The sequence below is a fragment of the uncultured Roseobacter sp. genome, assembly GCF_947488185.1.
GTDB lineage: Bacteria > Pseudomonadota > Alphaproteobacteria > Rhodobacterales > Rhodobacteraceae > Roseobacter.
In genome coordinates this window covers 223,630-334,849 of the sequence record NZ_CANKYM010000005.1, presented here as the reverse complement: position 1 = coordinate 334,849, position 111,220 = coordinate 223,630, and the positions used below count along the sequence as shown (strand labels likewise).

The following is a 111,220-nucleotide window of genomic DNA, read 5'->3' as shown; positions in this document are numbered from 1 at the left end:
CGGATGATGTGCCCGAGCTTTCGGATCAAACCGACCCGGCCACCCAGACGCTCGACAGCCTTGTGATCCGGCGGTTGATGGCCGACCTGAGGCCCGAACATCGCAAGGCGCTGATGCTTTGCTATTTCCAAGGCTACACCTACATCGAGCTCGCAAGTGTAATGAATATCCCCGTTGGCACGGCCAAGAGCTGGGTCCGACGCGGGCTGGCAGCCTTACGCGAGGCAATGGAATGACACAGGATACCGAAAAAGTAATGCGTTCACTGGACAAGCTGGTCAGCAATCTTGACACCATCCCGGCAATTTCGGGCACAATGCCTCAGTTGGGAGAGCGCGGCGATGACTTGTTCGCCGGGCTCGCGCCGCTGGCACAGTCGCTGCCCGAGGCGGATCCGCCCGCGGATCTGCTGGAGGCGATCGAGCAGGAGCTTGACGCGGCGCCGGATCAGCCGACGCGGGTGCAACGCGCCGACGACGGCACTTGGGAGCAGCGCTCCGAGCGGGTCTGGAAGAAGGTGCTGACCCTCGATCCGGAGACTGGGCGCACGATGTACCTGCTGCGCTGTCTGCCGGGCGCGCGGATCAAACCGCATGTACATGACCGTTCCGAGCATCTGTTTATCATCGAAGGTGAGTTCTGGATGAACGGCAAGCTCTATACTGCAGGGGATGCGCAATGCTCCCTGCCGGGCACCGAGCACCACGAGATCACGATGCCAAACGGCTGCCTCGTCCTGGTCTGCGCCTAAGCCAAGAGCATCCAGTGCAACAGGAGGCTAGCCGAGAGCCATGGGCCGAAGGCCAGCCGCCGACATTTTGCCGCCAGGGCATAGACAAGTGCTGAGATCGCGGCCAGCGCAACGAGGCCCGGCAACGCGGCAAGGCCAACCCAGGCGCCCGCCGCCCCGAGCAGCTTGGCATCGCCGAGGCCAAGCCCGTCCTCGCCGGTACGACGAAAATACACTGCACCGATGCCTGCGAAGAGGATGTAGCCCACTGTGGCGCCTGCCATCTGCGAGGCGGGCCATCCATCGCTTCTCCATGCCGCGACCAACAGGCCAGAGAGCGCGAGCACGGCATTCGCCAGGTCCGGAATGCGCAGATGCTTTAGGTCCCAGATACTGATCCAGATCAGGAGGGAGGCAAGCCAGAGGCCTGCCCATATGTGGAGCATTTCGGGAGCAACGGGCACTTGGTTTCCTTGTCGTTTCAAGAGGCTGTTCCAAGTAGTACGAGCGGCTCGGCGGAATTGTTGCAGCAGCTGAAACTTAATCTGAGCCCCCCCCGTTTTAGTGAATACAGCTTGATCAATCCCGCAGCGGAGACCCCGCGACAGGACCAAACTGCTGTCGCGCAGAGCCAAGGCAAAAGATCCGTCTTTTGCCAACGGAGACGCTTTGCGTGCAACAAGAACGTGAGGAAAACAGATGACGACCAAACAACCCCTTGCCATGAGCAGTCTGCTCGCAGCCGCCATCATGGCCGCCGCAGCCCCCCTCGGCGCCTCGTCGCACCGCGAAGCACCGGCCATCACCGAGCATCCGAAAGTGGACGGCACCGACTTCTACGTCTTCCGCAGCTACGAGCCTGGCCGCGAGGACTATGTGACCTTCCTGGCCAACTATCAGCCGTTGCAGGTCAACTACGGTGGCCCGAGCTACTACACGCTGGATGCGGATGCGCTTTACGAGATCCACATCGACAACGACGGGGATGCCATCGAAGACCTGACCTTTCAGTTCGAGTTCGACAACCAGCTTGCCAATAACGGTGCGGGCATCGGGCTCGACATCGACGGTGAGCAGGTAGCCATTCCGCTGAAAATCGCAGGCATGATCCTGCCGAACGACCAGTCGCTGCTGAACGAATCCGAAAGCTATGGCATCACGCTGGTCGAAGGTGACAGGCGCGGTGGTACGCGCAGCGTTGTAACCCGCGCGGGCTCGGCCAATCCGAGCTTCGTGAAGCCGCTGGATCATATTGGGGTCAAGACCCTGCCGGACTATGACGGTTACGCGGACCAGTTCATTTATGACATTGATGTCCCCGGATGCGAAACACCGGGCCGGGTCTTTGTTGGGCAGCGATCCGATGCTTTTGCGCTGAACCTCGGCGAGGTCTTTGACCTTATCAACCTCGTGCCTATCGAAGGTGATAGCGCGCCCGGCGCAGGCGATGGTGGCGGTCAGAACGGTGGTATTACGCAGAGCCGTGACAACGACGACGTTTTCGGCAAGGTCAACGTGTCCACAATCGCGCTGGAAATGCCGATTTCCTGCCTGACCACCGGAGACGAAACCGTTATCGGCGGCTGGACCACCTCTAGTCTCGCGCAGGCCGAGCTTGAAGATGCGACGCCGGGCTACGAAGCAACCTCGCGGATTGGCGGTGCTTGGGTGCAGCAGTCGCGTATCTCGACCCCACTGGTGAATGAAATTGTGATCGGCATTCCTGACAAGGACCGTTTCAATGGCTCCGAGCCTATCGATGACGTTGGCCTGGCGACCTATGTGACAAACCCGTCCTTCCCGGCGCTGGTCGACCTGCTGTTCCGTACGCCGCTTGGTGCGCCGGGGAACATCGCGCCGTCGAACTTCCCCCGTCAGGACCTCGTCACGACCTACCTGACCGGTTTTCCGGGTCTGAACCAACCTGCGAATGTGCAGCAGGGGGAAATGTTGCGTCTCAATACAGCGATCGCGCCAACCCCGCGGGCGGATCAGCGCACTTTGGGTGTTGTAGCCGAAGACCTTGCGGGCTTCCCCAACGGACGCCGGCCGGGTGATGACATTATCGACGTGTCGCTGCGGGTTGCAATGGGGGCATTGTGCCATCCCGTGCCACTTGGGGCCGAACTGGGTGTCGAGGGTGCCGTAGACGGTGAAGCAAGCGACCTGATCAACCTGGGACTCTGCGCACCAGAGGACGCTCCGGTTGGCACGGAGGCCTTCACCGACGGGGCACCGATCGCAGCCACCGAGTTGCAGAATCGCTTTCCCTATCTGAATTCGCCGATCCCCGGTTCGCCGAACTGATTGACCCAGGCAAAGGAGCACTACTATGAAAACCTTCTCATTTCGTGTCATCTGTGCCTTGGGTCTGGCGACCGGACTGGTCGCCTGCGATGACAGCGATGGGCCCCTGGACGGGTTGAGCCTTGCGTTGCAGTCGCTGGGCACCGACTTTCAGACAGCTTTCAACCAAGGGCGCAACGACACGCCTATCGACGTTGATGTGGCGCGGCTGACCCAAAAACGCACTGCCGAACCGTTCGAGTTCTGATCCCCTCAAGACTTGCCTCGAACGTAGGACGCCGCCGGAGCCTTTCCGGCGGCGTCTATTGCGTTCGGGGCCATGCTTGCGGCACATCGGTGAGCGTCCCGGTCTCGGGATCGCGCAGGAGTCTGCGGGCATATTGCACCGTCATGCTTCCAACCTGTGCCGTGACCCTGACGTCGTAGACATCGGATCGCCAGCCCGTGAGCACCGGTTGCAGGATCCCCAGACTGGCCAAATCTTCGCGTGTCAGAAACCCTCTGGCCGTGCGCCGCATCACAAGACTTCGGGCGACGATGGCATTGCCAAAGACCGCGTGCAAAACGGGCTCGGGGGCCGTGTTCAGGTTGATGGCCGCAGGCGCGGGCAGCGTTGTCACAAAAGGTGCCAGCCTGTCCAGAAGCAGATCATCGATCCCGAATCGGCGCAGATCCTGCGGCGCGGCAAGCGGCCCTTCACTGCGGAGGACATCGCTGATCCGAGCGCCAATCTCCTCGGGCAGCTGCAGCGCTGCGAGCAGCCTCGCGAAGACCCGCTGCTGTGCAATGGCGGTATTGGTCAGGCTGTTAAGGTCGAACAAACCCTGCGCGTCTCGGAGTGCCACGGCATAGCTGCCGACGTCAAATGTGACCTCTTCCTGCGCGATCTGCCCCCACGGTTCTTGCGGGTGGTCGCTGTCGGGACCCATCGTCAGGTCGCGCCGCAGCGCAGAGCGCAGCGATGCCACGCCGCCCTTGGCCAAGGCGAAGGCCTGGGTTCTGTTCGACGCTTCCCGGGTCTCGGAAATGGCGCGCTCTTCGGCGCTGAGCATCGCCTGGACCAGCGTTGCGGCGATGGCCATGACCAACAGAACATTGATCAGTGCGACGCCGTCTTTTGAAGGACGACGGCTCATGGCTGCTCGGTCAGAGCGGGTGGCACGGGTACCAGTTTTCGCACCGCGACTGTGCTGTCGCCCTCGGGCCGTATGACGAGTTCAATGGCGGCCCGCTGATCTGGTGTGCCGGACGTAGCTGGGGTCACAAACCGCCAAGCGGCTGAAGCAGGCGGCGGAAGGAGTTGTTGCTCAAGCCGGTCAAGCCCCGTGCGGTCGATGCGACGGATCATGCCTCTGGGTGTCTGAGCGTAGCTCACAGAGCCATCACCTGCGGCAAGTGACAGCTGTTCGGCGCTGATCGTCGGCCGGGTCTGAGTGCGGAGAACATCTGTTTCGAAGATCTGCAGGGCGATCTCTATCCGTGCAAGTGCAGCAAGCCGTCCGGTTGTCTGGCGGTCCGTGCGCAGGATCGTATCGAGCACGGCAAAACTGGCGAGGCCGATCAGCGAGAAGACCGAAAGCGCCACCAGCATCTCAATCAGTGTCACACCAGATCGGCCGCAGCGATGGGTCATGCCACTTTCATCACCCGGCCGTCCTTGAGTTGAAGCACAGCGAGCTCGCGTGCGCAGGTGCGGTCCTTACGGAAGGCGCAGGGGCCCAGCAGCCCTTTCATCGGTGCGCCTCCAGTCATCTGGATTTGCCCGCTGCGCGCGCGGGGCAAGCGGTTTGCCAGCAGCACAGCATCCACTGCCAGACCCGAGATGATGCCCATCTCTTCGCCCAAAGCGTTGCGATAGCTGGCGGAGAGGTTTTCAAAAAGAACCGGGTCTGGCCCGACAAAACGCACATCTCCCGCCATCTTCAGGGCCGCGGCGGGAACATCCGCCCATTGCACCGACCCGATCACCTCAATACCGGCTGCACTCGCCTGTTTGGCCAGGCTGCGGCTGCGTCTGTCGGCAGCCGGAAGGTACAGGCTGTCTGGAGCCTGCCCGGCGTTGGAGGAGAGCAGGGCGTCCAAGGCACGGTCGGAACCTTCGGCGGGCAGTGGCGGCAGCGCGGTCAGGCCGCTGGCCTTCGCCGCTTTAACCAGTGCGGCGGTCGACCGCGCGCCGAACGCTCCGGGAGGGGGCCGCAGGGTGATCGTCTTCGCCCCGGATTTCGCGGCGAACCGGGCGGCGGCCCCGGCGGATTGTGCTGGAGTGACGCCGAAGACCCAAGCACCGGCCGCAGCCAGCTGATCATTGTTCGACAGTGTGATGACGTATGGCTCGGGTCCGGATTTAAGGACCGCTGCAGTGTGATTGGAGAAGAGAGGCCCCACGATGATATCGGCCCCGGCGGCCTGGGCTTGTTTGGCCGCGGCCACCGCGCCCTCGGGCGACGGTCCAGTGTCAAAGACTGCCGCCCGTTGCAGCAGCCCGCGCCGGTCCTCGGCGAACCACACCGCCTTGGCCATGGTCTGGCCGAGATCGGCCTGGGGCCCGGAGAGTGGCACCAGCAGGGCCGTTTTTGCAAGCCCTGCCGAGGGCGCGTTTTCGGGGCGGGGTGCCGCACCGCAGGCGGCCACAAAGGGCAAGAGCCCAACCGCGCCGAGACGCGACAGAAGCTTTCGTCTGGAACAGGCTGTGGACATGGCGCGGTCTCCTTCTTGGCCAAGGCTGATGGATCAGCCGACGAGGGTGTTAAGGTTGACAATGGGCAGCAGGATCGCGAGCACGAGCAGCATCACGATGCCGCCCATCACCAGCAGCACCAACGGCTCGACCAGACCCACGAGTGCCTTGATGGTAGCATCAAGCCTGTGGCTGGTGTCCTCGGCATGGCGTGCAAGTGCGTCCGGCAGGGAACCGCCCGCTTCGCCACTGGCGACCATGGTGATCATCACCGGCGAAAAGACGCGGTGCCGCGCCATCGCCTGTGACAGGGCGGTGCCATCCCGCACGGCAGTTGTGACCTGGGAGAGGATTCCGCGGTAGGTCAGATTGCTGACAGTGCGGGCGGCGGCGGCGAGGGCGTCATCAAGCGCCACGCCGCTTTGCGTCAAGGTGGCGAGCGTTCCCGAGAATTGCACCGCCGCAATTTGGCGGACGAGCGGCATCCGCAGAAGCGCCTGGTGCAGCCGCTGGCGCGCCGCGGTTTGGCGCAGCGCCTGCCAGACTGCGCCCGCCATCAACGAGAGCAGGCCCAGCATCCACGGCCACCAGACCAGCAGCCCGTCACTGAGCGCGATGAGCGCGCGGGTGAGCCCCGGTAGCTCCGCCCCCCGGCGTGCGAAGACGCGTACGATGTCCGGCACGACGAACATCAACAGGGCGATCACGACTGCTACGGAGACAAGCGCGAGGATGGCGGGGTAGATCAACGCGAGCTGTACGCTGTTGCGGTTGCGCGATCTCGTCTCCACATGGGCGGCCAGATGGGTCAAGACCGCCGCCAATCGTCCGGCGGTTTCACCCGCCCGAACGGAGGCGATGTAGAAGCCGTCAAAGGCGCGCGGATGTTTGGCGAGGGCTGCTGCGAGGCTGCGCCCGTCCAAGATGGTGGCGCGCATGTCGGCGGTGAGCGACGAGAGCCGTACACCCGATTGCCTGCCGACTGCTGCCAGCGCGTCCTCGATCCGTACGCCGCTGCCCAAAAGTGTCGCCAGCTGGCGCGTCAATACGGCCAGTTCGGAGGGTTTGAGGGATGTCCGCGCCGGGAGGGACAGAGATACTCCGCGCCGTGCCGCTTTCACTTCCAATGGCAGAAGACCCCGCGCGCGCAATGATCGGATCGCGGCCTGCTGTGAGGTGGCAGTGATGTTACCCTCTTGCCGCTGGCCGTCGGCGGTTGTTGCGACAAATCGGAAGCCTGGCATGATCAGCCCTCAGTCCCATGTGTGACGCGCAGCACTTCTTGCGGTGTGGTGAGGCCCGCCCGGACCTTCTCCAGTCCGTCCGCCAAAAGGGTCTGGGACTGCTGCGTGGCGATGGCCTGCAGGTCGGCGTCCTGCACCCCGCCGGTGATGGCGGCTTCCAGCGCAGCGGTGCCTTCGATCACCTCATAGAGGGCCACCCGGCCGCGATAGCCCGTGTCGCCGCAGGCACGACAGCCTGTGCCTTTTTGGAAAACCTCACCCGCCGACGCGCCGAGAGAGGCCGCCGCGACCGTGCCAAGGCGGTGATCCGTTGCGCAGTCCTGACAGATGCACCGCACCAGCCTCTGTGCGATCAGCCCTCTTAACATCGGCGCCAAAAGGAACCGTTGCACGCCGAGATCGACAAGACGCCCCACGCTGCCAATGGCGGTATTGGTGTGCAGAGTGGAGAGGACTAGATGGCCGGTCATTGCGCTTTCCACCGCGATGCGGGCCGTTTCGCCGTCCCGGATTTCGCCGACCATGATCACATCCGGGTCCTGGCGCAAAATTGCCCGCAGCCCGCGCGCGAAGGTGAGGTCCGTTGCGGTGTTGACCTGCATTTGACCAATCCCATCGAGCGCGTATTCGATCGGATCCTCGATCGTCATGATGTTCCGCTTGCGGTTGTTCAGCGCATCAAGCGCCGCGTAGAGCGTGGTGGTCTTGCCGGACCCGGTTGGGCCGGTCACCAGGACGATGCCGTCCGGCCGGGCGAGCATGCGTGTGAAGGCTCTTTGCGCCTCGGATCCCATGCCGAGGCTGCTGACACCGGTGCGTGTCTGCCCACGATCCAAAAGGCGCAGCACCACCCGCTCGCCATATTGCGCGGGCAGGGTCGAGATGCGCACGTCGAGCTCATACTCGCCGACACGCAGCGACACCCGCCCGTCCTGTGGCACCCGCTTTTCGGAGATGTCGAGTTTGGCCATAACCTTGATCCGGCTGGTGAGCAGGGGCGCGATGGCGCGGGAGGGTTCAAGCACCTCGCGCAACACCCCGTCGACGCGGAACCGCACGACGAGCCGTTTCTCCTCCACCTCGATATGCACATCCGACGCGGCCTCGCGGATCGCTTCCAGAAGCAGCGCGTTGATCAGGCGGACAACAGGCGCGTCGTTGGTCTGATCGAGCAGGTCATCGACGGCCGCAGCGTCATCGGCAAGCTCGTTGAGATCCGGATCACCGGCACCGGCTTCGGCGGCGGCATCCTCCGCGCTGTCACGATAAAGACATTCAATGTGGTCGGCCAAGTCATCCGGTGTGACCCGTCTCAGCTGCAGCAGACCAGGTTGATTTCGTTGCGCTTCGACCACGGCAGTTATCGGCGTTTTGGCCGTGACAAGGCAGGTTTCACCATCGTCTAGAATCACCAGTCCGTGGTTGCGCGCATAGCTGTAAGACACACGGGGGATCATCGGCCTGGCTCCAACACGATCCGCGCTGAGACCATGCCCGGCGCCGTGAGGCGCCCCACCTCGAGCGAGGCAACGCGCAGCCCGTCGTCGCCCGTCAGAACTGCCAGCCAGTCAATTACAGAAGGATAGGGGGTTTCATCGAGTGTGACCGAGATCGCCCCCTGCGACGGGTCCAGACGACGGATTGAAATGTTTGCAGCCTCCGCCCGCCGGGTCAGCACGCTGGCCAGGGGTCGGGCCGTGGCGGGCGCTTGTGTCAGCGTGGTGGTGGTTGCAAGTAGTTCTGCGATTGCATCGGCCTTGTGAATTCGTGCCCGGCTATCGGCCCTGTCCTGCGCGAGCGGCAGGATTGCCAGCGCAGTCACAAACCAGGCACCCATCGCAGCACCGCAGAGCAGGAGCAGTCGGCGCTCGCGGTCCGTGAGGCGGCGGATCACGGACCGCTCCTGACCTGTAGAAGAACTTCCGCGCCGGCCTCGGTGGTGTTGGCCGTCCCGCTGGTGACGCGCAGGCCCGCATTTGCAAGCGCGGCTTCGGCGCGTTGCAGCGGGCCGAAATCATTGCCTTGAATGAGCAGGGTCATCACCCCGTCTCGCGCGCCATAGCGCAGCTCGCGAAAGGTGATTTGCGGGGCCTCGGCCTGCAGGGCTTGAGATACATGAGAGAGGAGGGTCATGAACGGGTCCTGTTGTACGGGGGTGGAGGCGCTGGCCACACGGGCTTCGATCAGCTGCAGAGGCTGATCTGCGGTAAGGTCAGGCAGCCGCGCGGTGAGTTCTGCGCTGGCGCGGGCCATGTGATCGTCGGCGATCCGTGACAGCGCCCGCACGTCTGCCGCCAGAAGTGACATGTGGCCACCCGCCGCCACCAGTGCCGCGGCGAGAGCGCACTGCACGAAGCGCCGCGGCATCCGTTTGCGATGCCTGAACGCCCCATGGCGCAGGTCAAGCTGCAGATCTTCGACGTCAAACGGGGGTACCGGGCCCGCTATGTCATAGATCGGAAGGCCTCCTGCGACCGGCCCATTGAGTGATGTGAGTGTGGGTTTGCCCGCCAGTGCCCAGAACGCTGGAAGTTCCGCACTGCGACATAGAAATCCGGTGCCGTCGGAGGCGCGCACGTAGATAGCCCCAGCGTCTTGCCAGAGATACCATGCGGGAGTGTCCGACCGGGGGCGGGGCATGCCAAGCACGTCGGGCACAGCGATGCCTGGCCGGTCGTCCTCTTCCAGCGCGGCGGCGAGGGTGGCATCATCACAGACAGCGACCAAATAGTGGTCGGGCCCAAGCCGTGGCCCGAGAGCCGGGGTTGGGGCGTGAGCGTTGTCGCTCAGCTGTCCCTCCAACGCGTAAGCCAGCGCCTTGACGCGCTGGCGATGGGTTTTCAGGGGCAGCGGCACCGAAAAAAGCGTTACCTTTGCCGTTGGGAGGATGATGGGGTCAGGTAAGCTTGCCGCGCGCGCCGCCTCTATCAGCCGCCGCGCGAGCGGCCTGCAGATCGGCGGCGCAAATGCCGGTTGCGGGCAGGTCACCAGAGCGTGAGCTCCGGATTTTCCACCTTCTTCCGTGGGTTGGGCGCAGCCACCATCGTATTGTGTAAACATTTGTTTTTCCACAATAAAAACTCTTTTCAGCACAATTTTTTATGCCTATGTACTCAGGATTACGAGACTCGGAAGGAAAAGGTTTCATGACTCATTACGCTTTGAAACGCGCGCGTCGACCCCGCGATGCAGGTGTCACTTTGATTGAAATGATGGTGGTTCTGGTGATGATTTCAGTCGTCGCGGCGATCATCGTACCAAATGTCATCGGCCGCCCGGATGAGGCCCGGACCAGTGTCGCAGAGACCGATTTGCGATCTATCGCAAGCGCGCTGGAGCTCTATCGCCTCGACAACCGAAGCTATCCTACCACGGTGCAGGGCCTTGCGGCGCTTGTTGACCAGCCGGTCAGCCCGCCGGTACCCCGCAACTGGGCGCAGGGCGGCTATCTGACCGCACTGCCGCAGGACCCTTGGGGCAATGCCTATGTGTACCGCTCGCCCGGTGCCAGTGGCGCCTTCGACTTGGTATCGCTGGGGTCGGATGGTGTGCCGGGCGGCGATGGTGCGGCAACCGACATCCCGCTGGGTGGTCGACAGGCAGGGCTTCAATCGCAATGACCCGCAGGTCCGGCACGGCCGGTGTCACGCTGGTGGAGATGCTGGTCGTGCTTGTTCTGATTGGCGTGCTGTCGGGGGCGGTGGCACTTGGCCTGTCAAACCGTCCCTCGGGCGATCAGGCGGAGTTGAGCGCCCTTAAACTGACGGCCGATCTCGACCGCGCGGTGCGCTATGCGCTCGATCATCAGCTGGCGTTCGGCCTCAAGGCCGATCCGCAAGGCTATTCGGTTTTACTGTCCTCAGAGGGGGGCTGGCGGCCGCATCCTGATCCCGCTCTGCAAGAGGTGAAACTTTTCCCGTCCAACCTGCGTATCTCGATGCAGGACCACGATGGTGTGGTCTTTCGCGTGTCACGGACCCTTGTCCCAGACGACAACAGGCCGTGGCGCGCAACATTGGGGCATGGGGCGTCCGCGCGTGACGTGATCTTTGACGGGGTCACGGCGCGGATTGCCCCAGCAGGCGGAGGCTAGACAGGATGCACAGGGTTCAGGACGCGGGATTTACTCTCATTGAATCGCTTGTGGCTCTGGGTGTCCTGTCGACCGCAGCCGTTTTTTTGCTGGCGGCCACGCAGTCTCATGTAACGCGCATCGGTATGATCGCGGACCGCAAAACGGCGCTGTGGGTCGCGGAAAACCGTCTTGTGGAATTGGAGCTGGGCGTTCCGGACCTGCCGTCCGACGTCGAGGCGCTCGGCCATCTCTGGCACATCACCACGGAGCGGCAGGCTACCTCCGATCCCGATCTCGCCCGTGTCGATATTAGGGTCAACCCGCAAGGCCCACATGCGGAGGCTGCCAGCGCGCTGCTGACGGGTTTCATCGAGACACGGACAGCGGGCGGATCATGAGGGTCGATTTTTGGACAGTCGGGCAATGGGGCCTGTTGCTCTCGGCTGTTGCCTCGCTCGTGGTCGCTGCACCACCGGTTGCAAGGCACACACTGGGGATCGTCGTTCTTGAGCAACCGGCGCAGAGACAAGCGGCGCCCTTGGCCATGGAGCTTCAGGACACGGACCTGACCGCCGTTTTAGCGCTTGCTCCCTTCGGGCGCGCGGTTGCAAGCGGGCCGGAGATCGCTGGATCTTCGACGGAGGGGCACCCGGACATGGCGCTCAAAGGGGTCTTTTCTGCGCCGGATGGCGGCAACTCCTCAGCGCTGATTGCGATATCGGAGGATCAGGCGTTCTACGGCATGGGAGACTTGATTTCCGCCGACTTGCGCCTGCTAAGCATTGCCGCGGATCACGTGGTTATCGCAGCGCCGGATGGCACCATTACCCTATACTTCGATCAGGCGGCAGAAACCGAGCTCGCGGCATCCGCCGCCAACGTCAAGGAAACCGGCGCGCTTAACGATCAGCTGCGCAGCGCCGTCGTGATCGCCGACAGAAACCAGCGCGCGGGCGCGCCGCAAACGACCGAAGACTACATCAGCTACTGGCGCCGCAAGATCCGCAAGAACCCGCAGGCCGTTCTGGAAACCATCGGCCTGGAGCCCGCTGACGATGGGTACAGAATTGCCCAGACGCACAATCGCGGCGTGCGCCTTGCCGGTCTTCAGGCGGGTGATCTGGTGCGCAGCGTCAATGGGCGTGCCGTTGGGAACCCGGATGAGGATCGTGGTGCTTATGACCAGATCGCCGCCTCCGGTCACGCCCGCCTTGAGGTGCAAAGGGGCAACAAAACTCTCACCTTTTCCTTTCCGCTGCGGTGAGGGTCATGCTGCGTTTCACTTCCGTTTTGCTCTGCGTGCTGCTTATCGCTGCCCCGTTGACCGCGCAGGAGACATCAGAGACCTTCGTGATCAATCTGCGCGATACAGATGTGACGGTGCTCGCTGAACAGGTGGCCGACATAAGCGGGCGCACCCTTGTCGTTCACCCGGACCTGCGCGGTGAGATCACCGTGGTTTCTGCCGAACCACTGGATGCGGAAGGCGCGTGGGAGCTCTTTCAGTCGATCCTGAGGGTCCGCGGCTTTCAAGCGGTGCAGAGCGGCGCGGTCTGGCAGGTGCTGCCACTGGAGGCCGCACGCACGGCGGCGCGGGTCAGCGGCGCCCAGAAACCCGGAAGTCAGGACTTCGTGACCCGCCTTGTGCCGCTCGACCGGGTGCCCGCCGCAGAGGCTGTGCGCGTGCTGCGCCCGCTGGTGGCCGCCTCCGGATCGATCGAAGCGCTGGACGACCCCAATGCGCTGGTGATCACCGACACCTTTGAGAGCACTGCGCGGATCATGCAACTGGCCGCCGATCTCGATCAGGAAGACACGCGCCAGTCCCGCGTTCTGCGGTTCAAGCATACGCAAGCTGCTGTCATCGGCGCGGCAATCGTCGAGGTGTTGGGCCCTGACCCGAATGGCGCGCGCCTGTCCGTCGATCCGGGCTCGAACACGCTGGTTGTGCGCGGCACGGCCAGGGACCTTGAGGAAATCGAAGCGCTGGCACAGTCGATGGACCTGCCGCCGGAGGAAAACCCGCAGGTGGCGCTGAACACCCAGGTGATCCGGCTGAAGTTCGGCGAAGCCACGCAGGTGGCCGAGTTGGTCCGTGCGACCTTGTCGGGGTCGGCCGGGCTCACCAACCCGGTGGCTGACAGCCTCGATTCGACCGGCCTGCAAAGCACGGCTGCGGAGGGGGATGCACCCGAGATTTCCGTGCAGCCTTCGACCGAACTGAATGCGGTGGTGGTGCGGGGGACTGCCGCCCAGGTGCGCGAAGTGGCGGCCCTTGTCGGTCAGCTCGATCAACGCCGTGCTCAGGTGCTGATCGAAGCGGCCATCGTGGAAGTGTCGGGCGATGTTGCCCAACGCCTGAGCGCGCAGTTGGGTTTTGGCGATCTTGCCCCGCCCGGCGGGCTGGCTGCGACCTCCTTCAGCAATGGCGGGGTCTCGCTCGGCTCGGTCCTCTCGGCCATCGGTGTGCCCAATGCCAGTTTGGCGCCTCCGGGCGGGACCTTCAGCATCGGGAACGACAGTTTTGGTCTGCTGTTGCAAGCGCTGAACCAGACCAGCAAGGCCAACCTGTTGTCGACCCCGTCTCTGACGACCTTGGACAACCAGGCCGCCTCCATCGTTGTCGGTCAGAACGTGCCGTTCCGCACCGGATCCTTCGCCACCGACGGCAACACGGTGCAGCCCTTCACCACCATCGAGCGGCGTGACGTTGGCATCACGATGAACGTGCTGCCGCGCGTGAATGCTGGCGACGTGGTGCGCCTGGACATCAGCCAGGAGGTATCGTCGTTGGTAAACGCGAACCTGGAGGGTGCTGCGGACCTGATCACCAACCGCCGTTCCATTGAAACGAGTGTTCTGGCTGATGACGGGGCCACGATTGTCCTTGGCGGCTTGATTACGCGGGACGATCTGGAAAGCCTGCAGAAAGTGCCCGGGGCAGGGGACATTCCGCTGCTCGGCAACCTTTTCAAATCCCGCAGCACGACCAGCAATCGGCGCACGCTTTTCGTGTTCCTGAAGCCCACCATCCTGCGATCTGCACCGGACATCCGAGAAACGTATGATACGCGATTGAAAGCGCTCAGCCGGGCGCGCGCCGCGCAAACCCCGCAGGGCCGTGACCGTCGCGCGCCTGTACGACTTGAAATTGGGGGACTGTATTGATGAGCAACCTGACGACAGCACGGGACGCACCTGCGCCCCATCCTCCAATGGACGGCGAGGTTGAATTGTCCGACCTGATTTGCCGGGTTGCCCTACGGGATCGAGGTGCCTTTGACCGGCTCTATCTGGCCACATCCCGCAAGCTTTTTGGTGTGGCGCTGCGGATGCTGCGCGACCCTACCGAGGCCGAAGACGCCACACAGGACGTCTACGTGCGCATTTGGCAAAAGGCGGCCCGATTCCGGCCAGGTCATGCGCATCCGATGTCATGGCTGATTGCCATCGCCCGTAACCTGTGTATCGATCGGCTGCGGCAACGCAAAGCGCCAGCGGTGCCGATCACCGATGCGACCGATGTGGCCGACCCGGCACCCGGGCCGGAAGCGGCGACAGCGCAATCTCAGCAACGTACCCAACTGGACAACTGCCTGGACAAACTCAGCGCGCGCAAGGCGGAGGCTGTCAGATCGGCCTACATGGAGGGGTATAGTTACCAGGATCTGGCGGACCGGTTTCAGATACCGATCAACACGGTGCGGACATGGTTGCGCCGCAGCCTCCAAGTCTTGCGGGACTGTCTGAAGGAGAGCTCGTTGTGACGGATCGGGAGGATGACGATATCCAGGCCGCTGAATACATTATCGGTCTGATGCCATTGGCGGATCGCAAGGAGTTCGAAACGCGTCTGCAAACCGATACGGCGTTGGCCGCGCATGTTAATGACTGGACAGATCGGCTAGCCCCCTTCAACGCCGATTATGCAGACAGCGCGCCGCCACCGGCAGTAAAGGATGCCATCGATCAGCGGCTGTTCGCGTCGCCCGTGGCGCGCGGGAACTGGTGGTCGGCGCTGCGCATCAGGTGGGCCGTAATCACGGCGGCGCTGGCAGCGGTTGTGCTGGTGCTTGGTCTGCAGACCCTGCAAACGCAGCCGAAGCTTGTGGCCCAGTTGGATCCGGTGGAGATGGGGTACCGCTTTGCTGCGACGTACAATCGCGATACCGGCGTGCTGATGGTCTCGACGCTCGAAGCCGTCGACATCCCTGACCGGGCGCTGGAGCTTTGGGCGATTGGCGAGGCCGGTGTGCCCATGTCGCTCGGGCTGCTTATTGCATCGGAGGATTTTGCGATATCCACCGGCCTGCAATTGCAACCCGGAACGACGCTGGCGGTCAGTCTTGAGCCGCTGGGCGGGTCACCCACCGGGGCGCCCACCGGCCCGGTCCTGTCGGCGGGGGTGCTGAGCGATGTTTAGAAAGCTTCTGCTGGCGCTGGTCGGTCTGGCCCCGGCCAGCGTTATGGCGCATGAGTTCTGGTTGCAGCCCGACGCGTTTGTGCTGGAGACGGGGGCGTCGGTGTCGATCATTGTGCGCATCGGAGAGGACCTGGAGGGGCGGCCCTTTCTGTTCGACCCCCGTGCGTATCGGTCTACACTGTGGTCCGGCCCCGAACGGAAGGTCGAGTTGAGCTCCCTGCCATCACGCGCAGAATTCAACGGCCTGCCCGCCTATGGGACCGGCCTGCACAGCCTGACAGTGTCTTCGTTCGAACAGTCACTCACCTACCGTGATCAGACAGAACTGCAGCGGTTCCTCAAGTCGGTCGGGCAAGAAGAACTGCTGATGTCCGTCGCGGCGCAAAGTCTTCCGCGCACGCAGATCACGGAAAGCTATACGCGATCTTCAAAGGTTCTCGTTCACTTTGGTCAGGTAGAAGGCAGAGATACCCGGGTGAGCACGGGGCGGGAATGGGTCGCCCTGGAGGATGGCTTCGTACTGTTCGACAATGACGGTACCGCAGGAGAACAGCAGGTACAGATTTACTGCAAGACGCAGAGCGACAACCATGCTGTCATCCGACAAGACACAAGGACGCAGAGCGATGGACACATTTTTCCTGATCTGCCGCCGGACGCGATGTGTTTGCTAAACGCCGTTTTCGTCGAACTGGCCGGATCAGGCAGTGACCTGACGAGTGGCTGGGTTTCTCTCCTTCTGCAAACTCCTGAGCCAAGAGCTGCTGTGAAGAAGAGCGAAGGGGATCGGCCGTGAAGGTTTGGGTGAAATCGCCAATCGTATCTGGATACAGCGGTGGATCGACATCCTGACGGAATTGCCGATGAAGCTTTGATAGCTTCTCATCAGATCTGGCATACATCTTGTTGGTAATGCCATTGAGCTTCCTTTTTGCAGCTCGCTTGTTGGTGGTGCCGGTGGAACGCTTCACCTGCTTCATAGAGCCGGTTTGCAACGGTGCGGGCAGGGTACGCACACGTCATACTTGCCGCTCTTTGCAGTCAGTTTAACCAACGCTGGGGCATGATAGTCAGACCGATTTTCGAGGCCTGTATTGCGCAGTTGATGGTCCATCATACAACCGAGGTGAGATCGAAACCTATTCATTTTCAATGAGTTGGTAGGGTTACAAAGAATTTTTATGCTTTGGTGGAAAGACAGTCCGCCTATGAAATATTTAAAACAAATGATACTAATTGCATCTAAAAATCTACACCAGTTTTAGGCCACATAAAATACCACACCAGGTTGCAACAATACTCCATTCGTGCAGATAGCGTTCTCTGTCCAAACCTTTCAAATGAATGTCTACGAAGTCCGCGTTGCCGTCATTGGTGCACATTGCAGTAAATGTCCGATGAGAGCCCAAAGCGAACCCACCGGGATGCTCAAAGAGACCTTTTGTGGAGACATAGTTTTGCCCGATTTGAGTGGTCAGCTCTTTGAACCGAGTCTAAGCAAGATTGGCCAGTGAAAGACCTACCAGAAAGCCCCGAAAACTACCCCGGAAGTGATGCAAGTCCAGACGAGATTCTGAACTTGGCCTCAGCCTACTCCGAAGCTGCTAATGCCTTGTTTGATGCGGCGAAAAAGGGGCGTGCACTTTCGTACGCTCCCGCTCGTCTTTGCGCAATTCACGCCACTGAATTGTTTTTGAATGCGTTTTTGCGTCGCAGCGGGGAAAGTCCGGAGCGCATTCGCGGACGTCTACACAACCTAGCGGATGACGATTTCTGTAATACTTTGCGTCTGAAGAAGAAGACGGCCAAGCACTTGGTCGACATGACTGACCGCCGGGAATACCTGATCTCGCGGTATGCGCCCGAACTGACCTCGCAACACACCGAGCTTACCAGATTGAAGGCTACGCTCAACGAAGTGCAATCAAAGGTGACGCATTACTTCGATAGTTCCTGACGGTTAAGGCATTGAGCTTGATAGCGAACGCCCACTTCGTCCGCATAGTGGTCACTGGCGCAACCGGAGCGCCGTGTTTTCCACGTCGGCAGGCGGTCGATATGCACCTGGCGGCTGATTTCTTCAAAGGTCGGGATTTCGCGATGAGCCTTAAACCGAGGATTCAAGCCAGCCTTGGCCATCCGGCGATATTCAAGCGCGCGTTCTCTCGCTTGATTGAGCGTGACGATATCCGCGCGCGCCAAACTGAAATCCGTCCGCAGCGGTGCGCCCTTGCGGTTTTTCTGACCTTTCACGGTAACGCGAACAATCCAGCGCCGCGCGCCAGACCGGTCAACGACCAGATACAACCCCCCGCCATCGCCGTGGCGACCGGGTTCAAGGTTCTCTACCAGTTTCTTTGTAAGCTTGCCGCATAGCGTCGCCATCAACAATTACCACGATGTGTACCACTCAACGAAAGTACAGTAGTACAATCGGGCAAAAGCTAATCCAAAGCGAAAGTTGCCAAGTGACTATGAAAATATAGCGATTTTACAACCAGCAATAATTCGATGAAACGAAAGGTGGTCATGGCGGAGAGACAGGGATTCGAACCCTGGGTGGGCTTGCACCCACAACGGTTTTCGAGACCGCCCCGTTCGACCACTCCGGCACCTCTCCGTGGTTGATTTCCCTACGCTTTTCCTATTCCGCCCGCAAGGCCCTTTATCGGTTTGAAAACTGGTTTTTGGATTTCAAGTTCTGGTGCGTTTTTCCCTTGTTTGGTGCTGGCCTTTTTGCGTCGCGGTGTTGCGGATGTGGGCTGCAAGATCGGTCTACAGGCCGCGACGCTTGCTGCCTTCCAGTGCCCGCTCGTGGTTTTCACGAAGCCAGTGCATTGTTTCTTGTTGATTGCATGGATTAACGTGTGTATAAAAATATGTGGAGATTGGGTGAAATGAAGCTGAATCGCGCGCGCATGACTTTTGGCTTGCGTCAACAGTTCTGTCGGACAAGGACGCTGCGTTGACTGCGCGGCAAGAGCGGCGCTTTTCACCATCGGACGATTGCTGACACCTGTATTTCCTTTGAGGACGGCTCGCACCGGAAAATCAGGTGCCATTGATCTCCGCCGGGTAAATACAAGCGAGGTGAAAGGAAAAGGATATGACAAAATCTGAGCCATTGACCAGCACAGGCGGTAAGGTGCGCGAGCTTGATGCGTATTTCTTTAAAAAGGCAAAGCGCGGCAGACCCTTTCTGGATGCTCGAAAAAAGCGTGTGCGCTTGAACTTCACGCTGGATCCAGACGTCGCAGCGGCTCTGCGCGCGGCGGATGAAAATGCAAGCGAGCGGGTCAATCGTCTGCTGCGCAAGGATTTGGGGCTGTAATTCATCTGGATTTTGCCGCTTTCCAGTGTGGAACGTGAGAAACGGTGTCGAGCCAATAGGTGGCATTGCGCGGCTTATGGCTGAGTAGGGGGCGTCACGCGCGGCTGCCTCGGTTTCTGTGCCCTTTCTTTGCCTCACCGGGGCAGTGCACTTGCGGCGTCACGGCACAGCAAAGGCGAACAGATATTGATTGGCTTTGTATCTGGACGATGTGGACGCCAAGGGGCGCTATTTATGGTGGAAGGGGTTTGCCCTGACGCCCCATATTCTGGACTTCAAAACCCGATCTGCGTGGCTTTGACGATTCATAGCGACCTCGGAACAGGCCTGAGACATCCCGTTCAAAGACACCGGCAACTCTCCTAAGGTGCTACGGTTGGGACCCGTTGGCTCTTCCGCCTGTGATGAGAGCCTATTGGCCAGCCAGCGCCTTACACGGGAAATTTCATTGCCCTGCGGATTAAAACACTTAAGTTTTCCACGAACGGCAAAACGCCCCTACAGGAGACCGACATGACACCTTTGATCCGACAGTGCGCTTCGTTCCTAATGGTAACAGTGATGGCAGGTGTGCTTGCAGGGCAGGCCCGCACGGCCGATCTAGACCGGCTTGAGGCGTTTCTGGAAGTGACTGGCTTTGACGTGGCGCTGGAGAGCATCAAGCTGACAGCAGAGACGGCACCGAACATGATCGGGCTGGAGGCGGATGATTTCGGGTCAGAGTGGACCCGTCTTGTGGAAGATGTCTTCGATACGGACCAGATGCACGCCATGGCGCTGGATATCTTGTCTCAGACCTTGAGCGACGAGCTTCTGACCCACGCGGTCGATTTCTATGCGTCCGACCTGGGCCAACGTTTGGTTGTGGCGGAAAACGCCTCGCATATGAAGGAAGATGAGGAGCTCAAGAGCGAAAGCGGAGAGGCGATTGTTGCCGGGCTGGTGCAGATCGGCTCGCCCCGTCTGGAAGAATTGAAGCGGCTCAACAAGGCGACGGGATCTGAAGATGCCTCGATCCGTGCCATCCAGGAGGTACAGGTGCGGTTTCTGATGGCGGCGGCGGCGGCTGGCGTCATTGAATTGCGTATGGAGGAAGCCGACCTGCGCGAAAGCCTCAAATCGCAGGAGGGGGAGATGCGGCGCAGCATGCAGATCTCCGCGCTGTCGGGGTCGGCCTATACCTATCAGGCGTTTTCGGACGCCGATGTCACGGCCTATGCGGATGCGCTCGAAAATCCCAAGATGCAGCGGGTTTATGAGTTGATGAATGCGGTGCAGTTCGAGATCATGGCCAACCGGTATGAGGCCGTGGCCGATCGGATGAGCGCGCTACAACCCAGTCAGGACCTCTGACCGATGCGCGCCGCCGTCCTTGCCTTTGCGTTTTGCCTGATGGCCGTGCCGCTCTGGGCGGATGCGCGGGTGACCGTGCTGATGGACGCGCTGCGGGTGCCGGAACTGGTAGATGCCCTGCGCACAGAAGGGTTGAGCGACGCCCAAGGCCTCAACGACGATATGCTGAACGGGCAGGGGGGCGCTTTCTGGCAGGAGCAGGTCTCTCAACTCTATGCGCCCAACGCCATCGAGGACAGTTTCTATCACGCGGTGAAAACGAGCATGAATCCGGAGGCGCTTGACGTGGCGGTGCAGTTCTTTGACAGCCTGCGCGGGCAACGTATTACAGGGTTGGAGATCGCCGCGCGCAAGGCAATGATGGACCCTTCCGTTGAAGAAGCCGCCTCCGAAGCCTTTGCCAGCCTGCCAGACGATGATCCGCATCGCCGTTTGCTGACGGAATTCGTCACGGCCAATGACTTTCTGGAGCTGAACGTGGCCTTGACCATGAGCGCCAGCTATCAATTCTCCCGCGGCCTGGCGGATGGCGGGTTGCTGCAGATGACGGAAGACCAGATCCTTGCGCAAGTATGGGAGTCGGAGCAGACGTTGCGGACAGAGGCGCAATCCTGGCTGCACGGATACTTCCTGCTGGCCCAGCAACCGCTGGAGATCAGTGACCTCGAAGCCTATGTGGCCTTTTCACGCAGCCCGGCAGGCAAGCAGCTAAATGCTGCGCTTTTCAAAGGATACGAGAGCGTTTTCACCGACATCGCCTATGGTCTGGGGCGGGCTGTGGCCCTCAACGCGGCGGGCAACGATATCTGAGGGATCGTGCTTGACATGGGCGTGTGGGTGGTGCACATGGCGGCTTCATAAATGAGGTCCGGTTCGCCGGGCCTTGTTCTCTTTTAAAACGATCACTCCGACCGGAGTGCGCTGTTCGAGGTGGCCGTCAGGCCAAAACGCCCAAGCTTGGGGACCACAGGACGCGGTTGAGCAAAGGAAATGCTATGTTTGCAGTCCTCAAGACTGGCGGCAAGCAGTACAAGGTTCAGGCGGGCGATACGCTCCGTGTTGAGAAGCTGGCTGCTGATGCGGGTGAAACCGTTCAATTCAACGATATTCTGATGCTGGGGGGCGACAAGACCGTTGTCGGCGCACCCTTCGTCAAAGACGCCGGCGTTCAGGCCGAGGTCGTCGATCAGGTCAAGGGCGAGAAGGTCATCAACTTCGTCAAGCGCCGCCGGAAGCACTCTTCCAAGCGCACGAAGGGCCACCGTCAGAAACTGACCCTGATCAAGGTCACCGATATTCTGGCCTCCGGCGCGGATAAATCGGGTGTGAAAGCAGCCATGGGCGCAGGCTCCGTTTCCGCGAAAGCGGTCGAAGCGGCAGCACCCAAGAAAGCGGCCCCGAAGAAAGCCGAAGCCAAGGCCGACGCGCCGAAGGCAAAAGCGGCTCCCAAGGCAGCCAAGGCCGACGCGGGCGCGGACGATCTGAAAAAGCTGTCCGGCGTGGGCCCGGCGCTTGAGAAAAAACTGATCGAAGGCGGCGTGACCTCCTTTGCGCAGATTGCGGCATGGACCGAAGAGGACGTTGCTGCTATGGACGAGAAACTGTCGTTCAAAGGCCGGATCGAGCGTGAAGGCTGGATCGAACAGGCCAAAGAACTGGCTAAAGGCTAAGGAGAGACCAAATGGCACATAAAAAAGCAGGTGGTTCATCCCGGAACGGTCGCGACTCAGCGGGTCGTCGCCTTGGCGTGAAACTTTATGGTGGCCAGGCGGCCATCCCCGGCAACATCATCGTGCGTCAGCGCGGCACCAAGTTCTGGCCGGGTGAAGGCGTGGGCATGGGCAAGGATCACACGATCTTTGCAACCGTCGACGGCGCCGTGACCTTCCACAAGGGCCTTAAGAACCGTACGTTTATTTCGGTCCTGCCAGTGGCGGAGGCCGCTGAATAAGCCTTTTCCCAAGGACATGACACATTCAGGGGGATCGGCGACACCGCCGGTCCCCTTTCTCATTTTCGCCACACCAAAGTGTTAGGCCAAGCCGATGTCAGAATGCATCCAGACCCAACGCCTCGTTCTGCGCCCGCACCGGGCGGAGGATGCGGGCGCTGTGGCCGCGCTGATCGGCAATCACACCGTCGCGCGATGGTTGCCGGGTGTTCCGCATCCCTATACCGAGGCCGATGCACTGGCGTTTTTTGCCCGGGATCGGGTGCAGGATGAGGCGCTGGTCATCACCCTGAATGGCGAGCTGATTGGCGGCTGCGGGATCGATGAGGAGTTGGGCTATTGGCTCGGCGAACCCTTCTGTGGGCATGGATACGCCAGCGAGGCTGCGCGCGCGTTGATCGAGCGGTATTTTGCAAGAACGCAAGTACCGCTGATGTCCGGGCACCGGGTCGGAAATGCCGCCTCGCGTCGGGTGCTGTGCGGGCTTGGCTTCGCGGATGCGGACCTCGTGTGGCGGCACAGCCTTCTCGAAAGTGCAGAGGTTGAGATCCAGCAGATGGTCCTATCTGCCGAGCAGTGGAGTGCGGCAGCATGAGCGTCGCGGTCACCTCTTTCGCGATTTTCGCGGCCAGTCAGGTCGGCACGCCAGGACCGGCCAATATGGCCCTGATGACCACCGGGGCGCGCTATGGCTTTCGCGCAGCGCTACCCTTTGTGGCGGGTGTCGCGCTTGGCAAGCAGTTGGTGATCTGGCCCGTTGGGTTTGGCCTGATGGAACTGGCAGAGCAGGCGCCCTGGATCTTCGAGGCGCTGAAATACGCCTCGGCTGCCTACATCATCTGGCTGGCATGGCGCGTGGCGCATGCGCGGCTGGGCGACGTGGATCAGGCGCAAGCGGCCCCCGGTTTTGCCGCGGGCCTGATCGTGCATCCGCTTAACCCCAAGGCCTGGGCCATGATTGTGGGCGGATTCACGGCCTTCGTGGCCCCCGGCACGCCGGTTATTGAGGCAACAGCAACCATTGCTGCTGTATTGCTCGGTTGCCAGGTTCTGCTGCATCCGCTCTGGACACTTGCCGGTGAGGGGATCGCAAGCACCATAGCAGGAACGGCAATGGAGCCTTATCTAATGTGGACCCTCGCGGCGGTAACCGTCGCGTCGGTGTTGTTCGTATTGTTCGGAGGAGGGACATGACGGTGGAAATGGGAAAGATCACGGTACAGCCGACCGTTGAAACGGAGCGTTTTGTTCTGCGGCCCCTGCGCAAGTCTGACATGGGGCTGATCGAGCTTTATGGCGGCGATGAACGCGTGGCGCGCATGACCACCAGCATTCCACACCCTCTGCCGCCCGGCCGGACCGAAGCCTTTGTCGCCCGCGCCATGTCGAATGACCGGGACGAAGACGTCTGGGCCATGGATGGCACCATCGCCGACGGCTCTGAGCTGATGGGCTTGATCTCGCTGGAGCGGATGGATCGCGACCAGTCGGAGGTCAGCTATTGGGTCGCACCGCCCTATTGGAACACGGGCCTCGCGTCGGACGCGGTGCAGGCGCTGGTCCAGGCGAACCCGCTGGAGAACAAGACCATGTTCGCCAGTGTCTTTCAGGACAATCCGGCCTCGGCGCGGGTGCTGACACATTGCGGCTTTGAATACCTCGGCGATGCCGAAAGTTTCAGCGTGGCGCGTGACACCACCGTACCCACCTGGACCTATTTGCGAAAACTGTGATTGAGGGCCGCGCCCCTTAAGGCTAGGAAGCCCCCATGAAGTTTCTCGATCTGTGCAAAGTATACATCCGCTCTGGCGCGGGCGGCGGTGGCTGCGTCAGCTTCCGGCGGGAGAAGTATATCGAATACGGCGGGCCCGATGGCGGTGACGGCGGCACCGGTGGCTCGGTCTGGGCCGAAGCGGTGGAGGGGCTGAACACGCTCATCGATTTCCGCTATCAGCAGCATTTCTTTGCCAAGAACGGCATCCCCGGCATGGGCCGCCAACGTACGGGTGCGGATGGCGATGATATCGTGTTGCGGGTGCCGGTGGGCACAGAGATCCTGGATGAGGATCAGGAAACGGTGATCGCCGATCTCACCGAAGTGGGCCAGCGCGTGCAACTGGCCCGGGGCGGCAATGGCGGGTTTGGCAACCTGCATTTCAAATCCTCGACCAATCAGGCGCCGCGCCGGGCCAATCCGGGGCAGGAGGGGGTCGAACGCACGCTGTGGCTGCGGCTGAAACTGATTGCGGATGTGGGGCTGCTGGGGCTGCCCAATGCGGGTAAATCCACCTTCCTTGCGGCCACATCCAACGCGCGCCCCAAGATCGCCGACTATCCGTTCACCACCCTGCACCCCAATCTCGGGGTCGTCGGTGTGGACAATACCGAATTCGTCGTGGCTGACATTCCCGGCCTGATCGAAGGCGCGTCCGAGGGCAGGGGGCTGGGGGATCTCTTCCTGGGCCATGTGGAGCGTTGTTCGGTTCTGCTGCACCTGGTCGATGGCACGTCCGAGAGCGTTGCAGAAGACTATCAGACCATCATCACCGAGTTGGAAGCTTATGGCGGCGACCTTGCGGAAAAGCCAAGGGTGACGGTCCTGAACAAGATCGACGCATTGGACGAAGACGAAAGGGCCGCTGCGCGTGAAGCGCTTGAAAAGGCCAGTGGCGGCGCGGTGATGCTGATGTCCGGTGTCGCCCGCGAGGGTGTAACGGAGGTGCTGCGCACGCTGCGCGGGCAGATCGACGACGACCGTTTGCGCCACAAACCTGTCGTGGAGGAAGAGCCGTGGCATCCCTGACCGCCGCCCGGCGGATCGTGGTCAAGATCGGCTCTGCCCTGCTGGTAGACCGCCAGACCGGGCATCTGCGCGCTGACTGGTTGACGTCACTGGCCGAAGACATCGCCTGGCTGAAAGCACGGCAGGTTGACGTTGTCCTGGTCTCCTCCGGCTCCATTGCCTTGGGGCGGGGGGTGTTGGGACTGCCCTCGCAGGAGCTGGCGCTGGAACAGTCACAAGCCGCTGCTGCCGTCGGGCAGATCCGGCTCGCGCGCGCCTATGAAGAGGTGCTGGCCCCGCATGGCATCACCACCGCGCAGGTGCTGGTCACGCTCGAGGACAGCACCAACCGCCGTCGCTATCTCAACAGCCGCGCCACGTTGGAGCAGCTTTTGTCGCTGGGCGTTGTTGCCATCGTGAATGAGAACGACACCATTGCCACTGATGAAATCCGTTTTGGCGACAACGACAGGCTGGCGGCACAGATCGCCGTGACCGTGGGCGCGGATCAGTTGATCCTGCTGTCGGATGTGGATGGGTTCTACAGCGCGAACCCGAATGAAGATCCGCAGGCAAAACGGTTCGATGTCATCGACAAGATCACCAGCAAGATCGAAGAGATGGCGGGCGATGCGGGCTCCGGTCTCTCCAAGGGTGGGATGAAGACAAAACTGATGGCCGCCAAAACGGCCACCGCCGCCGGCTGTGCGATGGCGATCACCGAAGGATCGCCGATGAACCCGCTGCGCCAGCTTCATACCGGTGCGCCCGCCACCTGGTTCACCGCTGATACGGACCCCCAGGCCGCCCGCAAGGGCTGGATTGCCGCGATGAAGCCGCGCGGCACGGTCACTTTGGACGCAGGTGCCGTGGCCGCACTGATGTCCGGCAAGAGCTTGCTGCCAGCAGGCGTTGCCGCCGTGTCAGGCACCTTCCAGCGTGGTGATGCCGTCGCGATTGCGGATGGGAGCGGCCATATTCTGGGCCACGGTCTGGCCCGCTATACCGCAGAAGAGGCCCAGATCATCAAAGGCAGGAAATCGCAGGAAATCGATGCGCTGCTGGGGTATCCCGGGCGCGCTGCTTTAATCCACCGCGACGATATGGCATTGTAGCAACGGATTGAGCGCGAATTTCAATCTTCAATAGAATTAAAAACGGGATGTAGTGCAATGAAAGATATGGATAATATCCCAGTGATGATGGCCGAGATCGGCGCGCGAGCAAAAGCAGCGGCTGCCAGGCTCGCCTTTGCCAGCGCCGAGCGCAAGCATGCCGCCCTGATTTCCGCGGCAGAGCAGGTCTGGACCGACCGCGCCGCCATTCTGGACGCCAATGCCAAGGATTTGGACTACGGGCGCGAAAAGGGCCTGTCCGATGCGATGATGGACCGGCTGGCGCTGGACGAAGACCGGCTGCGCGGCATCATCGACGGGCTGCGCGCCATCGCCGAGCAGGCCGATCCTGTGGGCGAGGTGATCGCGGAATGGACACAGCCCACCGGGCTGCACATTCAACGGGTGCGAACACCGCTGGGGGTCGTCGGCGTGGTCTACGAAAGCCGCCCCAATGTGACGGCTGACGCCGGGGCGCTGTGTCTCAAGGCCGGAAATGCCGTCATTCTGCGCGGCGGATCGGAGAGTTTTCATTCCTCGTCAGCCTTGCACGCCTGCCTTGTGAAAGGGCTGCGCGATGCCGGTCTGCCGGAAGATGCCATTCAACTGGTGCCGACCCGTGACCGGGCCGCAGTGTCCGAAATGCTGACCATGACCGACACGATTGATGTGATCGTGCCGCGCGGCGGCAAAGGCCTCGTCGGTCTGGTACAGCGCGAGGCGCGGGTGCCGGTTTTCGCGCATCTCGAAGGCATTGTGCATATCTACATCGACAAGGACGCCGACCCAGAGAAGGTGCTTAAGGTCGTGCTCAACGCCAAGACCCGGCGCACGGGCATCTGTGGCTCTGCGGAATGCCTGCTGATTCATGAAGATATCGCGCAGACGATAGGGCGTGGCCTGATCCGCGCGCTGATCGACGCCGGTGTCGAAGTGCGCGCCGATGCGACATTGTCCGCGATCGAGGGCACCGTGGCGGCGCAAGACGACGACTGGGGGCAGGAATACCTCGATATGATCATCGCGGCGCGGGTGGTGCCCGATCTTGATGCGGCGATGGATCACATTCGCAGACACGGGTCGAACCACACGGACTGCATCCTGACCGAAGATGCGGAGGTCGCCCGACGCTTCATGACCGAACTGGATTCCGCGATCCTGATGCACAATGCATCGACGCAATTCGCCGATGGCGGCGAGTTCGGCATGGGGGCGGAGATTGGTATTGCCACGGGCAAGATGCACGCGCGCGGCCCGGTCGGGGCCGCTCAACTGACCAGTTTCAAGTATCTGGTCATCGGGGACGGGACGGTGCGCGCCTGACAGCCTTGCGGGCCCCGGGCTTGGTGACGTGGTTGCAGGTCGTCAGAATCGCAGCTTGACCTGCGTGTCCGACATCTCCGTAACGATCCGGCGACTCGCGTCCCCAGCGATGATCGGCAGCAAGGCGAATTGAACCTGTGCCGGGCGCAGGTCTGCGGGCGCGTCCCGGGTGGCAAGGATGTTCCAGAGCGGCTCATCGATGTTCAGCTTGTCGGCCTGGCCATGCAGCAGCCAGCTGCTGTCGTCATTGCTGATCTCGATACGGCCTCCGTACGGCATGGCATTCTCCAGACACTGCAGCGCGAGAAAGGCCATGCGCACATCGCCGCGCGGTTGCGGATCCAGCGGGCCCCAGGCCACATCCAGACGGCCACCGTCCATCAGGTCATCGAGGATCGAGGTCACTTCAGCACGGCCCATCATCTGCTCTCCCGCCGCGCCAAAGGCGATGCGGAAAAACCGGATCCGGGCGCTGGCGTTGCCGACACTTTCCTGGATGAGATCAATCTCGGGGCCGGGGGTGCCACCCGCCATTCCCAAAAGCTCCAACCCGTTGTTGATCGCACCGATTGGCGATATCAGGTCATGGCAGATGCGGCTGCCGATCAGTGCGGCAAGGTTAATATTGCTGTGGCCCATCTACTGTCTCCTGCGCGAAAGGGTGCCATGGAAGATTTAAACGCGATCCTGTCACCCGGTATGCTTGTACGGCATCCTGACCGCCCCGAATGGGGGACAGGACAGGTACAAAGCAACATAAACGCCCGTGTCACCGTGAATTTTCGCGACGAAGGGAAGATCGTCATTGATAGTACTCGTGTTGCCTTGACCCCGGTGTTTGATGGATGAAGAACCTTGCCAAAAGGTTAACGTACACCTCTGGATTGTAAACCTGCGACAGCTGTTGCGTTGCAAGCACGCCGCCAATTCACTAAGAGCAAAGCAGATCTCCGAAACCCAGGATGACCCCCCCAAAGATGGACGCAAAGCCCAAATCCCCATTCTCGGTAAAGCTTGCGGAAACCGAGGCAGAACTCGAGGCAGCGCAGCGATTGCGTTATGCGGTCTTTGTCGAGGAGTTGGGCGGCGGTGGCGCGTTGGTGGATCACGCGGCGCGTCTGGAAAAAGACAGGTTTGACCCGTTTTTTGACCACTTGCTGCTGACGGAAGAGACAAAGGGCGAGGTGGTTGGTGTCTACCGGGTCATGCGCTCTGATCAGGCTGCGGCGGCGGGGCAGTTCTACTCCGCGGATGAATATGATCTCGCTGTCTTGCTTCGGTCCAACCGCCGCTTGTTGGAGCTGGGGCGGTCCTGTGTGCATCCGGCGTATCGCGGCGGCATGGCGATGTATCACCTGTGGAGCGGACTGGCCAATTACATCGCGGACCATGACATCGAAGTGCTGTTCGGCGTGGCAAGTTTCCACGGCACTGATGTAGGCGCGCTGGCGCAGGCGTTATCGCTTCTGCACCACCGCCATCTGGCCCCGGAGGAACTGCGCGTGCGAGCGCAGGACGCGGCTTTTCAACGCATGGATCTGGTGTCCGAGGAGGCGCTGGACCCGCGCGCCGCGATGCTCTCCGTGCCTGCGCTGATCAAGGCTTATCTCCGGCTCGGTGGGTTCGTGGGCCAGGGGGCTTTCATCGATCACGCCTTCAACACCACGGACGTCTGTCTGATCCTGGATACGGCGCGCATGAACGAACGACAGGCCCGCCTGTATCAAGGCAACGCGGTATGAACACGACGTGGTTCGGGGATGCGCCGCCGCCCGCGCCGCGGCTGACGGCACTCGGCTGTCTGTTGATCCTACTTCGGGGCCTGCCGCTGGCGTTCCTGGCCTTTGGCGGGCTGGCGCTGTTGTTACTGGTCCGCCTGATCGAGCGGCCCGTTTTTGGCGTTGCCCGCCCGGTCACCCCTCATATCACCGTCTTTGTCTGCCGGATGGCCTTGCGCATCATCGGCGTGACACTGCGCGTGAAAGGGGAACCGGCGCATGGACCGGGGGCTGCGGTGGCCAACCACGCCAGCTGGCTCGACATCTTTGTGCTGAATGCCTCGAAGCGCATCTATTTCGTCTCGAAATCCGAAGTTGCGGGGTGGCCGGGGATCGGGTGGCTGGCACGGGCGACGGGCACGGTGTTCATTGAGCGCAATCGCGCGCAGGCGGCGGCGCAGGCAGCGCTGTTCAAAGAGCGGCTCAGCGCAGGCCACCGCCTGTTGTTTTTCCCCGAAGGCACCAGCAGCGATGGACAGCGCGTCTTGCCCTTCAAGACAACGCTCTTTGCCGCCTTCTTTGCGCCCGAGTTACGTGAAACGCTGGAAATACAGCCCGTTTCCGTTATCTACGACGCCCCCGCACAGGCGGACAGCCGGTTTTACGGGTGGTGGGGGGATATGGATTTTGGCAGCCACTTTCTAAAGATGCTGGCCACCCCGCGCCACGGGTGGGTTACAGTGGTTTACGACACGCCGCTGCAAGTTGGCGCATTTGCGGATCGCAAAGCGCTGGCAGCGGCCTGCGAAGCCCGCGTGCGGGCAGGCTTCGAGGCGAAGGGGCAGGGCGCCCGCAAATCAGTGGAAGAACGCTGAATCCGGCACCAGTTCCAGACCGTCACTGTCCGGACCCCATTCCATCATCAGGCAGGCCGTGCCCTTGCGCTGGAAATAGGTGGCCTCCAACGGGTAGTATCCCGCTTCGGGCACCGCCACTTCGATCTCGCCCGCGTACCCGCAAGAGTGCACTTCGTCATAGTCGCCCACGACCTGTCCGCCGATGCTGATCTCCAGCCCGTCATTGTTGAGGAAATCCAGCACGTAGGTGCCGGGCGTGTCGAACTTGATATAGCCCGAGATTGCCGCGGCCACCTTGGTCGCCTTGTCCGAGGTCAGTGTCGGATCTCCCTCGCTGTTGTCGTCATAAGACAGCCCGGCCAGCGGCGTGCCCGCCACGCTCTTGCGTTTCAGTGCGTTCCGCGCGTCCTTCACGGTACGCACATCCCCCGGAAAGGCGTACAGCACCGCAAGGCCCGGGGTCAGGCTGCCAGCAGCGGGCTGCGGGTTGGCGGGGGCAAGTTTCACGGGCGCAGCAAGAGCGGAAACTGGAACAGAAAAAGCAATCGCCAAAACGGCGGATTTCAAGGAAAAGGTCATGGTCACTCCCGGTGGTAGATCATTGGATCGTCCGGCCCTCTGCGGGGACGGTTAAAAAGATACTAGAATGCGCCTTCCGCCAGTGACAAGCACCCAGCACCGCAAAAGCGATCACATATTGCGCGAATGGGGCTTTTCCGCCCTTGCAGGAAAGGGCTGACTGGCCTATAGCGCACCCACTGAAACCCGCAGGCGGGGTTTGGGCCTTTTGGGGGAGACATCCTCAACGGTCCGCCGGTTGGCAGAAATCTGTCATGCCCCCGCCGAGGATAAAACCGGAAAGGTAGACAAACATGGCTCTTCCAGAGTTCACCATGCGCCAATTGCTTGAAGCAGGCGTACACTTCGGCCACCAGACGCAGCGTTGGAACCCCCGCATGGGTCCGTTCATCTATGGCGCGCGCAATGGCATCCACATCATGGACCTCACCCAGACCGTTCCCATGCTGGACGCGGCCCTGAACGTGATCCGTGAAACCGTCGCCAAGGGCGGCAGCGTTCTCTTCGTCGGCACCAAGCGTCAGGCCCAACAGCCGATCGCCGATGCCGCAGAGAAATGCGCACAGTATTACATGAACCACCGCTGGCTGGGCGGCACGCTGACCAACTGGCAGACCGTGTCCCAGTCGATCAACCGCCTCAAGAACATTGACGAGCAGTCGGAGAACGGATTTGCCGGTCTGACCAAGAAAGAGCGTCTTGGCATGGAACGTGACCAGGGCAAGCTGCAGGCGTCTCTGGGCGGCATCCGCGAAATGGGCGGTCGTCCTGACCTGATCTTCGTCATCGACGTAAAGAAAGAAGCGCTGGCCGTGGCCGAAGCCAACAAGCTGGGCATTCCGGTTGTGGCCGTGGTTGACACCAACTGCCCACCCGATGGCATCGACTACATCATCCCGGGCAACGATGACGCGGCCCGCGCGATTTCGCTTTACTGCGATCTGGCGGCCCGTGCAGCCCTCGACGGCATGAGCGCGCAACTGGGCGCGGCAGGTGTCGATCTCGGCGCAATGGAAGAAGCACCGGTCGAAGAGGCCGTGGCCGAGTCCACAGGCGTCGAAGTCGGAGAAGCGTCTTCGGAAACTGTTTCCGACGATGTGATGTCGGGCGACGCGCCTCTGGACATCGAATCCAAAGAAGAGACAGTGGAAAAAGCGGCAAGCTGATCCGCGTCACACGCATGACATATGGGGCAGGGATGACCTGCCCCGAGACACCTCGATGAACAGCGGGCCATGGGCCCAGCAACTGGCGGCCCTTGTGGTCCGACGATTCCAAAGGAGAACCTCAGATGGCGATCACTGCATCTATGGTCAAAGAGCTGCGCGACACCACCGGCGCAGGCATGATGGACGCAAAAAAAGCGCTGACCGAAACCGACGGCGACATGGAAGCGGCACAGGACTGGCTGCGCACCAAGGGTCTGGCCAAGGCAGCCAAGAAATCCGGCCGTACGGCGGCGGAGGGCCTGGTTGCTGTCAAGGTTGACGGCGGGCACGGTGTTGCGGTTGAGGTGAATTCCGAGACTGACTTCGTTGGCAAAAACGCGGAATTCCAGGAAATGGTCGCGGGCATCGCCTCCGTTGCGCTGTCCGTTTCGGATGTGGACGCGCTGAACAACGCGGATATGGGTGGCAAAACCGTCGCCACCGTGGTCACGGACAAGATCGCCACCATCGGCGAGAACATGTCCGTACGCCGGATGTCCGCCATCGATGGCGACACCGTTGTGTCTTACGTGCACAACGCCGCAGCGCCCGGCATGGGCAAAATCGGCGTGCTGGTGGCGATGACCGGCAGTGACGAGGCGTTTGGCAAGCAGGTCGCGATGCACATCGCGGCGGTGAACCCCGCGTCCCTGTCTGAAGCAGATCTGGACCCGGCGGTTGTCGACAAGGAAAAGCAGGTCCAGATGGATATCGCACGCGAAAGCGGCAAGCCCGAAGCGGTGATCGAGAAGATGATCATCGGACGCATGAAGAAATACATGTCCGAAGTGACTCTGCTGAACCAGTCGTTCGTTGTGAATCCTGATCTGACGGTGGGTGATGCGGCAAAAGAAGCCGGTGCCACGATCACCGGGTTCGTACGCCTCGAAGTTGGCGAAGGCATCGAAGTGGTGAAGGAGGATTTCGCCGCTGAAGTTGCCAAGGCCGCCAAGGGCTGAGCAAGACGGCTGCATCCGATTAAAGACGTTAACAAGGGCGCAGTGATGCGCCCTTTTTTATTGCCGCAAGGAAGCAATCTTGGTTAGCAGTTTGGTCGGGTTTTAAAACAGATTTTCAGACTATTTTTATTATTTAACATTTGGTTAACGGATGAAATTCATGTTGTATCCGTTTCATCAAATTTTCCATTGTTTGGAGTAAAGAGTGATGAAACTGAGTACGAACCTGAACACGGTCAAAGTCGGCGTTGCAACATTTGCAGTGATGGCTGCCCTGACAGCACCGGCTGTGAATGCGTCCAGCGCCAAACATGCTCCTTGGGAGAACAAGCACACTGATCGCGATCACGCCCACAACGTGATGGACAAAAAAGCCAAGCTTCAAAGCATGACCCGCGATGCCTGCTTCAAGATGGCCGGGATCACAGGCAAGGAGTTTGGTGCGCGGGTTACTTTCACCGTCGGATACATGGAGCAATCCATTCAATCCCTGAGGGAGGGTCACAAGACTGCGGGGCATAGTGACATGGTTTCAGATCGGCTCGAAGCCTTTGCCGGTCAATGGCAGACCCTGAGTGCAGCCTTGCAACAGGTCTCAGCAGGGGACTACCATTCTGTGCCTGTCCAGCAGATCCTGCAACTGGAGCCGGCGCTACATTCCGAATTGTCCGAAATTCACGCGGTCTATGCGGCTGAGCGACCAAAAGATCATACTGATGCAGTCCTTGCCAAGAAGATGCAGATCCACAAGCTGATCAAGGAGGCGTGCTTTGTACTTCGGGGGATTTCGACTGAAAAATACACCCGATATCTCAATGCGTCGGTCACTGAATTTGGAGAGGCGTTGAACATGGCACATCGTCATTTCGAACCCGAAACCGTGCAGGCTTTGGACGGGACGTGGCAGGAAATGAAGGAACTCCTTACAGAATTGGTGGCTGCGGACAAGGTATCCGATGTCCACAAGATCCGCTTGTCGAGCCTCAGCGATGAGATGATCGCCAAGCTTTCAGCGATGCTCTAAGCAGCGACCCGTTGTGACATGAGTGAGGTGAGGGGTGGGTGGCCCCTCCGTTCCAATTCACTTCCAGGGAGGTCTCTTGCCGGTTCAGTCTTTCAGGTGAGAGACAAGCGCCTCGATAGCCAGCTTGTACCCATGCGCACCAAAGCCGCAGATGATCCCGACGCAGACTTTTGCAATGTAGGAGGTATGCCGAAACTCTTCTCGCGCGTGAACGTTGCTGAGATGCAATTCGATTGTTGGCAGTTCTACGGAGGCGATCGCATCCATGAGCGCGATCGACGTATGTGTATATGCGCCAGCATTCAGGACGATGCCGTCATGCACACCGCGGGCGGCGTGAATGGCGTCGACAAGTGCACCTTCGTGGTTGGACTGCATGAAGCTGACCGCGCAACCGGCATCCTTGGCCCAGCGGGAACAACTGGCCTCGATATCGGCTAATGTGGTTGCGCCGTAGACATCGGGTTGACGTGTGCCCAACAGATTGAGGTTTGGTCCGTTCAGGACGAGGATAGAGGTCATAAGCTGCTCACAAACAATGGTTTACATGCATAGACCCTTGCGGTGCGCGCTGTCCAGCGAAGACAGGGAGCATTTGTCAACGGGATTTGTCGGGCAACAGGGGGTGTAACTGCTGACCTGTAGGGTGCCTATACTCTCATCCTGCACTGGTGTCGGAGTTCCTAATTGGTGAACCTCCCGGGACCAGGTTTCGTCGCTGCGACCGGACTTGCCAAAGACGGGGATATGCGGTGCGATCTTGCGCTCGACCAACCAGCCAAGTAATGGCCCGGTGCCGTAGGCAGTGTCGGCGATCAGACGTCCGGGATGCAGATCGAAATTTGCCTTCACGCGGGTCGGCGATGGTACCTATGCCCTTGCCTTGTAGATGCACAACATCTGTACCTTTACGGGCTGCGGTTATGGCACGAGTGCGTTGAAGGAGAAATGGGCACGCGATCTGACATCGGGGCGTAAGCTGGCGAACTTTCCTCTGACGGAACCGCAATACGGGTCTGACCCGATGAACATGTACAGCCGGGCTACAATCAGCGGTGACGGCACGACGGAAATCAGCCGCGTGGTTATCGGGCGGGCCGTGCAAAAACGTGCGGCAACTTCGCCTGATCCGGCGGTACCGACAGGATTTGGCGAGACCAGCTGAATGTCGCAGCCATCGGTGTAGCTGGAAGCGAACTGATTTTCCGCAAGAAGGTTTCCGGGAAACGGTGAAGGGACAGCCTCCGTTTGAGCGAGCGATAGAGGCGCTTGGGGCAGGGGATATTTTTTTGATAATAGAGCAGCACAAAGCCAAACGATCTTTGATCGGCCGCATCCATATCACTACACGGATTGCCGACCGTGGAACCTACGTCAAGGTCCTGGACAAACCATGGCTTGATTTGACCACGCCGATGGGTAAGGGCATCCTCGCGTTCCTCTCCACGTTGGCCGAAGATGAGCGGGAACGCATCACTCGTCGCGCACAAGGGTTGTGCTGTCGTGGCCTGAAACGACGTCAGATTTGGCTGCAAACCCACGTTACCTGATCATTAGCAAGAACTTGCACGTCAGCGGATGGCAAACGATGCGAGCCGTTGAGCCATCGCATTGGATCTGGGAGTGGCTCATACCACGATTTCCAGATTGCGTTGATCAGCAGGGTGCATACGCTGCCACCCGAGAAAGACTTCCATCAGGCACTACAAGGTTGGAAAAAAACCTAAGTTATTGAAAGCAATAGGCTTCATTTTGACAATCCGACAATTGGGAACGAGGCCTATCATAGTTTTTATAATCAGTATTATGTAACATAAATGATCGCATCGTTTTGGATGCCTTTGCCTAAGATCTGCGTTGTAAATATCGGCTTTCCTCAAGGTGCGCGCATCCCCTATGGTGCATCTACCGGTTAAATTGGCCCTTGAGGACAACAATGTCAGATCGCTACGCTACAGGCATGCAGAAACGCCGTGAGGTCTTGGGTGACGCGCATGTGGATCAGGCGCAGGCCGCAAAAACGGATATTGATGCCGACTTTCAGAACCTGATTACCGAAGGCGCCTGGGGCACTGTTTGGGCGTCAGATGCCATCAGCCCGCGGGAACGCTCAATGCTGACCTTGGCGCTCCTGGCAGCCCTTGGAAATTTCGATGAAATCCCGATGCACATTCGTGCCACCGTAAACACCGGTGCCAGCAAGAGTGACGTGATCGAAACATTCCAGCATGTTGCGATCTACGCCGGGGTGCCACGCGCCAATCACGCGCTGAAACTGGCCAAGCAGACCTTTGCCGAGATGGAAGACAAACCATGACGGATACCGAAGGCGGTTACATGGCGCGGGACTGGACGCGTCAACCGCCCGCACTCACGCCCAGCTATAAAACCAGCCTGACGCGATCGCCGCAGCTGGCCAAGATTTCCATGCCCAGCACCCTGAGCGAAGAGACAGGCCCGATTTTTGATCACAGCATCCTGGGGCCGCTCGACGACGACCTGATTCTGAATTTCGCCGCGCCGGGTGAGATGGCGCTTGGGCCGCGGATCATCGTGCACGGACGTCTGCAGGACGAAAACGGGCGCGGCGTGCCGCATGCGCTGATCGAGGTCTGGCAGGCCAATGCGGGCGGGCGGTATCGCCACAAGAAAGAAGGTTACCTCGCCCCGCTTGATCCGAATTTCGGCGGTTGTGGTCGCGTGCTGACGGACGAGAAGGGATTTTACAGGTTTCGAACCGTGAAGCCGGGCCCCTACCCCTGGCCCAATGGTGTCAATGACTGGCGACCTGCGCATATCCATTTTTCTGTGTTTGGTCAAAGCTTTGCGCAGCGTTTGATCACCCAGATGTACTTCGAGGGTGATCCGTTGATCTGGCGCTGTCCCATCGTTGCCGCAATTCCGGATCGGGACGCCATAGAGCGGCTGATCGCGCCCTTGGACATGCAGCACACAATCCCCATGGATGCGCGCGCGTATCGCTTTGACATCGTGCTTCGAGGTCGTCGGGCGAGCTACTTCGAAAACCGGCCTGAGGGTGTGTGATGTCGAAACTTTTTGAGAGCGCGTCGCAAACTGCGGGACCTTACGTCCACATTGGCTGTGTGCCGAATTTCTGCGGCATTTCAGACATTTATCCAGATGATCTGGGGGAGCGGATGGTGGCAGACGCCACGCCGGGTGAGCGGATCAGCATCACGGGCGCGGTTCACGATGGCACCGGCACGCCGCTCAAGGACGTGCTTGTCGAGATATGGCAGGCGAATTCGGACGGTCACTATGGGGCCGATACCTCTGGGTTTACCGGTTGGGGGCGCCAAGCTGGTAACGATGAGACCGGAACTTGGCGGTTCGAGACGATCAAACCAGGGCCTGTGACCCATGCAAGCGGGCAACTGATGGCGCCGCACATCACCTTCTGGATTGTGGCACGGGGCATCAACATCGGCCTGCACACCCGGATGTATTTCCCAGAGGACGCCGCCGCACATGCCGATGATCCTGTGCTGGCCCGGATCGAACATAAGCCCCGTATCGCAACCTTACTTGCCAATCGAGAGGATAACGGAATGTATCACTTTAATATTTACCTCCAAGGCCCTCAAGAAACGGTGTTTTTCGATGTCTGACCCCTGTATTCTCTGTGTCGCGATCACTGGCAGCGTGCCGACAAAAGCAGCAAACCCGGCGGTGCCGATTTCCGTTTCAGAGCAAATTGAAAGCACGCAAGAGGCCTTTGAGGCGGGGGCGTCGATCTGCCATGCCCATGTGCGCAATGCTGACGAAACCCCCTCTTCCGACCCTGAGAAGTTCGCGCGGCTGAAGGAAGGTGTTGAAAAGCACTGCCCCGGCATGATCATTCAGTTCTCGACCGGTGGGCGGTCCGGCGCCGGGCAGGAACGCGGCGGCATGTTGCCCTTGCGCCCGGACATGGCGTCCCTCTCCGTTGGGTCCAACAACTTCCCAACCCGTGTTTATGAGAACCCGCCCGACCTGGTGGATTGGCTGTCGTCGGAAATGCGCACCCATGAGGTGACGCCCGAGATTGAAGCCTTTGATTTATCTCACGTTCTGCACGCGATACGAATGCATGAGGCCGGCAAACTGCACGGGCGGCTGTATGTGCAATTCGTCATGGGGGTTAAGAACGCGATGCCTGCGGACAAGCAGGTCTTTGATTTCTACTTGGAAACCGTGAAGACGCGCGCGCCGGATGCCGCGTGGTGTGCGGCAGGTATCGGTCCGGCGCAGATCGAGGTGAACGAATGGGCCATTGCCGCGGGCGGCCACACGCGCGCGGGCCTTGAAGACAACGTGCGGCTGGACCGCGAACGGCTCGCGCCATCAAACGCGGCGTTGATCAAACGCGCCGCTGATCTCTGCGAAAAATACGAAAGACCCGTCGCCACATGGCAGCAGGCGCGCGACATCCTGCGCCTGCGCCCGTTTGCTGCTTGAGTAGGGCCCCTACCCCAGCGCGTAGCCCGCGCCGCGCACGGTGCGCAGCGGATCCGACCCACCGAACTGTGTCAGTGCCTTGCGCAAACGCCCGATATGCACATCGACCGTGCGGGTATCGACATAGATGTCGCGCCCCCAGACCCGGTCCAGCAGCTGTTCGCGGGAAAACACCCGTCCGGGCTTTTCCATGAAGGTGGAGAGCAGGCGGAATTCCGTCGGCCCCAGTTTCAGCTCACTGGTGCCCCGGTTGACCCGGTGGCTGGTGGAATCGAGCACGATGTCTTCGTATTCCAGTCGTTCCCCGGCGGCAGCGGGCCGCACACGGCGCAACTGGCTGCGCACCCGCGCCATCAGCTCAATCACCGAATAGGGTTTGATCACATAGTCATCGGCACCTGTTTCCAGCCCGCGCACGCGGTCCACCTCTTCGGAGCGGGCCGAGAGCATGATGATCGGGATCGCCCGTGTCTCGGACTTGATCTTGAGACGGCGGCACACTTCGATCCCGCTCAGGTTCGGCATCATCCAGTCGAGCACGATCACATCCGGCGCCGTCTCATCGACCAGCATCAACGCTTCTTCACCATTTTCGGCACGGCTGACGGCAAATCCTTCGGCCTCCAGATTATAGGCCAGCACTTCGCGTTGCGCGGGCTCGTCTTCGACCACCAGAACGCGGGGTTGATCGGCGGACATGGGGCTTATCCTTCTGCTACCACTGATGTTTTATCGGCCTTGGGGCGCGCATCTTCCGGGTGCTCACCGGTCACCAGATAGACGACCTGCTCGGCAATCGATGTCACGTGATCGCCCATGCGTTCCACGTTCTTGGCGATGAAATGCAGGTGCATGCAGGCGGTGATATTGCGCGGGTCTTCCATCATGAAGGTCAGGAATTCGCGGAAGAGCGCGTTGTACATCTGGTCAACATCGTGGTCGCGGTTGATGACCTCGCTGGCCAGTTCCGGGTCCCGCTGAATGTAGGCGTCCAGCGCGTCCTTCAGCATCCGCTCCACCTCGCGCGACATCCGCCGCAGCGCCCCGGTGCTGTCATCCACCGGCGCCATCTGCGACAGAACGCCCGTGCGCTTAGCCATGTTTTTCGCGTAATCGCCAATGCGTTCCAGATTGGCGCTGATCTTGATGACGCTCAGGATCAGGCGCAAATCCCGCGCTGTGGGCGCGCGCAGAGCAATGACGCGCGCGGCCTCTTCATTGATCATCTCTTCGAGCTCATCGATGGTACGGTCGTTCTTGCGGACCTGCTCGGCCAGTTCCTCGTCACGGGTATCCAGCGACTGCGCGCCATCGCGGATCGCGGCCTCGACCAGCCCGCCCATTTTCATGATCTGTGCCTGAATGGCCTCCAGGTCACGGTCGAAAGCAGAGGCAATGTGTTGATCTTGCATGTGATTATCCAATTCGACCTGTGATGTAGCTTTCCGTCCGGGGATCTTCGGGGTTGGTAAAGATGTTCCCGGTCTCACCATACTCCACAAGGTTGCCCAGGTGGAAGAAGGCGGTTTTCTGGCTGACCCGCGCCGCCTGCTGCATGGAGTGGGTCACGATCACCACCGAATAATTCTGGCGCAGCTCGTCGATCAGTTCCTCAACCTGGGCCGTGGCAATCGGGTCGAGCGCCGAGCACGGTTCGTCCATCAACAGCACCTCGGGTTCGGTTGCGACAGCCCGCGCGATGCATAGGCGCTGTTGTTGACCACCGGAAAGACCGGTGCCCGGCGCGGTCAGGCGATCCTTGACCTCGTTCCAGATTGCTGCCCGGCGCAGGGCGTTTTCGACAATCTCGTCCAGCTCGGCCTTGTTCTTGGCCAGCCCGTGAATGCGCGGTCCGTAGGCCACATTATCATAGATCGACTTGGGGAACGGATTCGGTTTCTGAAACACCATGCCAACCTTGGCGCGCAACTGCACCGGATCGACGCGCTTGTCATAGATGTCTTCACCGTCGATGTGGATGTCCCCCTGGACACGGCAGATATCAATGGTGTCGTTCATCCGGTTGAGGCACCGCAGAAAGGTGGATTTGCCACAGCCGGATGGGCCAATGAAGGCGGTGACCGTCTTGTCCTGGATGTCGACATCCACGTCTTTGATCGCGTGGTTATCGCCATAGTAGACCTGAACGCCACGTGCAGCGATCTTGATGGTATTGGTGTCCACGTCTCTCTCCAGTATTCTCATATCGTTCATTTTCGTGTCTCCCCTTACCAACGGCGCTCAAAGCGACGACGTAAGATCACGGCGATGGTGTTCATCGTGACCAGGAACAAGAGCAGGATGATGATGCCACCCCAGGCGCGCTCGTAAAAGGCTGGGTCGGCGCGTTTCGCCCACTCGTAGATTTGCGCAGGCATGGCCGAGTTCGGATCGAGCAGACCGCTGGCAATGCTGTCGGGCGGGTTCGAAGCGATGAAGCCGACCATGCCGATGAGCAGGAGGGGTGCGGTTTCCCCCAGCGCCTGTGCCAGCCCGATGATCGTGCCGGTCAGGATGCCCGGTGCGGCCAGCGGCAGCACGTGATGAAAGACCGATTGCATTTTTGAGGCCCCTACCCCCAGTGCCGCATCCCGGATCGACGGCGGCACCGCCTTGAGGGAGGCGCGTGTCGAAATAATGATGGTCGGCAGGGTCATCAGGGTCAGCACAAGGCCGCCCACCAGCGGGGCAGATGTAGGCAAGTGCATGTAGTTGATGAAGACCGCAAGACCCAGGATACCGAAGACGATCGACGGTACCGCCGCCAGGTTCGAGATATTCACCTCGATGATATCGGTCAGCCAGTTCTTGGGGGCGAATTCCTCAAGATAAATGCTGGCCGCCACACCAATCGGGAGAGCCAGCGCCAGAACGACCAGCATCATGAAGAGCGAGCCCATCATCGACACGCCCATGCCGGCGGCCTCTGGGCGGGCGTCAGAGCTGTCGGCGCCGGTAATAAAGGCCAAGTTGAAGCGTTTTTCAATGGCACCAGAGGCCGTCAGCTGGTCCACGAAGTCGAGTTGTTCTGCGCTGATGTTCTTGTCGTTGGCGATGCTGTCGCGGCTGACGCGGCTCTTCAGGTAGCCGTCCACGCGGCTGGACGCGAGGAATTCAAAGGCGACCGTCGATCCGATCACCGTTGGATCCGCCAGCACAAAATCCCGCAGCTGTGCCGCGGCACCGGCGGACAGGATACCGGCCATTTCCTTGCCCGACAGCTCGGTCTCGATGCTCTTGTCCGCGACCTTCGCTTCAAAGGCATCGCGCAAGAGCGGGGTGTAGCCAAAGGTCGACACCTTCTTGATGTCGTCGAGATTGCGCGTGCCATTTTTATCCAACTTCTCGGCGGGCAGCGCGACCTCCAGCGTCACGAAGGTCTGTTGGAACGCACCGGTGCCGCGCGAAACGATGTTGTAGACCAGCACCAGCAGCATCAGCATCCCGATGGTGATCGCGGCAATCCCGTAAGCCTTGAACCGCGTCTCGGCCGCGTTGCGTTTGCGCGTACGCGCGTCCTGCTGCATCAGCGAGCCCTTGCCGGAAACGGGTGTCGCGGACGGCAGGGAAGAGGTGGTCGCGTCGGTCATTCGTATTGCTCCCGATACTTGCGCACGATGTAGAGGGCGAGGACGTTGAGCCCGAGGGTCAGGACAAAGAGGGTCAGGCCGAGGGCAAAGGCCACGAGGGTCTCGGGGCTGGCGAAATCCGTATCCCCGGTCAACTGACTGACGATCCGCGTGGTGATGGTCGTCATCGCCTCCAGCGGGTTCAGCGAGAACTTCGCAATGGCCCCTGCCCCCAGCACCACGATCATCGTCTCGCCAATGGCACGGCTCGCCGCCAGCAGCACGGCGCCGACAATCCCCGGCAGGGCGGCGGGCAAAACAACCTGCCGGATGGTTTCGGAATGGGTGGCGCCCAGTCCGAAGGACCCGTCCCGCATCGATTGCGGCACCGCGTTGATGATGTCATCGCTAAGCGAGGAGACAAAAGGGATCAGCATGATGCCCATGACCAGCCCGGCGGTCAGCACGGCGGTGGCACCGCTCATCCAGTCCACGCCCAGCAGACCGGCCTCGCCCCGTCCGAAGATGCTGACCAAAGCGGGTCCGACCGTGAGCAGGGCAAAAAGACCGTAGACGATTGTCGGGATACCCGCGAGGATTTCGAGCAGGGGTTTCGCCGCCGAGCGGGTCTTGGGCCCCGCGTATTCACTAAGGTAAATCGCGGCAAAGAGGCCGATGGGTACGGCGACCAGCAGGGCAATCACCGAGATATAGAGCGTGCCCCAGAGCAGCGGCAGAATGGACAGATCGCTGTCGCCGCGAAAATTCGGCGCCCAGCTGCCGCCAAAGAAAAAGTCGGTCCAGGGATGCAGGCGGAAAAAGTTGATGCTCTCGAAGAGCATCGACAGAACAATGCCGACCGTGGTCAGAATGGCCAGCGAGGCCGCAAGGATCAGCAGCGCCAATGCGCCCCGTTCGACCGTGTTGCGGGCTCTGAAATCCGCATTTGTCACAAAGATCGCGAGCGCCGCCCCTAAGGCCGCCAGTGTCACAACCGCAACCGACATCCAGAAAGTGCCGGTTTCGGTTTTTGCGCGATACTGTTGCGCGGCGTAGAGCACTTCGGGCTCCACGTTCGACCCCAAGGCGACGCCCACACTGCCCAGAATGCTGCGCACATCCTTGAATTCGGTGCGGATGTTATCGGCCTCGTCATCGGTCAGCGCGCCCTGGGCCACGGCGATGTCCAGCCCTTCGGCAACACGGCGCACGTCGCTCATCACCAGCCCGCGTGACGAGCCTTCGCTGACAATCCGCTCCGGGATCAGTTTGAATACGGAATTTTCGATGATCATCGGCTGCGCCAGCAGCCAGATCATCAGAACGCCAAAGGCAGGCACGGCTGCAAACATCGCGGCATTGTAGCCGTAGTAATTGGGCAGCGAGTGCAAAAGCCGTATGTCGCCCCCTGCGGTGGATTTCGCCCGGCTGCGCGCCATGAAAAACGCAGCGACTGTCAGAAGAATGATGGCGAGGACAACATATCCCGTCAAACCAAGTGCCATGCGGTCCACCCCAGAAATTGCATGATGCGTCTTTCGTCAGTTTCGGGGGCGAAGAGATCCGCCCCCGAAAAAACCTTGTTCAGGCAGATTAGGAGTTGCCGCCCAGAACCGCTTCGTCGGCCACTGCGGACTGCGTGTCTTCCAGCTTGGGATCCGCCACCAGACCGTATTCGGACAGCGGGCCATCGGGGCCTGCAATTTCGTCTGCCACGAAGAATTCAGCGAATTCCTTGAGGCCGGGGATGACGCCGATGTGGGCTTTCTTCACGTAGAAGAACAGCGGGCGGGACACAGGATATTCGCCTGTTGCGATGCTTTCCGTGGACGGTGTGATACCGGACATGGTCGCAACCTGCAGCTTGTTGGTGTTGTTCTCGTAGAACGCCAGACCAAAGACGCCGATGCCGTCTTTGTTGCTTTCGATACGCGCCAGGGTCTCGGTGTAGTCGCCGTCGATGTCGACCGACTTACCGTCTGTGCGCAGACCGATGCAGGCTTTCTCGGCGGCTTTCTTATCGTCGCCATTGGCTGCTTTGAAGGCCTCGAAATCGCCGGTTGCCTCACAGCCCGCGAGGATCACCTTGTCTTCGAAGACTTCACGGGTGCCGTGCTTGGTGCCCGGAACAAAGGCCTGGATCGGCTGGGCGGGGAACTCCGGGTTGACCTGATCCCAGGTTGTATAGGGGTTGGCAACGATTTCGCCGTCGACAACAACCTCGGCGGACAGAGCTTTGTACCAGTCCGTCGGCGTGAACTCGAAGGAATTACCGTTGATGTCGGAGGCAAAGACGATGCCGTCATACCCGATGCGCACTTCGATGATGTCGGTCACACCGTTCTCGGCGCAGACGGCAATTTCGCTGTCCTTGATGGCGCGCGATGCGTTTGCGATGTCGATGGTGTTCTCGCCCACACCTTCGCAGAACCGCTTGAGACCCGCGGAGGAGCCACCGGATTCGACAACGGGTGTCGGGAAATCAAAATTTTCACCAAATGCTTCGGCCACGATCGACGCGTAAGGCAGTACGGTCGACGATCCGGCAACTTGCACCTGATCACGCGCGGCAGCGGTGGTTGCGGACACGGCCGCAATGGCCAGCGCGGAAGTGGTGAGTTTTACGAACGACATGATATCTCCTGTCATTTTCAATTTCGAATCTGATCACCCCCATGGCGATCTTGGGGCCGGTGGTACGGGCCTGTGACAATGCTTTTGTGACAGTTACGTAACATTTTTATGACGTATGGCGTCTGGCATCTGGTTGAGTTTCAACCAACTGATTTAAATCGATTTTATCACAGCCCGCTTGAAGGGGCGGATTCAATCCACGGTGGAGAAAGAGCGACTCAGACGTCAGATTCGGTTGCGGACACCGTTGCTTGCGTCGGCAAGACCACGGTGAACCGCGCGCCTTTGCCCAATTCACTTTCCATTCTCAAACGCCCGCGATGCCGGTTGATGATGTGTTTCACAATGGCCAGTCCCAAACCGGTGCCGCCCAGGGCCCGGCTGCGATGGCTGTCAGCGCGGTAAAACCGCTCGGTCAGGCGTGGCAGGTGAATGGCGTCGATGCCCGGACCATAGTCGATCACATGCACGCGCACGCCGGGCGCACGCAAGGCCGGGTCCCGATCCGCCAGGTCGATCTGGACGGTGACACGCTTCCCCGATGCCCCATATTTGATCGCGTTTTCAATAAGATTGGTGAACACCTGCATCAGCTGGTCGGGGTCACCGATCAACTCAACCGGTGCGTCGCCAAAATCCGCCTCCAGCGTGACATCCGCCTCCTCCGCCAAGTGCTTCAGGGTGCGCAGAACGGATGACAGGATGTCTGTCAGGTTGACCCGATCCCGGGGTCGGACACGTTCATCCCCCTCCACACGGCTCAGCGACAGCAGATCGCCCACCAGCCGGTTCATCCGGCCCGCCTCGCCTTCCATGATGTCGAGAAATCTGTCGCGCGCCACGGCATCCTCGCGGGCCGGGCCGCGCAGGGTTTCGATGAACCCCATCAGGGCAGTCAGCGGGGTGCGCAATTCGTGACTGACATTGGCGACAAAATCCCGACGCATCTGGCCCGCCTGCTCCAGATGCGTCACATCCATGAAACACAGCAGCAGGGCTTTCTGCCCCGCCAAGGCCCGCGCGGTGACCTGAAAAGTCGTATCCTGCACCCCGTCATTCGCCAGGTATTGCGCCACGCGCGGGCGGCTGTCCCGAAGAACGGCCTCAACCGTGTCGATCAGCCCAGGTTGACGCAGCATGGTCACGAAGTTACGCCCTTCGATTCCCTGCCCGATCAGGTTGCGTGCCTCAGTATTGGCGCTGACAATCCGCTCGCTGCCATCGATGATGAGGGCCGGCAAAGGCAGTGCGGCCAGAATGTCGGTCAGGGCTTGGCTCATCGCACCCGTGTCCCGTCAGCTACCCGTCGCGGCGGCGACGGCGTCGGTGAAAATCTGGCAGAGTGCATCCGCGTCTTCCAACCCGACGGATACGCGGAAAAACCCTTCGGACATGCCAAGCTCCGCACGTTTTTCTGCCGTCAGCGCCCGATGCGAGGAGGAGGCGGGGTGCGAGAGCGTGGTGCCGATATCCCCCAGCGTCGGTGCGAAGTTCAAGCCATCTGCGGCGCGTGTGAAGGCGTTGGCGGCCTCCCGATCCCCGTCCAGCTCAAAACTGACCATGTTGCAGAACTGTCCGTCCAAGAGCTCCGTGGCGCGGGCGCGGTCGGGATGATCGTCGCGGCCCGGATAAATCACACGTGTCACCCCCGTGAGAGTGCTGAGGTGATCGGCCAGCCGGGCGGCCGTGGCCTGGGTCCGGTCAAAGCGCAGATCGAACGACAACATCCCGCGTTCCGCAAGCCAGCAGTCAAAGGGGCTGGGGTTCATCCCGGCGGTCACCGTAAAAACCCGCAACTGGTCGTTCAGCGCCGCATCGCGCGCCGCCACATAGCCCAGCATGACATCGGAATGCCCCGCCAGCAGCTTGGTGATCGAGTGGATCACGATATCCGCGCCCCAGTCAAAGGGCCGGATCGCGCGCGGTGTGGTGAAGGTATTGTCCACCACCAGCAGGACACCCTTTTCCCTGCACAGGGTCGCGAGCCCTTTCAGATCCGCCACGCGCAGCGTCGGATTGGAGACAACCTCGATCAGCACCATGCGCGTCTCCGGGCGCAAAGCCGCGCGCATCGCCTCGATATCACCAGGATCGACCATGGAGGTGGCAATGCCCAGGCGGGGCAGATCGTCACTCATCATCCGCAGCGACCGACCATAAAGCTGGTTGCCGCCGATCACGTGATCCCCCGCGTTCGTCAGCCCCAGCAGCACCGCAGAGACCGCTGCCATGCCCGAAGCCGTCACGACACCCGAATGCGGCGCGGCCTCAAGACGGTCCATGCGTTTGGCGACCACATCGGCGTTGGGATGGCCTTCGCGCGCATAGGTGTAGCCTTGCAGCCCGCCTTCGTACTGCTGATCCAGCATATCGGGCGTGTCCGATGCATAGACAACCGAAGGGCTCAGCGGGGTCACGACCGGGCGGCTGGCGCTGTCAGGCAGTGCGTCGGGGCGCACCAGCGATCCTTTTTCGTTTTTCATATCAGCTTTCTATCGGGCGCAGTTCATCTCGAAACTTGCGCATGTTTTCCTGGTAATGCAGCGCGCTCAGCGTCAGGCCATGGATCGCCTGTGCATCCAGCTCACGGACGACCTTGCCGGGCACGCCCATCACAAGAGAGCCATCCGGGATCACCTTGTTCTCCGTGATTAACGCGCCCGCGCCGATCAGGCAGTTCTTGCCGATTTTGGCCCCGTTCAGCACCGTCGCGCCCATGCCGATCAGGGAATTGTCGCCAATGGTGCAGCCGTGCAGCATCACTTTGTGCCCGATGGTGCAATTCTCGCCGATGGTCAGCGGATAGCCCGCGTCAATGTGAAAGACGCAATTCTCCTGCACATTGGAGCCGCGACCCACGCGGATTTCCTCGTGATCAGCGCGGATCGTGGTACCGAACCAGACCGAGGCGCCCTCTTCCAGCACGACCTGCCCCACCAGATTGGCGTCCGGCGCCACCCATGTATCCGCATGCACCTGCGGGCCGTGATCTCCCAAAGCGTAGCGTGTCATGACAGCTCCTCGAATTCCGATTGCAGATGGCGTACGTGTTCGGTCAGCCCCGGTTGCTGGCTGCGCCGCAGGCGCGTGGCCGAAATGATGGTTTTCAGCTTTTCTTCGGTCTCGTCCAGATCGTCATTCACAATCACGAAATCATAAGCGCCCCAGTGGCTGATCTCGTCCCAGCTCTTTTCCATACGCCGCGCGATGGTCTCCGCATCGTCCTGACCGCGTTTCTCCAGCCGGTTGCGCAATTCGCGGATCGAAGGCGGCAGCAGGAAGATCGACAGCGTATGCGCGCCGAGCGCCGAATTGGTGATCTGCTGCGCGCCCTGCCAGTCGATGTCAAAGAGCACGTCCCGGCCCTGATCGATCGCCGCCTGTACCGGCGCCCGGGGGGAGCCGTAGAAATTGCCAAAGACATGCGCGTGCTCCAGCATGCCGCCGTGGCTTACCTGCGCCTTGAACGCGGCCTCATCCACGAAATGGTATTCGCGCCCGTCTTCTTCGCCGGGGCGCGCCGCGCGGGTCGTGGCCGAAATCGAGAACTCGATATCCGCGTCCCAGGTCCGCAAGCGCCGCGCCAGCGTCGATTTCCCCGCCCCCGACGGCGAGCTGAGAATAATCAAAAGGCCCCGGCGTGTCGCGGTCATCGTCTACTCCACATTCTGGACTTGTTCGCGCATCTGGTCGATCACCGCCTTCAGCGCCAGACCGCAGCGGGTCAGATCGGTGTTCTGCGCCTTGGCGCAGAGCGTATTGGCCTCACGGTTGAATTCCTGCATCAGGAAATCGAGCTTGCGCCCCACCGGCCCGCCCTGCCCGATCAGGTCGCGCGCCGCCTCGACGTGGGCAGCAAGCCGGTCGATCTCTTCGGTCACATCGGATTTCACGGCAATCAGCGCGAGTTCCTGCGCCACGCGGTCGGCATCAGCGCCATCGGTATTGTCCATAACCTTGGCCAGATTGCGCCTCAAGGTCTCTGCCAGCGTGCCGCTGCGGGCCTCCGCCAGCCGTGCCGCTTCCGCCGTCAGGGTCGCAACTTCCTCTAGCTGGCCCCGCAACACCTTTTGCAGGGCGGCGCCTTCGCTGTCGCGCATGGCGTTGAAATCGGCAATCAGGGCCTCGGCCTCCGCCAGCAGCGCTTTTGCCAGAGGTGCGGCATCATCTTCACTGGTGCTTTGTTCCAGCACGCCCCGCAAGGCGACAATATCGGAGGAGGTCGCCGGGGCCAGGGAGACGCCCGCCTCCATCGCGCGGGCCTCGATCACCGCCATTGCATCCAGAACAGACTTCAGTTGCGCCTCATTGATCTGGAGAGCGCCTGCCTGTTCATCCCGTGCCAGCCGCAGCGACAGGGTGACATTGCCGCGGGTGACCTGGGCTGCCAGCAGCTTGCGCAACCCCGCTTCAAGCCCGTCGATCCAGTCCGGCACACGCAGCCGCAGATCGAGCCCCTTGCCGTTCACCGCCCGCAACTCCCAGGCCCAGGAATGGGGCGACAGGCTGCCCGTGGCCGAGGAAAAACCAGTCATGGAGCGGATCATCAGTTCTTGCCCTTTCGGCCGTCGTTCCCGCCAGCCTTATGGCGATTCAAGCGGTCAGGGCAACCCCTGCGCGATGCTTCGCCGACGCCAGGCCCCTGCACGTATCGGTTAACCAAATCTAAACATATCCCACCATTTGTAGAAAATTGTTGATATTAAAGTTCCAGTAACCAGTTTGGCACCGTGCTAATAAACGCTATGGGTGCCTTCGTAACGATTTCAGACTGTGCGCGAGCACCGATATAGGCAAAGGGTTGGGCGATGGACAACGGCGGGCAAAAAACGCACAATGTATTTAGTATGACGCAACGTGTTTCACATACAGGATTTGCACCAATCGCGCAGCTGGAGGCCTATTGGGAAGCCCTGCGTGGCAACCGTCTGATGCCGAACCGCGCGGAGATTGACCCGCGCGGGATCGAGCAGGCGTTGGAATATTCCTTCATCGTCGAGAGAATTGCGCCCGGCATTGCACGGTTGCGTATTGCTGGCAGCCATCTGAGTGATCTGATGGGGATGGAAGTGCGCGGCATGCCGCTGACCTCCTTCATCACGCCCGCCTCGCGACGTCAGCTGAGCGATACTCTCGAAGAAGTCTTTGAAACGCCGGCGACATGTTCCCTGGAGTTGCGTTCCGAGGCCGGTGCTGGCCTGCCGCCACTGGAGGCGCGCATGGTGCTGATGCCGCTGAAAAGTGATCTGGGCGATGTGAGCCGCATTCTCGGCGCGTTGGTTTCAGTAGGTGAAATGGGCCGCAGTCCGCGCCGGTTCGACGTGACCCGCAGTGCGTTGCGCCCGATTGTGGCTGACGCCGCGCTGCCGCCCGCGATCCACAAGGACAAACCTGCGCCCGCAGCCACAAAGAAGCCCGCGACAACGCCTGAGCAGGCCTTTCGCGAGCCCAGCGTGCCGTTTCGCAGCGAGACGCCGCGCCAGCACGCGCCCTACCTGCGGCTGGTGAAGTCGGACGACTGACCGGATTTTAGTACCAAATTCCTTTGATCAGGAAGGCCACCCGCACAGAATGTGCGGGTGGTTTTGTTTTTGGCCCCCGCCAATGGAAAAGCCCGCCCGCGGATACCTCCGGGGCGGGCTTCAATCCAGTCGGGGAGCCTACGTTAGCCAGCGGCTTGATCTCGGTGCGCGGCGCGCCGGTTCGAAAGCTCATCGGCCACCAGGAACGCCAGTTCCAGAGACTGGCTGGCGTTCAGGCGCGGATCACAGGCGGTATGGTAGCGATCTGACAGGTCTTCATCGCTGACGGCGCGGACACCTCCGGTGCACTCGGTCACGTCTTGCCCGGTCATCTCGAAATGCACCCCCCCCGGCACGGTGCCTTCGGCGGCATGCACGGCAAAGAACTCGCGCACTTCGCGCAACACGGAATCGAAAGGTCGTGTCTTGTAACCGGTCGAGGACTTGATCGTGTTGCCATGCATCGCATCGCAGACCCAGGTGACATTGGCACCTTCTTCGCGCACGGTCTTTATCAGCCGTGGCAGGTGTTCACCGACGTACCCGGCCCCAAACCGCGCGATCAGGGTCAGGCGCCCCTCTTCGTTTTCGGGGTTCAGCTTGGCCATCAGCACCTTGAGGTCTTCCGACGTCATCGACGGGCCTGCTTTCAGACCGATGGGGTTCTGGACGCCGCTGGCAAACTCCACATGCGCGCCGTCCGGCTGCCGCGTGCGGTCGCCGATCCAGATCATGTGACCCGAGCCCGCGAGCCACTTGCCGGTGGTGCTGTCGATGCGCGTCAACGCCTCTTCATACTCCAGCAACAGAGACTCGTGGCTGGTGTAGAATTCCACCGACTGCAACGTATGCGCTGTCTCCGGCGTGACTCCGGCGGCGGACATGAAGTCCAGCGTGTCCGAGATGCGATTGGCGATCTCGCGGTAGCGCTCGACCTTCTCATGCTCGGTAAAGCCGAGCGTCCAGGCGTGCACCTGATGGATGTCAGCGTAGCCCCCGGTGGAGAAGGCGCGAATGAGGTTCAGCGTGGCGGCCGCCTGTGTATAGGCGCGCAGCATCTTTTCCGGATCCGGAATACGGGCTTTCGAGGTGAAATCCAGTTCGTTGATGATGTCGCCGCGGTAGCTCGGCAATTCCACCCCATCCACTGTCTCGGTCGGCGCCGAGCGCGGCTTGGCGAACTGCCCGGCCATGCGACCCACCTTGATCACCGGCACCTTGGCACCGTAGGTCAGCACGGTGGCCATCTGCAGCATCACCTTGAAGGTGTCGCGGATCGCATCCGAGCTGAATTGGTCAAAGCTCTCGGCGCAATCGCCGCCCTGCAGCAAGAACGCCTCGCCGCGACCTGCTGCCGCGAGGTGCATTCTGAGACGGCGGGCCTCACCGGCAAAAACAAGCAATGGGAACCGGGCAAGCTGGGCCTCGACAGCCTCCAAGGCGGCCTGATCCGGATAGTCCGGCATCTGGATCCGCGGTTTGGCGCGCCAGCTTGATTTTGTCCATTCGGTCATGTTTTCTACTCCGGGTTGAGCCCGCATTCCTGCGAGCGCTCACATCTCAGCGCTCTCTATACAAAAGCCTTCCGGCAGTGACCATATCACAAATTCGACCTCTTGACGTCGCGTTTCGGTCGTGACCATGTGAGCCAACAGACAGTGGATACCGCACACCCTGTCCCGGGAAGATAAGATCAAGAGACGGCAATGTCCCAGATGCAACCAGCCCTGCGGAAAGATCCGCCCGCCGACAAACCGAAGCGTTTCGTGTTTGTTTTGCTCGACGATTTCACATTGCTCTGTTTTTCCGCTGCCGTCGAAAGCCTTCGCATCGCCAACCGGATGGCCGGCAAGCAACTCTATGAATGGCGGATCATCGGCGAGGGCGGTGATATCGTCTATGCCTCCTCGGGTAGCGGTTTCAAGCTGGATGGGGATCTTGAAGATCTGAACCGCGACGACACGGTGATGGTCTGTGGCGGCATCGACGTGCAGGCGGCGACGACGAAACGCGTGCTGGGCTGGCTGCGCCGCGAGGCGCGCAAGGGGCTTTTGGTCGGCGGCCTGTGTACGGCAGCTTACACGCTCGCCAAGGCGGGGCTGCTGGACGGCAAACGCGCCACGATCCACTGGGAAAATCAGGACAGTTTTTCCGAGGAGTTTCAGGAGGTCGACCTGACGAAATCTGTCTTTGTGGTCGATGGCAACCGTATCACGACCGCAGGCGGCACCTCATCGATTGACCTGATGCTCAAGCTGATTGCCGATCATCAGGGCGAAGAACTCGCCAATATGGTGGCGGATCAGTTGATCTATGCGTCGATCCGCACCGATCAGGACACCCAGCGCCTGTCGGTGCCGACCCGGATTGGCGTGCGCCACCCGAAGCTCAGCAAAGTCATCCAGATGATGGAAGGCAATATCGAGGAGCCGATCAGCCCCTCAATCCTCGCCAAGAACGTGGGCATGAGCACCCGGCAGCTGGAGCGGCTGTTCCGGCGCTATCTCAACCGCTCGCCCAAGCGTTACTACATGGAATTGCGGCTGCAAAAGGCGCGCAACCTGCTGATGCAGACCGATATGAGCGTGATCAACGTGGCCTTGGCCTGCGGTTTTGCCTCACCCTCGCATTTTTCCAAATGCTACCGGTCGCATTATGACACCACGCCCTACCGCGAGCGTGGCAGTCACGCCGCGCGCCTGTCGATCTGATCAGGCGCCCGCGCGCGCCATGCGGTAGACAACCCCGTCGCCTACAGAGATGAACCAGATGCTCCCATCAGGCGCTTCGATCAGGTCTCGTACGCGGCTGGTCTGATCGGATTTGATCTGACCGGCTTCACGTGCCGCATTTCCCGACACCTCCAGCCGCGAGATGTAGTCGAATTTCAGAGATCCCACGAAGATATCCCCCTGCCAGTCCGGGAACATCTCGCCCTGATAGACCAACAATCCCGAGGGTGCGATGGATGGGTCCCAGTAGTGCCGCGGCTGTTCCATCCCCGGCTTGGTGGCACCTTCGCCGATCTTGGCCCCGGAGTAATGCCGCCCGTAGGAGATCACCGGCCAGCCGAAGTTGGCGCCTTTCTTCACGCGGTTCAGCTCATCGCCACCGCGCGCGCCATGCTCCGACGTCCAGAGCTGCCCGGAGGCGTCAAAACCTGCACCCTGTGGATTGCGGTGCCCGAAGGACCAGATTTCCGGCAACACATCTGCCTGCCCCACGAATGGATTGTCGCGCGGCACCGACCCGTCCCGATTGACCCGGACAATTGCGCCATTGTGCGAAAGGCGATCCTGCGCGGACGGGCGGTCACCCCGGTCGCCGATGGTGACAAAGAGCGTGCCATCCGCCGCCTCCACCACGCGGCTGCCGAAATGCCGCCCACCCGAACTGCCGGACGCCATTTCAAAGAGCACGCGCAGGTTTTCCAGCCGAGTCGAATCCTGCGACAGGCGAGCCACCGCTAAAGCCGTTCCGGCGCCGCCGCGTTGAGGTTTGGAATAGGTCAGAAACAGCTCCCGCGTCTGCGCAAAGTCCCGCGCTAGCGTGATATCCAGCAATCCGCCCTGCCCCCGCGCGGCTACATCCGGCACACCCGCCACCTCGCGGCGCACCCCATCGCGGAAATGCAGCAACTCGCCCTCCCGCTCCGTGACCAGCAGGCCGCCGTCCGGCAGAATAGCGATGCCCCAGGGCGTATCGAGCCCGTCTGCCATCGGCGACATCGTGATCTGCGTGTCGGCCTGCGCCATCATCGTCGTGAAGGTGCTGAACAAGACAGAAAGGGCGAGGGCTGTCACTGGAAATCGGCGGGTCATCTGTTGGGTCTCCCTGATTGCGCTTACATTGTGGAAGTAGGAGAAAAGCCCTGTTTCTCAAGGCGCGCTGAGCTGATTGTGAAGGGGGCGAAAAGCGCTTTTCTTTTGAGCACGGCGCGCATAACCTGTCGCCCGAACGTGATGTTCCAATATGGGAGAAAACAATGAAAAAGATGCTTTTGGCCTCAACGGCTGCAGCTCTTGTGGCGACTTCTGCACTGGCAGGTGGTCACGCAAAGGAAGTAAAACTGGGCATTCTCATCGGCTTCACCGGCCCGATTGAATCACTGACCGGCCCGATGGCCGCGGGTGCGGAACTGGCGATGACCGAAGTGACAGAGAGCGGCAAGCTGCTGGATGCGGCCAAGGTGACGCCGATGCGTGCGGACACCGGCTGTATCGATAACGGTCTGTCCACCTCCAACGGCGAACGTCTGATCGCGGATGGTGCGCATGGTATCATCGGCGGCGACTGCTCTGGTGTGACCGGTGCGATCCTGCAAAACGTGGCGATCCCGAACGGCATGGTGATGATTTCGCCCTCCGCCACCTCGCCGGGCCTGTCCACAGTTGAAGACAATGATCTCTTCTTCCGCACCGCCCCGTCGGATGCGCGCGAAGGCCAGGTCATGGCCGAGATCCTGCAGGAACGCGGCGTGAAATCCATCGCCCTAACCTACACCAACAATGACTACGGCAAAGGTCTCGCGGATGCGATTGAAAGCAATTTCAAGGAAATCGGTGGCGAAGTGACCATCGTTGCCGCCCATGAAGACGGCAAGGCGGATTACTCTGCCGAGATGGGCGCATTGGCCTCTGCCGGAGGTGACTTGCTGGTCGTCGCTGGCTATCTGGACCAGGGCGGTCTGGGCATCATCAACGCGGCTCTGGACACGGGCGCCTTTGACACCTTTGGTCTGCCCGGCGGTATGATCGGCGACAGCCTTCCGACAAATGTCGGCGATGCGCTGAACGGCTCTTACGGCCAGATTGCCGGTTCCGGCGGTGAAGGCATCGAAAAGCTGACCGCGATGGCCGGCGACGCCTTTGACGCCACCTCGCCCTACACGCCCGAAAGCTATGACGCAGCGGCGCTCTTCATGCTGGCCATGCAAGCGGCAGACAGCACCGATCCCGCGGAGTACGGCAAGCACATCCTTGATGTTGCCAATGCGCCTGGCGAAAAGATCTACCCCGGTGAGTTGGGCAAGGCGCTCGATATCATCCGCGGCGGCGGCGATGTGGACTATGTCGGCGCCTCGGCGGTTGAGCTGATCGGCCCCGGTGAATCTGCCGGTACTTACCGCATGATCGAAGTGCAGGATGGCAAGAACGCCACCATCGGCTTCAAGTAATCTGTCGGCCAGGGAAAATGAACAGCCCGGAGCGTTGCGCGCCGGGCTGTTCCAATTATACAAGGCGCCAACACAGCGCTGACGGGGAAAACACATGATCGTCGTGGACGATATTCACAAACACTTCGGCGGTTTTCATGCCGTGGACGGAGCGTCGCTGGAAATCGAAAAAGGCATGATCACCGGGTTGATCGGGCCAAATGGTGCAGGAAAAACAACCCTTTTCAACGTGATCGCCGGTGTTCTTCAACCAACATCAGGGCGCGTGACCATGCAGGGCGAGGATATCACCGGCCTGCCGCCGCACACGCTTTTTCACAAGGGCCTGCTGCGCACTTTCCAGATCGCGCATGAGTTCTCGTCCATGACCTGCCGCGAGAATCTGATGATGGTGCCCGGCGCGCAGTCGGGTGAGACGCTCTGGAACACCTGGTTCGGGCGCAAGCGCATCGCCGATGAGGAACGCGCCTTGCGGGCCAAGGCCGACGAGGTTCTGGAATTCCTGACCGTGGAGCATTTGGCGGACCATAAGGCGGGCCAGATCTCCGGCGGGCAGAAGAAGCTGCTGGAACTGGGGCGCACCATGATGGTGGATGCCAAGATCGTCTTTCTGGACGAGGTCGGCGCGGGTGTGAACCGTACGCTGCTGAACACCATTGGCGACGCGATTATTCGACTCAACCAGGACCGGGGTTATACTTTCGTGGTCATCGAACACGACATGGATTTCATCGGGCGCCTGTGCGATCCGGTGATCTGCATGGCCGAGGGCAAAGTGCTGGCGCAGGGCACGCTGGACGAGATCAAGGCGAATGAGCAGGTGATCGAGGCCTATCTCGGTACCGGCCTGAAAAATAAGGACAAGGTGGGCGCATGAGCATCTTTCAGGTGTCGGCGCATTATGCAGAGGTGCGCAAAAGTTTTTATGCCTCCGGCGGGGATATCTCCGGCCAGAAGAAACGGGAGCGGTTTGGATGAGCACTGACCCCTATTCTGATCGCGGCAACAAGGATCTGTCATTGGGCAACCCCAAGGGCATGGGGACCGCGACACCTGTTAAACCGGGTGGCAAGGCGTATGCCTCTGCCGGTGGGCCGTTTCTGATTGGTGAAGCGATGACAGGCGGCTACGGCAGTGGCCCTGATATCCTGCATGAGTGCACCATTGCGGTGGATCGGGGCGAAATTGCGGTGATCGTCGGACCGAATGGTGCGGGCAAATCCACCGGTATGAAGGCGGTTTTCGGCATGTTGAACCTGCGCGAGGGGCATGTGCGGCTGGACGGCGAGGACATCACCGCGCTCAGCCCGCAGGATCGGGTGGCCAGGGGCATGGGGTTCGTGCCGCAGACCTCGAACATCTTCACCTCCATGACCGTTGAGGAAAATCTGGAGATGGGGGCGTTTATCCGCACGGATGACATTAGGCCCACGATGGAGCAGATCTATGACCTCTTCCCGATCCTGCGCGACAAGCGGCGGCAACCGGCAGGCGAGCTGTCGGGGGGGCAGCGGCAGCAGGTGGCGGTGGGCCGGGCGCTAATGACGCAACCGAAGGTGTTGATGCTGGATGAGCCGACGGCGGGGGTATCGCCCATCGTGATGGATGAGCTTTTTGACCGGATCATTGAGGTGGCGCGCACGGGCATTCCGATCCTGATGGTCGAGCAGAACGCGCGGCAGGCGCTGGAGATCGCCGACAAGGGCTATGTGCTGGTGCAGGGGCGCAATGCCTATACGGGGACGGGCAAGGAACTGCTGGCCGACCCTGAAGTGCGCAAGTCGTTTTTGGGGGGATGAATTTTTTGAGGTGCTTTCTAAAAGTCGTTTTCGTATCCGCGGTTACATTTTCGCCCGTGGCAACGATGGCTCAGGCCAGTTCGTTTGTGTGTAATTTCGACACTGAATGCTCGCGGGGTACAAACTGTGAAGCAAAAGAGATGGAACTGACTTTTTTTGTCGATGAGCAGGGCAAGGCCTTCATGCAAGGCAATATCGATTTGGTCCAAGTCATGCCTTTGGCTGGAGATGGCGCTGTTTCTTTCGTCGAACCAGCAGGCAGTGGCATCGTTCAATCGACATCCATCTTGAACGATGGTTCTGCGGTTCATTCTAGACATACAGCTTTTCTTGGCGAATTTGTCACTTCGCAATGGCATGGCAAGTGTTCTTCATTCGGGGGTAACAACTGAATGGACCTCCTCAACGCTATCGTAGCGCTTTCAAATTTCGTGATCATTCCGGCAATGGCCTATGGCTCGCAGCTTGCCCTTGGGGCGCTTGGGGTCACGCTGATATACGGCATTCTGCGGTTCTCGAACTTTGCCCATGGCGACACCATGGCCTTTGGGGCGATGGTGACCGTGCTGGTCACCTGGCTCTTTCAGAGCTGGGGCGTCTCACTGGGGCCGCTGCCAACGGCCCTGCTCGCCCTGCCCTTCGGCATCTTGGGATGCATGGCGCTGGTGCTGACCACCGACCGAGTTGTCTACAAGTTTTATAGGGCGCAGAAGGCCAAGCCGGTGATCTTCGTGATCGTCAGCCTCGGCGTCACCTTCGTGCTCAACGGGCTGGTGCGCTTCATTATCGGACCGGATGACCAGCGGTTTCTGGATGGCGAACGCTTTATCATCTCGGCCCGCACTTTCCGCGAAATGACGGGTCTGCGCGAGGGGCTGGCGTTCAAGACAACGCAGGGCATTACCATCCTGACGGCGGTGATCGTGGTCGCCCTGCTCTTCTGGTTCCTCAACCGCACCCGGACGGGCAAGTCGATGCGTGCCTATTCGGACAATGAGGATCTGGCGCTGCTCTCCGGCATCAACCCCGAACGCGTGGTCATGATCACCTGGCTGATCGTGGCGGGGCTGGCGACCATTGCGGGGGTGCTCTACGGGCTCGACAAGAGCTTCAAACCTTTCACCTATTTCCAGCTGTTGCTGCCAATTTTCGCCAGCGCCATCGTGGGCGGGTTGGGCAACCCGTTGGGGGCCATTGCGGGCGGGTTTGTCATCGCCTTTTCGGAGGTCACGGTGACCTATGCCTGGAAGAAGGTAGTGACCTATGTCCTGCCGGAAAGCATGGCGCCGGACACCTTGGTGCAACTGCTCTCCACCGACTACAAACTCGCGGTCAGCTTTGTCATCCTGCTAATCGTGCTGCTGGTGAAACCAACAGGTCTGTTCTCGGGGAAAGCGGTATGAGTGCCTCTGTGAAAAACCTGATCCTTTTTGCCACCGTCTTCGCGATGATCCCGCTGATCGCGCAGTTTCAGGGCTGGAACGCCGCGCTTTTCGTGCTCAACATGGGGCTGATTTCCGCGATCATGGCGCTGGGGGTGAACCTGCAGTGGGGGTTTGCCGGGCTCTTCAACGTGGGCATCATGGGGTTCGTGGCGCTGGGGGGATTGGCCGCGGTGCTGGTGGGCATGCCGGTGACACCAGGCGCATGGCAGGCGGGTGGTTTCGGGATCGTCGCCAGCCTGTTTCTCGGCGCGCTGACCATCGGGATCGCCATCTTTGTTGCTGGACGCATGGCCAAGGGCTGGACCCGCTCTCTGGTGGTGTTCGGCATTCTGGTGGTGGGGTTCCTGGTCTACCGGGGGCTGTTCGATCCATCAGTCGAGGCGGTGGAGTCGATCGAGCCCGCACTGACCGGCTATCTGGGCGGTCTCGGGCTGCCGGTGATCCTGGCCTGGCCGGTGGGTGGTCTGCTGGCGGCAGGGGCTGCCTGGATCATTGGCAAGACGGCGCTGGGGTTGCGGTCGGACTATCTGGCGATTGCCACGCTGGGGATTGCCGAGATTGTCATCGCCATTCTAAAGAACGAAGACTGGCTGTCGCGCGGAGTCAAGAACGTGGTCGGGGTGCCGCGGCCCGTGCCCTATGAGATCAACCTGCAGAATGATCCGGTCTTCGTGGAGCGGGCCGCAGGCTTTGGTGTCGATGCGGTGACGGCCTCGACGATCTACGTCAAGCTGCTCTACTGCGGGCTGTTCGCCTTTGTGCTGGTGCTGCTGTTATGGCTGGCGCAGCAAGCGCTCAACAGCCCCTGGGGCCGGATGATGCGGGCCATTCGCGACAATGAGGTCGCCGCCGAAGCCATGGGCAAGGATGTGACCGCGCGGCATTTGCAGGTGTTCATTCTGGGCTCGGCCATCTGCGGCATCGCGGGCGCGATGATGACCACGCTGGACGGGCAGCTGACACCCGGCACCTATCAGCCGCTGCGGTTCACCTTTCTGGTCTGGGTGATGGTGATCGTTGGCGGGTCGGGCAACAACCTTGGCGCTGTTCTGGGCGGCATGCTGATCTACCTGATGTGGGATCAAGGCGAGACGATTGGTCTGCAGGTGATGGAATGGATCACCTCCGGAATGCCCGATGGCAGCGGGGTCAAAGCACATCTGATCGAGAGTGCCGCGCATATGCGGCTGCTGACCATCGGCGTGCTCTTGCTGCTGGTGCTCCGGTTCAGTCCGCGGGGGTTGATCCCGGAAAGGTAGTTCAACAAAGCTTTTTCGAAATGAAAATGCCTCTTACCCGTCAGCCATAGCAAAACACCGAACGACAGACGCCTCCAAAAAACTACGGTTGATTGACGTCGGTTGATCGGCCAGCCGAAGCAAGTCCTCTGTCACTTCACTTACCGTCTCGCAAGCGCCAAGAAAATTCCCCCACGCGGCAATATCCGTCCACTGTTCCAGATAAAGGCTTTGATCAGCACGCGAGGGATTGTCCGGAAGACTTGGCCGCTCGAAATCTACGCCCTCCACCCCCAAAAGATGCATGGCGAATATCGGGCCAATCAAATGTATGGAATCGTTCCTGGCATCATTTGTCATCTTTGAAGAGATGTAGAAACTGAAATCGAGGAGTGTTTGTTCCGCTGTTTCCGGGTTCAAGATCAGGTTTCCGAGTGCGCGAAGCTTTTCTTGATGAATTCCCTCGTGCTCCTGCGCGGCGTTGGCTATTTCGAAGAGGAGAGGTGCGTTGCTCGTAGCGACCGGCAGATAAGCGTGAGATCTCCATCGCAATGCACCCGATTCGAGCAAATCCATAGCTTCTTTAGTACAGCCGTTCAGCCAAAGGATTTCGGTCACCCTTGACTTGTCCAATGAGTTTAGTTTGGAAACGTCAATCGCCTGAACAATTTCAGCTGCCGTTCCCTTGGAAAGCTCTTGCCTCAAAGCTCTGCGATCACCCTTATGGTGCAGCAATGCGGCGGACATAAGGTGTCTGCGAAGGTCGTTTCGCCGTTGCTCAACAGAGTGACCACCTAGTACCAGCATTCCAAAATGTGCCCGGCCAGTCCGGTCGGTTTGATCGAGTTGATCAATGAAATCCTGAGTTATCGGCTGCTCTTTCCATGTTGGTGAATCAAAGCACGCGGCCCAAGCGAAGGTCACGCTAAACTGGAATACACAAAAGCAAAATATCAAAAGACGCATAGAGTTACCCTATCCAAACTCAGTCTTTGAACCGTTCACTACCTTCCTTTGAATAATCCCCCCAAGATCCCTCGGACGAGGCGGCGGCCGGTGGTGCCGGAGAGCTCTTTGATCACCGCGTTGGCGACGGCGCCGCCGAGGGTTTTGCTCTGGCGGGTGCTGCGGCGAGAGGTGGAGCGGGCGACGCGGGTGCCGGAGTAGCGGCGGGCGGCGCTGAATTCGCGGGCGAGTGGGGATGCGTCTTCTTCGGCGGACTCTTCGGCTTTGGCAGCCTCTGCGGCGGCCTGGTCCGCGCGTTGCTTCAGGATCTCGAAGGCGGATTTGCGATCCACCGGGTCATCGTATTTTCCGGCCATGTCGGAACCCACCATGATCTCGGCGCGCTCGGCCTTGGTGATTGGCCCTAGCTGTGAGGACGGCGGGCGGATGAGGGTACGTTCGACAATCCCCGGCACCCCCTTTTTCTGCAGCATAGAGGTGACGGCCTCGCCCACGCCAACCTCGCGGATGGCCTCTTCGGTCTCGAAAGCCGGGTTCTCGCGGTAGGTTTCGGCGGCCATGCGCAATTCTTTGCGGTCTTTGGCAGTGAAAGCGCGGAGCGCGTGTTGGATGCGGTTACCAAGTTGGCCCAAGATGTCTTCGGGCACATCCGCCGGGTTCTGGGTGATGAAATAGACGCCAACGCCCTTGGAGCGGATCAGGCGCGCCACCTGCTCCACCTTTTCCACCAGCGCCTTGGGGGCGTCGTCGAAAAGCAGATGCGCCTCGTCAAAGAAGAAGACCAGCTTTGGCTTGTCGGGGTCACCGACCTCGGGCAGTTCCTCGAAGAGTTCGGACAGAAGCCAGAGCAGAAAGGTGGCGTAGAGCCCGGGCGCGCCCATCAGTTTGTCGGCGGCGAGGATGTTGATCTCTCCCTTGCCCGTGGCGTCAATACGCATGAGATCGGAGAGCGCCAGCGCAGGTTCGCCGAAGAGCCCTGCCCCGCCCTGATTTTCCAGCACCAGCAGACGACGCTGAATCGCCCCGATAGAGGCGGCGGAGACATTGCCATATCGAAGCGACAATTCCTTGGCGTTCTCACCGATCCAGACCAGCAGCGATTGCAGGTCTTTCAGATCGAGCAGCGGCAGCCCGTCTTCATCCGCCAGCCGGAAGGCGATGTTGAGGATACCCTCCTGTGCGTCAGTAAGTTCCAGCAGACGGGCGAGCAGCAGCGGTCCCATCTCGGAGACGGTGGTGCGCACCGGATGGCCCTGATCGCCGAAGAGATCCCAGAAGGTGACGGGGAAGGCTTCGTAGATATAATCGTTGAAGCCGATCTTCGAGGCCCGCTCCGTAAAGGGACCGTGTAGCTTGTGGCTCTCCGTGCCGGCTTTGGCGAGGCCCGAGAGATCCCCTTTCACGTCCGACAGGAAGACCGGGACACCCGCGTTGGAAAACCCCTCTGCGAGGATTTGCAACGTGACGGTCTTGCCCGTGCCGGTGGCGCCCGCGATCAGCCCGTGGCGGTTCGCATACCCAAGGCTGAGAAACTGCTGCACGCCATAGTCCGGCCCGCCGCCGCCGATAAAGATGTCTGATGTCACGCCAAAGGCCCCCTTGAAAAAACACGTCCTCTGACCATACGTTTTTAACCTTTGAGGGCCATAGTCAATTTGCCCGGCTGGTGGTTATGTCCTTCCCGGCCTGGGCATCCTCCCTGTCAGACTGGCCGTGCCGATTTTCGGTACGGCCCTTTTTACACGATGATTTTATCTTATCAGTCTCAATTTCTACGACTTTCCGGTTGACGGCACGAAACCGGTTGCGTAGCCTCTCCGCAATAAGTCGGCCAGTCCGACGGGGAGAAGAAAATTTGGGAAGGGATGCGTTGCGCATCCCTTTTCTTATTGAGTGGCCATAGCAATAAAAAACTGGCGGGTTACACAGCGATTTCATGCGCATGGGACTGACACTTGGCTGACCGCATGATACACCGCAGAAAACCAATGAACACGGAGCAATCATGCCCAAGCTGACGTCATTTTATTCCATTGCAACAGCGTTGCCGCTGATCCTTGCCGCATCATTTGCGATGGCCCAATCCACGACAACGGAAGAGACCGCTGATGAACCCGTACAGGAAACACCCGTTCCTGCGGATGGTCTGAGCCTCGGCGAAGAGGCGTCCGAAGGTCCGAAAGTTGGCGAGACCTATGTCAAGGAAGAACACGGCGACTGGAGCATGCGGTGCATCAAGACGGAGGAAGGCGACGACCCCTGTCAAATGTATCAGCTTCTGGCCGATGGCGAGGGGACGCCCATCTCCGAATTCACCCTGTTCCGCCTGCCGGATGGTGGACAGGCCCGCGCCGGTGCAACGGTGATTGTGCCGCTGGAGACATCACTGGCCGCGCAACTGACGGTCAAGATCGATAGCAATGCCGCCAAGCGCTATCCTTTCGCATTTTGCAACAGCATTGGCTGTTACGCGCGGATTGGACTGACCCAGGAGGATATCGACGGCTTCAAGAAGGGTAATCAGGCGACACTGACCATCGTACCGGTTCTGGCGCCTGATCAGAAAGTCGACATTTCACTGTCCTTGACCGGCTTTACCGCCGCCTATGATGTCGTGTCGGTGATCGAGCAGTAAGCTTACGTCAGATCTGCAACGCGGTCGCCCCCGTATCGGGGGCGGCTTTTTTTACGTCGCGCGCAAAGCCAACACGGCGTTCATGCCGCCAAAGGCAAAGGCATTGGAAATGGCAACCTTGATCCTGGCCTCACGGGCCTCGTTCGGGACAACGTCCAGCGCGCACTCCGGATCGGGTTCTTCGTAGCCAATGGTGGGGGCAATAACCCCATCGCGCAGGGCCATGATGCAGGCCAACAGTTCCACCGCGCCGGTGCCGCCGATCAGATGTCCGTGCATCGATTTGGTCGAAGAGATCATCAGCTTGTCCGCATGCGGTCCAAAGACGTCTGCCACCGCCGCGCATTCGGTCTTGTCGTTGGCTGCGGTGCCGGTGCCATGGGCGTTGATATACCCCACTTCGTCGCGATTGATCCCGGCGTCGGCCAACGCACCAGACATGGCCCGTGATGCGCCGTTCTTGGATGGCATCACGATATCACTGGCATCCGAGGACATGGCAAATCCGGCAATCTCGCACAGAATATCCGCGCCACGCGCCCGCGCATGCTCGAATTCCTCGAAGACGAACACCCCCGCGCCCTCCCCCTGGACCATTCCGTTGCGGTTGGCGGAAAAGGGGCGGCAGGCATCGCGGCTCATGACGCGCAGCCCTTCCCAGGCCTTCACGCCGCCAAAGCAGAGCATGCTTTCCGATCCCCCCGTCACCATGGCCGGTGCCATGCCGGAACGGACCATGGAAAACGCCTGGGCCATGGCGTGGTTCGACGAGGCACAGGCGGTCGAAACCGTAAAGGAGGGCCCCTTGAGGTTATGTTCCATACTGACGTGCGAGGCGGCTGCATTGTTCATCAGCTTGGGGACTACGAAGGGATGCACGCGGTTCTTGCCGTCCTCATAGACGGAGCGGTAATTGTCGTCCCAGGTGCTGACGCCACCGCCCGCCGTGCCCAGAACAACGCCCGATTTTGCCGCCAGTTCACCGCTGAAGGTCAGGCCCGACTGGTCGATGGCCTCTTTGGCCGCGGCCAGTGTGAATTGCGTGAAGCGGTCGTAGAGTGACATTTGCTGGCGGTTGTAGCGGCCCTCGGCCTCGAACCCCCGCACCTGTCCGCCGATCTGGATCGACAGGCGTTCCACATCCCGCAATTCGAGTGCCCCGATGCCGCACACACCGGCGCGCATCGCTGCCAGGGTCGAGGGCACATCATGCCCCAGCGCGTTGATGGTCCCTGCCCCGGTGATGACGACGCGTTTCATTTTTGCGTCAACTCTGCTCCGCTTGCAGGCGTTCGATACCTGCAACGATGGAGGCCACAGTGGAGATATCGAAGTCCGAAGCCTGCGGATCGTTGGCGTTGAAGGGCACGGAGATGTCAAAGGCCTCTTCGATGGAGAAGATGCTCTCCACCAGCCCGAGACTGTCGATCCCGAGGTCTTCAAGTGTGCTGTCCATGGTGACGTTGGATGGATCCAGAACAGCCTGTTCCGCGATGATGGCGATGACTTTGTCTTTCGTGCTCACGCGCTCAATCCTCCGGCTTTACCCGCCCTTGGATTTAGTCACTCTGGCCCGATTTGAAAACCGCTTTCTGCAAGGCCGCAACGTCACGCAGGATGCGCGGCAGACGGCGTGTGGCCTTGTAGCTTTCGACGTGGGTTTCCATTTTCACCGCCGGATAGCCAAGGATGGAGCGCCCTGCAGGCACATTGGAGAGAATCTTGCTGCCCCCCCCCGCGATCACGCCGTCCCCGATGAAGATATTGTCGCTGACGCCGACCTGTCCACCGAGGATGACATAGTTGCCAACATCGACCGAACCAGCGATGCCGACGCAGCCACAAAGCAGGCAGTCTGTGCCGATGACGCAATTGTGGCCGATGTGTACGAGGTTATCGATCTTCGTCCGGTCCCCGACTACGGTGTCGCGGATGGTGCCGCAGTCGATCACCGAATTCATGCCGATCTCGATGTCATCGCCCAGGGTCACCGCGCCGAGCGAGTGGATGCGGGTCCAGGACTGCGCTTCCGTTTCCTGCTGATCGCCCAAAGTGCTGCGCGTCGCTTCGACGGCTGAGCGGTCCGGGGTAACAAAGGAAAACCCATCACCGCCAACCCGCGCACCGGGCTGCGCGATGAACCGTGCACCGATCCGGACACGGGCGCCGATACCCACACCCTCGCGTAGAAAGGCGTCTTCGCCGATTTCGGCGTTCCAGCCGATGAAACACTGCGGGCCGATAACAGATCCTGCGCCGATCTTTGCACCCGCACCAATCACCGTGAAAGGCCCGACGCTGACGCCCGCGCCTAGATCCGCCGTCGGGTCGATCACCGCAGAGGGATGAATGCCCACGCCGAACCCCTGACCGGGGTCCATCAGCTTGGTAATGCCGGACATCGCATAGCGCGGGCGGTTGGGAATGATCGCCGCCTTCAGCCCAAGCGCTTCCCAGTCCGCCCCCTGCCACAACAGGCCAACGCGGGCCTGGCCGGAACTAAGCGCATCCGCATAGGTCTGGCTGGTCGCAATGGCGATATCATCACGCCCCGCTGTTTGCGGCTCCGACGCGCGGGATACGCGCAAACTCGTATCGCCATGCGCCTCTGCTCCCAGAGCGGCGGCAATCTCCTGAACGCTGTGGCTTGTCTCTGTCATGGTGCTGCCCCCGGTCTGATCCGGGCGCAGATTTACCCCTGAACGGCGCGCAGCGCCACCCCTGCTTTGGACAGAGCATCCCAGATACGTCCGTCCCGTCCGTAGATGTCACGGCGGAACTGGGTTTGGCCTTTCCCATCCACGAATGCGGTGCGGTAGATGATATGCACCGGCACGGGCTGCTTCAGATCGACCTGCTGCTCTTTGCCGGTGGCCAGACGCGCCTGAAAGAAGCCCTTGGGATCGCTGGTCTGCTTGGCCAGCAGCGCATAGGCAAAATCAAACGGATCGGCGAGACGGATGCACCCGTGGCTGTAGGCACGCACTTCGCGGCCAAAGAGGTTCTTGGCGGGCGTGTCATGCAGGTAGATGTTGTATTTGTTGGGGAACATGAACTTTACCAGACCCAGCGCATTGCCGCGGCTGGGGGGCTGGCGCATGGCAAAGGGGAAGGTGCGCGCCGTGAACTGGGTGAAATCCACCGCCGACCGGTCGATCCGACGCCCGTTACGATCCGTGATCTCGATATGGTTTACAGCGTTCGGGTTGGCCTGCAGTTCCGGCAGGTATTCCTTGGTCACGATGGAGCGTGGCACGTACCAGCTGGGATTGATCACCATGAATTCCATCACGTCGGAGAATTCCGGGGACTGACGGTCGCGCTCACGGTGGCCGATGACGGACCGGGTCTCAAAGGTGACCTTGCCGTTGTCGATGATCTTGGCCGTAAAGTCGGTCAGGTTGACCTCGATATGGCGCTTGCCGCGTTCCTGGTTCAGCCAGCGTTCGCGTTCCATCGCGACGATGACGGATTGCAGGCGTTCCTGCACGGAGACGTTGACCTCTTTCATCGTGCCTGGACCGGCCACGCCGTCCTGGGCCAGACCATGGGCGCGCTGGAACTGCTGCACGGCGGCGGTCATCCTTGCGTCATAGCTCTGACCGGCGTTCCGTTTCATGAAACCCATGCGTACCAGGCGGTCCCGCAGGGCCACAACCGCTGTGCCCGACGCACCGGGTTTCAGGGTTTTTGCAGGAACGGTGGGACCCCACCCGCCCTTGGCCAGCAGGCGTTCAAGGCGCAGTTTCTCTTTCATCAACCCTGTATACTCGTGGGTCTTGGGAGCCAGTGCGCGAAAGAACCCCTTGGGTGAGGATTTGGCAAAGTTCACAAGATACGACGTGCGATCCCGGTACGGGACCTTGCGCACGATGGCTTTGTCAACGCGGCTGGGGATCAGAACGCCGGTCTGCAGATCACGCGCGAACTGCAGAAAGACGCGGCTGATCTCGACTTCGAGAAGGCCGAGATCACGCGGTGTACGCGCGGCTTTCATCTTGGCTTGGAGCCCCTCGACGTCATAGCGGGCAGCAGGCAGGCCGTGATCCCCAGCCGCGGTCAGGGCTTGGATGAGGGCAGCGCGCCGATTGCGATCACGCCCCTTGCCGGTCCAGATACCTTCATAGGCATTGGCCTGATAGAAAGCGGAAATGTCCTTGTCGCGCGCGGCAGCTTCCGCCACAGCCTGTTTGAACGCGGTGACCTGGGCCGCAACAGGTGTTGGCGCCACGTAACTAAAGAGCGCCAACAGCAAGCCTGTTAAGGCAAAAACCAAAGAACGATTGCGCAAGACCAAAGACGGCATAAGACCCTCACTCGAAAAATAATCGTACCGGTTGTGACCGCGCACCCTTGTCATGTCCAATAACATTTCGGCTTTCGGTCAAGGAAAGGTGAAAATGATGCACGCGCGCATCGCTCCAGCAAAATTTGATCCACCTTCTCATTATTGGCGATATTTTGCCTAAAATTGCGCAAAAACAGATGCTCCCCCTTTCAGCACTTGGTTAACAATCAGGGCTATGACATACCAATGTTGCATCTGGGGAAGAGATGACACCCCCGTGTAACATCACGGGTAAAGGCAGAATACGGGGCGAAGACCACATGACGATTGACGGTTCATCGAGCATGTCCCGCCGTGCGCTTCTGGGCGCATTCGCGGCGACAGCGATCACAGCAGCACCAACATTTGCCAACGCGGCGGGATTCCTGCGCGGCGGTGGTGACATCCGACGTATCAAGATGTATTCCGGCAGGACCGGCGAACGCATCGATATGATTTACTGGATCGAGGGCAAGTACGTCCGCGAAGCAGTCAAGGAAATCAACCACTTCATGCGGGATTGGCGCACCGATGGCGTCAAGTCGATGGACCTGCGCACAATCGACATCATGTCGGCCGCGCACAATCTTCTGGATGCCACGGAGCCTTACATGCTTCTGTCCGGCTATCGCAGTCCACAAACCAACGCCATGCTGCGCTCGCGCAGCCGGGGTGTGGCCAAGAACTCGCTGCACATGAAAGGCCAGGCGGCTGACCTGCGTTTGTCGAGCAGATCGGTTGGTCAGGTGGCGCGCGCCGCGGCGGCCTGCAAGGGCGGCGGTGTTGGTAAATACTCGCGATCCAATTTCGTGCATATGGACTGCGGAGTCGTGCGCACCTGGGGGCGCTGAAAACCGCTCACCCTGTATAAATCGAGATATTGAAAGCGGCTTCAGGGCCGCTTTTTTTGTGCAATTTTCCGTAATACTTCCCATCGTGATGCTGGGATTGCGGTCTGCGCATCGCGCCCTCTTCCTGGCTGTCGGGGAGATTCCATCGAACGCACGGCCATCGGGGGAGGAAGAGACAGGTCGTGACTGAGGGACGCGATTTCTTGGCGGCATCCGGTGCGTTGCAACCCGCCAGTGTGCAGTGGATTGCAACGCTCTTCCGGCTTGCCCAAGCGTTACACACTTGAATCCTGATTCCGGATGCGAAAATGGAACTTCAAATGAGCAGCTAGTTAAAAACAAACTTAAGTACTCGTTACTCGGCTACACGTAACTGTGCACACGATATCCAACACCCACACTGTTTGCCATTGATGCGCCAAAAGCGTTCCGGGGTAAATTCGTGTCATTGCCTAGGTAGATTTACCTATGCCGGTTTTCCCAGGTTTTCGAAGAGCTTTGTGGTGTTCGAGAGATCAATCAGTTCTGCAACCGAGTTGACCCGCATCTTTTCCAGAATACGGGCGCGGTGATGATCCACAGTGCGCGGGCTGATGTCCAATTGCCGCGCAACGTCCTTGCTAGACGCGCTCGACGGGTTGGAAACGAACAGGCCTGCAATCTCTCGTTCACGGTCGGTCAGTTTTTCGAACCGAGCGCGGGCGTTGCGCGCCTTGTCTTGCCCCTGCCGTCGTTGTGCGTCGAGTTCAAGAGCCGTGTCGATCTGTTTGATGAGTGCTTCCTGCCGGAAGGGTTTCTCCAGGAAGTCGATGGCGCCAAGTTTCATCGCCTGTACTGTCTCGGGCACCCCGCCGTGCCCCGTGATGAAAATCACCGGCAGCGAGTAACCACGTACAACCAGCAGCTTTTGCAACTCCAAACCGGACATCTCCGGCATACCATAGTCCAGAATAAGACAGCCCGACTGATCCGCCTCATACCCGTCCAAAAACGCCTGGGCAGAGTCAAAAACGCAGGTGTTGTATCCCCGTGTGCGCAGTGCTCGGGACAAGGACGTGCGGATATCCTCGTCGTCATCGACAATGAATACGCAAGGATCAGGCGCTGAATTCATTGAGTTTCTCATTCACCTTCTTGGGGACCAGAGGGGGCAGCGTGAAGCAGAACTGCGAATGGCCGTTGTCATCCTTTTGATACCATAGCTTTCCCCCATGCGAGTCGATGATGGAGCGGCAAATCGACAGTCCCAACCCCATACCGTCTTCCTTGGTGGTTTCAAACTGTTCAAAGAGGTTTGCGTGTGGATCAAAGCCGGGGCCGGTGTCGGTGATTGATATGGTGAGGCCCTCATCACTCTCCTGCCCTTTCAGCCAAACGATGCGCTCTGGCACGTCACTGTCCCCGATGGCCTCGATGGCATTGCGCAGTAAGTTCAGCAAGACCTGTGCAATTTGAACGCGTGAGCCGTAGACAGGTTCCACGTCACGGACATCGATTCGGATGCCGATGCCGTTTTCCTTCGCCTCCGAACGCACCAAATGCAGCGTTTGCTCCAGCAGTTCCTCGAAATCGAATTCCGCTTTCTCCACCCCGTCCTTTTTAACAAACCCGCGAAGAGCCTTGATAATGTCTCCTGCTCGGTGCGCATGCCGGTCTGTTTCCTCCAGAATACTTTTCAATTCTTCCGTGTCGCTGGCGTTATCCTTCAGCGCGTAAAGCGCGGTATCCATGTTCTGGGTGATGGCCAAAAGCGGCTGGTTTAACTCATGCGCCAGGCTGGTGGCCATTTGTCCCATCACGTTGACCCGCGAGGAATGCGACAGATCGCGGTTCAGGCGCTGGATCTTGCGTTCCGCATCCTTGCGCTCGGTGATGTCGTCAACGGTCACCACGGCGTGGCGCGAGTGGCCCGCATCATCGCGGATGACAATCACGTTTTCGCTGACCCAGATCGCGGTGCCATCTTTGCGCAGGAGCCGTTTTTCATGCAGGTATTCAGAACGTTTCTGCCCGCCATCCTCAAAGAAGAAGCCTGCAACTGGATCATCCGGATGCGAGATGTCGTGTGCGGTCAGGGACAGGATTTCATCCGCATCATATCCGAGCATCGCGGCGAACTTACTGTTGACGCGCATGATCCGCCCGGTTTTGGCTTCTATCTGGGCCATGCCCCGCGAGGCGAGGTCAAATGTGCGGCCGAACTCGGTTTCGGACTTCTTGCGCTCCGCGATGGCTTGGACCAGGGTTTCATTTGCGCGTTGAAGTTCACGGTACGTATGGGGAAGCGGCTCGGACGCAGAAACTTCACCCTGTGACACCAAAGAGGAACGCACCGCAAAGGCGCGCACGGGCTTATGGATGTAGTTGGCCAGAATCAATCCGAAGACGCCGGATATCAAGGCGATCAAAGCCGCGATCCAAACATTTTGCGTCCGGTTGGCCTTGATCTCGCCGGTGAAATCGGTTTCGGGCGCATAGACCGCGATAGTCCAGGGCAGTTCCTCGCTGATCACCGGCATCACGGTCGATACATATGTGGCATCACCGTACTCGAAACGCGATGACACCTCGCGCTCGACGGAGACCTCATCGCCCCTGATCAACGGGCCGAATGCGGCCTGTGCCACCGGATCACCGAACTCGTTGATGCTGACAAAGCGGAACGTGCCGTCGGCATTGGCGGTGCTGATAAGGTCCTGATTGGGGTGGGCGATCACGTCGCCATTTCGGTTCAGGATCAGGGCTTTGCCACTCTCTCCGATATTCAGCCGGGACAGGAAATCCGAAATCGCTTCGATCCCGATGTCAACGCCGACGACGCCCTGGATTTCTCCACCAGCACTGAAAACGGGCGAGGCTGCGGTGATGCCGGGGGTTTGTGAGGTGAAAAAAATGTAGGGGTCGGTCCAGATGCTGGCCCGCTCGCTGCTGGCGTTCTGATACCACAACCGGTTGCGCGGATCATAAGGGTCCAATGGATCCTGACTTCGGAGAACTTCCGCATATCCGTTGTCGCGCCAGATCAGTTCGACGGAACGCGTCTCCTCATCCTGCCGGATGATCTTGGTTCGAAACGGCCCGGGCCCGCTACTGCGCATCACATAGACAAAACTGCCGGTCTCATCGCCATAAAAGACTCCGGCAAACTGCGGCGATATCTGCAATTGCTGGAACAGCAGTTTTTCAAGCTGTTGGAAGTTGTCACTGGAGATGACCTGGCTTTCGGCAAGGCGCGTGGCCAATTCGGCGGCCCCCTTGGCCGGTTTCAGAAAGCCTCGTGAATGTTCGATGGTGTTGGTCCCCACGTCACGCAGCAGATGGCGAGCATGGTCCAACAAGACTTTCTCTGAGGTGAGAAAAGAGGAAAACACCACGATTGTCACAGCGACGAACTGCAAACCGGCGAGACACAGCGCCAACATGAGACCCAGCGAGAGCTTCATGCAGTTATCCGCCTGCGAATGGGGGTTAAAAAGCAGGGAGCCACGTCGGTCTTTTGGCATGTAGGGTGTGCGGCTTCTGCTGCGCGCGCGTCAGTGCGGCATGCATCTGCCCTGCCCCCGATCTTTGTGGTTTTAGTCATCTCGGTCTGAGATCCGCAATCATTCGATACCCTCTGTCCTGTATGTTACATAATTTCAGGAGTGCGAAAGATGACGGGCTTCGAATTGAGCGACAATTCGCCTTATGATGCGGATATCGCGGGCGCTCCACCATCTTTCGATTGTATCGACGGTACATATTACTCCGATAAGCTGTTTCCCCGGCGCCCGCAACGGCGCAGCGGCAAACGATCGTATCCTGTGACCTGACAGAAGGTCGCCACGACGGATCAGCGGATGGGTGTAGATATCATCTATTCTGAGAACGTCGTACAGTGTCGTGGCATGCGTGGCCAGGAGCAAGGATTGCGCCTGCAGAATGTCGTCATGTGTATCGGACGGACCTTGCAGATCACGCGAGTATGCGGACTGAAGATCTTGAAACGAAAACAGAAAAGACGCTGTGGATTGCAGCTGTGCCGTCATGAGATGCGGCAGTATCCGCGCTTGTGCACTTCGGACGTCAATACTGATCCCCGCCGCGTTCGTGCGCTCCACTAAAAGAGTGTCATCTTCCTCGCCGGAAATGGGTTGGTTCGATGGGAAAAGGGTCTTCAAGGCTTCTGTCCTGAACTGAGGCGAACGCGCCATTATGCCCGACATCGCCTATCAGTAGAATATGCAGAATTGCCTAGGCAAAACTACCTAGATATGCGGTCCATCGATTGATGATTTCACGCACCGTTTAGCGGATTTAAGGGCGCTATTGGGTCTGTATCACAGGCAAAATGACGAACATCCAGGCTTCTTTGGAAGCAAAACCTGCACGGAAAACTGATCAGGCCATGGGTGATCACGGTGTCTGTCAGAGCGCGCGGAACGGACAGTCGGCATTCTGAACGCCGTAGCTCTTGGAGATTTCCCGTCATTGCAGAGTTACATGTTCAGCGCGCTGGGAGACTGATCTGTGAAGACGCGAATATAGTCACCCGGTGAGGAGCCCGCCCAAAACACCCATAGCTTATGCGGGTCTTGCTCATCCACCCACACCCTGTCGCCTTGCTCCAATCCCCGAAGTTCAGGACTGATGTAGGTTACAGACGTATTGGCCAGAAAATCAGTCCTGGCCATCGTCCCTTGAAACGCTGCAATGCCCAAAATAGGCGCGTCGAAGTAGACGAAACCATATTGGGTGCCGGACAAGCTATCAAAGAAAACGCAGTGGCTTGCGATAATCGATCCCTGCGGGATGACCCCATTGACCCCGCCAATGTCGACGTGGATTGGCTCTACAAGGGTGATGTTCTGATCCTCATCAAAGCCATAAAGATTGTCGTCATCGAAAGTATCAAACCCCACGGCGAAAGGTTCATCCGTGGTCAGCTTGACGAACATCCCGCTACCGTTTTGTCGGATGATTTCACCATCCAGGATGTACGCCTGCGTCGGCGCCGAGAGAAGCGCAAGTGCCAATGCCGATTTCCACATGTTTTGCTATTTTACTCCAATAGGTTGCCCGCGAGGGTAGTCGGCCTGTGACGACATCACCAGCTGGCTCGACGCGTCTCGCAGAAACTTGACATCGCAGAGGCTGAGGTCCGCCCTGGGTTCAGGCCGGTGGGGTGCCATGGTTTTCCGAAGGGGCACATTTCAAGACCTGGTCAGGAATGCATCGCGGATGGCAGTCTTCATTGCTGACATCGGGTCGTCATCTGACGACTGGTTCGTCGCCATGACCAACTTGGACGTTGGTGTTGAGTGACATCCAAGGCGGTCGCTGACCACCGACAGGTCCGCATGAAGAGACGAACGCGCCAGGAGGCCGACAGCAATCCCGGCCTCTACCGCCGCGAGCACACCTGAGACGCTTTGGCTGGAATAGACGATACGATAGGGTTTCCCGCTGCTCTCAAGTGATCCGATTGCCGCGTCGCGCCACCAGCAGGCTTGATCAAAAACCGCGAGCGGAAGGGGATCGCATGCTGTGAAATCCACCTTTGTAGAAGACATCCAACAGGTTGGATCCTCGAATAGCAACTCTTCATGCGGCCCCAGAGTTTGGACTTCGTAAATGGCAAGATCCAGTGTTCCCTTTTCCAGCGCGCCGGGGAACCCTGTGCTGAGGGCACAGGTCACATCAAGTTCCACATGCGGATGCTGACGTGTGAAGGCTGCAATGATATGCGCGAGCTTTGTCCTGCCATGATCGTCTGGAATGCCAATCCGAAGCTTGCCTGTGACAGCTTCCTTCGAGAGGTCGCGCAGGGCCACATCGAGACGGGTTGTTACCTCCTGTGCAATTGGTAACAGGCGGCGGCCCACGGCGCTCAATACAACGCCGCGGCCATGTCTCTCGAACACAGGGTGCCCGACGATCACTTCAAGACGTTTAATTTGCAGGCTTGTTGCAGATTGGGATCGGTGTATCTGCTCTGCTCCTTCGGTCACGCTTCCGGCGCGGGCGACGGCGACGAAGGTGCGCAAAAGATCACTATTCAGATTTTCCATTTGATTTTTCGATACCTGAAATATGAATTATGCGTTTCATATATGGCTTGAGCTTCCGTAACTTCAAGCAAAAGGAGTTTGCGGTGACCGATCAAACCATTGTTCAAAAACGCTCAAGCAGGAAACTGATAATTTGGGGCATCTGCGTGCTCACATTGATGGGCATCGGAGCCATCTGGCCGACTTATCTGTTGGAGACCGCCACATTTGTCCTGTGTGGATTGGTTGTCGTCGCTCCCATCGTCATTCCGGGCATCGTTCTCGCAGCCTGGATTATTGCGAGCGGGGCAGATTCTCGCATCGCAAGTGCCTTTGAGGGCAGAACGTTACGTACGATTCTGACCGCTTCGCTGATTGGTGCAATAACACCGGTGTGCGGTGTCACAGTCCTGCCGTTGATGGCCGGGTTGCTGGCCGTTGGCGTGCCCCTGGCCCCGATCATGGCGTTCTGGTTGTCCTCCCCAATCACAGACCCGGCCATGCTTGCGACGACGGCGGCAACACTCGGGTTGAGTTTTGCGGTTGGCAAAACCATCGCCGCTTTTTGTTTAGGCGTGTTTGGCGGGGCGATTACAGCACTTTTCGCCCGCACATCCTGGGCGCTGCACGCGCTTCGTGACAATGGCATGGCCAGGCAATTGAGTGCCGCACGGTGTGGCCAGGCGCAGACATTTGATCCTTGGATCTGGCGCACCGATACCCGGCGCCGGTCCTTTGCCAAGCAGTTCTGGGCCACGGCACGTTTGATTCTGATTTGCCTGATCCCAGCCTTCGCCGCAGAATATGCGCTGAACGCCGCACTCACCCCCGGCTCGCTCGCGGCCTATGTTGGTGAAGATCAGTGGTGGGCCATTCCTGCGGCGGTCTTCGTTGGTGCGCCTGCCTACATCGACGGCTACGCCGCGCTGCCGCTGACCCGGGGTCTGATTGAAACCGGTATGTCGGAGGGGGCTGCCATGGCCTTTCTCATCTCGGGCGGCGTGGTGAGCATCTGGGGTGCCCTTGCCATTGCGCCTATCCTGAAACTGAAGCCATTTCTGCTGTATCTCGCACTGGCCGTTCTGGGGTCGCTTGCAGCCGGGTATGCGTTCGAATGGGCTGTTTAGATCCCCGCGTCCACGAAGGCGGTCACTCGGCTCCGGCAGGTTTGTCTCGCAATAGCCGCCGCTCGCCCGATCTGTTGCTTGCTCGCACAAGCTATGACAACTGGCCTGTTGGCGGGTCACACCTGATGGCAACCTTTTGCTCAGAAGGCTGCTCATTGCTGTGCAAGCTGTGCTAACCATCGCTTCCAATCTACTGTCGCAAAGATTGTCCCCTTAGAGGAATTCAAAGTGGCTAACTCAATTGTTGAAGGCGAACTGACGATAGATGGCAACATCAAGTCAAGTGACGGAAATCTGGAGATCAAAGGAAGTGTTGTAGGGGACGTCACCGCTGCAGAGGTGGTCATCGGGTCAGGTGGAACCGTTGACGGTGCGGTGTCTGCAAAGACTGTCGTTGTCGAAGGAAGACACAAAGGCAGCTTGAAGTGTGACAATGTTACGTTCGCATCGACATCCAATGTTCAAGCGGATGTAAAGGCCGAAACCATGACGACAGAGAGCGGCGCGAAGGTTGTCGGAAAAATCGACATTACTGGAACGGGGTGAATTGCCTCAGCAGGGTATTGAACTTGCTGCCCCGTGCCGTTCATGCCGAAACTGCCGCCTGTTCTGTCGGGCACAGTTTTGGTTGAGCACTGCATGCTTTGGATGGGAAGCCGTTGGACCGAAAAACCGGTAGGCCGTGACTTGAATGCAGCGCGGATCAGGAGCAAGGATGTGTCCGTTTTCTGTTCTAGCCTTCACTCGGCAGGTCGCTGACACAAGAGATTGCCTTTGTCGGGTCCGGGTATGATGCGGAGACTACCTATCCGTAGGGGGCAACGTGCACGTGTCGTGCTCAACTGCCGTTGGAAGGCACGGCGGATCAAGTGGAGCAGACGGCACCACACAATCGGAAGCCCCTTGAAATCAAGCTCTTAAGAGAAGATGTGGCGGACCCTAGAGGATTCGAACCTCTGGCCTCTGCCTTCGGAGGGCAGCGCTCTATCCAGCTGAGCTAAGGGTCCACTGATGCGCGGTATAGCGGGACAAATGCCGCCTCGCAACGGCAAAACATCACCGTCTCAAGGACCAGTACGTTTGTGATAGACGGTGGAGCGCACGAGACATGTGGTAGTTGCCATTCCCATCGAGGTCGCCATGCTTTGCGGCAAATCCACGGTCAGATCCGCAAGTTGATTGATCTGATCGGGCGCGATGATCACCATGATCGATTTCGACACCACGGTCATCGTGCCAATTGCGGTCTGCTGGACGTCACTAAAGATGCCTTCCCAGATGTTGGGCGCAATCTTCTGCCATGTGAAATTAGGATCAATATCCTCGAAAACAGCTGGCCCGAAGGGATCGGGAAAGGTGATCTGCTGGCCGGTGTACCCCTGCCGTGCCTGCTTCATCTGACCGACCATCTCGGCTGGACAACCGGTCTGGCTGTCGAAGGTGACCTCGCCTGACCACGTTCCGGACTCTGGTTGGATGTCAGTTGCGAAACCGATGCCGGGAAGGACCAGAAGCCAGAGAGTGATAAGGATTCGTCGCATCATCCGTGCATTGTAGCCAGCGCCGCACCGTCAGGCAAAAAGATCATGCGCAAGTTCCAGCGCCTCGACCAACACGTCCACCTCGGCTTGCGTATTGTAGAGCCCAAAGGAGGCGCGGCAACTGGCTGGGATGCCCATATGCGCCATCAGCGGACCGACACAATGCTGACCCGCGCGCACGGCGACGCCCTTCTTGTCGAGGATGGTGGAAATGTCATGCGCGTGCCCTGCTCCCTCCATGGTGAAGCTGAAGATCGCACCTTTGTCGGGGGTCGTGCCCTGCACCTGCAACCAGTTGAGACCGCCGAGTTTTTCCACCGTGTAGTCGCGCAGGCTGTCCTCGTAGGCGGCGATATTCTGCATTCCCAGCGCCATCATGTACTCTAGGGCAACGCCAAAACCGATGGTCTGCACGATACCGGGGGTACCCGCCTCGAACTTCATCGGTGGATCGTTGTAGATCACGCCATCCTTGCTGACCTCGCGGATCATGTCCCCGCCGCCGATGAAGGGGCGCATTTCCGCCATCCGTTCGGATTTCACATAGATTGCGCCTGAACCGGAGGGCCCATACAGCTTGTGTCCGGTGATCGCATAGAAATCGCAATCGATGTCGCTGACGTCCACCGGTTGATGCACTGCCGCCTGACTGCCATCGATAAGCACGGGGACCCCCCGGGCATGGGCTTCCTGACAGATTGTCTTCACGTCCACCCGTGTGCCCAGTACATTCGACAGATGTGTCACGGCGATCAGTTTGGTTTTGGGGCCAATGGCATCGATCACGGCCTGCGGATCAAGATAGCCGGTGCTGTCCACATCCACCCATTTCAGCACCACGCCCTGGCGTTCGCGCAAAAAGTGCCAGGGCACGATATTGGCGTGGTGTTCCATCACGCTAAGCACGATCTCGTCACCCGCGTCCAGCCGTGGCATCGCCCAACCGTAGGCCACCATGTTGATGCCTTCGGTTGTGCCTGAATTCAGCACGATCTCGTCCTCTGATCCGGCGTTCAGGAATCGGGCAATCACACCGCGCACGCTTTCATATTTGTCGGTGGCAAGGTTCGACAGGAAATGCAGGCCGCGGTGCACATTGGCGTATTCGTTGGAATAAGCGTTGCTGATGGCGTCGATGACCACCTGCGGTTTTTGCGCAGAGGCGCCATTGTCCAGATAAACCAGCGGCTTGCCGTTCACCTCGCGGGAGAGGATCGGAAAGTCGGCGCGAATTTTGGTGACATCATACATTGGCAGGTACTCCGAGCGCGCTGACGCCGATCAGGGATAGCAATAGGGAAAACCCGAGGGACATGGCCACCGCGCCTGCAAGCAGCACGAACAGTGCTTTCATAAGGGAGTTCAGCTGCAATCCCACGCTGATGAAGTTGAGGAAAATCCAGATCGTTGCGATGCCGACGATCAGAACGAGAAAACCCGCGAGGACGGGTATCAAGAGGACGCTGAGCAACACGAGCACCTGTGCCGCCAACCGCAGAATCTGCAGCCAGACAAGGAGTGCCAGCAGATCACTCATATCGTCGGATCCGCCCATGGCACGGCCCGTCCAGAACAGCGCGTGGACGGTAACGACAAACCCACCGGCGACGATCATGAAGAGGGTGAAGGGGTTGTTTACCATGCCGGCCAGCGGTTCGGGCACCGGAAGCAGCATGTTCGACAGGGTCGACATGAAGGTGCTGAGGATCGCGACCAGGGCAGCGGCCATCCATAGCTCTTTTCGCGGCAGCTGCCAGCTCATGATGATGGCGGCGGCCTCTTTCGGCGCGCGCACGGTCAGCAGGGCCAGTTGCGGCCAGTTTACGGTCGAGATCACGCGGCGCGTCCTTCTGCAGCAATCAGCCCACTGATCCAGAACCACAGGAAAATGACAAGCCATGCAAGGCCAACAACCTGTAACTCCAGGCCCGGCCCGATGAACCCTGCCACCAGCCCGTTCAGCAGCATCAGCGGTGAGGCGGCCAGCAAGGCCCAAAAAAGGGCCAGCCGGGCGCCATAGTAACTGCCTTGCCCTCGAAACAACCTGGCCACAAGATGCGATAGTGCCGCAAGGCAGTACAGCAGCAGCGGGGCGATGAAGACCCACGCCATGAGGGACGCGCCCATCAGCATGTCCAGCTCTTCCCCCGTCAGATGCGCCTCGCGGGCCAGACGCGGGAGTTGCGCGATAAACACGACCACGCAGCCAGCCATCAGATAGGCCAGGGCCCGATCTTCACGCTGCCCAAGGGCCAGCAACCCGCGCAGTGCTTTGCCCGGGTTGCGATAGGTTGCCGTGATATTGCGCGTGACCGCCATTAGCTTCGATGCCGTTCCAGCCAGGCGGCAAGGCGGTCGTTGATCTCGTCGCGCAGGTCTTCGTTCTCGATTTCCTCCACCGCTTCCGCGAGAAAGGCGAGCGTCAGAAGATCCGTTGCGGGACCTTCCGGCACGCCGCGGGACCGCAGATAGAAAAGCGCATCCTCATCAATCGCGCCCGACGTGCTGCCATGCGAACAGGCCACGTCATCGGCGTAAATCTCCAGCTCCGGCTTGGCGAGGAACTGGCTGTCTTCATCCAGCAGCAGCGACTGGCTGATCTGGTACCCGTCCGTCTTCTGGGCGTCTTTCTTGACCAGAATCTTACCTTGGAAAACGCCTGTGGCACCATTGCGCAGCACCTTTTTGAACACCTGACGGCTTTCACAGCCGACGGCGTCGTGGGTGATGAACACCGTATCATCGTGGTGGAAATCACCGTCGCCGACACAGGCTCCCGCCACATGGGCCACCGCGTCATCGCCGGTCAACTCGATCACGCATTCATTGCGCGTGAGCACGCCATTGGCGGTCAGCGTGAAGGATTTGAAAACCGACTCTGTCCCTAGCCGGGCAAAGATATGCGTGGCTGCGCGGCGCTCATGGTCCCTGCCCTGTGCACGCACATGGTGGAATGTCGCGCCATCGGCCACCTCCACTTCCATGCATTTATTGAACCGCGCCGCTGCCGGGCCGCTTTCCAGCACCGTGACCTCCGCGCCCGGATCGAGCCGGATCACATGGTGCAGGATCGCATCCGAGGTCTCGGAGCGGTGATGATAGGTCAGGTTGATCGGCTTGGACGGATTGCCCGTCACGTGAATGAGCACGCCGTCCGTGGCAAAAGCGGTATTGAGGGCGGCCAGCGGGCGCGGCACGGGGTTTTGCCCTTTGGCTTCCAATACGCCGTAGAGGTCGCGCGCCCAGTGGATGTCGGTTTTTGCCTCGGCCAGCCGGTCGATGGTCACCCCTTCGAGGCTCAAATCGTCAGAGGCTTGCGGATCAAACACCCCGTCCACGAAGACGATGTTCAGTCGGTCCATCTCACCAAAGATCGGCGCCTCATCGTTGTCGAAGAGCGCGGCGGGGACAGCACCAGCTTGGGTCAGCGTGTCCGGGCGGGTGTATTTCCAATACTCATCCCGACGCTCCGGCAGACCCATCGCCTGCACGCGCGCCAAGGCGTCCTTGCGCGCCGCCTCGGACCATCCCCCTGCAGGCAGGGTCAAATCGCCAAGACGTGCGTCGGTGGTGGAGATTTTTTCTGCAGCGTCAGCCATCACGCCACCTCTGCAAGGATATCGCCGTAGCCGTTATTCTCGACTTCCAGCGCCAGCTCCGGGCCCCCGGATTTGACGATCTTGCCGTCGGCCATGATGTGCACCACGTCCGGTTTGATGTGATCCAGCAACCGCTGATAGTGGGTGATCACCAGAAAACCCCGCCCCTCGGAGCGCAGCGCGTTCACGCCTTCGGCGACCAGTTTCATGGCATCGACGTCGAGACCGGAATCGGTTTCATCGAGGATGCACATCCGGGGTTCCAGCATCGCCATCTGCAGGATTTCATTACGCTTTTTCTCGCCACCGGAAAATCCCACATTGACGGGGCGTTTTAGCATGTCGGCGTCGATTTTCAGCTCTTTTGCCCGTGCACGCACGGCCTTGAGGAAGTCGGCGGCGGACATCTCCTCTTCGCCGCGCGCCTTGCGCTGTGCGTTCACGGCGGTGCGCAGGAAGGTCATGTTGCCCACGCCGGGAATTTCGACAGGGTATTGAAATGCCAGGAACAGGCCAGCAGCGGCGCGTTCTTCAGGCTCCATCTCCAGAACGTCCGCGCCTTCCAGCATCGCGGTGCCATCGGTCACCTCGTAGCCATCCTTGCCGGACAGCACGTAGGAAAGTGTCGATTTGCCCGAACCATTCGGCCCCATAATCGCGTGCACCTTGCCCGCTTCGATCTCCAGATCGACGCCTTTGAGGATCTGCTTGTCCTCTTCTTCCAGTTTCACGTGCAGGTTCTTGATGCTCAGCATTTCGTTCGTCCTTCTATCGGTTCCGGCAGGCGGAAAGTGTTCTTGTTCAGCGTGTTACATCTTTTTATTCAGGTAATCGTCACGGCGGTCCCGGATACGGAGACCATCAGCATGGAGTCCCCGATCACCTCATAGTCGAGGTCGATGCCGACCACGGCATTCGCCCCCAGTGCGGCGGCACGTTCTTCGATCTCATGCATGGCCTCGTCGCGGGCGTCTTTCAGCTTGCTCTCGTAAGCGCCCGACCGGCCGCCGATCACATCCGTCACAGAGGCAAAGAAATCCCGCACGATATTCGCACCCATGATCGCCTCGCCCACGACGATGCCGTGATAGGCGGTGATCGGATGACCCTCGACGGTGTTGGTCGTTGTCAAAATCATGTTTGGTTTTCCCTTTCAACAATCCGCGTCTGGTGGCAGTCCGGGCAGATTTCAGAGTGAACGACGGCGCGTTGCAGAATGCTTACGAGCCGCCAAGTCAGCGCGCTCCAGCAAAGGAACAGGATCAGCCCGATGGCGACCTCGAACCGTTCCGCGTATTGTGCAAACAACCAGCCGTCTTCAACCATCTCTGCGACAATCTCGTCATGCCCCATGGAGAGCAGGAACACGAAGAGATGACCAAGAATGAGCAGCGTTAGTTCTCGCGTCTCCGCCAACAGCCGCCCGGGGTTGCCAAGGCGAACACGGAGGCCGTGGCCGTTATGCGATGCGCCGGGAGCCATTAGACGTTCCGCTTTCTCATCGAGTTCACGACGGCAGCAGCTTGACGCGCACTGGTATGTCGTTGCTTCTTCGCTTTCAGCATTGGGCGCGCTCCAATATATCCAACGATTAATAGCGGGAACTGTAAGGCGAAGAGTACAAAAGGATCGCCAATCTCAACTCCCGCTATGCCAGCTAACATGATGACAACAACGACTAGAAATGGACTAAGCCAAATGAGCGCAGTTTTGGCACCTGCGAATTCAAGAGCTTGCAGCCTTCTGATTTCGATCTCCATGGTTTCAAGCTCTTCCCACGCCTTATCGTTGATGGCCGACTGATTATCCAACAGAACCTTCCAACGAAATCGCCACCAGCTGCTGCGCTTCCATGGCGAACTCCATGGGCAGGGCCTGCAGCACGTCCTTGCAGAAGCCGTTGACCACCAGCGCCACGGCCTCCTCCTCGTCCATCCCGCGTGAGCGGCAGTAGAAGAGTTGGTCGTCATCCACCTTGGACGTCGTCGCCTCATGCTCCACGCGGGAGGAATTGTTCTTCACCTCGATATACGGCACCGTATGGGCGCCGCAGTCACCGCCGATCAGAAGACTGTCACACTGCGTATAGTTCCGCGATTCCTTTGCCTTCGGGTGCATCGAGACCAGCCCGCGATAGGTGTTCTGCGCCTTGCCCGCCGAGATACCTTTTGAAACGATCCGCGACTTCGTGCGCTTGCCCAGGTGCACCATCTTGGTGCCGGTATCGGCCTGCTGCATGTGGTTGGTGATGGCAATCGAGTAGAACTCGCCCTGGCTGTCATCGCCGCGCAGAATGCAGGACGGGTATTTCCATGTCACGGCAGAGCCGGTCTCGACCTGCGTCCACATCACCTTGGCGCGGTCGCCGCGGCAATCGGCGCGTTTGGTCACGAAGTTATAGATCCCGCCCTTGCCGTTCTCATCGCCGGGATACCAGTTCTGCACGGTGGAGTATTTCACCTCCGCGTCTTCCTCGACGATGATCTCGACCACGGCGGCGTGCAGCTGTGCAATGTCGCGCTGCGGTGCGGTGCAGCCTTCAAGATAAGATACGTAGGAGCCCTTGTCGGCGATGATCAGCGTACGTTCAAACTGGCCCGTGTTCTCCGCATTGATACGGAAATAGGTGCTGAGCTCCATCGGGCAGCGCACGCCCGGCGGCACATAGACAAACGACCCATCCGAGAAGACCGCTGAGTTCAGCGTTGCATAGTAGTTATCGCTCACCGGCACGACGGTGCCGAGGTATTTCTTCACCAGCTCCGGGTGCTCCTTAATCGCCTCGGAGATCGAACAGAAAATCACGCCCGCTTTTTTTAGCTCATCCTGAAACGTCGTGCCGACCGAGACGGAATCAAACACCGCATCCACCGCGACCTTGCGCGGCTCGTCGCCCAACTCCTCCGCGCCTTCAACACCGGCGAGGATCATCTGCTCCTTCAGCGGAATGCCGAGTTTCTTGTAGGTTTCAAGCAGCTTGGGGTCGACCTCGTCCAGCGACTTCGGCTTGACCTCCATCGATTTCGGGCGCGCGTAGTAGTATTGGTCCTGAAAATCGATCTCCGGGTAGTCAACCATCGCCCACTTGGGCTCTTTCTTTTGCAACCAGCGCTCGTAGGCGGCCAGACGCCATTCGGTCATCCATTCCGGCTCTTCGTTCTTCTCGGAAATCAGGCGCACGATATCGGGTGAGAGACCCTTGGGCGCGTACTCCATTTCGATGTCCGTGGACCAGCCGTGTTTGTACTTGCCACCGACCTCGCGGACCGCATCCACGGTCTCCTGATCGACGCCTTCCTTGACTTGTACTTCGTCCAAAGGTTGGTCCAGTGCAGCCATCTTTCCCTCCAAAACTCACGCCGCGCGGGCGCGAAATTTACGTTCTTTCGCCAGCCAGACTTCAGCAAATCGCTGCACATCCTCGGCGGTGTTATCCAATCCCAGCGACACCCGAATGGCGCTGCTGGCCGTCTCTTCATCGTAGCCCATTGCGCGCAAAACAGAGCTTGCGCGCACCTTGCCGCTGGAACAGGCAGACCCTGCGCTGATAGCAAAACCTGCAAGGTCCATCTGGATCACCTGGCTTTCGCCTTTCCAGCCCGGCGTGGCGAAACAAGAGGTGTTCGGCAGGCGGTTTGCGCCTTTCCCGACAAAAATAGTTGCATTTGCCGAAGCTGCAAGGGTGTTTTCTAGAATCTTTCTAAGTTCTTCGATTTCTTCCCACCTGCCCGCCGCCACATCCCGTGCCGCCGCCTCGGCTGCCGCGCCGAATCCAGCGATACCAGTCACGTTTTCCGTACCGGACCGGCGCCCCATCTCCTGGCCGCCCCCCCGCACGAGCGCGGACACATCCATGCCGCGCCGCACAATCAGCGCGCCAATGCCCTTTGGCCCGCCCAGCTTGTGGGCTGACAGGATCGCCATGCGGGTCCCGCTTTGCGCAAAATCGACTGGGATTTTTCCAGCTGCCTGAACGATGTCCGAAAACCCAAGGCCCAGCGGCACGTCCTGGATTACGCCCGTCTCGGAATTGGCGGCTTGCAAGGCCACGGTGTCGGGACGTTCAAATCCCGACACGCGCCCGTTTTCATCTGCACGCAAGGTCTCCATGCACAGCAGCGACACGCAATCGTGCTCAATGCCTGCTGCCTCGAACGCAACCGGCCCGTCTGCAATGCCCGGACCTGCGTGCAGGCCCAGGGCCGCAGCCTCTGTCGCAGAGCCCGTAAAAACAACTTCCCCCGGCGCACAGCCGACCAGTGCCGCCACCTGTCCCCGCGCGCGCTCGACCAATGCCTTGGCCGCACGGCCCTCGGCGTGCACGGAGGAGGGGTTGCCGACGATATCCATGGCCGCAAGCATCGCGTCCCGCGCTTCGGGGCGCAGGGGAGCGGTTGCATTGTGATCCATATACACGCGGCGCATGCTTCTATCCTTTTTTTAGCGGGGTGACGCGGCAGGCATCCCATATTGCTTATTCATCCACGACATCAAAGAGGATCGGCACCGCCGGGCATGGCGCCAACTCATTGGCGACCACATCGGAGAGCCGCGTCTGATGCAGAAACACGTAGACATGGGCCGAAAGCCCCTCCCACAGCCGATTTGTCAGCGATTGCGCCCGGCTGCCCGAGGCACCGCCCGAGGCGCCTGCCCCCTTGTGCATGGCATCGACCGTTTCGTCCACGGCCGACAGCACATCCACGACCCGGATGTCGGAGGGGCGCTGCGCCAGCCGGTAGCCGCCCCCAGGCCCGCGTACGGAGGACACCAGCTCCGCCCGCCGCAGCTTCACGAAAAGCTGTTCCAGATAGGGCAGCGAGATCGACTGGCGTTCGGCAATTTCGCCCAGTGTGATCAGGCTGCCCTCAGGCTGCAGGGCAATGTCTGCCAGGGCGACCATCGCGTAGCGTCCCTTCGTTGATAGTTTCACGGCGGAACCCTCCCCCGGCCCGTCTGGCCTGCAATTGATTGACGCGGGGCAATTAAATGCCTAAGTCCAGATTTCGCACTCCGACACACGAAGTGCGCACGAATTAGAACCGTTCTAAAGTGCCTGAGCGAAGCCGTCAAGATTTCGCAAAGCTCATGTGGACATTGTTACAGGGACGCCCATGCCCGAGGTCATTTTTCCCGGACCCGAAGGCCGCCTCGAAGGCCGCTACCACCCCCAAAAAGAACGGGATGCGCCGATCGCCATCATCCTGCACCCGCATCCGCAGTTTGGCGGGACGATGAACCATGTGATCGTGCATCGGATGCATTACGCCTTTTACAACATGGGCTTTACCGTGCTGCGGTTCAATTTCCGCGGTGTCGGGCGCAGCCAGGGGGAATATGATCAGGGGATTGGCGAGCTGTCTGACGCGGCCTCCGCGCTCGATTACTTGCAGTCGATGAATAACAACTCCAAACACTGTTGGGTAGCGGGTTTTTCATTTGGTGCATGGATCGGGATGCAGCTTCTGATGCGCCGGCCCGAGATCACCGGCTTCATATCGGTGGCCCCGCCCGCCAACATGTATGACTTTTCCTTCCTCGCCCCCTGCCCCGCCTCGGGCCTGATCATCAACGGCACCGCCGACCGCGTGGCGCCGCCAAGTGACACGGAATCGCTGGTGGCAAAGCTGCATGAGCAAAAGGGTATCACCATCACTCACGAACAGGTCGACGGTGCCGGGCACTTCTTTGAAGAACCGCACATAGACACATTGATCGACACGACGACATCTTACGTGAAGCGCCGCCTGACAGAGACGACGCGGTAGGCCTATGGGGATCGTCGAAGACGTCGCGGACGAACTGGCGCTGGAAAGCCTCAAGATCATCAACGCAACGGGCGACGATGCCTTTGTGCAACGTGTCGCCGATACCATCGGCGGCTCGTCGCAGACCATGGAAGAGGCCTATCTGACGGCGGTGCGTGTGCGCCGCGCTGAACAGCGGGCGCGTGAGATGCTCAAGACGATCAAGGACGAGATGGCCCGCAGTCTGGAGCCGCCGAAGGATGGGTGACCGTCTGGCGGCGCAGATCGCCTTTCTGAACGAAGCGGACCGGCTGAAATCCGTCCTGCGCGCTTCGCGCCTGCACGACAACAGCCGGTTCGAGAACTCCGCCGAGCATTCCTGGCACGTGATGCTGCACGCCTTTGTGCTGGCCGACCACGCGCCTGAGGGTGTGTCCATTGACCGGGTTCTTAAGATGCTGCTGATCCATGATCTGGTGGAGATCGACGCGGGTGACAACCCTATCCACGGCAATGTGGATACTGTGGCCCAGGACGCGGCGGAACGGGCGGCTGCGGATCGTCTTTTTGGCCTTTTGCCGCACGATCAGGCCACGACCTACCGAGCGCTTTGGGATGAATTCGAAGCGGCTGAGACCCCGGATGCGAGGTTTGGCAAGGCCATCGACCGATTGACTACACCGCTCGCGAATATGGAAAACGGCGGCGGGTCGTGGCGCGACTACGGCGTCACGCTCGACCAGCTCGACACAAGGGTCGGCACCCCGATGCAGCGCGGCGCACCTTTTATCTGGGGCTGGCTGCGTCCCAAGCTTGCCGCCTATTTCGACCGCCCGCGCGCCTGAGCACCGCTTTCGGCGCCAATCCGTCGCATTTTCAAGATTTTGGCTCGGTATACATATGTATACATTCTTTTAAACCACAGTCATCTGCGCTACACCGCGCGCAGGCTGACTCGAACCCCCACGCAGGAGAACTCCATGACAAAGATCAAGGTAGACAACCCCGTCGTCGAACTCGACGGCGATGAGATGACCCGGATCATCTGGGATTTCATCAAGAAGAAACTCATTCTGCCTTATCTGGATGTGGACCTGAAATACTACGACCTCGGCATCGAGGCCCGCGACGAGACCGATGACCAGATCACCGTTGATGCCGCCCATGCGATCAAGGAACACGGTGTCGGCGTGAAATGTGCCACCATCACGCCGGACGAGGCGCGGGTCGAGGAGTTTGGCCTGAAACAGATGTGGCGCTCGCCCAATGGCACCATCCGCAACATCCTCGGCGGCGTGATCTTCCGCCAGCCGATCATCTGCAAGAACGTACCGCGCCTTGTGCCCGGCTGGACCAAGCCCATCGTGGTTGGCCGTCATGCTTTCGGCGACCAGTACCGCGCAACAGACTTCAAATTCCCCGGCAAGGGCAAGCTGACGATCAAATTCGTGGGTGACGACGGCACCGAGATCGAAAAGGAAGTTTTCGACGCGCCCGGCGCCGGTGTGACCATGGCGATGTACAACCTCGACCAGTCGATCATCGACTTTGCCCGCGCCTCGATGAACTACGGTTTGTCGCTTGGCTGGCCAGTGTACCTGTCGACCAAGAACACGATCCTCAAACAATACGATGGCCGGTTCCTTGAACTGTTCCAGCACATCTACGAGACTGAATTCGAAGAGAAATTCAAGACCGCTGGCATCACTTACGAGCACCGGCTGATCGACGATATGGTCGCCTGCGCGATGAAGTGGAACGGCGGCTACGTCTGGGCTTGCAAGAACTACGACGGTGACGTGCAGTCCGACACCGTGGCGCAGGGCTTTGGCAGCCTTGGCCTGATGACGTCGGTACTGATGACCCCCGATGGCCAGACCGTCGAGGCCGAAGCAGCCCACGGCACCGTCACCCGTCACTATCGCCAGCACCAAAAAGGCGAAGCGACCTCGACCAACTCCATCGCGTCGATCTACGCTTGGACCGGCGGCCTCAAGCACCGTGCCAAGCTGGACGACAATACGCCGCTGATGAACTTTGCCGAGACGCTGGAAAAGGTCATCGTGGATACCGTGGAAAGCGGCTTCATGACCAAGGATCTTGCCCTGCTGGTCGGGCCCGACCAGAAATGGCTGACCACCATGGGTTTTCTGGAAAAAGTGGACGAAAACCTCAACAAGGCGCTTGTCGGCTGAGGCTCTCGTCATTCAGGTATGTGGGGGGCTGTGGCAACGCAGCCCCTTTTTTCATGCCACCTGCGCCGGTTGTGGAGGGGCAAAATCTGAAATCTCGACCGCGTCTTTGGTGAAGCGGCAGAAACTCCCAGCAGGAACGGCGTGCCACTCAGTGGCATCTTCTTCATAGGGTTCGGAAACGACAGCCCAGCCGCGACGGGCGTCGTGCCATTGATAGTAAAGCGACGGGGCGAGGTGATCAGACGCGTAGCGGATCGCGTAGAGCGTCTCGCCATCCGAGAGCGCTGCTGTGCAGCGGATGAGCGGCCCCTGAAAACCAAATCCCGCCGCCATGGACTGCAGCTTTCCAACCGCAGCCTCCAACGCGCCGCGCGGATCATCATCGAGCCCGAGGGCGCAGGCAATCAGGAACAGGGCCTCGCTGTCCGTGGCGCCGCGTCGCGCCGAATAGAGGGCGTCATCAATCATCATATCGGCGGATTTGCGGAAGTGTTCGAAACCGCCCACCTGCCCGTTGTGCATGAAAGACCAGCGCCCCTGCACGAAGGGATGGCAGTTGTTGCGGCTGGTCGCCGTGCCGGTGGAGGCCCGCACGTGGGCCAGAAACAGCGGCGATTGCACCTGATCAGCGAGAGCCGCCAGGTTGGGATCGGACCACGCCGGGTAAACATCCCGGTAGAGGCCCGGCTCCGGCCGTTTATCATACCACGCCAGCCCGAAGCCGTCCGCATTGATCGTCGTCTTGCATTCGGTGGCAGCCCGCGACTGAATGATCAGCGAGTGCGCAGGGGCCGTCAGAATCTCGGAGAGGAAGATCGGCGCGCCGTGATAGGCGGCCCAGCGACACATCAGTGTCCCCGATTGTGGATGCGTCCATAGAGGCGGGTGATGATCCGGCTGGCCGTCTTCTCAAAGAGGCAGGGCACAAATGCATGCACAAGCGCCGCACCGGCGGCTGCGAACAGCGACAAGGCGAACCGCAGGGCAAAGAGCATGTGCTGAAAGAACGTCTCATCGACGGTTGCCGGGTGAGAAAGGAAAATGCGCTGGAACATGGAGGCCTCCTGTTGTGTTTCGATACATCTATCGAATGGATCAGGGGAATTTGTCCCAATTCGCTGCACGAAACAGATTGACTGCGGGATTTTTTCCACCATAAGGTCCAATCATAATGACAATCGATGAAACAGACCGCCGAATCCTCTCCCATCTGCAGCAGGATGCCAGCATGCCACTTGATGCCCTGGGCGAGGCTGTGCATCTCAGCCGAAACGCCTGCTGGCGGCGCATCAAGGCGCTGGAAAAATCCGGTGTGATCGCCAAACGCGTCACCGTACTTGATCCCGACAAAGTTGGCCTTGGGCTGATGGTTTTCATCATGATCCGCACGAACGCCCATGCGCCCGACTGGCTGGAAGCCTTTCGCAAAGCGACCCGCGCCATGCCGGAAATCCTCGGCGTCTACAGAATGTCGGGGGACCTCGACTATTTGATCCGGGCACGGGTGGCGGATATGCCGGATTACGACAGGCTGTATCAAGCGCTCATCAAACGCGTGCCGCTGTCGGATGTCTCTGCCAGCTTCGTGATGGAGCAGATCAAAGACACCTCGCAACTGCCTCTCTAGCAAGGGTTTTCACATGCCGCCACACTACCTCTATCTGATCGCTGCAGTTGTGATGGAAACCATCGGAACAACGGCGCTGCAGGCCTCCGCCCAGTTCAGCCGGTTCTGGCCGTCGGTGCTTTTGGTGGTGGCCTATGGCATCTCGTTCTACCTTTTGGCGCTGACCCTGCGGTTCATACCCGTGGGCGTTGTCTACGCCATCTGGTCCGGGCTCGGCATTGTCTGTATCGCCTCCATCGGCTTTGTGATCTTCGGTCAAAGGCTCGACGGGCCTGCCGTGCTGGGGCTGGCGATGATCATCGGCGGTATCGTCGTGATCCATCTCTTTTCGGCAACCACGTCGCATTAACCAGCGGCGATTTCCCCTAGCATTCTGCGCCGCAGCGGGGTATGCGCGCCCCAACCTGCACGCTCAGGCGTGTCTTTCCCATTTCAAAGGCTCTCTTCATGGACCTGCGCAACATCGCAATCATCGCTCACGTTGACCACGGCAAGACGACGCTGGTGGACGAACTGCTCAAGCAATCCGGCACCTATCGCGAAAATCAGGCCACGACAGAACGCGCGATGGACAGCAATGATTTGGAGCGGGAGCGCGGGATCACCATCCTGGCCAAGGCCACGTCTGTCGAATGGAAAGGCACGCGGATCAACATTGTCGACACGCCCGGACACGCGGATTTCGGGGGCGAGGTCGAGCGTATCCTGTCCATGGTGGACGGCGTAGTGCTGCTTGTGGATGCTGCCGAAGGGCCGATGCCGCAGACCAAATTCGTGACCTCCAAGGCGCTGGCACTGGGGCTGCGTCCCATCGTGGTGTTGAACAAGGTCGACAAGCCGGACGCGGAGCCGGATCGGTCGCTGGATGAGTGTTTCGATCTTTTTGCCAACCTTGGCGCGGACGACAACCAACTGGATTTCCCGGCGATGTATGCCTCCGGTCGGAACGGTTGGGCGGATATGGAACTGGATGGCCCGCGCGAGGATCTCTCCGCCCTCTTCGATCTGGTGGTGGATCACGTCCCTGGCCCGACGCAGGTGGAACAACGCGAGGCACCTTTCCGGATGCTGGCAACCACCCTTGGCGCGGATCCTTTCATTGGCCGTATCCTGACGGGCCGTGTCGAATCCGGCACGCTCAAGGCTGGTGAGACGGTCAAGGCGCTGTCACGGGACGGGGATCAGGTGGAAAATTTCCGCGTCACCAAAATCCTCGCTTTCCGGGGCCTGACGCAACAGCCGATCGACCTGGCCGAAGCGGGTGATATCGTCAGCCTTGCCGGCATGTCCAAGGCCACCGTGGCCGACAGTATCGTTGCCCCGCAGGTAACGGAGGCCTTGCCCGCGCAGCCCATTGATCCGCCCACCATCACGGTCACCTTCGGCATCAACGACAGCCCGCTTGCCGGTCGTGATGGCAAGAAGGTGCAGTCCCGTGTGATCCGCGAACGCCTGATGAAAGAGGCGGAATCCAACGTCGCGATCAAGATCAGCGATACCCCCGGCGGCGAGGCTTTCGAGGTCGCAGGCCGTGGTGAATTGCAGATGGGCGTGCTTATCGAAAACATGCGCCGCGAAGGGTTCGAGCTCAGCATTTCCCGCCCGCAGGTTCTGTTTCAGGACATCGACGGCCAGCGTCACGAGCCCATCGAAGAAGCCACCATCGACGTGGACGATGAATACTCCGGCGCTGTGATTGAAAAAATCACCGGCGCGCGCCGGGGCGAGCTGGTGGAGATGAAACCGGCAGGTGCGGGCAAGACCCGGATCGTGGCGCATGTGCCGTCGCGCGGGCTGATCGGCTATCACGGCGAGTTTCTGACGGACACGCGCGGCACCGGTGTGTTGAACCGGGTCTTTCACGGCTGGGCACCGCATAAGGGCCCAATCCCCGGACGGCGTGCCGGTGTGCTGATCTCGATGGAAAACGGCTCTTCGGTGGCTTATGCGCTCTGGAACCTGGAAGAGCGTGGCAGGATGATGATCGGCGCTCAGGCGGATGTCTATACGGGCATGATCATCGGTGAGCATAGCCGCGAGAACGATCTCGAAGTGAACCCGCTCAAGGGTAAGAAGCTGACGAACGTGCGGGCCTCCGGCACCGATGAGGCGGTGCGGCTGACCACGCCGATCACGCTGTCGCTGGAGGAAGCCATCGCCTATATCGACGATGACGAATTGGTCGAGGTCACGCCGAATGCGATCCGTTTGCGTAAACGCTATCTGGATCCGCATGAACGCAAACGCATGGCCAGAGCCAGCTAAGCGTTACTTTTTCTTTGGTTTCTTCCCGTCGCCCTCATCTTCCGGTGAAGGCATCGGGAGCGGTTCTGCCTCCTCCATCTCTTTTTGGGTCCAGGGCTTCTGTTTCGGCTGGTGTGGCGAGCCTTTGTTGCTTTCAGAGCTGTGCATATCTGACGTCCTTCCTACGCGAACCTGCCCCGGCCCAACGCGCCGGGGCAGAAAAGGTCATGCAGATCAGTTAATGTTGCGCACCGTATCAAACAACGATTTGGCGTTGTTGTTGAAGTAGGGTGAGTACATTTCCTGCGGTTTCGAGCTGCGGCGATAGCTGTTCACGCCGTTGAGATAGTTCGACGTGCCGAACTTCAGCACCCAAGGCCCGCCAGAGGAACCACCCGTCAGATCGCTGCCGACGCCGATTGGTTTCGGGTTCGCACCGACACTGCCATGATAGGCAAAGGAGGAATGGTTGGCGATCAGGCGGCGCCCGTTGAAGGGGGATGCAGCCGGATAGCCGTACTGGCACCAATGCTGATACTTTGACCAGTTCCACGCAAAGCCAAGCCAGCCGACGACCTGGCTGATCTTCTTGCCGTTCCTCTTATGCAGAACAGCGGCCCCCATATCCTGCGCGAGGCCCTTTGAGATGCCGTGTTTGTACCACGACGTCCGCACGAAAAGCTGCTTGGCCTGCCATTGGCCGTAGGGCGCCTGCCCGTCGCGATAGGCCGGTACAAAGACCACATTGGTGGCCCACCCGCTGGAGGAATTGTTGCCCGCATGCAGGCAGTGCCCGGCGGAGTAGATCGCGTTGTTGCCAACCGAGGAGGCAGAGCAGACGAAATTGCGCCCGCCCCGCTTGAAGAACAATTTGCCCATGGCCCGATAGGGATACTGGGTGTAGGGGGTGAAAACTTCATACCGCGTGAAGGGTCCGGGATAGTTGTATCCGCCCGAGGTGGCCTGGGTGTCTTCCTCGGCGGCCTCGGCATCGTCATCCGGTGCGCCGCCTTCGACGACAGTGCCACCACCCGCGTCCTGCGTTTCAGCAGGGGCCTCATCCTCTGCCAGATCGTCGTCATCAATCTCGATGATGTCGCAGGGCGTGGCGTCTTCCATTTCTGCCGCGGTCCAAAGCTCATCCGATCCATCGTCGGTGGTCTGCATCGCGATCATGGGGGTGGACATGTTGCCCTCGGTGGCGTCCATTTCGGGTTGGCGGCCGCCGTCGCCGCCGCTGCCTTTGCTCTTGTCAGCCATTTTAAAGTCCTTCCAATAAAGTATTTTTGCGAAAAATGCGGAAAGAAAATTCCGGTCGCAGTCGAAAATAGATTTTGAAAAAATGCCGGAAAATTCCCGCATACAAAGAATGCAGGGGCGCCGGGCTTCTGTCCAGACGGGTTTTCAGGGTAATTTTGTGACTTTAAAAAAGACTTACAAGTCAGATTATTGCGCGTGGAACTGCGTCCCAATCCGAAGCCTATCGGCAAGAAACCGCCCAAAAAATGGGCGCTTCACCGCGGGGGACGATTCGGTGTGCGCAGGCGAGAAGTCTAGTCTTCGGAGGTTTCGATGACCATCAGTTCACGCTCGGACGCATCGCGTGCGTGGCTCAGCGCCCGTTGATACTCCGGGGAATTGTAACAAGTTTCTGCCGCCTCGACGGACGGAAACCTCGCCACCACGTTGCGCGGACGCGCCTGCCCCTCAAGCTGAACAAAGCGACCGCCACGCGCGATGAAGTGACCGCCGTGAGCGGCAATCGCCTCGGTCGCAAGGGCTGCGTATTTGCCATATGCCTCATCGTCGGTGACGGTGACATGGGCGATCCAGAGTGCTCCCATTGATCTATCCTTTCAAAACCTGTTCCGCCGCTGCAATCGCCGCATCGGCATTGGCCACGTCGCGCGCGCCGCCCTGGGCCATGTCTGGGCGTCCGCCGCCGCCTTTGCCGCCCAATTCGACCACAACCGACTTTACGATGTCCACGGCGGAGAGTTTGCCGGTCAGATCCTGGGTCACCCCGGCGGCCACGGCAGCTTTGTCACCGGTATCGGCAATCAGCAAGACCGCGCCGCTCCCGATCTTTTCCTTGAATTGATCGACCAGCGCGGGCAGATCCTTGCCCGTTACGCCTGACAGAACCTGCGCGATGAAGGAAATACCAGCGATGTCCCGCGCTTCGGGCGCGGCTGTGCCGCTGCCGCCGGACATCGCCAATTCCCGCCGCAATTGGGCAACCTCATTGGCAAGGCTGCGCCGCTCTTCCAGCAGGCCGCGCACCCGGTCGGGCACATCGGCAGGCTGCGCCTTGAGATCAAGGGCAACCTCGGCCAGCCGGTGATCCTGCGTCCGCAGGTAGCTCATGGCCGCCGCCCCGGTCAGCGCTTCGATCCGGCGGACACCGGCACTGCTGGCGCTGTCGCTCAGGGTCACGAAGGCGCCGATGTCGCCGGTCTGGCGTACATGGGTGCCGCCGCAAAGCTCCAGCGAATAGGTGTCGCCATCGGTGCCCTTGCCGGAGCCGTCTTTGCGCCCCATGGACACCACCCGCACCTCATCGCCGTATTTCTCGCCAAAGAGCGCCTGCGCGCCAAGGGCACGCGCGTCATCGGGCGTCATGATCCGCGTGTCGACCGGAGCGTTCTGGCGGATATAGCGGTTCACGTCGGTCTCGACACGGTCCAACTCCTCTTGCGACAGGGCCTGAGTGTGGCTGAAATCAAACCGCAACCGGTCCTCGGCATTGAGTGAGCCGCGTTGGGCGACGTGGTCTCCCAGCGCCTCGCGCAGCGCTTCGTGCAAGAGATGCGTGGCGGAGTGGTTGGCCCGAATGGATGTGCGGCGGGTGTGCATGACCTCTAGCTGAATGGGGTCCCCGGCTTTCAAAGTGCCCGCCTCCGCCGAGACATAATGGGCAAAGAGCCCGTCACCGCGCTTTTGCACATCGCTGACCTGCCCCATAAACCGGGTCTCGGAGGCTTCATGCGTGCCCTCCAAGACGCGAACATACCCGTGATCCGCAACCTGCCCGCCGGACTCTGCATAAAACGGTGTCTGGTTGAAAATGACCCAGGCCGGGCTGTCGGTCGTCAGCGCATCGATCTCCTTGCCGTCCTCGACAATCGCCAGGATCACGCCTTCGGCGATCTCGGTGTCATAGCCGAGGAAATCCGTGGCCCCGTGTTTATCAGCCAGATCGAACCAGATGGTCGCATCCGCCGCTTCGCCGGAACCGGCCCAGGCCGCGCGGGCCTTGGCTTTTTGCTCTGCCATCGCCGCATCGAACCCATCGGTATCCACCGCTCGGCCCTTTTCACGCAGGGCGTCCTGCGTCAAATCCAGCGGAAATCCGTAGGTGTCATAAAGCTTGAACGCCGCAGCACCCGGCAGCTCCGCGCCCTCGGCAAGCCCTGCCAGTTCATCATCCAACAGCTTAAGGCCGCGATCCAATGTCTGACGGAACCGCGTTTCCTCCTGCAGCAGGGTCTGTTCGATCATGCTCTGCGCCTGACCAAGCTCGGGGTATGCGGCCCCCATCTGACGGACGAGCGCGGGCACCAGCTGGTGCATCAGCGGATCTTTTGCGCCCAGCAGATGCGCATGCCGCATGGCGCGACGCATGATCCGGCGCAGCACGTATCCCCGCCCGTCATTGCTCGGCATCACGCCATCGGCCATGAGGAAAGAGGTGGAGCGCAAATGGTCGGCAATCACCCGGTGATGGGTCTTGCCGGGGCCGTCGGGGTCGGTGCTGGTGGCATCGGCCGAGGCCTCGATGAGGTTGCGCATGAGATCCGTGGCGTAATTGTCGTTGGTGCCCTGCAGCAGAGCGGCAACGCGCTCGATCCCCATGCCGGTGTCGATGGATTGCGCGGTCAGATCCCGTCGCGTGCCGTCCTCGAATTGCTCGTATTGCATGAAAACCAGGTTCCAGATTTCCACGAACCGGTCGCCATCCTCTTCGGGGCTGCCCGGAGGCCCCCCCCAGATATGATCCCCATGGTCGTAGAAAATCTCCGTGCAGGGGCCACAAGGGCCCGTCGGCCCCATCATCCAGAAATTGTCATTGGTTGCGATGCGGATGATGCGGTCTTGCGGGACGCCGATCTTCTTCCAGATCTCTGCCGCTTCGTCATCGGTGTGGTAGACGGTGACGTAGAGCCGGTTCTTGTCGATCCCGAGATCCCGGGTGATCAACTCCCAGGCGAACCTGATGGCGTCCGCCTTGAAATAGTCGCCGAAGCTGAAATTACCTAGCATTTCAAAGAAGGTATGGTGGCGCGCGGTATAGCCGACGTTGTCGAGATCGTTGTGTTTGCCGCCCGCGCGCACGCATTTCTGTGCGGTTGTGGCGCGTTTGTAGTCACGCGTCTCCACCCCGGTAAAGAGGTTCTTGAACTGCACCATACCGGAGTTCGCGAACATCAGCGTGGGGTCGTTGCGCGGCACCAGCGGGCTCGACGGTACAACCGCGTGACCCTGCTTGTCGAAATAGGACAGGAAGGTAGAGCGGATATCGTTCAGCGTTTGCATGGCGAGCCTTTGAGCGTGTTACCGGTCTGCGTCAAATAGCCCGCCCGCTGACAGCTGTCCACGGGCGATTGCGGACGAAAACGGGGCGTACCGTGATGATACGCCCCGTTTGAGAATGCTCTGAGACGGTCGCGCCGGTTGTCGGACCGTCGCGTCTGGTCAGGTCAGGCTTCCAGAATGTCGTCATCTTCCTTGCGTTCATGCGCGGGCATGTCGAAATCAAGCCCGTGCGCCGCGCGGATCTTGTCCTCAATCTCCAGCGCCATCTGCACGTTTTCGCGCAGGAAGCTCTTGGCATTTTCACGCCCCTGCCCGATCCGCTCGTCGCCATAGCTGAACCAGGAGCCGGATTTGTCCACGACGCCAGCCGCCACGCCGAGATCGAGCAGTTCGCCCATCTTGGATATGCCTTCGCCGTACATGATGTCGAATTCGACCTGCTTGAAGGGGGCCGCGACCTTGTTCTTGACCACTTTCACGCGGGTGTGGTTGCCGACCACTTCGTCCCGGTCCTTGAGCGCGCCGATGCGGCGGATATCAAGGCGCACCGAGGAGTAGAATTTCAGGGCGTTGCCGCCCGTGGTGGTTTCAGGCGAGCCGAACATCACGCCGATTTTCATCCGGATCTGGTTGATGAAGATGACCATGCAGTTGGAACGGCTGATCGACCCGGTCAGCTTGCGCATCGCCTGGCTCATCAGACGCGCCTGCACGCCGACCGAACTGTCGCCCATGTCGCCCTCAAGCTCGGACTTCGGGGTCAGCGCGGCCACGGAATCGACGATGACCATGTTCACCGCGCCGGAGCGGACCAGCGTATCGGTGATCTCGAGCGCCTGCTCGCCGGTATCGGGCTGGCTGATCAGCAGCTCATCGAGATCGACGCCGAGTTTCTTGGCATAGCTCGGGTCCAGCGCGTGTTCCGCATCCACAAAGGCACAGACGCCCCCCGCCTTTTGCTGCTCTGCAACGCAATGCAGGGTGAGCGTGGTTTTGCCCGAGCTTTCCGGCCCGTAGATTTCGACGATACGGCCCATCGGCAGACCGCCAATGCCAAGCGCGATGTCCAGCCCCAACGAGCCGGTGGAGCTGGACTTGATGTCCTGCACAGCCCCTTCCTGGCCCAGTTTCATGATCGAGCCCTTGCCGAACTGGCGTTCGATCTGCGCCAACGCGGAATCCAGCGCCTTCTGCTTGTCTGCCGATTTCTTACTATCCATGCTCAATAAATCTGCCGTTGCCATTGCGTTTCCTCTTAGTGTCATACTTCGCGAAACTCGGCAATGATTGCCGGCGCGCCTGATCGGAATGTTCTCATTACGTTCCTTATGAGATCAAAAAGAGAACATTTCAATCAAAATTTCAATAAACTATCTTTTGTCGAATCTGGTTAAGGAGAGGTTTAAGCAGCCCAACTTCTTCGCGACGGGTATGGCTGCGCGCGGAAAACTATTTTTTGTTAAAGGCTTAAACCATCTTAGAGCGGTTGCGCCGCCGTCTGGAAGGGCGGGCAGGATGATCGATAACTATCAGGATGGGCGCCCGTTTTGCAGTCAGCAAACCATCCAGCAGTTTGCTGTCAGTGCAGCTGCTGGTGCACCGTGTCAGTCAGATCGTTCAGAGAGAATGGTTTCGGCAGGAACACGGAGTTCGGAATCTTGATCTGTGTCTCGCCAAAACTGTCTTCCGCATAGCCGGAGACAAAGACCACACGCACCCCCGGCCGGTCTTTCAAGGCTTCGCGGACCCAGCTTGGGCCGTCCATGCCGGGCATGACCACATCGGTGACAAAGACATCCACGTTGAGGGACGCATCTTCCAGCGTTTTCAGCGCGGCCTCAGCGGAATCTGCCTCCAGCACCGTGTATCCACGCAGACGCAGGGCACGGCTTGCGAAGGCCCGTACTGGTGCCTCATCCTCGACCAGCAGGATCACGCCATCGCCGTGTTTTGCCGCCGGTTTCGGTTTCTCTTCCCGCGCCACCGGTGCCGCGACTTCGGAGGCTTCGAGCACCGGGAAATAGAGGGTGAAACAGGTGCCTGTGCCCACCGTGCTATCGACAAAGATATAGCCGCCGGTCTGTTTGATAATGCCGTAGGCGGTCGAGAGACCAAGCCCGGTGCCCTCGCCCGTTCGCTTGGTGGTGAAGAAGGGTTCAAACACCTTTTGCAGCTTGTCCGATGGAATGCCGACCCCATCATCTGAAACCTGCACGGTCACGTAACGTCCCGGCGGGACACGCACGCGATCCCGTTCTAGCGGCTCGGCCAGATCAGTGCATTCGGTCACGATCCGGATCTGGCCCCCTTGCGGCATCGCATCGCGTGCGTTCACAACAAGGTTCATCAGAACCTGTTCCAGCTGGCGTTTGTCCGCGCGGATCGGCTCCAGCACCGGGTCATGGCTGAGCGTCAGGGTGATCTTCTCACCCACCAGCCGGTTCAGCAGATGCGTCAGATCGGAGAGCGTATCGCGCATGTCCAACGTCTCGGGGCGCAATGTCTGTTTGCGCGAGAACGCCAGCAGCTGGCCGACCAGCGCCGCGGCGCGGTTGGCGTTCTGGTTGATCTGCACCAGATCGCTGAAATCCGGGTCACCCTGGTCATGCCGCAGCAGAAGCAGGTCACAGTGGCCCGAAATCGCCGTCAGCAGGTTGTTGAAATCATGCGCCACGCCGCCGGCGAGCTGACCAATGGCCTGCATCTTCTGGCTCTGCACGAACTGCGCCTCAAGAGACTTGAGCTCGGTTGCGTCGTTCAGCACAGCAATCAGGGCGGGCACACCTTCTTCCGTCACCCGGTTCAGGGTGACCTGCACAAAAACTTCCTTGTCCGTGCGTTTCAGACGCAGGAATTCAGATTGCTGCGGCGCCCGCCCAGCCAGGGTTTCGCCCAGCCAATCGGTGATCGAGCGACCCAACCCCTCCATCAGTTCGGAGAGGTGAACCCTGTCCTTCAACGCCACACCAATGAGACTTGCCGCCAGACGGTTGTAGGCCTGCACGTCGCCTTCCTGACTGATTTTCAACAGGGGAACAGGCAGATCCTGAAAAACGTTCCAGCCATCCTTGGCCATGGTTTCGGCGCCCGGCGGCAGGAGATAAAGCGCGCGTCGCCCTGCCCCGGCGTCGACTTCACTGACCAGCGCGCGGGTGAGTCCTTCTGCCCCGGAAACATCACAGACCGTCCCCGGAATAACCGGTAAGTGCTTGAACAGACGGTCCAGCGTCTTGACGCGTCCACCTGCTATTTTCCGGGCCTGTTCATTCATGTAAAGCACCGCATTGGTGCGCCCGACAAGGATCATAGGCAGGGTGGGCCCATCCGCCGCCTGTGCTGCCGTCGGCACGTCCTCCAGGCGCCACAGATAGGTCTCCGCCCCGGCCTGATGCACCGCCAGTCGAAGATGCCCGCGCCGTGTGACCAGATCCTCGCGGGCGGAGCCCTCGTGATCGGCGCGTGACTGCAGGCGGAAAACGATACCGCTGGGATTGGCCAGGGTGTTTTTCAACATCCCGCTCAGCGTGTCATCAACGTCATTCTCGAACCGCTTACGCGCGGTGAGGTTGGAGGAAAGGATTTCTCCATTTTTGTCAGCCAAAAAACTTGGTGAGGAGTCGTTGGCGATAAACTCGGACAGCGTGGCGATCATGGCCGTGCGTCGTTTGTTGTACCGCTGTGCAATCGACATCAGGATACAGCTTAGAGCAAGGAGGGACAGGCAGGCGGCAAAGAGCGTGCGCCGGATCAGCAGATCCGGAGACGCCAGCGCCAGAACGCCCAGCAGGACAGCCAGCAACACCAAGGTTCCCAAGCGCTTTTGCGCGTTCAGTGCAAATTCCGTAGTTTTGGAAGGGGTCAACGCGCTGCGCGGCAAAGTCAGGCTCCAAGAAGATTCGAATCGCATCTGCATTTACACGCCTGATGTCTTAATCTTAACTTAACCACGACAGGCAATGCTCGCAAAGGTTGAGTATGCCCACAGTTTGACGCGCGTCAAGTGTGCTGTGAAGAATCCATGCCAGTGTTGCGCGACGTCGAAATAGCCTTGAAATCTGCGGCACAAGTCCCTGTGGCATACAAGGAAAACAGCTCGTCAGTATTCGTTTTCGCCCTGCACAAACGCATGTGGCAGCGCCAGAGTCCCCGATCGGCAACCAGAGAGTTTCATGCAGTTCGCTGATCAACAGTACGGGGCTGATCCTTGCCAGGACAGAAATCGTGCGGACAAAAATCCGACCTCTCCTGGTCCGCATCTCACACGGAAAGGCAAAGCTGTATCCGCGATGGGTCGGCGGTGCGTCACGATCCGTATCGATCCAAAATTGCACGACGAGAAGAAAAGGCGCGAAGGGATGTCAGTTCAGGAAGATGAACCCCGGATAATCTCTTCAGAAGTCCGGGCCTGGCTGCTAGATCGCGAGAAGCTTTGCAGTGAATTGACAAAGCTTGAGGCCGGGCTTGAGATTGGCAGTCTAAATCACAATGTCGACGGTGGTCTTAAGGCGAAGAACTGATGGTAGTAGGACATGTTTTATGACACCGGCAGCACGCATAAGCGCGGCCATTGACTTGATGGATGTTATCCAGGCCGGCGCACTCGCGGACCGTGCCCTGACAGATTGGGGACGAAGGAACCGGTACGCGGGATCCAAGGACAGAGCGGCTATTAGAGACATTGTGTTCGATGTTTTGAGGAGAAAGCAAAGCCTTGCATCCCTTGGCGGTGATGAAACGGGACGGGCCCTTTTGCTCGGTTACATTCGCTCGAACGGGCAAGATCCTGAAAGCATCTTTGGCGCACATAAATATGCACCGTCCGAATTGACCGACGCCGAGCGGATATCCGGTCGTTCTGTTCAGGTCCACAATGACGAAGCTGTCGATTTTCCCGATTGGCTGTGGTCGGATCTCTTACGCTCTCATGGGGACCGAACGCAGGCGATTGCGCAAGCTATGAGAAACAGGGCCCCGGTTCATCTACGGGTAAACCTTGCGAAGCTGAGCCGCGAGACGGCCATCACCTCACTTGTCGACCAGGGGATCATTGGCGAGGCCCACTCGTTGTCTCCATCGGCCGTGCAGGTTCTAGAAGGAGCACGGAAGATCAGAAACTCGACGTCCTACCAGAACGGAGACGTCGAGTTACAGGATGCGTCATCCCAGGCAGTGGCCGATTTGGTCCCACTTCAACAGGGTGAAAGACTGCTTGATTTTTGCGCCGGTGCCGGTGGCAAGGTCTTGGCAGTGGCCGGACGCGTTGCCGGCAAATTCTTTGCGCATGATGTAGATCCGCGCAGAATGAGGGATTTGCCGGTCAGGGCTTCCCGCGCCGAAGCGTACATTACGCAAGTGTCGTTCGAGGAAGCCAAGCAGGGCCCACAATTTGACACCGTTCTGGTCGATGCACCTTGTTCGGGCAGCGGGTCCTGGCGCCGTGATCCACAAGGCAAATGGTTGCTGACCAAAGACAAGCTTGATCGTGTCGTGGATTTGCAAAGAGAAATCCTTGATCAGGCTGCCGGATTGGTCAGGCCGCAAGGCCACCTTGTCTATGCGACCTGCTCTTTGCTGGAGTGCGAGAACGAACTGCAAGTAAAAGAGTTTTTGAATCGAAACACAGCATTCTCGGTCACTGTCGAACGACACTTTACGCCGCTGGCAGGCGGCGACGGTTTCTATTGTTCTGTCCTTCGCAGGCAGTGAAAACGTCGGGTGACGCGGATCATTCATCAAAGCATCACCTGGTGGATAAGGCTTGTTCATCAACATGATAAACGCGTCTGATATAGCTTCGGGCTAAACAGGAGGTCCCGTAGCGCCGTGGAACGTTCTGGACAGAACTTCTGCGTTTACCGGGCGTTTTTGACATCCTTGGCAAATGGTCAAATGGGCGAACAGGTCCGCGAAGGTCACACCTTACACTGGCCGGTTGATAAGGGTCGCCGTTGCAAAATACAGTTGCTTTTGCACCCGCTTCCGGGCTCATAGTGTGATCGTACCTTGGCAATAAAGGCATTGCGCGCTGCTGTCTTGGGTGAGCGGAGTCTTCCCGCCCGAATTGAGGCCTGGATTGGCCCAAGCGTGCCTTGACTCCATTCATGTGACAACCGGCGGTGTGCCGCCACAGCCTGGAGGTAAACCGTGCTACATAACGACCAACTGGAAAAATGGGACCGCGAGAGTTTTTTTCATCCATCCACCCACCTGGCGGAATTCGCCCGCGGGACTCTGCCTCATCGTGTGATCACCGGCGCATCAGGCTGCCATATCGAGGATCGGGATGGCAATCGCATGTTGGATGCGTTTGCAGGGCTATACTGCGTCAACGTCGGATATGGGCGCCCCGAAATTGCCGAAGCTATCGCTGAACAGGCAAAGGAACTGGCATATTATCACGCCTACGTTGGCCATGGGACCGAGGCGTCGATCACACTGGCCAGAATGGTCCTGGACCGCGCGCCCGACAACATGTCCAAAGTTTACTTCGGGCTCTCCGGCTCGGATGCAAACGAGACAAACATCAAGCTGATCTGGTACTACAATAACATTCTGGGACGGCCCGAGAAAAAGAAGATCATCTCCCGCTGGCGCGGATATCACGGGTCGGGGCTGATGACGGGTTCGCTGACGGGGCTGGACCTTTTTCACCGGAAATTCGACTTGCCCTTGGCACCGGTGGTCCACACGACGGCACCCTACTACTTCCGGCGCGAGGACCAGAACCAGACAGAGGCCGGGTTCGTCGCCGATTGCGTCGCGGATCTGGAATCGCTGATCGATCGCGAAGGGGCAGACACAATTGCTGCTTTCATCGGTGAGCCGGTTCTGGGCACCGGTGGGATTGTCACGCCGCCAGAGGGATACTGGGCTGCGGTCCAGGCGGTCTTGGACAAGCATGACATCCTTCTGATTGCGGATGAGGTTGTCACCGGGTTTGGCAGGCTCGGCACGATGTTTGGTTCTGAACACTACGGAATGCGCCCGGACATCATCACCATCGCCAAAGGTCTCACATCCGCTTATGCGCCCCTGTCAGGCTCCATCGTGTCGGACAAGATGTGGTCCGTGCTGGAACGGGGAACAGATGAAAATGGCCCGATTGGCCACGGCTGGACCTATTCTGCGCATCCCATTGGGGCCGCGGCAGGTGTCGCGAACCTGCAGCTCATTGATGCGCTTGGGTTGATTGAAAGCGCAAGCAGCGTCGGAGCATACTTGAACGCGGCGATGCGCGACGCGCTGGCAGATCACCCCAATGTCGGAGATGTGCGTGGCGAGGGCATGCTTTGTGCGGTTGAGCTTGTGAGCGATAAAGACAGCCGGACGTTCTTCGACGGCTCTGACAAGATCGGGCCACAGGTTGCGGCCAGGATGCTGGAACAGGACAGCGTCATCGCGCGCGCCATGCCGCAGGGCGACATCCTCGGATTTGCGCCGCCGTTCTGCCTCAGCAAGGAAGAGGCAGACATCGTGGTTGCATCAACAAAACGCGCCGTCACAACCGTCTTGGGATGACTCCCATTGCGACCGAAAGGAGGTCTTTCCTCATGTCAAACCCACCCTTCAGCAAGATCGAATACGACCGGCGGTTGACGAAGACCCGCGCGGCCATGGCTTCGGCCAACCTTGACGTGCTATTTGTGACCGACCCCTCCAACCAGGCGTGGCTTACCGGCTATGACGGGTGGTCCTTTTACGTGCATCAGGGCGTGATCGTCACCATGGAAGGTGAACCCATCTGGTGGGGCCGATACATGGATATGATGGGTGGCCGCCGCACCTGCTGGATGAACCACGACAACATTCTGGGCTACGGGGATCACTATGTGCAGTCGACGGTGGTTCATCCAATGCAGGATCTCGCCGGGCATCTGAAGGCCCGGAGGCTGGACCGTGCCCGGATCGGGGTAGAGATGGAGAACTATTATTATTCGGCCAGGGCGCATCAGGTGTTCGGGGCTGAATTGCCCGAGGCCACACTCGTCGACGCGACCGCATTGGTGAATTGGCAACGGTTGGTAAAATCGGAAGAAGAGATCGGCTTCATCCGCAAGGCCGCACGCATCTCCGAGAAAGTGATCGAGACCGCGATCGAGCGCGCCGCGCCGGGGGTGCGTAAAAATGATCTGGTGGCCGACATCATGCACGCGGGAATAACCGGCGTGGGAGATGACTGGGGGGACTACCCCGCCATCGTACCCCTGACGCCCTCGGGCCTTGACGCGACGGCTGCGCATTTGACCTGGAACGGGGCCGCAATGAAAGAGGGCGAGGCCACCTTTTTCGAGTTGTCGGGCTGCTATCGCCGCTATCACGCGCCGCTGTGCCGGACGGTCTACCTGGGCGCGCCACCCGATGAAATGATCCGGGCAGAGGCAGCGCAAATCGAAGGGATCGAGGCCGGCTTGAACGCCGCCCGACCCGGCAACCACATCTGTGACATCGCGAACGCCTTCATGGAGGTTATGGCCAAATACGGTATCGCACGGGACGGCCGCATGGGCTACCCGATTGGCCTCAGCTACCCGCCCGATTGGGGCGAGCGCACGGCCTCGATCCGATCAGAGGATTCCACCATTCTGGAGCCTGGTATGGTCTTTCACTTCATGCCCGCCTTGTGGATGGACAGCTGGGGCCTCGAGACCACGGAGACGATCCTGATCCGCGACGGCGGTCCGGCGGAAACGCTCTGCGATGTTGATCGCAGACTTTTTGTGAAAGGGTGATCCCTTGCTTGACCGAACCATCCGGATCCTCTCTGATCTGATCGCCTTCCCGACGGTTTCCTCTGACAGCAACCTCGAGATGATCGCCTATCTCGCCGACCGGCTGGAGGCCGCCGGTGCCAAGGTGGATGTCCTGTCCGACCCTGTTGGGAGCAAGGCGAACCTGTTTGCTACCCTCGGCCCCGAGATCGATTGTGGCATTGTCTTGTCCGGCCACAGCGACGTCGTGCCTGTCACCGATCAGGCTTGGTCCACGGACCCTTTCAAGATGGTTGAACGAGACGGTCGGCTCTTTGGGCGCGGCACCTGCGACATGAAGGGATTCATCGCGGCGACCATCGCAATGGCACCAGTCTTCGCCGAAAAGATTCGGCACAGACCGCTGCATTTCGCCTTCACCTACGACGAAGAAACCGGATGCATTGGGGCGGGTCATTTGGCGAAGGAACTGAAACAACGCGCCTTAAGACCAAGCGCCGCCATCATTGGCGAGCCGACCGAGATGCGGATTATCGAAGGTCACAAGGGGTGCTATGAATATACCACCCGTTTTCAGGGCCTTGAAGGTCATGGGTCGATCCCGGATCAGGGCGTCAATGCCGTGGAATACGCGGTGCGTTATGTTGCGCGGTTGCTGGACCTTAAAAACGAACTGAGATCCAAGGCCCCTCCGCGAAGTCGTTTTGAACCGCCGTGGACGACAATCAATGTAGGTGCGCTGAATGGCGGAACCGTTCATAACGTGATCGCCCCAAAAGCGCAGGTGGATTGGGAGATGCGTCCCGTTCAGGTTTCGGATGCCATCTTCGTGAAAGAGGATTTGAAGAGGTATTGCCGGGAGGTGCTGCTACCCGAGATGCAGAAAATACACCCCAACGCCGATATCACGACCGAGATCATCGGCGAGGTTGATGGGCTTGTGCCGGTTGACCACAACGAGGCCCGTCAAATCGTGTCAGAGCTGACGGGTGCAAACGGCGCAGACCTTGTGTCCTTCGGGACCGAAGCGGGCATATTCCAAAATCTCGGAATGGACGTGGTCGTCTGCGGCCCCGGTTCCATTGAGCAGGCACACAAAGCTGATGAATACCTGGAACGGGATCAACTGGCGCAATGCCTCAAACTTCTTGAGCGCCTTGCTGACAAGTGCGCGGCACCTGCTCTTGGCTGACCCGAGGTGCTGTAGCTGGCGATAATCCACTGACCGATTGGCGGCGTAGTCCGGCAGACGCTGTGGCTGCTGATCCAACAAATCGGCTTTGGCAAGCGCGCTGGGGCAGCGCCTGCGTCGCCGGGTTCCAAGCGGTCGATTGTCAGGAACGCGGATCGCAGACGTCACAACCGTGCCGGGGATCACCGGTGCCTCCTAAGCATCAGACCAATGCGTTGACAAAGACATCTGCCGTCATCCGACCCGATAGTTCGGGCTTTCGCGGGTAATCTGAACGTCATGCACATGGCTTTCCTTGAGCCCTGCACCGGTGATCTTCACAAAGGAACAATTGGTCCGCATCTCATCGACGGTGGCACAGCCGGTGTAGCCCATTGCCGCGCGCAACCCGCCCACAAGTTGATGCAGAACGGCCCCGGCGCTGCCCTTGTAGGCCACCTGCCCTTCGATGCCTTCAGGCACCAGCTTGTCGCTCGCAGCATCTTTCTGGAAGTACCGGTCCGCAGAGCCGCTGGCCATGGCACCCAAAGAGCCCATGCCGCGATAGCTCTTGAAGCTGCGCCCCTGGTAGAGGATCACTTCGCCCGGGGACTCGTCTGTTCCGGCGATCATGCTGCCGACCATGGCACAGGACGCGCCTGCCGCAATCGCCTTGGCGAAATCGCCGGAAAACTTGATGCCGCCATCGGCGATCACCGGGATGTCGCCGGCGGCCGTGGCGCAATCCATAATCGCGGTCAGCTGCGGCACGCCCACACCCGCCACCATGCGCGTGGTGCAGATAGAGCCGGGCCCGATGCCCACTTTGACCGCGTCCGCACCCGCGTCGATCAGCGCGCGTGTGGCCTCGCCCGTGGCCACGTTGCCCGCCACGATCTGCACCTCGTTGCTGAGCGCCTTGGCGCGACGCACAGCCGCCGCCACCCCCTCGGAGTGCCCATGTGCCGTGTCGATCACGATCATATCGGCGCCTGCGTCCACCAAGGCCTCGGAGCGTTCAAAGCCTGCATCCCCCACCGTGGTTGCCGCCGCCACCCGAAGACGGCCCAGCCCGTCCTTGCAGGCCGTAGGGTTCAGCACCGCCTGTTCGGTGTCCTTCAGTGTCAAGAGGCCCGTCAGCTTGCCCTCCCCATCGGTGATCAGCAGCTTTTCGATGCGCCGGGCCTTCATCAGGCTGATGGCCTCTTCTCGGTCAGCCGGTTCATGCAGAATGGCGAGGTTGTCGGAGCTCATCATCACCGAAACCGGCGTCTTGTCATCGCTGGCAAAACGCATGTCGCGGTTGGTCACGATGCCAACCACCCGGCCCTTTTCATCCACCACCGGAAAGCCGGTGACGCGGTAGCGGTCCTGCAGCGCCTTGGCATCGGCCAGGGTCTGATTGGCGCGCAGCGTGATCGGGTTGTAGACGATCCCGCTCTCGAACCGCTTCACGCGGCGCACCTCGCGGGCCTGTTCCTCGATGTCGAGGTTGCGGTGCACCACGCCGATGCCGCCTGCCTGCGCCATGGCGATGGCCATGCGCCCTTCGGTCACCGTATCCATCGCGGAACTGAGCAGCGGGATGTTCATCGAAATGGCGCGTGTCACGCGGGTGCGCGTGTCTGCGGTCGAGGGCAGAACCGAGGATGCTCCCGGCACCAGCAGCACATCATCAAAGGTCAGGGCCTCACGAATCTCCATTAGCATACCTCGCGCGCGGAGTGTCTCATTTGGCAGTTTCCTATTTCACGGAGCGGGGAAAATGGAAAGAGGGAAAACCACCAAATCTGGCGTATCGGCCATTGCCTGCGTCTTCATCTGGGGCGAAACTGGCGCAGGCGTCACTTAAAGGAAACAAATGCCATGGCGAGACACGGATATGAGGAAGGCAGGCTGGATCTACCTTTTGTGGGCATCTCGACGTTTGGCAAACGGCCCTATGTGTCTGACTGGCAGGCGATTGATGCCGAAGTTGCGGTTCTGGGCGCGCCGTTTGATGCGGGCACGCAATGGCGATCCGGCGCGCGGTTCGGGCCGCGCGGGGTGCGCGAAGCCTCCACGCTTTTCAGCTTCGGCCATGCCGGGGCCTACGACCACGAGGACGATGCAACCTATCTGCCCGCAGATGTGCGCATCGTGGACATTGGCGACGCCGACATTGTGCACACCGACACCGATCAGAGCCATGCCAATATCGAAGCGGGCGTCCGGGCGATCCTGCGGGCGGGCGCTCTGCCCGTCGTGATCGGCGGCGATCATTCGGTGAATATTCCCTGCATCCGCGCCTTTGATGGCGCAGATTACAAGAGCGGTGCCTTTCACATCCTGCAGATCGACGCGCATCTGGATTTCGTGGATGAACGTCACGGGGTGCGGCACGGCCATGGCAACCCGATGCGCCGCGCGGCAGAACAGACCTATGTCAGCGGGTTGACACAAGTGGGTATCCGCAATGTCAGCTCCACCGCCCGCGAAGGCTATACGCAGGCGCGGGCCATGGGGTCGCAGATCATCTCGGTCCGGCAAGCCCGTCAGATGGGCACCCAAGGGGTGGCAAACACTCTGCCAACGGGTGCCGACGTCTACATCACCCTCGATATCGATGCCTTCTGCCCGTCCATCGCGCCCGGCACCGGTACGCCCAGCCACGGCGGGTTTCTCTACTACGAGGTGCTGGAACTGCTGCAGCAGGTGGCGCAGCAGCACCGGATTGTCGGGATCGATCTGGTCGAAGTGGCGCCTGATTATGACCCCACCGGCAGCACCTCCATTCTTGCCGCGCAGGTTCTGCTGAACCTTCTGGGCTTCATCTTCCACGCCCGTGCCTCCACCCCCGAACTGGCGGGGTAGCACACGCCATCAACTGGATTTCATAATGAATATGACAATTTCAGACGCGCAATGCCGCGGCAGGCGCATTATGTGACGCGGACCGGCGCTCGCACGCCTCTGCCGCCCCTATCCTGACGTCAGACAATCAACAGGTGACCAAGACTTATGAGCAACGACCCCCTTGTCGTCTTCACGCCCTCCGGTAAACGCGGCCATTTCCCGACCGGCACCCCGATCCTGACGGCGGCGCGCCAGCTAGGCGTCGACCTCGATTCCGTCTGCGGCGGGCGGGGCATCTGCTCGAAATGCCAGATCACCCCCAGCTATGGGGAGTTCTCGAAACACGGCGTCACCGTGAAGGAAGACGCGCTCTCGGCGTGGAACAGCGTCGAGCAGCGCTACGACGACAAACGCGGGCTGATCAAAGGCCGTAGGCTGGGCTGTCAGGCGACGGTGCAGGGCGATGTGGTCATCGACGTGCCGCCCGAAAGCCAGGTGCACAAACAGGTGGTGCGCAAACGCGCCGAGGCGCGCGAGATCGTGCTCGATCCCTCGACCAAGCTCTTCTACGTGGAAGTCGCCGAACCGGACATGCATGATCCCTCGGGCGATCTGGAACGTTTGCGTGACGCGCTGGAAAGCCAGTGGGATCTGGCGGATGTCACCGCCGATCTGCACATCCTGCAGTCCATGCAACCGGTTCTGCGCAAGGGCGACTGGAAAGTGACCGTGGCCGTGCATCTGGGCGATCAGGAAAACCGCCCCCGTATCATGAACATCTGGCCGGGGTATTACGACGGTACCGTTTACGGGCTGGCGGTCGATCTGGGGTCTACCACCATCGCGGCACACCTCTGTGACCTGCAGACGGGGGAAGTATTGGCGTCCTCTGGGGTGATGAACCCGCAAATCCGTTTTGGCGAAGATCTGATGAGCCGGGTTTCCTATTCGATGATGAACGCCAAGGGGGCCGAGGAAATGACCCGCGCGGTGCGCGAAGGCATGTGTGGCCTCTTCACCCAGATCGCCACAGAAGCGGCGATTGACAAGGAACTGATCGTGGATGCGGTCTTTGTCTGCAATCCGGTGATGCATCACCTGCTGTTGGGCATCGACCCCTTCGAACTCGGTCAGGCCCCTTTTGCGCTGGCCACCAATAACGCGCTGCGCCTGCGAGCCGATGATCTGGAGCTGAACATCCACCCCTCTGCGCGCCTTTACCTGCTGCCTTGCATCGCGGGGCATGTGGGCGCGGATGCCGCTGCGGTGGCCCTCTCGGAGGCCCCGGACAAATCCGATGATCTGGTGCTGGTGGTGGATGTGGGCACCAATGCGGAAATCCTGCTGGGCAACCGGGAGAAGGTGCTGGCCTGCTCCTCTCCTACGGGACCTGCCTTTGAGGGCGCACAGATCAGCTCGGGCCAGCGCGCCGCCCCCGGTGCCATTGAACGAGTGGAGATTGACCCCGTCACCAAGGTCCCGCGCTTCAAGGTCATCGGGTCGGATCTGTGGTCGGATGAAGACGGTTTCGAGGATATGATCGGCGCGACGGGCATTACTGGCATCTGCGGCTCCGGCATCATCG

Annotated in this window: 119 protein-coding genes, 2 tRNA genes and 1 pseudogene (2 of these 122 running past the window's edge); 62 read left to right on the top strand and 60 right to left on the bottom strand. The window is 59.9% G+C overall.

The genetic code is table 11. From position 1 onward, the window contains the following. Together Q1A52_RS19800 and Q1A52_RS19795 are read left to right on the top strand one after the other, a co-directional pair. Positions 1–236, top strand: the 3' end of a protein-coding gene (locus Q1A52_RS19800) for an RNA polymerase sigma factor (protein WP_299783228.1). 364 nt of this gene lie to the left of the window's left edge; the window shows 236 of its 600 coding nt (coding positions 365–600); its start codon lies off the left edge, out of view; it ends in the stop codon at positions 234–236. Then, entirely contained in the window at positions 233–751 is a 519-nt protein-coding gene (locus Q1A52_RS19795; protein ID WP_300019276.1) for a cupin domain-containing protein, read from the top strand. The genes Q1A52_RS19800 and Q1A52_RS19795 overlap by 4 nt, the downstream gene beginning before the upstream one ends. On the opposite strand, the gene Q1A52_RS19790 is transcribed toward Q1A52_RS19795, so the two are convergent. After that, positions 748–1,176: an A24 family peptidase gene (locus Q1A52_RS19790; RefSeq protein WP_300019273.1), complete on the bottom strand. Its 429-nt coding sequence runs from the start codon at positions 1,174–1,176 to the stop codon at positions 748–750. The two genes, Q1A52_RS19795 and Q1A52_RS19790, sit on opposite strands and share 4 nt — an antisense overlap. A gap of 253 nt (positions 1,177–1,429) precedes the next feature. On the opposite strand from Q1A52_RS19790, the gene Q1A52_RS19785 reads away from it, so the two are divergent. Then, positions 1,430–3,037 carry a DUF4331 domain-containing protein gene (locus Q1A52_RS19785; RefSeq protein ID WP_300019271.1) on the top strand — a complete coding sequence of 536 codons (1,608 nt, stop codon included), beginning with the start codon at positions 1,430–1,432 and terminating at the stop codon, positions 3,035–3,037. Positions 3,038–3,062: 25 nt separating this feature from the next. Then, the gene (locus Q1A52_RS19780; protein ID WP_300019269.1) at positions 3,063–3,284 is read left to right on the top strand and encodes a hypothetical protein; all 222 of its coding nucleotides are present in this window, start codon (positions 3,063–3,065) and stop codon (positions 3,282–3,284) included. Between the two features lie 55 nt (positions 3,285–3,339). Here the strand turns inward: Q1A52_RS19780 and gspK are convergent, their stop codons facing one another. From gspK to gspL, 7 genes are read right to left on the bottom strand one after another with little or no spacing between them, the layout of a single operon-like run. Next, positions 3,340–4,173 (bottom strand): type II secretion system minor pseudopilin GspK, encoded by an 834-nt coding sequence (gene gspK, locus Q1A52_RS19775; RefSeq protein ID WP_300019267.1) that lies wholly within the window; start codon positions 4,171–4,173, stop codon positions 3,340–3,342. Next, entirely contained in the window at positions 4,170–4,670 is a 501-nt protein-coding gene (locus Q1A52_RS19770; RefSeq protein ID WP_300019265.1) for a type II secretion system protein J, read from the bottom strand. The genes gspK and Q1A52_RS19770 overlap by 4 nt, the downstream gene beginning before the upstream one ends. Further along, a complete protein-coding gene (locus Q1A52_RS19765; RefSeq protein ID WP_300019263.1) occupies positions 4,667–5,734 on the bottom strand; it encodes a penicillin-binding protein activator in 1,068 nt (355 codons plus the stop codon). The genes Q1A52_RS19770 and Q1A52_RS19765 overlap by 4 nt, the downstream gene beginning before the upstream one ends. Positions 5,735–5,767: 33 nt before the next feature. Next, positions 5,768–6,958, bottom strand: a complete 1,191-nt coding sequence (locus Q1A52_RS19760) for a type II secretion system F family protein (RefSeq protein WP_300019261.1) — start codon at positions 6,956–6,958, stop codon at positions 5,768–5,770. 2 nt (positions 6,959–6,960) lie between these two features. Next, entirely contained in the window at positions 6,961–8,415 is a 1,455-nt protein-coding gene (locus tag Q1A52_RS19755) for a GspE/PulE family protein (RefSeq protein WP_300019259.1), read from the bottom strand. Beyond that, positions 8,412–8,852, bottom strand: a complete 441-nt coding sequence (gspM, locus tag Q1A52_RS19750) for a type II secretion system protein GspM (RefSeq protein ID WP_300019257.1) — start codon at positions 8,850–8,852, stop codon at positions 8,412–8,414. Before gspM ends, Q1A52_RS19755 begins: the two co-directional genes overlap by 4 nt. Further along, positions 8,849–10,018 (bottom strand): type II secretion system protein GspL, encoded by a 1,170-nt coding sequence (gene gspL, locus Q1A52_RS19745; RefSeq protein WP_300019255.1) that lies wholly within the window; start codon positions 10,016–10,018, stop codon positions 8,849–8,851. Before gspL ends, gspM begins: the two co-directional genes overlap by 4 nt. An 86-nt stretch (positions 10,019–10,104) precedes the next feature. Between gspL and gspG the strand changes: the two genes are divergently transcribed. The 9 genes from gspG (at position 10,105) to Q1A52_RS19700 (ending at position 17,413) form a co-directional block, all read left to right on the top strand. Continuing rightward, entirely contained in the window at positions 10,105–10,578 is a 474-nt protein-coding gene (gspG, locus tag Q1A52_RS19740; RefSeq protein ID WP_300019253.1) for a type II secretion system major pseudopilin GspG, read from the top strand. Further along, a complete protein-coding gene (locus tag Q1A52_RS19735) occupies positions 10,575–11,051 on the top strand; it encodes a prepilin-type N-terminal cleavage/methylation domain-containing protein (protein ID WP_300019251.1) in 477 nt (158 codons plus the stop codon). Before gspG ends, Q1A52_RS19735 begins: the two co-directional genes overlap by 4 nt. Before the next feature lie 5 nt (positions 11,052–11,056). Further along, the gene (gspI, locus tag Q1A52_RS19730; RefSeq protein ID WP_300019249.1) at positions 11,057–11,431 is read left to right on the top strand and encodes a type II secretion system minor pseudopilin GspI; all 375 of its coding nucleotides are present in this window, start codon (positions 11,057–11,059) and stop codon (positions 11,429–11,431) included. Further along, positions 11,428–12,297: a type II secretion system protein N gene (locus Q1A52_RS19725; protein WP_300019247.1), complete on the top strand. Its 870-nt coding sequence runs from the start codon at positions 11,428–11,430 to the stop codon at positions 12,295–12,297. Before gspI ends, Q1A52_RS19725 begins: the two co-directional genes overlap by 4 nt. 5 nt (positions 12,298–12,302) lie before the next feature. Then, positions 12,303–14,201, top strand: coding sequence for a type II secretion system secretin GspD (gene gspD / locus Q1A52_RS19720; protein WP_300019245.1), 1,899 nt, complete (start codon positions 12,303–12,305; stop codon positions 14,199–14,201). Further along, entirely contained in the window at positions 14,201–14,800 is a 600-nt protein-coding gene (locus tag Q1A52_RS19715) for a sigma-70 family RNA polymerase sigma factor (protein WP_300019243.1), read from the top strand. The genes gspD and Q1A52_RS19715 overlap by 1 nt, the downstream gene beginning before the upstream one ends. Continuing rightward, positions 14,797–15,456 (top strand): anti-sigma factor, encoded by a 660-nt coding sequence (locus Q1A52_RS19710; protein ID WP_300019241.1) that lies wholly within the window; start codon positions 14,797–14,799, stop codon positions 15,454–15,456. Before Q1A52_RS19715 ends, Q1A52_RS19710 begins: the two co-directional genes overlap by 4 nt. Next, on the top strand, positions 15,449–16,252 hold the full coding sequence (locus Q1A52_RS19705; protein WP_300019239.1) for a hypothetical protein: 804 nt from the start codon (positions 15,449–15,451) through the stop codon (positions 16,250–16,252). Before Q1A52_RS19710 ends, Q1A52_RS19705 begins: the two co-directional genes overlap by 8 nt. A 714-nt stretch (positions 16,253–16,966) precedes the next feature. Continuing rightward, positions 16,967–17,413, top strand: coding sequence for a hypothetical protein (locus tag Q1A52_RS19700; RefSeq protein ID WP_300019237.1), 447 nt, complete (start codon positions 16,967–16,969; stop codon positions 17,411–17,413). Here Q1A52_RS19700 and Q1A52_RS19695 read toward each other — a convergent pair. The 3 genes from Q1A52_RS19695 to Q1A52_RS19685 form a co-directional block, all read right to left on the bottom strand. Next, complete coding sequence (locus tag Q1A52_RS19695; protein ID WP_300019235.1) at positions 17,395–17,841, bottom strand: Arm DNA-binding domain-containing protein; 447 nt, start codon at positions 17,839–17,841, stop codon at positions 17,395–17,397. The genes Q1A52_RS19700 and Q1A52_RS19695 overlap by 19 nt on opposite strands. 145 nt (positions 17,842–17,986) lie before the next feature. After that, positions 17,987–18,076, bottom strand: a tRNA-Ser gene (locus Q1A52_RS19690). A 13-nt stretch (positions 18,077–18,089) separates the two neighbouring features. Continuing rightward, a complete protein-coding gene (locus Q1A52_RS19685) occupies positions 18,090–18,518 on the bottom strand; it encodes a hypothetical protein (RefSeq protein ID WP_300019233.1) in 429 nt (142 codons plus the stop codon). Positions 18,519–18,562: 44 nt separating this feature from the next. Between Q1A52_RS19685 and Q1A52_RS19680 the strand changes: the two genes are divergently transcribed. From Q1A52_RS19680 to Q1A52_RS19630, 11 genes are all read left to right on the top strand, one after another. Then, positions 18,563–18,787: a BrnA antitoxin family protein gene (locus Q1A52_RS19680; protein WP_300019231.1), complete on the top strand. Its 225-nt coding sequence runs from the start codon at positions 18,563–18,565 to the stop codon at positions 18,785–18,787. Positions 18,788–19,336: 549 nt separating this feature from the next. Continuing rightward, complete coding sequence (locus tag Q1A52_RS19675; RefSeq protein ID WP_300019229.1) at positions 19,337–20,140, top strand: DUF2059 domain-containing protein; 804 nt, start codon at positions 19,337–19,339, stop codon at positions 20,138–20,140. 3 nt (positions 20,141–20,143) lie between these two features. Continuing rightward, positions 20,144–20,950 carry a hypothetical protein gene (locus Q1A52_RS19670; RefSeq protein WP_300019227.1) on the top strand — a complete coding sequence of 269 codons (807 nt, stop codon included), beginning with the start codon at positions 20,144–20,146 and terminating at the stop codon, positions 20,948–20,950. Between the two features lie 185 nt (positions 20,951–21,135). Continuing rightward, positions 21,136–21,810 (top strand): 50S ribosomal protein L21, encoded by a 675-nt coding sequence (locus Q1A52_RS19665; RefSeq protein WP_299827661.1) that lies wholly within the window; start codon positions 21,136–21,138, stop codon positions 21,808–21,810. Positions 21,811–21,821: 11 nt separating this feature from the next. Beyond that, positions 21,822–22,091, top strand: a complete 270-nt coding sequence (rpmA, locus tag Q1A52_RS19660; protein WP_195820307.1) for a 50S ribosomal protein L27 — start codon at positions 21,822–21,824, stop codon at positions 22,089–22,091. Between the two features lie 94 nt (positions 22,092–22,185). Continuing rightward, the gene (locus tag Q1A52_RS19655; protein ID WP_300019225.1) at positions 22,186–22,686 is read left to right on the top strand and encodes a GNAT family N-acetyltransferase; all 501 of its coding nucleotides are present in this window, start codon (positions 22,186–22,188) and stop codon (positions 22,684–22,686) included. Beyond that, entirely contained in the window at positions 22,683–23,285 is a 603-nt protein-coding gene (locus Q1A52_RS19650) for a LysE family translocator (RefSeq protein ID WP_300019223.1), read from the top strand. The genes Q1A52_RS19655 and Q1A52_RS19650 overlap by 4 nt, the downstream gene beginning before the upstream one ends. Beyond that, positions 23,282–23,824 carry a GNAT family N-acetyltransferase gene (locus Q1A52_RS19645; RefSeq protein WP_300019221.1) on the top strand — a complete coding sequence of 181 codons (543 nt, stop codon included), beginning with the start codon at positions 23,282–23,284 and terminating at the stop codon, positions 23,822–23,824. Before Q1A52_RS19650 ends, Q1A52_RS19645 begins: the two co-directional genes overlap by 4 nt. Positions 23,825–23,859: 35 nt before the next feature. After that, positions 23,860–24,894, top strand: coding sequence for a GTPase ObgE (gene obgE / locus Q1A52_RS19640; RefSeq protein WP_300019219.1), 1,035 nt, complete (start codon positions 23,860–23,862; stop codon positions 24,892–24,894). After that, on the top strand, positions 24,882–25,988 hold the full coding sequence (gene proB, locus Q1A52_RS19635) for a glutamate 5-kinase (RefSeq protein ID WP_300019217.1): 1,107 nt from the start codon (positions 24,882–24,884) through the stop codon (positions 25,986–25,988). The genes obgE and proB overlap by 13 nt, the downstream gene beginning before the upstream one ends. A gap of 57 nt (positions 25,989–26,045) precedes the next feature. Continuing rightward, positions 26,046–27,311: a glutamate-5-semialdehyde dehydrogenase gene (locus Q1A52_RS19630; protein WP_300019216.1), complete on the top strand. Its 1,266-nt coding sequence runs from the start codon at positions 26,046–26,048 to the stop codon at positions 27,309–27,311. A 42-nt stretch (positions 27,312–27,353) separates the two neighbouring features. Here Q1A52_RS19630 and Q1A52_RS19625 read toward each other — a convergent pair whose 3' ends face one another. Further along, positions 27,354–27,950 carry a histidine phosphotransferase family protein gene (locus tag Q1A52_RS19625; RefSeq protein ID WP_300019215.1) on the bottom strand — a complete coding sequence of 199 codons (597 nt, stop codon included), beginning with the start codon at positions 27,948–27,950 and terminating at the stop codon, positions 27,354–27,356. Between the two features lie 27 nt (positions 27,951–27,977). Between Q1A52_RS19625 and Q1A52_RS19620 the strand changes: the two genes are divergently transcribed. The 3 genes from Q1A52_RS19620 (at position 27,978) to Q1A52_RS19610 (ending at position 29,904) form a co-directional block, all read left to right on the top strand. Further along, positions 27,978–28,160: a DUF3553 domain-containing protein gene (locus tag Q1A52_RS19620; protein WP_195820315.1), complete on the top strand. Its 183-nt coding sequence runs from the start codon at positions 27,978–27,980 to the stop codon at positions 28,158–28,160. A gap of 113 nt (positions 28,161–28,273) precedes the next feature. Beyond that, positions 28,274–29,053, top strand: coding sequence for a GNAT family N-acyltransferase (locus Q1A52_RS19615; protein WP_300019214.1), 780 nt, complete (start codon positions 28,274–28,276; stop codon positions 29,051–29,053). Beyond that, positions 29,050–29,904 (top strand): 1-acyl-sn-glycerol-3-phosphate acyltransferase, encoded by an 855-nt coding sequence (locus Q1A52_RS19610; protein WP_300019213.1) that lies wholly within the window; start codon positions 29,050–29,052, stop codon positions 29,902–29,904. The genes Q1A52_RS19615 and Q1A52_RS19610 overlap by 4 nt, the downstream gene beginning before the upstream one ends. On the opposite strand, the gene Q1A52_RS19605 is transcribed toward Q1A52_RS19610, so the two are convergent. Further along, positions 29,887–30,465 carry a PA14 domain-containing protein gene (locus Q1A52_RS19605; RefSeq protein WP_300019212.1) on the bottom strand — a complete coding sequence of 193 codons (579 nt, stop codon included), beginning with the start codon at positions 30,463–30,465 and terminating at the stop codon, positions 29,887–29,889. The genes Q1A52_RS19610 and Q1A52_RS19605 overlap by 18 nt on opposite strands. 293 nt (positions 30,466–30,758) lie before the next feature. Here Q1A52_RS19605 and rpsB point away from each other — a divergent pair, with 293 nt between their 5' ends. The 3 genes from rpsB to Q1A52_RS19590 all read left to right on the top strand — a co-directional run bounded on the left by rpsB (position 30,759) and on the right by Q1A52_RS19590 (position 33,656). Further along, entirely contained in the window at positions 30,759–31,631 is an 873-nt protein-coding gene (gene rpsB / locus Q1A52_RS19600; protein ID WP_300019211.1) for a 30S ribosomal protein S2, read from the top strand. 125 nt (positions 31,632–31,756) lie between these two features. Then, positions 31,757–32,632, top strand: coding sequence for a translation elongation factor Ts (gene tsf / locus Q1A52_RS19595; RefSeq protein ID WP_300019210.1), 876 nt, complete (start codon positions 31,757–31,759; stop codon positions 32,630–32,632). A gap of 388 nt (positions 32,633–33,020) precedes the next feature. Further along, positions 33,021–33,656, top strand: a complete 636-nt coding sequence (locus Q1A52_RS19590) for a hypothetical protein (RefSeq protein WP_300019209.1) — start codon at positions 33,021–33,023, stop codon at positions 33,654–33,656. A gap of 84 nt (positions 33,657–33,740) precedes the next feature. Here Q1A52_RS19590 and aroQ read toward each other — a convergent pair whose 3' ends face one another. After that, positions 33,741–34,178, bottom strand: a complete 438-nt coding sequence (gene aroQ / locus Q1A52_RS19585; RefSeq protein WP_300019208.1) for a type II 3-dehydroquinate dehydratase — start codon at positions 34,176–34,178, stop codon at positions 33,741–33,743. A gap of 177 nt (positions 34,179–34,355) precedes the next feature. After that, positions 34,356–34,511: pseudogene (locus tag Q1A52_RS19580) on the bottom strand (IS5/IS1182 family transposase); the annotation flags it as partial. A gap of 34 nt (positions 34,512–34,545) precedes the next feature. Between Q1A52_RS19580 and Q1A52_RS19575 the strand changes: the two are divergent. From Q1A52_RS19575 to Q1A52_RS19550, 6 genes are all read left to right on the top strand, one after another. Next, the gene (locus Q1A52_RS19575) at positions 34,546–34,821 is read left to right on the top strand and encodes a hypothetical protein (RefSeq protein WP_300019207.1); all 276 of its coding nucleotides are present in this window, start codon (positions 34,546–34,548) and stop codon (positions 34,819–34,821) included. A gap of 64 nt (positions 34,822–34,885) precedes the next feature. Then, positions 34,886–35,206: a recombinase family protein gene (locus Q1A52_RS19570; protein WP_300019206.1), complete on the top strand. Its 321-nt coding sequence runs from the start codon at positions 34,886–34,888 to the stop codon at positions 35,204–35,206. Positions 35,207–35,592: 386 nt separating this feature from the next. Next, complete coding sequence (pcaC, locus tag Q1A52_RS19565) at positions 35,593–35,973, top strand: 4-carboxymuconolactone decarboxylase (RefSeq protein WP_300019205.1); 381 nt, start codon at positions 35,593–35,595, stop codon at positions 35,971–35,973. Then, on the top strand, positions 35,970–36,701 hold the full coding sequence (gene pcaH / locus Q1A52_RS19560) for a protocatechuate 3,4-dioxygenase subunit beta (protein WP_300019204.1): 732 nt from the start codon (positions 35,970–35,972) through the stop codon (positions 36,699–36,701). The genes pcaC and pcaH overlap by 4 nt, the downstream gene beginning before the upstream one ends. Then, positions 36,701–37,285 carry a protocatechuate 3,4-dioxygenase subunit alpha gene (gene pcaG / locus Q1A52_RS19555; RefSeq protein WP_300019203.1) on the top strand — a complete coding sequence of 195 codons (585 nt, stop codon included), beginning with the start codon at positions 36,701–36,703 and terminating at the stop codon, positions 37,283–37,285. The genes pcaH and pcaG overlap by 1 nt, the downstream gene beginning before the upstream one ends. Continuing rightward, positions 37,278–38,114: a 3-keto-5-aminohexanoate cleavage protein gene (locus Q1A52_RS19550; RefSeq protein WP_300019202.1), complete on the top strand. Its 837-nt coding sequence runs from the start codon at positions 37,278–37,280 to the stop codon at positions 38,112–38,114. Before pcaG ends, Q1A52_RS19550 begins: the two co-directional genes overlap by 8 nt. 9 nt (positions 38,115–38,123) lie before the next feature. Here the strand turns inward: Q1A52_RS19550 and phoB are convergent, their stop codons facing one another. The 11 genes from phoB to Q1A52_RS19495 all read right to left on the bottom strand — a co-directional run bounded on the left by phoB (position 38,124) and on the right by Q1A52_RS19495 (position 48,864). Then, positions 38,124–38,813 carry a phosphate regulon transcriptional regulator PhoB gene (gene phoB / locus Q1A52_RS19545; RefSeq protein ID WP_299783277.1) on the bottom strand — a complete coding sequence of 230 codons (690 nt, stop codon included), beginning with the start codon at positions 38,811–38,813 and terminating at the stop codon, positions 38,124–38,126. Positions 38,814–38,818: 5 nt separating this feature from the next. Next, positions 38,819–39,526 (bottom strand): phosphate signaling complex protein PhoU, encoded by a 708-nt coding sequence (gene phoU, locus Q1A52_RS19540; RefSeq protein ID WP_195820326.1) that lies wholly within the window; start codon positions 39,524–39,526, stop codon positions 38,819–38,821. Positions 39,527–39,530: 4 nt separating this feature from the next. Beyond that, the gene (pstB, locus tag Q1A52_RS19535) at positions 39,531–40,328 is read right to left on the bottom strand and encodes a phosphate ABC transporter ATP-binding protein PstB (protein ID WP_300019201.1); all 798 of its coding nucleotides are present in this window, start codon (positions 40,326–40,328) and stop codon (positions 39,531–39,533) included. Between the two features lie 14 nt (positions 40,329–40,342). After that, complete coding sequence (gene pstA / locus Q1A52_RS19530) at positions 40,343–41,704, bottom strand: phosphate ABC transporter permease PstA (protein WP_300019200.1); 1,362 nt, start codon at positions 41,702–41,704, stop codon at positions 40,343–40,345. After that, positions 41,701–43,188, bottom strand: coding sequence for a phosphate ABC transporter permease subunit PstC (gene pstC, locus Q1A52_RS19525; RefSeq protein ID WP_300019199.1), 1,488 nt, complete (start codon positions 43,186–43,188; stop codon positions 41,701–41,703). The genes pstA and pstC overlap by 4 nt, the downstream gene beginning before the upstream one ends. 88 nt (positions 43,189–43,276) lie before the next feature. Next, on the bottom strand, positions 43,277–44,317 hold the full coding sequence (locus tag Q1A52_RS19520) for a substrate-binding domain-containing protein (RefSeq protein ID WP_300019198.1): 1,041 nt from the start codon (positions 44,315–44,317) through the stop codon (positions 43,277–43,279). A 218-nt stretch (positions 44,318–44,535) separates the two neighbouring features. Continuing rightward, complete coding sequence (locus Q1A52_RS19515; RefSeq protein WP_300019197.1) at positions 44,536–45,597, bottom strand: ATP-binding protein; 1,062 nt, start codon at positions 45,595–45,597, stop codon at positions 44,536–44,538. Between the two features lie 15 nt (positions 45,598–45,612). Continuing rightward, on the bottom strand, positions 45,613–46,800 hold the full coding sequence (locus Q1A52_RS19510) for an aminotransferase class I/II-fold pyridoxal phosphate-dependent enzyme (RefSeq protein WP_300019196.1): 1,188 nt from the start codon (positions 46,798–46,800) through the stop codon (positions 45,613–45,615). 1 nt (position 46,801) lies between these two features. Further along, positions 46,802–47,329, bottom strand: a complete 528-nt coding sequence (locus tag Q1A52_RS19505; protein ID WP_300019194.1) for a gamma carbonic anhydrase family protein — start codon at positions 47,327–47,329, stop codon at positions 46,802–46,804. Then, the gene (gene gmk / locus Q1A52_RS19500; protein WP_300019192.1) at positions 47,326–47,970 is read right to left on the bottom strand and encodes a guanylate kinase; all 645 of its coding nucleotides are present in this window, start codon (positions 47,968–47,970) and stop codon (positions 47,326–47,328) included. The genes Q1A52_RS19505 and gmk overlap by 4 nt, the downstream gene beginning before the upstream one ends. Before the next feature lie 3 nt (positions 47,971–47,973). Then, complete coding sequence (locus Q1A52_RS19495) at positions 47,974–48,864, bottom strand: YicC/YloC family endoribonuclease (RefSeq protein ID WP_300019190.1); 891 nt, start codon at positions 48,862–48,864, stop codon at positions 47,974–47,976. 300 nt (positions 48,865–49,164) lie between these two features. Here Q1A52_RS19495 and Q1A52_RS19490 point away from each other — a divergent pair, with 300 nt between their 5' ends. Then, on the top strand, positions 49,165–49,839 hold the full coding sequence (locus Q1A52_RS19490; protein ID WP_299783286.1) for a PAS domain-containing protein: 675 nt from the start codon (positions 49,165–49,167) through the stop codon (positions 49,837–49,839). Between the two features lie 143 nt (positions 49,840–49,982). On the opposite strand, the gene Q1A52_RS19485 is transcribed toward Q1A52_RS19490, so the two are convergent. Further along, positions 49,983–51,353, bottom strand: a complete 1,371-nt coding sequence (locus Q1A52_RS19485; protein ID WP_300019188.1) for a class II 3-deoxy-7-phosphoheptulonate synthase — start codon at positions 51,351–51,353, stop codon at positions 49,983–49,985. A 192-nt stretch (positions 51,354–51,545) separates the two neighbouring features. Here Q1A52_RS19485 and Q1A52_RS19480 point away from each other — a divergent pair, with 192 nt between their 5' ends. Beyond that, positions 51,546–52,550 carry a GlxA family transcriptional regulator gene (locus tag Q1A52_RS19480; RefSeq protein ID WP_299827600.1) on the top strand — a complete coding sequence of 335 codons (1,005 nt, stop codon included), beginning with the start codon at positions 51,546–51,548 and terminating at the stop codon, positions 52,548–52,550. Here Q1A52_RS19480 and Q1A52_RS19475 read toward each other — a convergent pair whose 3' ends face one another. Continuing rightward, on the bottom strand, positions 52,551–53,660 hold the full coding sequence (locus Q1A52_RS19475; protein ID WP_300019186.1) for a PQQ-dependent sugar dehydrogenase: 1,110 nt from the start codon (positions 53,658–53,660) through the stop codon (positions 52,551–52,553). It lies immediately after the preceding gene. A 164-nt stretch (positions 53,661–53,824) separates the two neighbouring features. Between Q1A52_RS19475 and Q1A52_RS19470 the strand changes: the two genes are divergently transcribed. From Q1A52_RS19470 to Q1A52_RS19445, 6 genes are all read left to right on the top strand, one after another. Next, complete coding sequence (locus Q1A52_RS19470; RefSeq protein WP_299827596.1) at positions 53,825–55,015, top strand: ABC transporter substrate-binding protein; 1,191 nt, start codon at positions 53,825–53,827, stop codon at positions 55,013–55,015. 94 nt (positions 55,016–55,109) lie between these two features. Next, a complete protein-coding gene (locus Q1A52_RS19465; RefSeq protein WP_299783290.1) occupies positions 55,110–55,892 on the top strand; it encodes an ABC transporter ATP-binding protein in 783 nt (260 codons plus the stop codon). 97 nt (positions 55,893–55,989) lie between these two features. Continuing rightward, positions 55,990–56,814, top strand: a complete 825-nt coding sequence (locus tag Q1A52_RS19460) for an ABC transporter ATP-binding protein (RefSeq protein ID WP_300019184.1) — start codon at positions 55,990–55,992, stop codon at positions 56,812–56,814. 140 nt (positions 56,815–56,954) lie between these two features. Then, on the top strand, positions 56,955–57,206 hold the full coding sequence (locus Q1A52_RS19455; protein ID WP_300019182.1) for a hypothetical protein: 252 nt from the start codon (positions 56,955–56,957) through the stop codon (positions 57,204–57,206). Continuing rightward, positions 57,207–58,217, top strand: coding sequence for a branched-chain amino acid ABC transporter permease (locus Q1A52_RS19450; RefSeq protein WP_300019180.1), 1,011 nt, complete (start codon positions 57,207–57,209; stop codon positions 58,215–58,217). Then, positions 58,214–59,518, top strand: coding sequence for a branched-chain amino acid ABC transporter permease (locus Q1A52_RS19445; RefSeq protein ID WP_300019178.1), 1,305 nt, complete (start codon positions 58,214–58,216; stop codon positions 59,516–59,518). Before Q1A52_RS19450 ends, Q1A52_RS19445 begins: the two co-directional genes overlap by 4 nt. A gap of 33 nt (positions 59,519–59,551) precedes the next feature. Here Q1A52_RS19445 and Q1A52_RS19440 read toward each other — a convergent pair whose 3' ends face one another. Beyond that, a complete protein-coding gene (locus Q1A52_RS19440; protein ID WP_300019176.1) occupies positions 59,552–60,244 on the bottom strand; it encodes a hypothetical protein in 693 nt (230 codons plus the stop codon). 257 nt (positions 60,245–60,501) lie between these two features. Continuing rightward, positions 60,502–62,049, bottom strand: a complete 1,548-nt coding sequence (locus tag Q1A52_RS19435) for a helicase HerA-like domain-containing protein (protein ID WP_300019174.1) — start codon at positions 62,047–62,049, stop codon at positions 60,502–60,504. A 419-nt stretch (positions 62,050–62,468) separates the two neighbouring features. On the opposite strand from Q1A52_RS19435, the gene Q1A52_RS19430 reads away from it, so the two are divergent. Continuing rightward, positions 62,469–63,098, top strand: coding sequence for an invasion associated locus B family protein (locus Q1A52_RS19430; RefSeq protein WP_300019172.1), 630 nt, complete (start codon positions 62,469–62,471; stop codon positions 63,096–63,098). Positions 63,099–63,149: 51 nt separating this feature from the next. On the opposite strand, the gene Q1A52_RS19425 is transcribed toward Q1A52_RS19430, so the two are convergent. The 4 genes from Q1A52_RS19425 to Q1A52_RS19410 are packed head-to-tail and all read right to left on the bottom strand — an operon-like array spanning position 63,150 to position 67,404. Next, entirely contained in the window at positions 63,150–64,358 is a 1,209-nt protein-coding gene (locus Q1A52_RS19425) for a beta-ketoacyl synthase (protein ID WP_299783307.1), read from the bottom strand. 7 nt (positions 64,359–64,365) lie between these two features. Continuing rightward, positions 64,366–64,623 carry an acyl carrier protein gene (locus tag Q1A52_RS19420; RefSeq protein WP_300019170.1) on the bottom strand — a complete coding sequence of 86 codons (258 nt, stop codon included), beginning with the start codon at positions 64,621–64,623 and terminating at the stop codon, positions 64,366–64,368. 34 nt (positions 64,624–64,657) lie between these two features. Then, the gene (locus tag Q1A52_RS19415) at positions 64,658–65,758 is read right to left on the bottom strand and encodes a UDP-3-O-(3-hydroxymyristoyl)glucosamine N-acyltransferase (protein ID WP_300019168.1); all 1,101 of its coding nucleotides are present in this window, start codon (positions 65,756–65,758) and stop codon (positions 64,658–64,660) included. A gap of 32 nt (positions 65,759–65,790) precedes the next feature. Continuing rightward, a complete protein-coding gene (locus tag Q1A52_RS19410) occupies positions 65,791–67,404 on the bottom strand; it encodes a L,D-transpeptidase family protein (protein ID WP_300019166.1) in 1,614 nt (537 codons plus the stop codon). Between the two features lie 302 nt (positions 67,405–67,706). Here Q1A52_RS19410 and Q1A52_RS19405 point away from each other — a divergent pair, with 302 nt between their 5' ends. Further along, a complete protein-coding gene (locus tag Q1A52_RS19405; RefSeq protein WP_299863778.1) occupies positions 67,707–68,276 on the top strand; it encodes a DUF882 domain-containing protein in 570 nt (189 codons plus the stop codon). Positions 68,277–68,742: 466 nt separating this feature from the next. On the opposite strand, the gene Q1A52_RS19400 is transcribed toward Q1A52_RS19405, so the two are convergent. The 5 genes from Q1A52_RS19400 to Q1A52_RS19380 form a co-directional block, all read right to left on the bottom strand. Then, positions 68,743–69,390: a response regulator gene (locus tag Q1A52_RS19400; protein ID WP_300019164.1), complete on the bottom strand. Its 648-nt coding sequence runs from the start codon at positions 69,388–69,390 to the stop codon at positions 68,743–68,745. Then, positions 69,374–71,719, bottom strand: coding sequence for a cache domain-containing protein (locus tag Q1A52_RS19395; RefSeq protein WP_300019162.1), 2,346 nt, complete (start codon positions 71,717–71,719; stop codon positions 69,374–69,376). The genes Q1A52_RS19400 and Q1A52_RS19395 overlap by 17 nt, the downstream gene beginning before the upstream one ends. Before the next feature lie 195 nt (positions 71,720–71,914). Further along, positions 71,915–72,436 carry a GAF domain-containing protein gene (locus Q1A52_RS19390; RefSeq protein WP_300019160.1) on the bottom strand — a complete coding sequence of 174 codons (522 nt, stop codon included), beginning with the start codon at positions 72,434–72,436 and terminating at the stop codon, positions 71,915–71,917. A gap of 318 nt (positions 72,437–72,754) precedes the next feature. Continuing rightward, positions 72,755–73,291 carry a hypothetical protein gene (locus tag Q1A52_RS19385; protein ID WP_300019158.1) on the bottom strand — a complete coding sequence of 179 codons (537 nt, stop codon included), beginning with the start codon at positions 73,289–73,291 and terminating at the stop codon, positions 72,755–72,757. Positions 73,292–73,468: 177 nt separating this feature from the next. Next, positions 73,469–74,326: a LysR substrate-binding domain-containing protein gene (locus Q1A52_RS19380; protein ID WP_300019156.1), complete on the bottom strand. Its 858-nt coding sequence runs from the start codon at positions 74,324–74,326 to the stop codon at positions 73,469–73,471. Between the two features lie 146 nt (positions 74,327–74,472). On the opposite strand from Q1A52_RS19380, the gene Q1A52_RS19375 reads away from it, so the two are divergent. Beyond that, the gene (locus Q1A52_RS19375; RefSeq protein ID WP_300019154.1) at positions 74,473–75,432 is read left to right on the top strand and encodes a permease; all 960 of its coding nucleotides are present in this window, start codon (positions 74,473–74,475) and stop codon (positions 75,430–75,432) included. Positions 75,433–75,660: 228 nt separating this feature from the next. Next, entirely contained in the window at positions 75,661–75,978 is a 318-nt protein-coding gene (locus Q1A52_RS19370; RefSeq protein ID WP_299783317.1) for a polymer-forming cytoskeletal protein, read from the top strand. Positions 75,979–76,362: 384 nt separating this feature from the next. Here the strand turns inward: Q1A52_RS19370 and Q1A52_RS19365 are convergent. The 13 genes from Q1A52_RS19365 to Q1A52_RS19305 all read right to left on the bottom strand — a co-directional run bounded on the left by Q1A52_RS19365 (position 76,363) and on the right by Q1A52_RS19305 (position 85,505). Next, a tRNA-Arg gene (locus Q1A52_RS19365) sits at positions 76,363–76,439 on the bottom strand. Positions 76,440–76,496: 57 nt separating this feature from the next. Continuing rightward, positions 76,497–76,973 carry a hypothetical protein gene (locus Q1A52_RS19360; protein ID WP_300019152.1) on the bottom strand — a complete coding sequence of 159 codons (477 nt, stop codon included), beginning with the start codon at positions 76,971–76,973 and terminating at the stop codon, positions 76,497–76,499. A gap of 30 nt (positions 76,974–77,003) precedes the next feature. Beyond that, on the bottom strand, positions 77,004–78,224 hold the full coding sequence (locus Q1A52_RS19355; protein WP_300019150.1) for a cysteine desulfurase: 1,221 nt from the start codon (positions 78,222–78,224) through the stop codon (positions 77,004–77,006). Further along, positions 78,217–78,810 carry a YIP1 family protein gene (locus Q1A52_RS19350; protein WP_299827536.1) on the bottom strand — a complete coding sequence of 198 codons (594 nt, stop codon included), beginning with the start codon at positions 78,808–78,810 and terminating at the stop codon, positions 78,217–78,219. Before Q1A52_RS19350 ends, Q1A52_RS19355 begins: the two co-directional genes overlap by 8 nt. Further along, entirely contained in the window at positions 78,807–79,292 is a 486-nt protein-coding gene (locus Q1A52_RS19345; RefSeq protein ID WP_300019148.1) for a YIP1 family protein, read from the bottom strand. Before Q1A52_RS19345 ends, Q1A52_RS19350 begins: the two co-directional genes overlap by 4 nt. Next, positions 79,292–80,572 (bottom strand): Fe-S cluster assembly protein SufD, encoded by a 1,281-nt coding sequence (sufD, locus tag Q1A52_RS19340; protein ID WP_300019146.1) that lies wholly within the window; start codon positions 80,570–80,572, stop codon positions 79,292–79,294. The genes Q1A52_RS19345 and sufD overlap by 1 nt, the downstream gene beginning before the upstream one ends. After that, the gene (gene sufC / locus Q1A52_RS19335; protein WP_300019144.1) at positions 80,572–81,327 is read right to left on the bottom strand and encodes a Fe-S cluster assembly ATPase SufC; all 756 of its coding nucleotides are present in this window, start codon (positions 81,325–81,327) and stop codon (positions 80,572–80,574) included. The genes sufD and sufC overlap by 1 nt, the downstream gene beginning before the upstream one ends. A 68-nt stretch (positions 81,328–81,395) precedes the next feature. Continuing rightward, entirely contained in the window at positions 81,396–81,710 is a 315-nt protein-coding gene (locus Q1A52_RS19330; RefSeq protein WP_300019142.1) for a YbjQ family protein, read from the bottom strand. After that, entirely contained in the window at positions 81,707–82,054 is a 348-nt protein-coding gene (locus Q1A52_RS19325) for a hypothetical protein (RefSeq protein WP_300019140.1), read from the bottom strand. Before Q1A52_RS19325 ends, Q1A52_RS19330 begins: the two co-directional genes overlap by 4 nt. Continuing rightward, positions 82,054–82,383 carry a hypothetical protein gene (locus tag Q1A52_RS19320; protein WP_300019138.1) on the bottom strand — a complete coding sequence of 110 codons (330 nt, stop codon included), beginning with the start codon at positions 82,381–82,383 and terminating at the stop codon, positions 82,054–82,056. Before Q1A52_RS19320 ends, Q1A52_RS19325 begins: the two co-directional genes overlap by 1 nt. Further along, complete coding sequence (sufB, locus tag Q1A52_RS19315) at positions 82,376–83,911, bottom strand: Fe-S cluster assembly protein SufB (protein ID WP_300019136.1); 1,536 nt, start codon at positions 83,909–83,911, stop codon at positions 82,376–82,378. Before sufB ends, Q1A52_RS19320 begins: the two co-directional genes overlap by 8 nt. A 15-nt stretch (positions 83,912–83,926) precedes the next feature. Further along, positions 83,927–84,997 (bottom strand): cysteine desulfurase family protein, encoded by a 1,071-nt coding sequence (locus tag Q1A52_RS19310; protein ID WP_300019134.1) that lies wholly within the window; start codon positions 84,995–84,997, stop codon positions 83,927–83,929. 49 nt (positions 84,998–85,046) lie between these two features. Next, positions 85,047–85,505 carry an Rrf2 family transcriptional regulator gene (locus Q1A52_RS19305; RefSeq protein WP_300019132.1) on the bottom strand — a complete coding sequence of 153 codons (459 nt, stop codon included), beginning with the start codon at positions 85,503–85,505 and terminating at the stop codon, positions 85,047–85,049. A 181-nt stretch (positions 85,506–85,686) separates the two neighbouring features. Here Q1A52_RS19305 and Q1A52_RS19300 point away from each other — a divergent pair, with 181 nt between their 5' ends. From Q1A52_RS19300 to Q1A52_RS19285, 4 genes are all read left to right on the top strand, one after another. Beyond that, positions 85,687–86,340 carry an alpha/beta hydrolase gene (locus tag Q1A52_RS19300; RefSeq protein WP_299783329.1) on the top strand — a complete coding sequence of 218 codons (654 nt, stop codon included), beginning with the start codon at positions 85,687–85,689 and terminating at the stop codon, positions 86,338–86,340. 4 nt (positions 86,341–86,344) lie between these two features. Next, on the top strand, positions 86,345–86,587 hold the full coding sequence (locus Q1A52_RS19295; RefSeq protein ID WP_299783330.1) for a hypothetical protein: 243 nt from the start codon (positions 86,345–86,347) through the stop codon (positions 86,585–86,587). Then, positions 86,580–87,164, top strand: coding sequence for an HD family hydrolase (locus Q1A52_RS19290; protein ID WP_300019130.1), 585 nt, complete (start codon positions 86,580–86,582; stop codon positions 87,162–87,164). Before Q1A52_RS19295 ends, Q1A52_RS19290 begins: the two co-directional genes overlap by 8 nt. Before the next feature lie 135 nt (positions 87,165–87,299). Beyond that, entirely contained in the window at positions 87,300–88,514 is a 1,215-nt protein-coding gene (locus tag Q1A52_RS19285; protein WP_300019128.1) for an NADP-dependent isocitrate dehydrogenase, read from the top strand. Positions 88,515–88,565: 51 nt separating this feature from the next. Here Q1A52_RS19285 and Q1A52_RS19280 read toward each other — a convergent pair whose 3' ends face one another. Both Q1A52_RS19280 and Q1A52_RS19275 read right to left on the bottom strand, forming a co-directional pair. Continuing rightward, entirely contained in the window at positions 88,566–89,363 is a 798-nt protein-coding gene (locus Q1A52_RS19280) for a class II glutamine amidotransferase (RefSeq protein WP_300019126.1), read from the bottom strand. Then, positions 89,363–89,569 (bottom strand): DUF6356 family protein, encoded by a 207-nt coding sequence (locus Q1A52_RS19275; RefSeq protein ID WP_299783334.1) that lies wholly within the window; start codon positions 89,567–89,569, stop codon positions 89,363–89,365. Before Q1A52_RS19275 ends, Q1A52_RS19280 begins: the two co-directional genes overlap by 1 nt. A gap of 116 nt (positions 89,570–89,685) precedes the next feature. On the opposite strand from Q1A52_RS19275, the gene Q1A52_RS19270 reads away from it, so the two are divergent. The 3 genes from Q1A52_RS19270 to typA all read left to right on the top strand — a co-directional run bounded on the left by Q1A52_RS19270 (position 89,686) and on the right by typA (position 92,406). After that, positions 89,686–90,141 carry an Lrp/AsnC family transcriptional regulator gene (locus Q1A52_RS19270; protein ID WP_300019124.1) on the top strand — a complete coding sequence of 152 codons (456 nt, stop codon included), beginning with the start codon at positions 89,686–89,688 and terminating at the stop codon, positions 90,139–90,141. Between the two features lie 13 nt (positions 90,142–90,154). Then, entirely contained in the window at positions 90,155–90,490 is a 336-nt protein-coding gene (locus Q1A52_RS19265; RefSeq protein ID WP_300019122.1) for a multidrug efflux SMR transporter, read from the top strand. Positions 90,491–90,588: 98 nt separating this feature from the next. Beyond that, entirely contained in the window at positions 90,589–92,406 is a 1,818-nt protein-coding gene (typA, locus tag Q1A52_RS19260) for a translational GTPase TypA (protein WP_300019120.1), read from the top strand. A 213-nt stretch (positions 92,407–92,619) separates the two neighbouring features. Here typA and Q1A52_RS19255 read toward each other — a convergent pair whose 3' ends face one another. From Q1A52_RS19255 to Q1A52_RS19235, 5 genes are all read right to left on the bottom strand, one after another. After that, positions 92,620–93,645 carry a hypothetical protein gene (locus Q1A52_RS19255; protein ID WP_299783337.1) on the bottom strand — a complete coding sequence of 342 codons (1,026 nt, stop codon included), beginning with the start codon at positions 93,643–93,645 and terminating at the stop codon, positions 92,620–92,622. A gap of 293 nt (positions 93,646–93,938) precedes the next feature. Continuing rightward, positions 93,939–94,229: a DUF1330 domain-containing protein gene (locus Q1A52_RS19250; protein ID WP_300019118.1), complete on the bottom strand. Its 291-nt coding sequence runs from the start codon at positions 94,227–94,229 to the stop codon at positions 93,939–93,941. A gap of 4 nt (positions 94,230–94,233) precedes the next feature. Then, a complete protein-coding gene (gene alaS / locus Q1A52_RS19245) occupies positions 94,234–96,921 on the bottom strand; it encodes an alanine--tRNA ligase (RefSeq protein ID WP_300019116.1) in 2,688 nt (895 codons plus the stop codon). Positions 96,922–97,085: 164 nt separating this feature from the next. Next, a complete protein-coding gene (gene recA / locus Q1A52_RS19240; protein ID WP_300019114.1) occupies positions 97,086–98,165 on the bottom strand; it encodes a recombinase RecA in 1,080 nt (359 codons plus the stop codon). Between the two features lie 335 nt (positions 98,166–98,500). Then, positions 98,501–100,834: an ATP-binding protein gene (locus Q1A52_RS19235; protein WP_300019112.1), complete on the bottom strand. Its 2,334-nt coding sequence runs from the start codon at positions 100,832–100,834 to the stop codon at positions 98,501–98,503. A gap of 256 nt (positions 100,835–101,090) precedes the next feature. On the opposite strand from Q1A52_RS19235, the gene Q1A52_RS19230 reads away from it, so the two are divergent. The 5 genes from Q1A52_RS19230 (at position 101,091) to argE (ending at position 106,821) form a co-directional block, all read left to right on the top strand. Beyond that, positions 101,091–101,438: a hypothetical protein gene (locus Q1A52_RS19230; RefSeq protein WP_300019110.1), complete on the top strand. Its 348-nt coding sequence runs from the start codon at positions 101,091–101,093 to the stop codon at positions 101,436–101,438. Between the two features lie 19 nt (positions 101,439–101,457). Continuing rightward, entirely contained in the window at positions 101,458–102,627 is a 1,170-nt protein-coding gene (locus Q1A52_RS19225) for an RsmB/NOP family class I SAM-dependent RNA methyltransferase (RefSeq protein ID WP_300019108.1), read from the top strand. 438 nt (positions 102,628–103,065) lie between these two features. After that, positions 103,066–104,439, top strand: coding sequence for an aspartate aminotransferase family protein (locus tag Q1A52_RS19220; protein WP_300019106.1), 1,374 nt, complete (start codon positions 103,066–103,068; stop codon positions 104,437–104,439). 32 nt (positions 104,440–104,471) lie between these two features. Next, complete coding sequence (locus tag Q1A52_RS19215) at positions 104,472–105,650, top strand: M24 family metallopeptidase (RefSeq protein ID WP_300019104.1); 1,179 nt, start codon at positions 104,472–104,474, stop codon at positions 105,648–105,650. A gap of 4 nt (positions 105,651–105,654) precedes the next feature. After that, positions 105,655–106,821, top strand: coding sequence for an acetylornithine deacetylase (argE, locus tag Q1A52_RS19210; RefSeq protein WP_300019102.1), 1,167 nt, complete (start codon positions 105,655–105,657; stop codon positions 106,819–106,821). A 234-nt stretch (positions 106,822–107,055) separates the two neighbouring features. Here the strand turns inward: argE and guaB are convergent, their stop codons facing one another. After that, positions 107,056–108,504, bottom strand: a complete 1,449-nt coding sequence (guaB, locus tag Q1A52_RS19205; protein WP_300019100.1) for an IMP dehydrogenase — start codon at positions 108,502–108,504, stop codon at positions 107,056–107,058. Between the two features lie 162 nt (positions 108,505–108,666). On the opposite strand from guaB, the gene speB reads away from it, so the two are divergent. Beyond that, positions 108,667–109,653 carry an agmatinase gene (gene speB, locus Q1A52_RS19200; RefSeq protein WP_300019098.1) on the top strand — a complete coding sequence of 329 codons (987 nt, stop codon included), beginning with the start codon at positions 108,667–108,669 and terminating at the stop codon, positions 109,651–109,653. 147 nt (positions 109,654–109,800) lie between these two features. Then, on the top strand, positions 109,801–111,220 hold the 5' portion of the coding sequence (locus tag Q1A52_RS19195; protein ID WP_300019096.1) for an ASKHA domain-containing protein. 629 nt of this gene lie beyond the right edge of the window; only the first 1,420 of its 2,049 coding nucleotides appear in the window; the start codon lies at positions 109,801–109,803; the stop codon falls past the right edge of the window.

Excerpts from the sequence above, each read along its gene's own strand:
- Q1A52_RS19795 (WP_300019276.1), top strand. The coding sequence starts at position 233 with ATGACACAGGATACCGAAAAAGTAATGCGTTCACTGGACAAGCTGGTC.
- Q1A52_RS19790 (WP_300019273.1), bottom strand. The coding sequence starts at position 1,176 with ATGCTCCACATATGGGCAGGCCTCTGGCTTGCCTCCCTCCTGATCTGG.
- Q1A52_RS19785 (WP_300019271.1), top strand. The coding sequence starts at position 1,430 with ATGACGACCAAACAACCCCTTGCCATGAGCAGTCTGCTCGCAGCCGCC.
- Q1A52_RS19780 (WP_300019269.1), top strand. The coding sequence starts at position 3,063 with ATGAAAACCTTCTCATTTCGTGTCATCTGTGCCTTGGGTCTGGCGACC.
- gspK (WP_300019267.1), bottom strand. The coding sequence starts at position 4,173 with ATGAGCCGTCGTCCTTCAAAAGACGGCGTCGCACTGATCAATGTTCTG.
- Q1A52_RS19770 (WP_300019265.1), bottom strand. The coding sequence starts at position 4,670 with ATGACCCATCGCTGCGGCCGATCTGGTGTGACACTGATTGAGATGCTG.
- Q1A52_RS19765 (WP_300019263.1), bottom strand. The coding sequence starts at position 5,734 with ATGTCCACAGCCTGTTCCAGACGAAAGCTTCTGTCGCGTCTCGGCGCG.
- Q1A52_RS19760 (WP_300019261.1), bottom strand. The coding sequence starts at position 6,958 with ATGCCAGGCTTCCGATTTGTCGCAACAACCGCCGACGGCCAGCGGCAA.
- Q1A52_RS19755 (WP_300019259.1), bottom strand. The coding sequence starts at position 8,415 with ATGATCCCCCGTGTGTCTTACAGCTATGCGCGCAACCACGGACTGGTG.
- gspL (WP_300019255.1), bottom strand. The coding sequence starts at position 10,018 with ATGTTTACACAATACGATGGTGGCTGCGCCCAACCCACGGAAGAAGGT.
- gspG (WP_300019253.1), top strand. The coding sequence starts at position 10,105 with ATGACTCATTACGCTTTGAAACGCGCGCGTCGACCCCGCGATGCAGGT.
- Q1A52_RS19735 (WP_300019251.1), top strand. The coding sequence starts at position 10,575 with ATGACCCGCAGGTCCGGCACGGCCGGTGTCACGCTGGTGGAGATGCTG.
- gspI (WP_300019249.1), top strand. The coding sequence starts at position 11,057 with ATGCACAGGGTTCAGGACGCGGGATTTACTCTCATTGAATCGCTTGTG.
- Q1A52_RS19725 (WP_300019247.1), top strand. The coding sequence starts at position 11,428 with ATGAGGGTCGATTTTTGGACAGTCGGGCAATGGGGCCTGTTGCTCTCG.
- gspD (WP_300019245.1), top strand. The coding sequence starts at position 12,303 with ATGCTGCGTTTCACTTCCGTTTTGCTCTGCGTGCTGCTTATCGCTGCC.
- Q1A52_RS19715 (WP_300019243.1), top strand. The coding sequence starts at position 14,201 with ATGAGCAACCTGACGACAGCACGGGACGCACCTGCGCCCCATCCTCCA.
- Q1A52_RS19705 (WP_300019239.1), top strand. The coding sequence starts at position 15,449 with ATGTTTAGAAAGCTTCTGCTGGCGCTGGTCGGTCTGGCCCCGGCCAGC.
- Q1A52_RS19695 (WP_300019235.1), bottom strand. The coding sequence starts at position 17,841 with ATGGCGACGCTATGCGGCAAGCTTACAAAGAAACTGGTAGAGAACCTT.
- Q1A52_RS19685 (WP_300019233.1), bottom strand. The coding sequence starts at position 18,518 with ATGGCACCTGATTTTCCGGTGCGAGCCGTCCTCAAAGGAAATACAGGT.
- Q1A52_RS19680 (WP_300019231.1), top strand. The coding sequence starts at position 18,563 with ATGACAAAATCTGAGCCATTGACCAGCACAGGCGGTAAGGTGCGCGAG.
- Q1A52_RS19675 (WP_300019229.1), top strand. The coding sequence starts at position 19,337 with ATGGTAACAGTGATGGCAGGTGTGCTTGCAGGGCAGGCCCGCACGGCC.
- Q1A52_RS19670 (WP_300019227.1), top strand. The coding sequence starts at position 20,144 with ATGCGCGCCGCCGTCCTTGCCTTTGCGTTTTGCCTGATGGCCGTGCCG.
- Q1A52_RS19665 (WP_299827661.1), top strand. The coding sequence starts at position 21,136 with ATGTTTGCAGTCCTCAAGACTGGCGGCAAGCAGTACAAGGTTCAGGCG.
- rpmA (WP_195820307.1), top strand. The coding sequence starts at position 21,822 with ATGGCACATAAAAAAGCAGGTGGTTCATCCCGGAACGGTCGCGACTCA.
- Q1A52_RS19655 (WP_300019225.1), top strand. The coding sequence starts at position 22,186 with ATGTCAGAATGCATCCAGACCCAACGCCTCGTTCTGCGCCCGCACCGG.
- Q1A52_RS19650 (WP_300019223.1), top strand. The coding sequence starts at position 22,683 with ATGAGCGTCGCGGTCACCTCTTTCGCGATTTTCGCGGCCAGTCAGGTC.
- Q1A52_RS19645 (WP_300019221.1), top strand. The coding sequence starts at position 23,282 with ATGACGGTGGAAATGGGAAAGATCACGGTACAGCCGACCGTTGAAACG.
- obgE (WP_300019219.1), top strand. The coding sequence starts at position 23,860 with ATGAAGTTTCTCGATCTGTGCAAAGTATACATCCGCTCTGGCGCGGGC.
- Q1A52_RS19630 (WP_300019216.1), top strand. The coding sequence starts at position 26,046 with ATGAAAGATATGGATAATATCCCAGTGATGATGGCCGAGATCGGCGCG.
- Q1A52_RS19625 (WP_300019215.1), bottom strand. The coding sequence starts at position 27,950 with ATGGGCCACAGCAATATTAACCTTGCCGCACTGATCGGCAGCCGCATC.
- Q1A52_RS19620 (WP_195820315.1), top strand. The coding sequence starts at position 27,978 with ATGGAAGATTTAAACGCGATCCTGTCACCCGGTATGCTTGTACGGCAT.
- Q1A52_RS19615 (WP_300019214.1), top strand. The coding sequence starts at position 28,274 with ATGACCCCCCCAAAGATGGACGCAAAGCCCAAATCCCCATTCTCGGTA.
- Q1A52_RS19610 (WP_300019213.1), top strand. The coding sequence starts at position 29,050 with ATGAACACGACGTGGTTCGGGGATGCGCCGCCGCCCGCGCCGCGGCTG.
- Q1A52_RS19605 (WP_300019212.1), bottom strand. The coding sequence starts at position 30,465 with ATGACCTTTTCCTTGAAATCCGCCGTTTTGGCGATTGCTTTTTCTGTT.
- rpsB (WP_300019211.1), top strand. The coding sequence starts at position 30,759 with ATGGCTCTTCCAGAGTTCACCATGCGCCAATTGCTTGAAGCAGGCGTA.
- tsf (WP_300019210.1), top strand. The coding sequence starts at position 31,757 with ATGGCGATCACTGCATCTATGGTCAAAGAGCTGCGCGACACCACCGGC.
- Q1A52_RS19590 (WP_300019209.1), top strand. The coding sequence starts at position 33,021 with ATGACCCGCGATGCCTGCTTCAAGATGGCCGGGATCACAGGCAAGGAG.
- aroQ (WP_300019208.1), bottom strand. The coding sequence starts at position 34,178 with ATGACCTCTATCCTCGTCCTGAACGGACCAAACCTCAATCTGTTGGGC.
- Q1A52_RS19575 (WP_300019207.1), top strand. The coding sequence starts at position 34,546 with ATGCACAACATCTGTACCTTTACGGGCTGCGGTTATGGCACGAGTGCG.
- pcaC (WP_300019205.1), top strand. The coding sequence starts at position 35,593 with ATGTCAGATCGCTACGCTACAGGCATGCAGAAACGCCGTGAGGTCTTG.
- pcaH (WP_300019204.1), top strand. The coding sequence starts at position 35,970 with ATGACGGATACCGAAGGCGGTTACATGGCGCGGGACTGGACGCGTCAA.
- pcaG (WP_300019203.1), top strand. The coding sequence starts at position 36,701 with ATGTCGAAACTTTTTGAGAGCGCGTCGCAAACTGCGGGACCTTACGTC.
- Q1A52_RS19550 (WP_300019202.1), top strand. The coding sequence starts at position 37,278 with ATGTCTGACCCCTGTATTCTCTGTGTCGCGATCACTGGCAGCGTGCCG.
- phoB (WP_299783277.1), bottom strand. The coding sequence starts at position 38,813 with ATGTCCGCCGATCAACCCCGCGTTCTGGTGGTCGAAGACGAGCCCGCG.
- phoU (WP_195820326.1), bottom strand. The coding sequence starts at position 39,526 with ATGCAAGATCAACACATTGCCTCTGCTTTCGACCGTGACCTGGAGGCC.
- pstB (WP_300019201.1), bottom strand. The coding sequence starts at position 40,328 with ATGAACGATATGAGAATACTGGAGAGAGACGTGGACACCAATACCATC.
- pstA (WP_300019200.1), bottom strand. The coding sequence starts at position 41,704 with ATGACCGACGCGACCACCTCTTCCCTGCCGTCCGCGACACCCGTTTCC.
- pstC (WP_300019199.1), bottom strand. The coding sequence starts at position 43,188 with ATGGCACTTGGTTTGACGGGATATGTTGTCCTCGCCATCATTCTTCTG.
- Q1A52_RS19520 (WP_300019198.1), bottom strand. The coding sequence starts at position 44,317 with ATGTCGTTCGTAAAACTCACCACTTCCGCGCTGGCCATTGCGGCCGTG.
- Q1A52_RS19515 (WP_300019197.1), bottom strand. The coding sequence starts at position 45,597 with ATGAGCCAAGCCCTGACCGACATTCTGGCCGCACTGCCTTTGCCGGCC.
- Q1A52_RS19510 (WP_300019196.1), bottom strand. The coding sequence starts at position 46,800 with ATGAAAAACGAAAAAGGATCGCTGGTGCGCCCCGACGCACTGCCTGAC.
- Q1A52_RS19505 (WP_300019194.1), bottom strand. The coding sequence starts at position 47,329 with ATGACACGCTACGCTTTGGGAGATCACGGCCCGCAGGTGCATGCGGAT.
- gmk (WP_300019192.1), bottom strand. The coding sequence starts at position 47,970 with ATGACCGCGACACGCCGGGGCCTTTTGATTATTCTCAGCTCGCCGTCG.
- Q1A52_RS19495 (WP_300019190.1), bottom strand. The coding sequence starts at position 48,864 with ATGATCCGCTCCATGACTGGTTTTTCCTCGGCCACGGGCAGCCTGTCG.
- Q1A52_RS19490 (WP_299783286.1), top strand. The coding sequence starts at position 49,165 with ATGACGCAACGTGTTTCACATACAGGATTTGCACCAATCGCGCAGCTG.
- Q1A52_RS19485 (WP_300019188.1), bottom strand. The coding sequence starts at position 51,353 with ATGACCGAATGGACAAAATCAAGCTGGCGCGCCAAACCGCGGATCCAG.
- Q1A52_RS19480 (WP_299827600.1), top strand. The coding sequence starts at position 51,546 with ATGTCCCAGATGCAACCAGCCCTGCGGAAAGATCCGCCCGCCGACAAA.
- Q1A52_RS19475 (WP_300019186.1), bottom strand. The coding sequence starts at position 53,660 with ATGACCCGCCGATTTCCAGTGACAGCCCTCGCCCTTTCTGTCTTGTTC.
- Q1A52_RS19470 (WP_299827596.1), top strand. The coding sequence starts at position 53,825 with ATGAAAAAGATGCTTTTGGCCTCAACGGCTGCAGCTCTTGTGGCGACT.
- Q1A52_RS19465 (WP_299783290.1), top strand. The coding sequence starts at position 55,110 with ATGATCGTCGTGGACGATATTCACAAACACTTCGGCGGTTTTCATGCC.
- Q1A52_RS19460 (WP_300019184.1), top strand. The coding sequence starts at position 55,990 with ATGAGCACTGACCCCTATTCTGATCGCGGCAACAAGGATCTGTCATTG.
- Q1A52_RS19455 (WP_300019182.1), top strand. The coding sequence starts at position 56,955 with ATGGAACTGACTTTTTTTGTCGATGAGCAGGGCAAGGCCTTCATGCAA.
- Q1A52_RS19450 (WP_300019180.1), top strand. The coding sequence starts at position 57,207 with ATGGACCTCCTCAACGCTATCGTAGCGCTTTCAAATTTCGTGATCATT.
- Q1A52_RS19445 (WP_300019178.1), top strand. The coding sequence starts at position 58,214 with ATGAGTGCCTCTGTGAAAAACCTGATCCTTTTTGCCACCGTCTTCGCG.
- Q1A52_RS19440 (WP_300019176.1), bottom strand. The coding sequence starts at position 60,244 with ATGTCCGCCGCATTGCTGCACCATAAGGGTGATCGCAGAGCTTTGAGG.
- Q1A52_RS19430 (WP_300019172.1), top strand. The coding sequence starts at position 62,469 with ATGCCCAAGCTGACGTCATTTTATTCCATTGCAACAGCGTTGCCGCTG.
- Q1A52_RS19425 (WP_299783307.1), bottom strand. The coding sequence starts at position 64,358 with ATGAAACGCGTCGTCATCACCGGGGCAGGGACCATCAACGCGCTGGGG.
- Q1A52_RS19415 (WP_300019168.1), bottom strand. The coding sequence starts at position 65,758 with ATGACAGAGACAAGCCACAGCGTTCAGGAGATTGCCGCCGCTCTGGGA.
- Q1A52_RS19410 (WP_300019166.1), bottom strand. The coding sequence starts at position 67,404 with ATGCCGTCTTTGGTCTTGCGCAATCGTTCTTTGGTTTTTGCCTTAACA.
- Q1A52_RS19405 (WP_299863778.1), top strand. The coding sequence starts at position 67,707 with ATGACGATTGACGGTTCATCGAGCATGTCCCGCCGTGCGCTTCTGGGC.
- Q1A52_RS19400 (WP_300019164.1), bottom strand. The coding sequence starts at position 69,390 with ATGAATTCAGCGCCTGATCCTTGCGTATTCATTGTCGATGACGACGAG.
- Q1A52_RS19395 (WP_300019162.1), bottom strand. The coding sequence starts at position 71,719 with ATGAAGCTCTCGCTGGGTCTCATGTTGGCGCTGTGTCTCGCCGGTTTG.
- Q1A52_RS19380 (WP_300019156.1), bottom strand. The coding sequence starts at position 74,326 with ATGGAAAATCTGAATAGTGATCTTTTGCGCACCTTCGTCGCCGTCGCC.
- Q1A52_RS19360 (WP_300019152.1), bottom strand. The coding sequence starts at position 76,973 with ATGCGACGAATCCTTATCACTCTCTGGCTTCTGGTCCTTCCCGGCATC.
- Q1A52_RS19355 (WP_300019150.1), bottom strand. The coding sequence starts at position 78,224 with ATGTATGATGTCACCAAAATTCGCGCCGACTTTCCGATCCTCTCCCGC.
- Q1A52_RS19345 (WP_300019148.1), bottom strand. The coding sequence starts at position 79,292 with ATGGCGGTCACGCGCAATATCACGGCAACCTATCGCAACCCGGGCAAA.
- sufD (WP_300019146.1), bottom strand. The coding sequence starts at position 80,572 with ATGGCTGACGCTGCAGAAAAAATCTCCACCACCGACGCACGTCTTGGC.
- sufC (WP_300019144.1), bottom strand. The coding sequence starts at position 81,327 with ATGCTGAGCATCAAGAACCTGCACGTGAAACTGGAAGAAGAGGACAAG.
- Q1A52_RS19330 (WP_300019142.1), bottom strand. The coding sequence starts at position 81,710 with ATGATTTTGACAACGACCAACACCGTCGAGGGTCATCCGATCACCGCC.
- Q1A52_RS19325 (WP_300019140.1), bottom strand. The coding sequence starts at position 82,054 with ATGGCTCCCGGCGCATCGCATAACGGCCACGGCCTCCGTGTTCGCCTT.
- sufB (WP_300019136.1), bottom strand. The coding sequence starts at position 83,911 with ATGGCTGCACTGGACCAACCTTTGGACGAAGTACAAGTCAAGGAAGGC.
- Q1A52_RS19310 (WP_300019134.1), bottom strand. The coding sequence starts at position 84,997 with ATGCGCCGCGTGTATATGGATCACAATGCAACCGCTCCCCTGCGCCCC.
- Q1A52_RS19300 (WP_299783329.1), top strand. The coding sequence starts at position 85,687 with ATGCCCGAGGTCATTTTTCCCGGACCCGAAGGCCGCCTCGAAGGCCGC.
- Q1A52_RS19295 (WP_299783330.1), top strand. The coding sequence starts at position 86,345 with ATGGGGATCGTCGAAGACGTCGCGGACGAACTGGCGCTGGAAAGCCTC.
- Q1A52_RS19290 (WP_300019130.1), top strand. The coding sequence starts at position 86,580 with ATGGGTGACCGTCTGGCGGCGCAGATCGCCTTTCTGAACGAAGCGGAC.
- Q1A52_RS19285 (WP_300019128.1), top strand. The coding sequence starts at position 87,300 with ATGACAAAGATCAAGGTAGACAACCCCGTCGTCGAACTCGACGGCGAT.
- Q1A52_RS19280 (WP_300019126.1), bottom strand. The coding sequence starts at position 89,363 with ATGTGTCGCTGGGCCGCCTATCACGGCGCGCCGATCTTCCTCTCCGAG.
- Q1A52_RS19275 (WP_299783334.1), bottom strand. The coding sequence starts at position 89,569 with ATGTTCCAGCGCATTTTCCTTTCTCACCCGGCAACCGTCGATGAGACG.
- Q1A52_RS19270 (WP_300019124.1), top strand. The coding sequence starts at position 89,686 with ATGACAATCGATGAAACAGACCGCCGAATCCTCTCCCATCTGCAGCAG.
- Q1A52_RS19265 (WP_300019122.1), top strand. The coding sequence starts at position 90,155 with ATGCCGCCACACTACCTCTATCTGATCGCTGCAGTTGTGATGGAAACC.
- typA (WP_300019120.1), top strand. The coding sequence starts at position 90,589 with ATGGACCTGCGCAACATCGCAATCATCGCTCACGTTGACCACGGCAAG.
- Q1A52_RS19255 (WP_299783337.1), bottom strand. The coding sequence starts at position 93,645 with ATGGCTGACAAGAGCAAAGGCAGCGGCGGCGACGGCGGCCGCCAACCC.
- Q1A52_RS19250 (WP_300019118.1), bottom strand. The coding sequence starts at position 94,229 with ATGGGAGCACTCTGGATCGCCCATGTCACCGTCACCGACGATGAGGCA.
- alaS (WP_300019116.1), bottom strand. The coding sequence starts at position 96,921 with ATGCAAACGCTGAACGATATCCGCTCTACCTTCCTGTCCTATTTCGAC.
- recA (WP_300019114.1), bottom strand. The coding sequence starts at position 98,165 with ATGGCAACGGCAGATTTATTGAGCATGGATAGTAAGAAATCGGCAGAC.
- Q1A52_RS19235 (WP_300019112.1), bottom strand. The coding sequence starts at position 100,834 with ATGCAGATGCGATTCGAATCTTCTTGGAGCCTGACTTTGCCGCGCAGC.
- Q1A52_RS19230 (WP_300019110.1), top strand. The coding sequence starts at position 101,091 with ATGCAGTTCGCTGATCAACAGTACGGGGCTGATCCTTGCCAGGACAGA.
- Q1A52_RS19225 (WP_300019108.1), top strand. The coding sequence starts at position 101,458 with ATGACACCGGCAGCACGCATAAGCGCGGCCATTGACTTGATGGATGTT.
- Q1A52_RS19215 (WP_300019104.1), top strand. The coding sequence starts at position 104,472 with ATGTCAAACCCACCCTTCAGCAAGATCGAATACGACCGGCGGTTGACG.
- guaB (WP_300019100.1), bottom strand. The coding sequence starts at position 108,504 with ATGGAGATTCGTGAGGCCCTGACCTTTGATGATGTGCTGCTGGTGCCG.
- speB (WP_300019098.1), top strand. The coding sequence starts at position 108,667 with ATGGCGAGACACGGATATGAGGAAGGCAGGCTGGATCTACCTTTTGTG.